Genomic DNA, 115,343 nt, shown 5'->3' with positions numbered 1-115,343 from the left:
GTAAGAACGTCTTTGTTATTCACCTTGAGTCGTTCCAGCAATTTTTGATTGATTACAAGGTTGATGGTCGCGAAGTTACACCAAACTTAAATGCCTTCTACCACGATCAAAATACGCTTTCGTTCGATAACTTCTACAACCAGGTTGGTCAGGGAAAGACATCCGATGCTGAAATGATGCAGGAAAATTCCTTGTACGGACTTTCGACCGGATCAGCGATGACTAAGTACGGTTCAAGTAATACCTTTGAAGCGACACCTGCCATCCTCGGCCAGCAGGGCTATACTTCTGCTGCCTTCCACGGTGACGTGCCAACCTTCTGGAACCGAAACAATACCTATAAGTCCTTTGGTTATAATTATTTCTTCTCAAAGAACTTCTATAAGGATAGCGATAAGCCAAGTTATAACGTTGGCTATGGAATGAAGGATAAGATTTTCTTGAAGGATACTGCTCAGTATATCGAGCAGTTGCCACAGCCATTCTATGCCAAGTTAATTACGGTGACAAACCACTACCCATATGAACTTGACAAGGAAGATACTGATTTCCCAGCTACAAAGACCGGTGATACGACAGTTGATGGTTATGTTCAAACTGCTCATTACCTTGATCAGGCTTTCGGCGAATTGATGGCTTATCTCAAGCAAGCTGGGTTGTACGATAACTCTGTCTTTGTTTTGTACGGTGACCATTATGGTATTTCTGAAAACCACAAGCCTGCCATTGCGAAATTGCTTGGTAAGACTTCCGTGAGTGATTATGACTTAGCCCAATTCCAAAAGGTGCCATTCATGATTCATGCAACTGGTTTGCAGGGGGGCATCAACGATACCTACGGTGGCGAAATTGATATGATGCCAACCTTGATGAACCTTTTGGGGGTTTCTACGGAAGGGATGACCATGTTCGGTCACGATTTGTTGTCAACTCAGAATCCGCAAATTGTTGCTTTCCGTGATGGTGATTGGACGACGCCAACTTATAAAAAGTATAAGAACCAATACTTCGATAGTAAGACTGGTCAGAAATTGTCGATTGATAATAATCCAGCGTTAAAGGCAACAGCCCAGCGGGTGCAGTCATACGTTGATGAGTCACTGTCAAATTCGGATAAGGTGATTACAGGTGACTTGCTTCGTTTTGATAAGAATCGTTGGAATTTCCACCAAATTGATAAAAAATCGTATGACTATACGAAGGCCAATACGTTGAAAGCGTTGAAGGCGAGTCAGTCGTCGAGCCCAACTTCGATTTTGGCCTTACGTAACGGCCAATCAACCGTATCGGATTACAAAACTGATGCACCGGAGCTGAAATAAAAAGCAAAACAAGAAAACGAACACGTTCAAGTAATAGAACATGTGTTCGTTTTTTGTTATATTTGTTATAATGTTCCTGAGTGATTTTTTTACCAGGCGAGGAGGATATATCTTGATTACACCGCAAAAAGATCAAAGCTTTGAAGTTGTTTCAAAGTACCAACCGACTGGTGATCAGCCGAAAGCGATTGATAAACTTGTGAAGGGTTTAAAAGATGGCGTCAAAGAGCAGATTTTGCTCGGGGCAACCGGAACAGGGAAAACATTCACAATTTCCAATGTGATTGCCCAAAACAATAAGCCAACCTTGGTTTTGTCACATAACAAGACCTTGGCTGGTCAGCTTTATTCAGAATTAAAGGAATTCTTTCCACATAATGCGGTCGAATACTTTGTTTCCTACTATGATTACTACCAGCCAGAGGCCTATGTGCCTTCTTCGGATACCTTTATTGAAAAGGATTCCGCGATTAATGATGAAATTGACCAGTTGCGGAATTCGGCAACGGCTTCGCTTTTTGAACGCAATGATACGATTGTCGTTGCCTCAGTCTCATCAATCTTTGGTTTGGGTGATCCGCACCAATACCAAAACCATGTGATTTCTTTGCGGGTTGGTAACGAATATGGTCGTAATCAATTGATGCGCGATCTGATTGACATCCAATTTACCCGTAACGATATTGATTTTCAGCGTGGCACTTTCCGGGTGCGAGGCGATGTGATTGAAATTTTCCCGGCTTCCCAGGATGAATTGGCCATGCGGGTTGAATTTTTCGGTGATGAAATTGACCGCATTCGACAAATTTCAGCTTTGACGGGGCAGGTCGTTTCAGAACGAGACCATGTCGCCATTTTCCCAGCGAAGCACTTTATGACCGATGATGAGCGGATGAAGGAAGCCTTAGTTGGTATTCGCCAAGAAATGGAAGACCAGGTCAAGGAATTTGAAAAAGAGGGCAAGCTTCTTGAAGCTCAACGAATCAAGCAGCGAACCGAATATGACCTGGCTATGTTGAATGAAATGGGCTTTACATCTGGAATCGAAAATTATTCACGCTGGATGGACGGTCGCAAAGAGGGCGAACCACCATTTACCCTCTTAGATTTCTTCCCCGATGATTTTTTAATTGTTGTGGATGAAAGTCACGTGACGATGCCACAAGTTCGTGGGATGTACAATGGTGACCGCGCCCGGAAGCAGACGTTGGTTGATTATGGTTTCCGTTTGCCCTCAGCATTGGATAACCGCCCTTTGCAACTGCCAGAGTTTGAGAAGCACGTCAACCAAATTATTTATATGTCGGCGACACCAGGGGATTATGAGCTTTCTCGGGTACCAAAACGTGATATTGTTGAGCAAATCATTCGACCAACCGGCCTGTTGGATCCGGAAATTGAAGTTCGGCCAGTGATGGGACAAATTGATGACTTAGTGGGTGAAATTAACCTGCGGATTGAACGAAATGAGCGTGTCTTTATCACCACCTTGACGAAGCGAATGTCAGAGGATTTAACGGACTATTTGAAGGATGTTGGCATCAAAGTTGCCTACCTCCATTCCGATATCAAGACACTCGAACGAACGGCGATTATCCGTGATTTACGTTTGGGCAAGTACGATGTGCTGGTCGGCATTAACTTGTTGCGTGAAGGAATTGATGTCCCCGAAACTTCTTTGGTGGCCATTTTGGATGCTGATAAGGAAGGTTTCTTGCGTAATCCACGCTCGTTGATTCAAACAATTGGTCGTGCTGCTCGAAATGCGAACGGCCACGTGATTATGTATGCCGATAAGGTGACAAGGGCCATGCAGGAAGCCATGGATGAAACGGCTCGTCGTCGTGACATTCAGATGGCGTATAACAAGGAACACGGCATCACGCCACAAACAATTAAAAAGGAAATTCGCGACTTAATTAGTGCAAGCAAGGCAGCTGAAGAAGTTGAAGACGTTGACTTAACGCAAGTTGACTTTGCTGATTTACCAAAATCAGACCAGACTGAAATTTTGGAAAACCTCACTAGCCAAATGAAGGCGGCGGCCAAGGGCCTAGACTTTGAGACTGCTGCTAAAATTCGCGATAACATTATGAAATTAAAGAAACGGGCCGGCCGTTAAAGGTTGGCCTCAGGTCACCGATGTGATAAAACAGGGGTGAACTTGCCAAGCGAGTGAGTGCTCGTTTGACCATGAAAGAGGATTTTATGGCGAAAGATAAAATTGAAATTCGCGGGGCTCGTGCCCATAACTTAAAAAATATTGATGTTGATATACCAAAGGAATCCCTCACGGTTGTGACTGGCTTATCCGGATCTGGAAAGTCTTCTCTGGCTTTTGATACCCTCTATGCCGAGGGGCAACGTCGCTACGTGGAATCCCTATCCGCCTATGCTCGCCAATTCTTGGGGCAGATGGATAAGCCCGACGTCGACTCGATTGACGGCCTTTCACCGGCCATTTCCATTGATCAAAAAACAACTTCGAATAATCCTCGATCAACAGTCGGAACGGTAACCGAGATTTCAGATTACTTCCGTTTGTTGTTTGCTCGAGTGGGGAAGCCTGATGATCCAAAGGATGGGACGAAAATTCTGCATTCGATTGATCAGATGGTCGAATATGCTCAAAAAGAGTTACCTGAGGGAACTCGTTTGCAGGTCTTTGCACCGATTATCCAGCACAAGAAGGGTACCCACGAAAAGGCCTTTGCTCAGATGCAAAAGCAGGGTTATTTACGGGCTCGAATCGATGGTGAGATTGTTGAACTTGATACGGTTGACGACCTCACTTTGGAACGTAATCGTTTCCATGATATTGATGTTTTGGTGGATCGGATTGTTTTGCGTGCTGATGCCCGGTCTCGCCTTTTCGATTCGATTGAAGCAGCCACGAACCTAGCTGGCGGTTTAGTGGTCTTGGAGCCGGTTGGCCGTGGTGACGAGAAAGTTCCTGCGCCATTGCGGTTCTCAGACCACTATTTGGGCGACCTGAAAGATTTTAAGGTTGGCCGATTGGAGCCGCGGCTCTTTTCTTTCAACGCACCGATGGGGGCTTGTCCTGTCTGTCAGGGGCTTGGAGCGACTCAAGAGGTCGATTTGGATCTGGTTGTGCCAGATGATACTCTGACGTTGAAACAGGGTGCTTTGGCGCCTTGGAACCCAATTTCTTCTAACTACTATCCAGCACTGCTGGAACAGTTCTGTGAACAATTTGGGATTGATCAAAATGTGCCCTTCATGGATTTGTCGAAGAAGGACCAGGACCTGATTTTGTATGGATCGGGTGAGAAGGAATTCCACTTCCACTTCCAAAATGATTTTGGTGGCGTTCGTGATGCTGACCAGGTTTTTGAAGGGGTGCTGAACAACGTTTCCCGGCGTTATAAGGAAACCAATTCCGACTTTACTCGTGACCAGATGGCTCAATACATGACGCAACTGACTTGTCCAGCATGTCATGGATACAGGTTAAACCCGGCGGCCTTGTCCATCAAGGTTGGTGGCCGCAATATTGGTGATGTTACTAATTTGCCAGTTGATGAGGAATTGGCTTATTTTGCTGATTTGACCTTTGGCCCCCAAGATCAAGAAATTGCCCAGCCAATCTTAAAAGAAATTCAAGATCGACTTGGTTTCTTACAGTCCGTTGGCCTGGATTACTTGACGTTGTCTCGGTCAGCTTCCACATTGTCTGGTGGGGAATCGCAACGAATTCGCTTGGCGACACAAATCGGGTCAAATTTGTCTGGGGTCCTCTATGTTTTGGATGAACCATCGATTGGTTTGCACCAGCGTGATAACGATAAACTGTTAGCATCGATGCAGTCAATGCGCGATTTGGGGAACACGTTGGTTGTCGTTGAACATGACGAAGATACTATGGAGGCTGCCGACTACCTCATTGATGTGGGCCCTGGGGCTGGGTCACTTGGTGGCCAAATTATGGCTGCTGGTACACCGGACGAAGTCATGAAGAATCCCAAATCTTTGACTGGCCAGTACCTCTCAGGGAAACGCTACATTCCGGTCCCAAAATCTCGTCGCAAGGGTAATGGCGAAGAAATTGTTATTCGGGGAGCGAAGGAAAATAACCTGAAAAACATTACGGCGAAGTTCCCATTGGGAAAGTTTGTGGCCGTTACGGGTGTTTCTGGATCGGGTAAGTCGACACTGGTCAATACCATTTTGAAGCGAGTTTTGAAGCAAAAACTCAATAAGAATTCAAATAAGCCTGGTGCCTACCGCTCGGTTGAAGGAATTGAAAACCTAGAGCAAGTGGTCGACATTGACCAATCACCAATTGGTCGAACGCCACGGTCTAATCCGGCAACCTATACGGGTGTCTTCGATGATATTCGCGAGTTGTTTGCCCAAACAAATGAGGCTAAACTTCGTGGCTACTCCAAGGGACGGTTCTCCTTCAATACGAAGGGTGGCCGCTGTGAAAACTGTCGTGGTGATGGGGTCATCAAGATTGAGATGAATTTCTTGCCGGATGTTTACGTGGCCTGTGAGGTCTGTGGCGGTACTCGCTACAACTCCGAAACCTTGGAAGTCACTTACAAGGACAAGACGATTTCTCAGGTCTTGGATATGACCGCCAAGGAAGCTCTTGATTTCTTTGCACCAATTCCAAAGATTGCACGTCGCTTGCAAACCATTAATGACGTTGGTTTGGGCTATGTAAAATTAGGCCAGTCCGCAACCACCCTATCAGGTGGGGAAGCACAGCGAATGAAGTTGGCTTCTGAGTTACATCGCCGGACAAACGGGAAAACGATTTATATCCTCGACGAACCAACAACCGGTTTGCACACTGATGACATTGCTCGCTTGCTAACGGTTTTGAACCGCTTGGTTGATGCCGGCAATACGGTCGTCGTCATCGAACACAACCTGGATGTGATCAAGTCAGCCGACTGGTTGATTGATTTGGGTCCAGAGGGTGGTGCCGGCGGTGGGAAGATTTTGGTCACTGGTACACCGGAAAAGGTGGCGAAAAACACCGAATCTTATACGGCTAAGTATTTGAAAAAAATTATGGACCGGGATATTGCCCGTGAAAATCGCGATGAAAAATCAGGGCAGTCCTAAAGAACAATAAAAACGGCAGTGACCATCTAAAGTTAAATGGTCACTGCCGTTTTATTTTTAATAATATTCGGATGTAAATGATCTTGCTTAAACTGCAACCGCACCTCGGATAGCTGGTTCTGATTCATAATCCAAAATTTTAATATCATCCATGGTGTAATCAAAGATTGATTTGACCTCAGGGTTTAGCCAAAGCTTTGGCAATGGATGCATTGGTCGACTGATTTGTTCTTTGACTTGGTCGATGTGGTTCTTGTAAATGTGTGTGTCACCGATAGTGTGGACGAAGTCACCAACTTCTAGACCGGTTTGGGCAGCAATCATGTGGATTAACAGCGAATAAGAAGCGATGTTGAAGGGCACACCTAAGAAGAAATCACCCGAACGTTGGTAAAGTTGTGCTGAGAGCTTACCCTCGCTGACATAGTACTGCGACAAAACGTGGCAAGATGGTAGTGGTGCTTGTGGAGTCGTTTCGGCATTCCAAGCAGACAAAATCAAACGTCGAGAGTTCGGATTGTTCTTGATTTGGTCGATTAAGTTGCTGATTTGGTCTGTGGTGCCACCATCGGGTAAAACAGATGCCCATGATCGCCAGAGCTTACCGTAAACCTCACCGATATAACCGTACTTTTCCATAAAGTCATCATCGTTTAAGATTTTGTCGACGAAGATGTCCTTTTGTTCCTGGTAGATGGCATTAAATTTGGCATCGGTTTGTGAACGCAAGCCAAAATCAGTCATGTCTGGTCCGCTATATTCATCGGACTCAATCCAGTTTTTAAAAGCCCATTCGTCCCAGATATGGTTGTTGTTTTGCAACAAGAAGCGGATGTTATTATCGCCACGCAAAAACCAGAGTAATTCTGATTTGATCAGCTTGAAGAAAACTTTTTTAGTGGTTAACAGAGGGAAGCCTTCCTGGAGGTCAAAACGCATTTGCGTTCCGAAGATTGAATAGGTTCCGGTCCCGGTCCGATCGTCCTTGTAATGGCCTTCGTTCAAAATTTTAGCGGCCAGATCGAGGTATGTTTGTTCGTTTTGACTCATGAGTAAGTCCCCTTTAATAAAAATTAATCCTTCTCAGTATAGCAAAAAAGCAAGGAGTCCTCCTTGCTTTTTCTTGGGTCTAGTCTTTAATAAATTGAGCGAGATTGATTTGTTCAGCCGTTTGGGCTTCGAAGGGAACTTGGACTAAGGCAACGTTTTTTTCTTTTAAGAGGGACTCGGCGAATTCATCATTGCGATAGTCGCGCATGAAGTTAATTTTGGTAATGCCGGCTTGCAGCAAAAGTTTTGTACATTGCACGCAGGGAACATCGGTCACATAGACTTCTGATCCTTCAACGGCAATCCCCATCGAGGCGGCTTGCATGAGAGCGTTTTGTTCAGCGTGAACGGCTCTGATGCAGTGACCATCAACGATATAGTCGCCAACTTCTGTACAGTGAGGAGTACCGGAAACGGCACCGTTGTAGCCAGAGGCGATAATGCGATGGTCCTTCACGAGGATGGCACCAACGTGACGTCTAGTACAAGTTGACCGGGTTGAGAGGATGGCGGCTTGTGCGATAAAGTATTGATCCCAAGAAATACGGTTGTCAGACATGAAAAATTACCTTTCTGTAAACAAAAAACAGTTTTATTCTGATAAAATGGTCTTACAAAGATATTTTATAATAAAACGTTCGGAAAATCATGAACAAGGAGAAACATAATGGCAACTATTTTAGACGGAAAGGCCCTCTCAAAGGACCTCAAAATCGCACTGGCGGACAAGGTCAGGGAATCTGGGTTGAGTCCAAAGCTAGCGGTTGTTTTTGATCCAAAAAATGATGGATCACGTCTCTATGTTGGCATGAAGCAACGCGCAGCAGCCAAGGTTGGCATTGCCACTGAGGATATTGCGGTTGCTGACGATGTGACAACAGAAGCCGTCTTAAAGATTGTAGCAGATTTAAACGCAGATCCAAGCGTGACTGGTATTTTGGTTCAGGCACCATTGCCAGAAGCTGTTAACGACCAGCAGGTCTTCTCAGCTATCGCCCCTGAAAAGGATGTTGATGGATTAGGTGCTTTCAACCAGGGAATGCTCTTTGGTGACCAACCTGGTGAATACGCCGTGGCAGCCACTCCTCAAGGCGTGATGACGATGTTGAAGCATTATGACATTGATCCATATGGTAAGAAGGCTGTTGTCGTTGGTCGCTCTCAACTCTTTGGTCGCCCAATGGCTGCCTTGCTGAATAACGCGAACGCAACGGTGACGTTGGCTCACCGTTACACACCACGCGAAATGCTCCTGGATTCTCTCAAGGATGCGGACATCGTTGTCGTTGGAGTAGGTATTGCGAACTTTATTACTGGTGACCAAATCAAAGATGGTGCTGTTTTGGTTGATGTTGGGATGAACGTTGTCGATGGTAAGGCGACCGGTGATATCGAATTTGCCTCGGCCGAAAAGAAGGCATCCTTCATTACGCCAGTTCCAGGTGGTGTTGGTCCAATGACCATTGCCACTCTGTTGGAAAATACTTTTGCAGCAGCTTTGAACCAAGAAAAAAATCAGTAAAAATTAATCATGCTTATTTAAAAGATCGAATTCATTGAATTCGGTCTTTTTTGTTTTTCAAAGCTTTCCTCGTCTAACCCAATAGTGTTGTATAGAGGGCAATGAAGCAAAAAAAATTGGTTAACCAAACGCTTTGAAGTTGAGCAATTTTTTGCTGAATTGGTCGTCTTACTCACTAGCGATGAAAGGAGGACACCATGATCAAGAATTTGGCCAATTGGCCCGAACATGAACGAGCAGACCCCGCTGATTGGATTCAAGCAGTCCTAGCATGGGGGCAGACGAAAAAGGTAACAGACTTTTATTTTTTACCGGCAGAAGGTGGTAATTACCAGGTACGAGCGCAAATTTTGGGTCAAGTGAGAATCCTGGCAGTGATGGAAGCAGATTTTGGAAAACGAGCCTTAGCTGTGGTTAAGTACCGGGCGGGTTTAAATTTGGCCGAGAGCCGTCGGCCACAACTGGGACGCTTTGATTTTGGTCAGGGCTTTATCCGCGTTTCAACCGTTGGCGACTTTTTGGGACAGGAAAGCGCGGTTTTACGGCTAATCTATCCTGATTTGTCGCAAAACCGCTGGTTTGAGCCAGCAATCTTTGCAGACTTAGTTGCCGAAAAAATTAGCGCTGGCCTCTATCTGGTAGCCGGCCCCACAGGGGCAGGTAAGACTAGTACCCTTTATCGCTTGTTGGCTGCCTGGTCACCAGGCAAAGTTGTTTTAACGGTTGAGGATCCGGTTGAAATCTATCAGCCAGCTTTTTTGCAACTGCAGGTCAACGAACAGGCAGGAATTGATTACCAATCCTTAATTAAGGTGGCCCTGCGTCACCGGCCAGATCTATTAGTGATTGGCGAGATTCGTGATGCCAAGACTGCTCAGGCCGCCCTTCAAGCAGCCCTAGCTGGTCATTTGGTGTTGAGTACTTTGCATGCCAATTCTGAACTAGCAGTTTTTGGCCGCTTGCTCAATCTCGGCCTTGACCGTCAATTACTGAACCAAGCCTTAGTTAAGACAGTTTATCAGCGCCTGCTTCCAGATTTAGATGGTCAGCTGGGGGTTGTGTGCGGGGTGGCTAACTGGCAGTCGGGTGAAGTAACTCATCACCGTCCCTATGCAGAAAATGTAAAACGCTACCAACAAGGAAATCAGGAGGTTTAATCGATGCGTCTGCAACGAAAAATACGTTTTTCTGAAAGTGACCAGGTTCTTTTTTTAGCCGAGCTTGGTGAGTTAACGGCATCTGGTTATGCCTTATCGTTGAGTCTCGATGTTTTAGCGAGTGCCCATCCAGGTTGGCAAGAAAGGCTACAGACCATCCGTGGCCAGTTGGAGCATGGCCAACCGTTAGCTACAAGTCTGGGGAAAGTTTTAAGTCCTTCGGTTGGAATTTATCTTGATTTGGGTCAGTTACATGGTAATTTTGACCAAACGCTGACCGCTTTGGCGAGTAACTTTGACCAAGTGTTGCGCTACAAACAAAAGCTCCGCCAGATTCTAACTTATCCGGTGATTTTATTGGTCTTTTTATTATCCCTGGTTGTGGGGATGGAAATGTATCTTTATCCCATTTTTCATGCTTTGTCGGCCGGACAAAAGGGGAGTCAAGGTCCAGGCACCAATCCTGCTCTCTTTTATTTGCATGGCTTAGCTTTTCTCTTTGGCCTTGTCTTAGTCATGATTATTATTTCGATTTTCTTACTGAAGCGTTTAGCACCACTACAACGAATTCAAGTTGTCGCTCGGGTCCCTTTTTTGGGCAGGCTGATGCAGACACTCTTAACTTATCTGCTAGCAGAACATCTGGGAATTTTGCTGTTAGCAGGCCACACGCTGCCCAATGTGATTAATCGTTTTGCGGCCTTATCCGCTAAGAAAAACGGACTGGTTGTGGCCATTGCTAAGCGAGCCCAAGGTGCCGTGCAAAGCGGTCAAACTTTGCAAAGTTGGATTGGCAATCAATCTTATTTGAAAAAGCCACTAGCGACTTATTTAGATAGGGGATTTACCGGGCTAGTACTTGGTACCTACTTGACTTACTATGCCAAAAGCGAATTTCAACGGTTTGACCGCCAAGTCAGTCGATTATTAGGCCTCATCCAACCAATCTTTTTTGCCTTGATTGGACTGACCATTGTTTTGTTATACCTCGCAATGCTATTACCGTTGTATAAAAATTTAGGAGGAATGTCGATATGACGCACACAGCTGACTTTGTTAAGCATACACAAACTGGAACGGGGGGACGGTCTCGATTGGCTGGGAGGCCCCGGGATTACTGTCACCATCAATCCCATCCGATGAACCAGACGATGCAGATTGGTTTATTCAACCAGCGGTCCTTTTTTCAACCCCACAAACGTTTTTGGCTTAAACGTGAACATCGTAAAATTTGTCAATCAAAGGCTTGCCATGCAGTAGTCCGAGCAAAAAATCGGCGGATAGCAGCGAAGAAAAACGGTTTCACATTGATTGAAGCGACGGTAGTACTCTTCATTATTGGTCTGTTGATGTTACTGATTTTGCCGAATTTAACGCAACAACGAGATAAGGCGCAGCAAACCCATGCAAAGGCAATGGTCGCCACTGTACAGACACAGGTTGATTTGTATGTTAACGACCACCCAGAAAAGAAACAGGTCACAATGGATGATTTAGCAAAGGAAAATTACTTGACCAAGGCACAGCTTGAAAAAGTTAAGGCACTCAAAATTGTGATTGCAGGTCATGAAGCTAAAATTTAAATCCTTTACCTTGATCGAATCCGTGATTGTTCTAAGTCTGGTAGCACTTTTGCTTGGGATTGGATTAGCCTTACGGCCGAGGCAAAATCAGCAGAGTTTTGCAGATTTTCAACAGCAATTTGCTGCCAATTTTCAACGAGCCCGTCTATTTGCACAAGCAAAAGAGGTTGAAAGTATTCTCGATTTTCAATCAGACCAGTTGGTGATTGGTCAAGAAGTGCTTTCTTACCCAGTAAAAAGTAAAGTTGATCAGACAGCAAAAGTCGTGATTAAGCCGAGTGGCTATGTGGCCCCCGGTCATATTTCTTGGCACCAGGGCCAAGTAACCTGGCGTCTTATTTTCCAATTTGGAGGTGGTACCTATCGTTTTGAGAAAGTCTAGAAAATCGTCAGGGTTTGCCCTTGTTGAGGGGGTGATGGCACTAACGCTGATTACTGGTGTGGTTCTTTTTGAACTAGAAACGTTACGCAACTATCAGAAAAAGCAGCGAGAACTGATTTTGCAGAATAAGGCGGCCAACCAGGAAAAAAGAAAGGCGTTAGAGAGATGGCAGTCTTTTGTTGACCAAAATCAAAAGCAAAAGGAAGAAGCCAACCATGACGGCAGTTCAAAGTAAAAATAGCCGGAACAGCTTTACCATGGTGGAAGCAATCCTGGCACTCCTTGTGGCGGCAATGGTTTTTGAGGCAATAATGGTCATTTTGCCACAAAGTAAAAGGGGGCAGACGCAAGATATGCAGATGGATTTTCAAGCGGCTTTAACACAGTTGGGTCGGCAAAACTATCAACTTGATCAAGTTCAAGTGCGTGAAATTCAGCTGAAGAAGACCATTGGCGATCCGGTTACGTTGAAAATTGCTAAGCATGACTTAGTTTTGGCTGGGACTCATCATGGTCGCGTGCTCTTGCTACATGGGATTGATGATTTACGGATTGATAATTTTGGAACCTATCAGCTTTTGACTGTTTTTGATCGGGGGCATGAGAAAGCGAGCGGCACACTTTTTTTGCCTAACACGAAATAGGCCATTGTAGAAGAAGGGTAAAAGATGTTTAATAATCAGGCACGCCAGCAGCGAAACCGTCAGCCAGCCTACTTACTGTTACCGACAATTTTGGCATTGACACTCATTGGCTTGCTGTTCTTTTTACAGACAAAAATTTTTCACCAAAAGCTGCATAGCCAATCATTATTGTTGGAAACGACTATCATCGATACAAGGCAAATTGAAGCATCGCGATTGTTTTACCAAGATAATCAACAATCTGGCCAAATTCAGGGTGATCCTTGGTTAATTGAATCGGGGGAAAAGCAGATTAAAATTACTATCAAACATCAGGATTACTGGCGACCACTTTTAGCCCCTTAGCCTTGTCTAGACTAGCAAAAAGGGCTAAAATAAAACCATGATAAATCAAAAAATTCCTGCATATTTTGAAAAAATTGATCAAGCCGTCGTGACGGTGAAAAATCAAGAAAAAACGACCAATCGAGAAGCCCTTGTCATGGCTTTAGAGAGGTTAAATAAAAAAGAGATTCTTAGCTCCGACCATGACCAATTGGCTGATGATTCTAAAAAGGCTTTACAGTCGTTAGAAGAGATTGACTGGCCAAGATTGTCTTTCAGCGACCAACGTAATATCTTACAACTTTTGGTTTTGAAAGCTGATCGAGAGGATAAAGTACCAGCAAACCTTCAGTTAACCCCAGATGGTATTGGTTATCTTTTGGGCGATCTGATTTACCAGACAGCTAATCCTAGTGAACAAACGAGTATCAATGACATGGTCATTGGCACTGGCAACCTCCTATGGACAATTGTTGAAAGCTTTAGTCGTCATGACCTTTTGCCCCACGATTTAATTGGGATTGATAACGATGAAGGTCAGCTTGATTTGGCCAGTGAATTGGCAGCTGCGCTTAAAGAAGACCCAACACTGTTTTTGGGGGATGTTGTTGGCTTGAAAAACGAGGAAGTTGCGCCTGCTGATGTTGTGATTGGTGATTTACCAATCGGTTACTACCCGCAAGAAGCACCAGAAAACTTTGTCACAGCCTTTTCAGAACAAGATGGCCAATCTTATGCTCATTATTTAATGATTGAAAAATCATTAGACTTAGTGAGGGATGATGGTTGGATCTATCTCATCGTGCCAAATGATTTATTAACAGGGCCACGGCATGAGTCAATCCTGAAATTATTCTCACAAAAGGCTCAATTAAAGGCATTCTTGTCACTGCCAGCAGAGTATTTCCAAAATCAAGAACAGGCGAAAGCTTTCTTGGTTTTACGGAAGAAAGATGCGCTGCCAAAGCAAGAAGTTTTGATGGGACAGTATCCTTCCGTTAAGGACCAAAAGGCCTTGCAAGAATTTTTGCAAGATATCCAAGCCTGGGGTAAACTAAAGTAAGTTAGAAATGAATTAAAAAACAAAGATAGGTGGATTTTTTTCATGGCAAAGATTATGGCAGTGAATGCCGGTAGTTCTTCATTGAAGTTTCAGCTCTTAGAGATGCCACAAGAGCAAGTAATCGCCCAAGGGTTAATTGAACGAATCGGAATGGATGATGCCATTGTAACGATCAAGTTTGCGGCCAATGATCAAGCGGCCAAGAATGCTGATGTTGAGGTATCTGGTGACAAGGCTAAGTTTAAGACCGTTACCGCCATCAAGGACCACCAAGTTGCCATTAACTTGATGCTTGAAAAGTTGTCAGAATTGGATATTATCCAAGACTTTAGCGAAATCGTTGGTGTTGGTCATCGCGTTGTTGCTGGTGGTGAATACTTTGACAAGTCTGTTTTGGTGAACGATGATGTCTTAGCTAAGATTGATGAATTGGCTGATTATGCACCATTGCACAACCCAGCCAACGCGTTGGGCATCCGTTCTTTCCAAAAGTTATTGCCAGACGCAACTTCTGTCGCCGTCTTTGATACTTCTTTCCATCAGACAATGCCAAAGGTGAACTACCTTTACTCATTACCTTATGAATACTATGAAAAGTATGGTGCACGTAAGTATGGTGCTCACGGAACTTCACATCGTTATGTTGCCGGTCGTGCTGCTGACATCTTAGGCAAGGATTTGAAGGACTTGAAGTTGATTACCTTGCACCTTGGTGCCGGTGCTTCAATTACGGCTGTTAAGGGCGGTAAGTCATTTGATACATCAATGGGCTTCACACCATTAGCAGGTGTGACGATGGCGACTCGTTCAGGGGATGTGGATGCTTCATTGGTAAACTTTATCCAAACCAAGGAAAATTTGTCAAATGAAGACATGTTGACAATTCTGAACAAGAAATCAGGATTGCAGGGAATTTCACAGGTCTCAAGTGATATGCGTGATCTCTTGGCTGCCCGTAAGGACAACGAACAGGCTGATTTGGCAATTAAAATCTTTGTTGACCGTGTTGTTCGTTACATCGGTCAATACATTGCTGAAATGGGTGGTGCCGATGCTTTGGTCTTTACTGCCGGGATTGGTGAGAATGCTGATTGGGTTCGAGAAGAAGTCGTTGACCGCTTAGGTTACTTTGGCATCAAGATTGACCAGGATAAGAACACTGGTTGCCGTGAAGAGGCTGATGTTTCAGCTGCTGATGCCAAGATTAAGACTTTGGTTGTGCCAACTGATGAAGAATTGATGATTGCTCGAGATGTGCAAGAATTGATGGCTTAATTTTATAATTACTTAATCAAAGGAAAACATAATGAGTACAACGCTGCTTGCACTCGTTATGTTTTTTTAATTATATTTCTTTATAAAGGGTAGTATACTAGGAGTTGCTGGTTAAACTCCCGTACAAATCGAGTTGATCAGGCGAAATAAGATTGAAGATTGGAAACATTACTGATGGAATTTGAAAAACGTCGGCAATCGTCAAAGAAACGCAAAAAACATAGTTGGCGGTTCCGAATTATCATGATCCTATTCGTTTTGCTATTAGCAGCTGGTGGGGCCTTCTGGTTCAATCGCCAGGGATATCAGGCAAAGAATCCAAATGACACCGCGGTCACGATGGTTACAGTCAAGGACAAGGCGAGCGTCAAGGAAATCGGTGCCCAGTTGCAAAAAGAGGGGATTATCCGCAATAGTCGCTACTTTGTTAGTTATGCAAATAAGTATGGGGCTAAAGATATTGCGGGTGGCACTTATCCCTTGTCACAGGTTCAAGATATTGCTGAGATTTACCAAGAATTAACAGAGGGTTCTGGAGCTGAACCGGTTTTGTCTTCCGGCTATACCTTTATTTCAAATACGAAGACAGCAGAGCAGACGGCACAAACAATTGCTGATGCTGCTGGTGTATCAAAGTCTGATTTATTGGCTGCTTATAGTGATAGTGATTTAATTGCTCAAGCTAAGAAGGAATACCCACAGTTATTCTTAAATGCCAAGAGTGACCAGACTTTGTATGATTTCGTCTATCCAGGAATCTATCGTTTCAAGAAAGAAAAGTCTGCCAAGGATTTGGTCATGACCATGTTGAAACAGACGAATAAGACCTTAAAGCCATATTATGCTCAATTGAAAGCCAATAAGATTCCGGCATCGACAGCCATTTTGCTAGCGGAAAACGGCGGTAAGAAAGAGTTTGACCGGCGTTTAGCCTTTATTAGGAAGATTGCGCCATATAGCCAGAGTCTTCAATCCCAGTATGGTATTCTGGCGTCAATTTCAATCGCTCAGGCTATCCACGAATCAAACTGGGACGATTCTGCGTTGTCATCAAAGTATAATAATTACTATGGTGTGAAGACGGATGACACAACAGCTGGTAAATCAGTCGTTTTGCAGACTCAAGAAGTTGAAAACGGTCAAACGGTGACGAAGAATGCTCGTTTTGCAGTTTACGACTCTTATCAAGATTCCATGAAGGCTCACGCTAAGACAATCGCCAATGGAAATACTTGGAATGCCAACCAGTTTGCTGATGTCTTGGCTGCTAAAAATTACAAGGATGCTGCCCAAGCATTGTCAACTGATGGTTATGCCACAGATCCTAGTTATCCAAAGCTGATTATCCAGATTATTGAAAATTGGAACTTAGCTCAATACGATAAAAATTAACCTTTGAAAGTCTGCTTTGTCAGGTTTTTTTTTATTTCGTGAAATTTTTTTGTAAAAAACGTTGTGTAACCGTTTACATTCGTGTAGAATATAGCTTGTAAGATAAGTGAAAGGAACTTAAACATTATGAATTTTGCAATTTTAATTGCCTTGCTCCCAGCTTTGTTCTGGGGTTCAGTTGGGCTCGTATCAACAAAGATGGGCGGATCTGCCTCACAACAAACTTTCGGAATGTCAATTGGAGCATTGATTTTCGGAATGCTGACACTCTTCGGTTTCGTATTACCACACGGCTTCTATCTTGGTTCTGAAATCTGGGTTGTCGGTATTCTATCAGGATTGGTTTGGGCCATGGGGATGGTTTTCCAGTTCTTGCTCTTCAAGGAAATGGGTGTTTCATTGGGAATGCCTTTGTCAACAGCCGGCCAGATCATTATGAACGCTCTGTTGGCTGCCACTCTCTTGGGTGAGTGGAAGAACGCCGCTATGTGGATTGTTGGGGTTATCTCAATCGCCTTGGTCGTGACTGGTGCAACCTTCATTTCAAAGCCAGATAAGACAGCCGCAACGCCTTCAAAGATTGATGCTAAGGGAATCTTCTACTTAGTGATGTCAACTGCGGGCTTCATGCTCTACTTCGTTTTGCCTAACTTCTTGTCAAAGATTGGTTATATTTCAGATGACATCAAGTCTGCCGGTCACGGTTTGAACTACATGACGGCCATCGTTGGTCCTCAGGCCATCGGTCAGGTAATCGGTTCATTGATCATCGTGCTCTTCGTCTTCCGCGAAGGAAAGCAAATGTTCTCAAAGCCAACTTGGAAGAACTTGGTAACTGGTTTGGTTTGGGCCGTTGGAAACATCTTCATGTTCGTTTCATCTGCTAACCCGGCCGTTGGTCAAACGATTGCTACTGCTTTGTCACAGTTGAGTATCGTTGTTGGTACCTTTGGTGGTATCTACATTTTGCATGAAAAGAAGACTTCTACTCAAATGAAGTTTATCATTGCCGGAACACTCTTGGTTTTGATTGGTGCTATCTTGATTGGTAACATTCACTCCTTCGCATAATTTATTAATTCATCATATAAGCAACATAATATAAATCAGAAAGGCGGACCCTTCCAAAAAATTGAAGGACCCGCCTTTTGCTTTGCTGATTTTATCTTAACATCAAAAAAACCACTCAAACTGAATTGAATGGTGTTCTAATTTAGTCTTGCTTTGTCTTAACAGACAAGATTTCAACTTGAATTTCAACGTTGTTAGGCAATGGCACCTTAACGGTGTCGCCCTTATGCTTGCCAAGCAAGGCAGCAGCCATTGGTGATTCATTTGAAATCTTACCAGCCATTGGATCCGCTTCAACAGAACCAACGATAGTATAGGTTTCGGGATCTTCATCTGGAAGTTCCTTAAAGGTTACTTCCTTACCCAATGTCACTTCATCGCTGTCAGAGTTGTCAGCTGAAATAATTTCAGCGTTTTCAATCATCTTGCGAACGGTCACAATCCGTCCTTCAACAAAGGCTTGTTCGTCCTTTGCTGATTGGTATTCAGAGTTTTCAGACAAATCGCCGTATGAACGTGCGATTTGAATGCGGTTAGTAATTTCTGGACGTTGCTTGGTAATTAAGTCATCAAGCTCCGCTTGCAATTTGTCACGACCTGCGGCCGTCATTGGGAATTTCTTTTCTTCCGCCATGGTTCTCTTCCTTTCAGTGCCATGTAGCACAAAAAATACAGCACGTTGAATATATCACGGTCCTAGCCTCGGCGCAAGGCTTGTCGTCGATTCTTTTTAAATGATGCATAGGCAGCGATTAAGAGTGCTGTTAGCATTGATAAAAAGAGACCGGGCACTAGCAGCGGTGGTGTATAGGTTAAGGTTACGTGGTGCTTACCAGGGGGTGTCGGAATGGCAATCAGCCCTTGGAGCACTGTCTTTGTTTTGACCACCTTGCCATCAACCTTGGCCTGCCAACCTGAGGCAGCTGGAATACTAGTCATAATTAAGGGTTGGTCGGCTGTTGTGACAATCGTACCACTAATTTTGCGTGAATTGGCATTTTTAATGGTTAGTGAGTGTTGTTTTAGTTTTGCTAGGTCTTGGTTAACGGCTTGTTGATCGAAGTAGTAGATGGCGAAGTCGTCAAGGTAACGTGAATTAGCCCCGTCATTTAAGGTAATTGTTAAGATTTGAGGCTGGTCCTTCTTGTTGGTGTTGAGGTTCAGGGCCACCGTATGGTTATATGAACTTGACTGGGTCAGGAGTTCACCATTGAGTCGAAGGTCGACTGAATCAAGGTTGATTGCGCCGCCAATATTAAGGTAGTAAGAATCATTAGTTGTTGGTGTGTAAACTAAGGTTAAGATAGCTTTCTTATGCTTATTGACCTTTTGAATTGTCCCGCCCGTCAAATCAGTCGGCGTTGTTAAGTTTTCAGTTTTGAGAATCTGGAAAGGTTCTCGATAAAGTAATTGCTGGTCCGATTGACCGGCAAGGCTGGCAAGAAGGTTTGCCTGATTGACCAGTGGGTAACGCACGGATAGTGGAGTGGTCAATGCCTGATTTGAAGCAGCATAGGCCAGGCTAAGAGCAGTTGGATTCTCTTTTAGTGCCCAATTTTTGCCACTAGCAACGCTCTTTTGCTGATTGTAGTCGGGACGATTGCTTTGTTTCAAATAGGCGGAACTAGTATTTAAGTGGCCGGTTGTTTGGATAAAGTATTTAAAGGCCAGCAGAGAATCGGTGATGGTAGTGCCATTATCGTAGGCAATTTTGGAATCACCTTCGATTTGGCCGATGTTTTGGTAAAACTGACCTGTAGTGGCAGGGAGCAGGGATGAAAAATGGCTGCCAGCCTTAAAGTTAGCCGAAAAGCCATCGTTATAGGTTCGACTGAGGCCCTGACTAATGCGATACCAAGAATTATCGTGCTTAGTGGCTGCTTTGGAAACTGCCGTGAGTCGGGTAACGCCAGCCTCATAGGTGGCCTTTGTTAGATAGGAAAGGTGGTTTAACGTCTTGCCAGCATTAAAAATCAGGTAGCCAGTGGTCACAATCAATAGAAGCAACATCTTCACTTGATTGCCGTCGATCACAATTAAAATCAGGATGGTTAAAAGGTAGCCGAAGAGAAAGCCGAGAAGTGCATTTTTATCAAGGTAAGATACCTTTAGCAGTTGGCTAGATCCCCAGATTGTTAGTGCTAAAACAGCCACAAGGTAAAAAGTACGGGCGAACAGGCTGGGCTGACAATTTGGCTGAAAGCCCTTGGCAGCAAGGACAATTAAAAAGAAGGAAATCAAAAAAGAGAACCGAGCTGGGTACCAAACGGGGTATTGCCCACCATGGAAAAGTAAAATCAATGGTGCAAAGGTCGTTGCTAAAATTAAAATCACTAAGATGAGGGCGGCCATCAATTTTTCACGAAGTAAAAATTTTTTGCTAGCAAAAAAGGCCCAGAGAGCAATCAAAATTAATGGTGCTACTAAAAAATTAGCCTGACCGGTTTGCATTTGATCAAAATCAAAGGAACCAGGCATTAACTTCAGGAATAATAACAGTGGGTTATTATCAAATTTGAATAGCCAGGTGGAATTGTGAGTTGTTTTCCCCATCTTCAGTTGGGCGTAGGTCGGTAACCAAAGCCAAGCGGTTAAAAAAATGCTTAAGATTCCTGATTTTACCAATGTGAAAACAATTTTTAGCCGATTTTTGATTTGACCGTCAAGCAGGCGAAAGGGAACATAAAGAAATAAGAAGAGTCCCACCATCCAGGCGATGTAATAATTGGTGATAATCGTCGCCACCAGCATTGCCAAAAAGGCCCCGGAACCCTTGTGGGCCAGGAGTCGTTCTAATGACAGAATCAGCAAAGGGAAGATGGCGGCAGTGTCCAACCATAGCAGGTTTAAATCATTGGCGATAAACCAGGCTGAGAGTGGGTAATTAATGGCAAAAATCAGAATCCAATAGCCTGACAGCCAATTCATCTTCTTAATTAAAAGCGCCATCGAAAAGCCGGCTAAACCGATTTTTAAAACGGTTACGACTAAAATCCAAATGGGCATGGTTTTTGTTGAGGCGAGTAAGAAGAGGAGGTTAAATGGTGACATTAAATAATAAGACCATTCACCAACCATGTCGCCACCAATTCCTGATGAAAAGGAATAAAAAAAGGCAGACGGATCAGATAGAATCGTGTGCTTAAACTGAATAAAGTAATCCAGGTATTGCTGGCCCAAATCAACCGTTAAAATGGTCGATGAACCAAAGGGCGTCATCCCGCGACCAGCAAAATAGGCGGTCATTAAAATAACAGGAATTAGAAAGGAAAGCGTGACTGGTGAAAAAAGGTATTTTTGGGCGATTTGTCTGTAATTATTCATGCCTCTAGAATAACAAAATTCGGTTGAAATTTAGCGATAAATTCGCTTTTTATGGTAAAGTAGAGAGAATCATAATGAACATAAATGGAAAGAATTCAAATGAAGCGCAATCCTTACCTTGAAGACCGTGATAAAAATGACGCCAGAGCAAACTTGCCATCCCGGCTAAAATTACTTTTAGGCGTCGTCATTGCTTTAACAATGGCATTGATTATTCAATTGGCCTTTCTGACAATCAAACAGGGACCAGCCTTTGAAACAGAGGTTAGCAAGTCCGATGAAACCGTTGAATTAGGTAGCGCCCAGCGTGGCCTGATTTATGATAGTACCGGTAAAGTCATTACCGGTAATAAGCCCGAAGCGGCAGTGACTTATACTAGAGGAAAAACAACGACTTCGGCCCAGATTGCTAAAATTGCCAAGACGCTATCCAAGTATATTTCAATCGATACTAGTCGTTTAAGTAATCGGGCGAAGGCCGATTACTATCTCGTGACAAACTCAACGGAAGCAACAAAGATTCAAACGAAGTTGCAAAAGCAATATGGGAAGACTGCCGATGGTTGGTCGTCTACTCAATTGAGTACTTACCAAGCGCAGTACGTGATGAATCATAATCTGGATAAGGATATTGATGCCAACCAGGCGATGATTTTCCAAAAGATGTCAGGAGCCTACGCGCTATCAACAACCTACATCCAAGAGTCAGGTGTTTCCGATAAGGCACAGGCTGAAATTGGGGAACGGTTGTCTGATATGCCTGGTATCAAGATTGGCGAGTCTTTCTCTCGTGATTATCCTGAGGGGAATGATTTCGAACCAATGGTTGGTACGGTCACCAATGAATCAACTGGTTTGCCGGAAGACCGATTGCACACACTGTTGGCACAGGGTTATTCACAAAATGAACCGGTTGGTAGCTTTGCTCTTGAAAAGCAGTATGAATCACTATTGAAGGGGTCACCATCACAAACGGTGATTTCGACGATGAATGGTGTCAAGAGTTCTGATATTAAGTATGAGGGACAGGCTGGTGACTCTTTGAAGTTGACCATCAACTCTGCCTTCCAAAAGAAAGTGCAACAAATTTTGGAAGATAATTTGCCTGGGGGTGATGTGCAAGGAGCTTATGCGACTGTTATTAATCCCTATACTGGTGCAATTTATGCCATGGGTGGGGTTAGTCGTGATAGTAAGACTGGAACGAAGACGGCCAATCCGTTAGGAAACATTAATGCTGCCATCGTCATGGGGTCTGTTGTTAAGCCAGCTATCCTGGCCACTGGTTTCCAAAAAGGCGTGGTCACCCCAACGAACAATACGATGTATGATCAGGCGATTAAGATTCAAGGAACGCCAAACATTACTTCATACTGGAACCAGGGTGGTAGTCCGGTGGCCGTTGATGCCCCAACAGCCTTGGAACGGTCTTCGAACACTTACTTCGTTCAATTGGGAATGAAAATCGGTGGTCAGACTTATTATCCGGGTGAACAGTTGAAGCTTCGTTCTGATGCCTTCCAAACGTTGCGCAATGGTTTGGCACAGTTTGGCTTGGGAACGAAGACGGGAATCGATATTGATGGCGAAACAGCGGGTTATCGTGGACCGACAGACGGTGCCAATATTGGAAAATATTTGTACGAATCCTTCGGACAGTATGATTCTTATACCACCATGCAGTTGGCTCGTTACGTTTCAGTAATTGCTAACGGTGGTTACCTAGTCCAGCCGCACTTGGTTGGTTCGGTTTTGCAGAGTGATGTTTCTGGTAAGAACCAAAAGACCGTTTGGACGGCACAACCACAACTTCAAGGTCAAGTCTCTTTGACCACGGATCAATGGAATGTCATTAAGAATGGAATGTACCGAGTGGCCAACGGTTCAGACCCACATAACACGGGATCTAGTTTGCACGGCTTGTCGCCACAGGTTTATGCCAAGACTGGTACTGCCGAAACAACAACCAATGGTCATTCGACTTATACTGAGTCAATGGTGGCTTATGTACCAGGTCAACCATTTGCCATGTCTTTGGCTATTCCAGGATTGAACTCCTATTTGGATGGAACAAATGGTCGTATCTCAAAGGAAATTATTAATGCCTTTTGGGATACTGTGATGAATAAGCCAAGTTAAAATTAGTTAAAAAGACAATAAGCATCAAAAAAACCAGTACTGAAATTTTTCAGTACTGGTTTTTTGTGTTGCAATTGTTAATTAGTCGTTCGCGTTTGGTTTGATGCCATACAAATCAATTCGATACTCGGTAATTTGCAAACCGGTTGCAGCCTGGGCAGCCTTGATCAGGGGCGCAGGGTCAAAGTTAGCTGCATCGATAATCTCGTTGGTCTGCGTATTAATGACGTGATAATGGGGATGAGAGGCGGCATCGTAGTGACGCTTACCATCTGAAATTCCCTCAATCACGACGACTAATTTAGCATTAACAAATTTTTCCAAAGTATTATAAACAGTTGCTAGAGAAATATCTGGCAAATCATTATGAATCATTTCCGCCGTAGGGTGGGTGTCATGACTCATCATGTACTCTAGCAAGGTCAATCGTTGATTAGTTGCCTTAAGTTTGTGTTCTTGTAAAACGGATTTCAGCTGATCAAGCATATTTTCCCCTCCTAATGTATCGAATACATTACGATTATAACATGTGATTAGAACAATTCAAAGACTTCTTGACAAATATTTTAGAATTTGTGGCTTTACACTGGGATTATTCTTAATTAATTATCTAAATAAGAATAGAGTGGACATTAATGACTTAGAAAAGATATTTATCAGAATTACACATTTTCTTGACAAACGTAAAGGAAGCTGATAAACTATATTAGAACCATTCTTAATTGAGGAGGATTATTGAGAATGAAAAAAAAGTCATTAATGGCCCAAAACAACTTGGTTCGTGCGGGCGTCATGGGTGGCAATGATGGGATTCTATCGGTTGCCGGTATTATTATTGGAGTGGCCGGTGCGGGCCAAAGCCTGACGGCGGTGATGTTGTCAGGTTTTGCAGGAACGCTTGCCGGCATGGTCTCGATGGCTATGGGTGAGTATGTCTCGGTTGAATCATCGAGAGACGCTCAAGACCGCGCTCGCAAAGAGGAATCGAAGGTGTTAGAACAAGATTACAACAAAGAATTTAATTTTGTCAAAGATAAGTATCAAGCTGATGGCATTTCAGCTCAGATGGCTTTGCAGGCGACAAAAGAAATGATGGCAAAGGATCCTTTAGAAACAATGGTGCGCGAACGCTTTGGCTTTTCGCTAAATTCCAAGGTTTCTGCTGGTGGTGCCGCTATCGTCTCTTTTTTCGCCTTCCCAACCGGAGCAGCCTTTCCAATGACATTGATGGGCTTAGCAAAACCAGAGTGGCGAATTGTAGCGACATTTTTAGCAGTCTTAGTAGCATTATTAATCACAGGTTATTTAGCCGCCGTGATTAATGGTGCTAACCGGGTTAGAGGTGCTTTAAGGAACCTTGTTGCCGGAATTTTAACAATGGCTGTGACGCTAGCAATCGGTTCACTCTTTCGCTAATGGGGGAGAAAAAAGATGAAAAATGTTTTAAGTACAGTTAGTGACCGCCGTGAGGAAAAAAAGAGCGGTCAAACAATGGAAGAACGGCTAAATGCGATTCGAGCAGGAATCCTAGGTTCAAACGATGGTATCTTGACAGTTGTTGGGGTTGTTTTCTCAGTTGCGGCAGCGACAACGAATCGGCTTGTGATTGTCATTGCGGCGTTGTCAGACTTGTTGGCCTGTGCCTTATCAATGGGATCGGGTGAATTTGCAGCGGTTTCTTCACAGTCGGATAGTGAACGGGTGGCAGTCGATCGCGAGCGAGTGGCATTAAAGGAAAACTTTGATGAACAGCTGGCAACAGTTCAAGCCTATTATGAAGACAGGGGTGTGACCGCTGAAACAGCCAAGGCCATCGCAGTTGAGTTGTTAGCACAAAAGCCATTGGAAACGATTTTGTCCGTCAAATATGATATGACCCTTGGTCACTACGTTTCACCAATTGAGGCCTCTTTTGCTTCAACGTTTTCGGCAGCGCTTGGTGGTGCCCTGCCGCTTTTGGCACTCCTTTTATCATCGATGAAATACCAATATATTGCAGCTATTTTGGCAACGGTGGTGGCCGTTTCTTTGACCGGTCTCATTTCAGCTTTCTTATCAAAGGGAATGGTGAAACGAGCGGTTATCAGAAATATTTGGATTGGGCTCTTAACCATTGTGATTCATTTTAGCATTGGTAAGCTGTTTTAAGACAAAAAGTTTGAAAAATGGTCTAACTGAAATTTTTTAAAAAAGTCTTGGCTTAATGCTGAAAAAATTTTATAATGTATGTGAAGTTTTGTTATTGCAAATCGAAGTTATTTTAACGGAGGATGAAAATGAAAGTTGTTGTTGTTGGTGCCTCTCATGGTGGTCACGAAGCCGCACATGAAGCTTTAACTCGATACCCAGATGCACAAGTTACTGTTTATGAAGCAGGTGACTTTGTGTCCTTTATGTCTTGTGGAATGGAATTATTCTTAGAAGACAAGGTGACGGACCGCGATGATGTTCGTAACTTTAAGCCAGCTGATTTGGAAAAGTTTGGCGGCAAGATTTTGACGCAACACGAAGTGACTGGAATTGACACGGACGCCAAGAAGGTGACCGTCAAGAATTGGGCGACCGGCGAAGTTTTGGAAGATTCATACGATAAGTTGATTTTGTCTTCTGGTGTTACGCCAGCGACAATTCCAGTTCCCGGTGCTGATTTGGATAACGTCTATCTGATGCGCGGTCGTGATTGGGCAACCAAGATTTATGACAAGTTGCATGATGATGCCGTTTCTTCCGTTGTCGTCGTTGGAACTGGCTACATTGGAATCGAAGCTGCTGAAGTCTTTGCGAAGGCAGGCAAGAAGGTGACGGTCATTGACTTGATCGACCGCCCATTGGGAAACTACCTTGACGCTGAATTGGCTGAAAAGGTTCGAGTTGAATTGGAAAAGAACGGAGTGAACTTACACCTCGGTCATACGGTTGCTGCCTTTGAAGGGGATGGTACGTTGACAAAGGTTAAGGACGATGCCGGTCAAGTATTTGATGCTGATTTGGCCATTGTTGCGGCTGGTGTTAAGCCAAATACGAAGTACTTGCAGGGAACGATCGACTTAGACCAACGTGGTTGGATTAAGACGGACCCATACTTGCGAACTTCTGCCAAGGATGTCTACGCAATTGGGGACGCCATCTTGCCACTCTTTGCGCCAGCTGGTCAACCAGCGCCAATTGCTTTGGCTTCAACTGCCCGTCGTGAAGCACGTTACGTGATTGAAACGATGACGATGGACAAGCCTGCGCGTTCATTTGCTGGTGTTAACGGTTCATCTGCTTTGCCAGTCTTCGATTACAACCTGGCAACAACCGGTGTGAACGCCAATAATGCAGCTAAGATGAACTTAGAAATTGCTTCCTCATTGTATGAAGCGACAATCCGACCTGAATTCGTGAAGGAAGGTAATCCAGAAATCAGCGTGAAACTGATTTTCAACCCAAAGACACATGCAATTTTGGGTGGCCAGGTCTTATCAAAGGCCGACGTCACTGCCCATGCCAATACGATTGCCTTGGCAATTAAGGGCAAGATGACCTTGGAAGACTTGGCCGAGGCCGACTTCTTCTTCCAACCTGGTTATGACCGTCAATGGTCTGTCTTGAATTTGGCAGCGCAAACTGCTTTGGGTCAAATTCCATCTGTTTAATTTTTAAAATTAGTTTTTTTCAACTTAAAAAGACCTCAAACTGTGAGGTCTTTTTGCTTGTAATTATGGCATAATAGGATTTATGAAAAAACGTTTTAAAAAAATCTGGGCCTATCTAGACCGCCGTTTCCGGGTCGATGCCCTGGTGACCTATTTTACCCGTGCACAGTTAACGTTAGTTGGGCCAACCTTTGCCTACTATGTGGTTCTGACACTAATTCCGCTGTTGATTATGTTCGTGTTGGCAATTGCGGCGTTGAATTTGAAGACGGAACATGTGGTGACCGTTTTGGCACAGATGCTGCCTTCTTCGATTGCTAACTTTTTAACACCAATTGTCAATTCGGTTGCCCATACCAATACAAAATCTTATCTTTCTTTTTCACTAATTTTTATTGTTTGGTCGCTATCACAGGTTTTGGCCGTTCTGCGCAGTACCTTTAATAAAATTGCTGATAAGGAAGAGGTGGGTTTGCCGATTCTCTCAAGGTTATGGGCTTTTCTATGGCTAATAGTCATGTTGGTAACCGTTGCAGCCATTATTTTGATTGGAAATATTACGGCCTTGCTGATTAACCATTGGACCGGGATTGTGATTGCCTCACCAACTCGCTGGCTTGTTATTATTGGCTTGTGGATTTTTCTGATTTGGGCCAATTATCGCTTGCCGGTGAAGGCTGCCCGGCCGTCCTTTTTAGCAGTCATTGTGGGGACCTTGATTGACCTATCATTATTAATGCTCCTAAACCGCGTTTTTGTTTGGTTTGCTGATATTCAGTTCCATCGATCCGGTGTTTACCAGTCCTTGGCGTCGATTGCTGTTTTCTTGATTTGGTTGGATCTTTTGGCAACGATTTTGGTCGTGGGTTTTGTCTTGATGACATGGCTAACGGAATTCCCGTTCTTTAGTAAGGACGATAAGGAGAAGGAGGAAGAAAATGTTTAATCAACAGGATTTTCTTGTTTTTGATGACCCGACTTTGGACGGACGGATGAACAAAATTCGAGCAATCATTGATCCGAAGTTTGTGGCCTTTGCTGATTTGGCATTGCCGATTTTAAAAGAAGATGGTCAAGATTGGTATGCACACGTCGCCAAACATAAGATGCGTAAGACCAATGCGCCGGATAATACTTGGGTGGCCTTTGCCCCCAATAAGCGTGGTTATAAGATGATGCCCCATTTCGAGTTGGGTTTGTGGGCGGATAACTTGTATTTTTACTTGGCAGTTGAGGAGAATATGAAGCCTAAGGACTTGGCTGAGATTGTACCCAAGCTGCGGGCGGTAGCTAGCCAAGTTACTCAGCTACCAAGTGAGTACTGCCTGTCATTAAATCATATGGTCAATGAAAATCAGGAGTTGGCCAACTATGCCAATGCGGTGGATCGGTATGAAAAGGTTAAAGCCGCTGAAGTTTTGGTTGGCTTGAAGATACCGGCTGAATCGTCCTTAATGGGCCAGGAGAAGCTAACAGAGACGTTAATTCAAGCTTTGCAAACACTTCTACCAATTTATGAAAAGTTGCGCTAAGGGCTAATTAGGGCTGTTAAAAGATTAAGAAAAAACCAGGTACTTTGTTTTGTAGCAAAGTACCTGGTTTTTTATGTGAAATACTTAGTCCGAAGTAGCAGTCAGGTCCATCAATTGGAGGGTCTGCGCTTGGTTGATTTCATGGTAGAGTTGGTCACCCAGAGCAGGTGAAATGGCCTTTTTCTCTAATTCAGTGGTAACAAAACGATACTCATGGCCGAATGCCTGAATGTAGGCTTCGGGAGGAACCGTTACGTCAACGTGCTGGTAATCGTGGGATACTAAATCAAAGAATCGGTCTAAGATTCTTCTAACCTGGTCGATATTGGCAGTTTCTTGGCCAGCAATCATCTGTTTTGCCAGGTGCTTGGCCAGCAGTTGGTCGGCGTAACTTTGAGTGTCAGCGTTTAAGGCCCAAACAGCGTGGCGATTATCGCGGAAGTTGGCGATAATTTGCTGCTGTTCAGGGTGTGTCTTAAGGTATTCTTGCTGGTAACGAGCACGTTGCTTATGGGTAAAGGTGCGAGTCTTGGTATGGAACTTGATTTCGCTTTGCAATCGCCGCAGTTTACGGAGCAGGTTCATCACCGGATGACGCTTGGTAGCCGGATTAATCAGGCCACGCTGGATAATCTTAGAATAGATGGCAATCGTGTTTTCATCGAAGTTTTGTTGGATATGATCGGAATCCATATACTCGTTTAATTCATCGAAGACCTCGTTAATGAGTGGCAGGACGGATGTCGTAAAATCAGCCTGAGCCAGCCGGCGACCATTAGTAAACTTTTGCGTTTGCAAGGTTTGGCTGAGGGCTTTTTTGACGGCATGTTTTGCTGATGACTGCTCGACGGCAATAATCGCCGTATCAATCATTTGCTTACGGACGCGATCAAGGTCCTCTGGACTAAAGTCCGCCGTTTCTTTTTTCAGCAAGAGTGGCAGCGCCACACTAGCAACGGCAAGAGAAATTAGGATTACGAGGGTGGCGACGATTTGAATTTCATCTAAGAAGGGCAAGGGACGACCATTAATTTTGGCTGGCAATGACATTGCTAAGGCCAAGGTGACGGCTCCGTGGACGCCTGAAAGACCAAAGAGGCGGGCGCGAACTCGGCGGTTTTTTGTATGTTTTTTACCGAAGAATTCGGTTAGGTTTTGATCGCTTTGGAGTGTCACCCAAAGAAAGCGGCCTAAAAACATTGCCAGGTAGATGGCGCCAGCCAGTGCGATTAAAATCAGGGAACCAACCCAGCCAAAGTGAGTCATCGTTTTAAAAATGGCTGGCAGCGCTAGACCTAAAATGACAAAGACAATCCCGTTCAAAACGGTGGTGGTGGTTTGCCAAATGGTAGCGGTCACGATTTGACTCTCGGTGGCAATTAGTTGTAGTTTTGAATGTTCCCAGTTATGTACTAAGCCCGCTGCAACCACGGCCAAAATACCGGAGGTGCCGAGGTGTTCGGCGACAATATAAATCACAAAGGGGGTTAAGAGGTTTAGGGGGATAGTTGTTGCTTTGGCAGAGGTTGCGTGGAAGTTTAAATACATCCGTAACCCAATTACTAGTAAAGAAAGGAGGGCACCGACTAAAAGGCCACCTAAGGAAACGAAGAGGAAATAGCCGATACCTGTCATGGGTGACAGCGACCCCTTAGTAAAAAATGAAAGGGCTAAGTCCAGTAACACAATTCCGGTTGCATCATTAAAAAGAGACTCTAGTTCCAATGACTGATTTAACCCCTTGGGCATGGTTAGGCCCTTTGTCATTGATTTAACGGCCACGGCATCCGTTGGGACCACAATGGATGCCAGGGCGATTGTTAAGGCCAGCGGCCACTTGGTAGGGAAGTTGGCGTTGACTAAGGCAACTAAGACCATGGTAAAAAGCGCCAATACGACTGACAGCTGGATAATGGTTTTGGCGTGTTTACGAATAGTATTGTAGGGGTGGCTTTGTCCCTCTTGAAACATGATGGGCGCAATAATCAAGAATAAAAAGAACTCGGAGTTGATTTGAAAGCCGTGAAAGATTGGTAGGATGGAAAACAGGGCACCAATGACAATTAAAATCAGTGCTTCTGGAATACGCTTGACAAAGGGCTGAACGATGTTAGCCGCAACAACGGCACCCACGAGCAAGGCGATAATCAATAAAAGCGACATGTACTTCTCTTTCTCATAAATGGATTGACCATTGAAAGGTCTTCTTCCTAATAATTATAGGGCTTTCCAGATTATGAGGCAAGCGTTCGCCTTTTCACATCCCCTTACTATCTTTTATCTCATTTTTTAGTTATAATAGCATTATTGTTAATTCTATATTAATAAATTTTTAATAAAAGGTAGGTGCCTCATGGCTGCAATTCCACGTCTTTATGAAACATTCCAACCCGATCATTATGATTTGTTTTTGGATATCTCACGCGAAAATAAGTTGATTGTTGGAAAAACGACGATTACGGGTCACGTGACGACGACTGATCTAGCATTACACCAACACGACTTAGTGGTGGAAACATTGAAGGTTAACGGCCAAGCGGTTGACTTTACAATGGACAATGACCAAGATCAAGTGACTTTTAAGGCTGATCAGGCTGGTGAAATTGAAGTCGAGGTCACTTACCACGCGCCATTGACGGACAACATGAATGGGATTTACCCATCTTATTACAACGTCGATGGTCAAGCCAAGCAATTGGTTTCCACGCAATTTGAAACTTACTTTGCTCGTCAAGCTTTCCCAAGTATTGATGAACCAGAAGCAAAGGCAACGTTCTCTTTGGCCATTAAGTTTGATGAAAAGCCAGAGGAATCAGTCATCTCAAACATGCCAGAGCAAAAGGTCGAAGAGGGTGTGCATTACTTTGACAAGACAGTCAAGATGTCCACTTACCTCTTAGGCTTTGCCTTGGGTGACTTGCAAAGCAAGAAGACTAAGACGAACTCTGGTGTTGAAATTGGGGTTTTTGCTACAAAGGCACACCCTGCCGATAACTTGGACTTCTCACTTGATATCGCGAAGCGGTCAATCGAATTCTTTGAAGACTTTTATCAAACACCATATCCATTGCCACATTCTTGGCAAGTGGCTTTGCCTGATTTTTCAGCCGGCGCTATGGAAAACTGGGGTGTGGTAACCTACCGTGAAGCTTGCCTTCTCGTTGATCCAAAGAACTCTTCAACGGCAACCAAGCAATACGTGGCTACCATCGTGGCCCATGAATTGGCTCACCAATGGTTTGGTGACTTAGTCACCATGAAGTGGTGGGATGAGTTGTGGTTGAACGAATCCTTTGCCAACATGATGGAATACGTGGCAACGGACTTCTTGGAGCCTGACTGGCATATTTGGGAATCTTTCAACGCCGTTGAAGTTCAAAAGGCTTTGCAGCGAGACGCTATCTTAGGTGTTCAACCCGTCCACGTGGAAGTCGAGCATCCAGAAGAAATTGATGCACTCTTTGATCCCGCCATCGTTTATGCCAAGGGTGGCCACTTGTTGGTCATGGTTCGTGCCTTGATTGGCGACGATGCCTTGCGCAATGGTTTGAAGGAATACTTTGCCAAGAAGAAGTACAGCAATGCAACCGGGGATGACCTCTGGTCTGCCTTGGGTGAAGCCTCCGGCAAGAACATTGGCGAAATCATGCATTCTTGGTTGGAACAACCTGGTTACCCAGTTGTTTCTGTCAAGGTGGAGGACGGCCGCGTTAAGGTTAGCCAAAAGCCATTCTCAATTGGTGGTGACAAATCAGCTGTGCCAAATGCCGACAGTCGGATTTGGCAAGTGCCATTGGCCGCTTCTGCTGCCTCTGCCCCTGATTTGTTGACGACTGAAAGCATGGACTTGGGTGATTATGAAACATTGAAGCGTGAAAGCAATGGTGCCTTCACTTTGAATGTTGGTAATACTGGTCACTACATCGTGCAATACGATGACACATTGTTGGCCGAACAGGTGGCCAACTTGGAAAAGGCAAACGCCATTTCACAAGCTCAATTTTTGCAAAACAACTTGTTGTTGGCCCAAGCTGGTCAAGGATCATTTGCTGACTTGCTTTGGGTCTTGCCAAAGTTGGCAGACTCAACATCTGAATTGGTTCAGTCATTGATTTATCAAGTAATTGGCCAAGTTAAGGCCTTTGCGACAGATGGTTCTGATTTGGAAAAGAACTTGAAGACCTTTGTTGGCGACCTTTCAAAGCAACAGTTGGACCGTCTTGGCTTTGACAAACGCGCAGGCGAAAGCGTTGATGATGAAATGGTGCGAGCTCAGGTTTTGTTAGCAGCCCTCTTTGCTAAGAATGCTGACTTGGTTGCCCACGACCATGAAGTCTTTGAACAGGCTGGTGGGGATGTGGCGAAGTTGCCTGCCAACGGTCGAGCAGTTGTGTTGAAGAACGAAATCCAAAACTTTAACACCCAAGAAAAGTTCAACCAATTCTTGACGGACTATCAAAAGACGGCGGAAGCAGCCTTGAAGTCTGATTTGGAAGCTGCTTTAGTAACGAGTCAGGATGAAAATCAGTTGGAGACACTGGTTGCTAACTACCAGAATGCCGATGTGATTAAGCCACAAGACCTTCGTGGTTGGTTCCAAGGCGTCTTGGGCAACGACAAGGGTCAAGCTCTGGCCTGGGACTGGGCAAAGAACAACTGGGACTGGTTGGAAGACCGTCTTGGTGGCGACATGTCCTTCTCATCTTACGTGACGGTGATTTCGCGCATCTTCAAGACGGCGGAAAACTTGGCCGAATTCAAGGCCTTCTTCACGCCTAAGTTGGACCAACCAGGTTTGGCCCGCGAAATCGTGATCGACCAAGCGGTGATTGAAAACCGGATGAAGACGATTGCCGACCAAACGGCTGACGTTGACCGCGCTTTGGCTTTGTTGGCACAGAAGTAAGCCTTTAAGTACAACTGCAAAATTTTAACGAGACAAAAACCGCTTTGACTGCTAGTAGTCAAAGCGGTTTTTATTGGGTAAAAAATCAGTTAATGGATACTGATTTCTTCGTTAGTAGTTTCTTTTTAGTGTTCGCCAGGGATAAAGGTATCATTTTTAATCAGTGACCGGAAATTCTGGTGAACCTGCGAGAAGAGGTCGTCTGGACCATTGTTCAGCATTTCTTTTGGGAAGAAGAAACGTTGGTCCAAGGAAGCGCGGCCCTTAATAGACGCAACCAGAGCTGATAGCTGTGATAACTCACGGTGGGAGTCATCGCTCAAGACGAGCTCGATTTGGGTTCGTGGCTTCTTCTCGCTTGGTTTATAATCATCGTAGGGGAGGTCGTAGGCGTCGTTTTGGGCCGTGTAATAGTCTGGGTCAAAGCCAGCATCCTTGACGATTTGCTCGAGCTCAGCCAGGTAGGGCGCCGATTGCTCGTTAATTTGGATAGACTTAAATGGGCGCCGGTTTAAGAACCGGGACGAAAGGTCCGCTAAGATTTGGTCAGGATAGTCCTGCCAACCGTTGATGGCCGTCATAAAGAGGTTGTCATCAAGGCGTAGGTACTCATCAATGGTCAAATCGTGGTCGGGTTGAAAAACGGGCGCCAGCAAGGGTCCAACCAAGTCACCAGTATTGTGTCCCTGTGAAAGGAGTTCCTTAACGCGACCCAGGAGGTGCTCCAAGATCACTTCCATTCCACGTGAAACTGGGTGGAAGTAGACCTGAAGGTACATCTGATAGCGGGAAACAATGTAGTCTTCAACCGCATGCATACCAGCGATATCGTAGGCAATCCCGGTTTTGCAAGGTTTCATCGTTCGCATAATTCGGTCGATATCGAATTCACCGTAAGTGGCGCCGGTATAAAAGGCATCGCGGAGAAGGTAATCCATCCTATCCACGTCTAATTGACTAGAAATCAGTTGGACGACTTGATGGTTTTCATAAGTCTTGGCAATGACTGAGGCGACCTTGTTGGGAAAATCAGGACTGTAAGATTGCAAAACTCGGTTGATTTCGGTATCGCCAGTAATAATATCCTGGGTCATTTGTTCATGGTTGGTGTGGAAAAGGTGCTCAAAAGTGTGTGAAAAGGCACCATGGCCAACGTCATGTAAGAGGGCAGCGACAACCGTCAACATCTGTTCCTCTGGGTCCCAAAGACCATCGCCAGGTGTTTTGGTGCGATAGTATTCGTTAAAGTAATCGGTAATGCGCCGAGCTAATTCGTAGGCACCGACGGAGTGACCGAAGCGGTCATGAACGGCCCCGTGGAAAACAAAGGCGGTTACGCCAAGTTGTTCAACCCGACGGAGTCGTTGAAACTCGGGAGTATTAATCAGGTCTAAGACTAATTGATCTTGGATATGAATGAATTTGTGAATTGGATCGCGGAGGACTTTTTCGTGTGCTAATTTTTCCGACATATTTGACCTTTCCCTTCGTGCTTTTTCTTATTATAATAGACTTTAGCTATTTGTGAAAATATTAGGAGCAATTTTAACTAAATGAGCCAAAAAGAAGTACAAGTGAAAATCAGTCACCAGGTCTTTCAAGATGCCGGTGATGAACATTATGAGGTTGAAACGACCGGTTTATTGACCATCAAGGGTGATAGTGTTTATTTGGCCTACACCGAAAAAATTGATGATGAAGGTGAGACCAAGGTCATCTTTAAGCTCACTGAAAAGCAAATCAGCCTTAGTCGTCATAATGTGACGAAGACGCGAATGGTCTTTCAACTTGGATTGGTGGAACACCAACCCTATCAAACGGTAGCGGGCATGATGTTGCTTTCAACCAATACCAACCAGCTTGACTTTACCTTTGATGAAAGCAAGCAGGCGGGGGCGTTGGATTTGGCTTATGCCTTGTCTGCCAACGACCAGGTGGTTGGCCAATACCAGGTTGCCTTGCAATTTGGGCCAAAATCCAGTATACTCAACTAGTTAGAAGCGCGAAAGGACGAGAGCCATGTTAAATTTAGAAAACGGTCAACTCAAGGAAGAGATGTCCTTGGTGGAAATCGCTACGGCCATCTTAGCAGAACAAAAGAAGGCCATGGCCTTTACTGATTTAGTGACGGCCATCCAAAACTTTTTGGAAATCGATGCGGATGCTTTCCAAAGTCGATTGTCACAATTTTATACGGACTTGAACACCGACGGTTCGTTTATTTCCTTGGGAAATAACGAATGGGCTCTGCGTTCATGGTATCCAGTCGATGCCATCGACGAATCAATTCACGAAATTGATGATGAAGAAGAAAAGCCAAAGAAGAAGAAGGCCTCAAAGAAGGTGAACGTCTTTGCCGATTCTGCATCAGCCGATGACGACGTGATTGACTATAACGATGATGATCCAGAAGACGATGACTTTGATGACCTTGAAGGTCACAATGCCGAGACTGGTGACGGCAATGATGCCGAAGATGACGACGATGCTGAAAAAGACGAAGCCATCGAAGATAACCTCACGGAATTAGCCGGTTCAGATGACCTGGATGACTTGTCTGATGGGGATGAAGAGCAATAAAAAAGTAAAAATATTTTTTAAAAAGTATTGCTTTTTTGCTCTTGCTTCGGTAATATATATAAATGTGCTAAGGCACAGGATTGCTTCCGTAACTCAGTTGGTTAGAGTAGGGGATTTTTAATCCCAAGGTCCTCGGTTCGAATCCGAGCGGGAGCACTGAGTTAATCAGGCGACCTTGGGAGATTCCAAAGAAAAAGCAGAACTTGAAAAAGTTCTGCTTTTTCTTTGCCCCCAAAAAAACAGTTAAAAAGGACTCCGGGTTTTACCGTAAGGTAAAACCCGGAGTCCTTTTTGTGTTTTGAATGATTAATAAAACCAAGTGTCGTAAATCGTAATTGGTTCGTTCCTTTTTTGCTGGCTATTTAAGTAGAGTGATTCGATTTTTTCGGCGTCGCTAGTAGAAACCTGCTTGCCTTCCAAATAGTCGTCTATGGTCTTGTAAGAGACTCCTAGGGCTACTTCATCTGGCAGCTGCGGTCGGTCGTCTTCCAAATCAGCTGTCGGGGTCTTTTCATACAGGTGAGCGGGGGCTGACAAAGCTTCAAGCAACGCCCGTCCTTGGCGCTTGTTTAGTCGCCAGAGGGGGTTGATATCCGTGCCGCCGTCACCGTACTTGGTAAAGAACCCAGCGACGGCTTCGGCCGCATGGTCAGTGCCAATCACAACTGCCTGGTGCTCTCTGGCCACTGCATACTGGGCGATCATGCGCATCTTGGGCTTAATCGAGCCCCGGCTTAAGTCGTCAACGACCAAACCAGCCTCACGCAAAGAGCTAACCATGGCGTCCGTGGCTGATTTGATATTGGTTGTCACTGTTTGATCAGGGTTAATGAAGTCAAGCGCTGCCTGGGCATCGTCTTCATCTTGCTGTTGACCATAAGGCTGGCGGATGGCGATAAACTGATAGTCTTCTTGCGTTTCTTCTCTGAGCTCATCAATGGCCATCTGACCTAATTTACCGGCCAGCGTTGAATCCTGACCACCAGAAACGGCGATGACCAATCCCTGGTAGGCGCTGTGGGTCAAGTACTGCTTTAAGAAGTCAATCGACCGCCGAATTTCGGCTCGGGGGTCAATAACAGGTTGCACGTGTAGTTCGGCGATAATTTTGGCTTGAAGGGCTCTCATGCTTTCATCTCCTTGATTTGTTGACGGATGGTTTGAATTAAGTCGTTTTTGGCATCGTAGAGGTCTTGTGCCAAATCAACGGGGTAGGTTTCTGGATTTAAGATGCGCTTGTATTCATCCCAGAGATTATCCAGCGAGTTTTTGGCGTAGGCCTTAATTTCTTTGATGTCAGGCAGGTCGTAGACTAATTTTCCATCGACGAAAATGTCATGGAGAATTGGGGTTGCCTGAAAATCAGTGACCTCCTTGGAAAGAAGGGGATGGTTCGGGTCAAACATGTGGAGAGTTTCCACTTGATTTGGATCCAGGCCAAAGAAGGTCAAATAGTCACCTTCTGATTTGCCGTCCTTCTTATCGGTAATCCGCCAAATTTGCTTTTTACCGGGCGTAGAAATTTTTTCGACGTTATTGGACAGCTTAATGGTGTTTTGTCCATCGATGCTGACCATTTTGTAGACGGCACCGAGGGCCGGTTGGTCATAGGCGGTAATCAGCTTAGTACCAATGCCCCAAACGTCAATCTTTGCTCCTTGGCTTTTCAAATTCAAGATGGTATTTTCATCCAGGTCATTGGAGGCGTAAATTTTTGCATCTGGGAAGCCGGCTTCATCGAGCATTGCCCGAACCTTCTTTGATAGGTAAGCCATATCACCTGAATCAATCCGGACCCCTTGGAAGTTGATTTTATCGCCAAACTCCTTTGCTACTTTGATGGCGTTGGGGACACCTGATTTTAGGGTGTCAAAGGTATCAACTAAGAAAACAACATCATGATGGGTTTTGGCATAAGCCCGAAAACCTTCATAGTCGCTTTGGTAGGCCTGAATCAAGGCGTGGGCATGCGTTCCTGAGATTGGAATATGGAAGAGCTTACCTGCTCGAACGTTTGAACTGGCATCAAAACCACCGATGTAGGCGGCTCGGGTCCCCCAAAGGGCGGCATCAAGTTCCTGGGCTCGTCTTGTTCCAAATTCAAGCAACGGCTGGCCATCGGTGACTGAAGCAATCCGAGCTGCCTTTGTTGAAATCAGCGTCTGGAAGTTGATGATGTTCAATAAGAGAGTCTCTAACAGTTGGGCATCAATCAAGGGACCATCGACTTGAATCAATGGTTCGTGGTTGAACATGACTTCGCCCTCTAAAGCCGAGCGGATAGTTGCCGTTAAGCGCCAATTCTTCAGATAGAGTAAAAAGTCCTCTTCGTAGAGGTCTAATGACCGTAAGTAGTCGATGTCGTCATCGCTAAAGTGAAGATTTGTTAGGGCCTTAACGAGTCGTTCCAGCCCTGTGAAAATAACGTAGCCGTTGTCAAAGGGCATCTTGCGGAAATAGGCTTCAAAGACCACTGGCTTTTGATCAATTTTGTCTTTCCAATAGGTATAAATCATATTGATTTGGTATGCATCAGTGTGCAATACCAGTGAATCGTCTGTGTACATAGTTCCGTCCTTTTTTCTCCTATTATACGCAGAATTGGTTCATTGTTAAAAAGGTTTTGTGAAGAATTTCAATAACAAATAGTTATTTTTTTGTTGCTAATTTTTTCTGATTGTAAACAAATGGTAATTATCATTCTAATCCCCTTTTCCCCTAAGACTAAGAGCACTTGAAGGCGCTTTTTTCACAAGCGAACATCTGTTCTAAAAAACAAAATCGTTGTAGTATTTGAGGTACCCCACAAAAACAAAAAACAGGAGGAAGTAATTTAGAATGGTACAGGCAATCGAAAATAATCAATTGAAACAGCTAACCGTGATCAAGCAAAGTGGCGAAGCAATAGCCTTTTATGCTTATAAGATCGACTTTATCCTGGAACACCTGAATTTATCGACAGAAAGCGCTCAAGCCATAATGGCAGAATTGACCGAAACTTTGGCGAAAGCCAAGAAGGTCACGACTTCAGAAATTCGGACACTCTTGAATGCTTGTTTAGAAAAACATGGCGAAGAAGAAGCCATCAACCAATACCAAACGTATTGGGAAAAAGACAAACAAAAGTTCGCCGATGCTTCCAATGTTCAGAAGCGAATTGAAAAACTATTCGATAAGGACGCATCTGTCGTCCATGAAAATGCTAATAAGGATAGTCGGGTCTTTAATACCCAACGCGATTTGGAGGCTGGGGCTGCTAGCCGCGCACTCGGGATGCAAATGCTACCAAAGATGGTGGCTAAGGGACACATGCGTGGCGACATTCACTGGCACGACTTGGATTATTCACCGGTGACACCCGCTACTAATTGTTGCTTGATTGATTTTGATAACCTCTTGAACAACGGTTACAAGATTGGTAACGCTTGGGTGGATTCGCCAAAGTCAATCCAAACGGCAACGGCACAGATGTCACAAATTATCGCTAATGTGGCGTCATCTCAATATGGTGGTTGCTCGGCTAACCGGATTGACCAATTATTGGCCCCCTTTGCTAAGAAGAATTATGACAAGCATTTAGTTGATGCTCAGAATTGGGTTTCCGAGGAAAAGGAAGTTGAATATGCCAAGGAAAAAACTCAAAAAGACATCTATGATGCCATGCAAGCTTTGGAATATGAAATCAATACCTTGTATTCCTCTCAAGGGCAAACACCTTTTACAACGATTAACTTTGGATTAGGAACGAACTGGATTGAAAGAGAAATTCAAAAGGCCATCCTGCAAATTCGCATCAAGGGTCTGGGTAAGGAACAGCGGACAGCCATCTTCCCAAAGCTGACTTTTACGGTCAAGCGTGGCTTGAACTTCAGCCCAAAAGATCCAAACTATGATATTAAGCAATTGGCACTCGAATGCTCAACAAAGCGGATGTACCCTGATTTGCTGATGTATGACAAGATTATCGACATTACTGGTTCCTTTAAGACGCCAATGGGTTGCCGGTCCTTTTTGCAAGGTTGGGAAGACGAAAATGGTCAAGAGGTTAATTCCGGTCGCATGAACCTGGGCGTTGTCACAGTGAACCTACCCCGAATTTCGCTCTTTGCTAAGCAAGACAAGGAACTTTTCTGGCAAATTTTTGATGAAAAGATTGCCTTAACCCATCAGGCCTTGGCTTATCGAATTGAAAGGACCAAGGAGGCCGTGCCGGAGAATGCGCCACTCCTGTATATGTATGGTGCCTTTGGTAAGCGCTTGAAGAAGACTGATAGTGTTGATGAAGTCTTCAAAGATGGTCGGGCCACGGTTTCGCTCGGTTATATTGGCTTGTACGAAACGGTTGCTGCCTTTTATGGGTCAAACTGGGAAGGGAACCAAGAGGCCCATGACTTCGCCGAAGAAATCGTTAAACGGATGCATGACTACTGCGTTGAGTGGGAAAAGGAGAGTGGCTACCATTACAGCCTTTATTCCACGCCAGCAGAATCGCTGACGGATACCTTCTGCGAGGCTGATATTGAAAAGTTCGGTAAGGTTGAAGACATTACTGAAAAGGAATACTACACGAATAGTTTTCACTATGATGTCCGTAAACATCCAACCCCCTTTGACAAAATTAGTTTTGAAGAGGCCTTTCCAAAGTATGCTGCCGGTGGTTTTATTCACTACTGTGAGTATCCAAATTTGCGTCAAAACCCACAAGCCTTAGAGGCTGTTTGGGATTGGGCCTATGACCACGTTGGCTACTTGGGAACCAATACGTCAATTGATAAGTGTTTTAAGTGTGGTTTCTCTGGTGACTTTAAGGCAACAGCCAAAGGCTTTGAATGTCCACAGTGTGGCAACCACGATCCGCAGATGTGTGATGTGGTTAAGCGAACTTGTGGTTACCTTGGGAATCCACAACAACGCCCGATGGTCCATGGCCGTCACGTCGAAATTGCAGCACGAGCCAAGCATTTAACGCAGGAGATGATTACAGATGTCGCGAGCTATCAGAAAACCAAACAATCCGATGCCCAAAGAATGGACTGCAGAAGAGCTTAGTCAGGGGTTCATTGCTGACTACAAACCATTCAACTTTGTTGATGGTGAGGGGGTCCGGTGTTCTTTGTATGTTTCTGGCTGCAAGTTTATGTGCCCGGGTTGTTATAACGTGGTTGCGCAAAATTTCCACTATGGCCAGCCCTATTCAATGGCACTTGAAGACCAAATTATTGAAGACTTATCAAAGGATTATGTTCAGGGCTTGACGTTATTAGGTGGTGAACCCTTCTTGAATACCCAAGTTTGCATACAGTTGGCCAAGCGGATCCGCCAGAAATTTGGCCATAAAAAGGATATTTGGTCTTGGACCGGTTATACCTGGGATGAGTTGATGAAAGAAACGGATGACAAGTTGGAATTATTGTCACTAATCGATATCGTGGTTGACGGTCGGTTCTTGGAGGAAGAAAAGGATTTGACGCTCCAATTCCGTGGTAGTGCCAACCAGCGGATTATTGATGTGCCAAAATCTCTTAAATCGAAAGAAGTGGTTATCTGGGATAGATTAGTACACTGATTTAGGGGTCGACCCGTTTTCGATCGCTGGCTAGGAGGTATTGGCAGACCTAGCATCTTTAAAAAATGTGTGGCTAAAAAGTTTTTAATTTTTGGAATAAAATACTGACAATTAGGGGCCGCAAAGACCTGCCGGAGAAAAATACCGCCAGGGAGTTGTGGCTCTTGTCATCTCTACTTGCATTTTAATTTAAACAAATTGGTGACTATTGGGAAATATTGGTAATGATAAGGAGAGGATGATAAATGAAGACGTTAAAAATTGAAGACCTCCACGTTCAAATTGATGGTAAAGAAATTTTAAGGGGCGTTAACTTAACGATTAATACGGGTGAAATTCACGCCATCATGGGACCCAATGGGACTGGGAAATCAACCTTGTCGCAGACGATTATGGGACACCCGGCCTATCAAATTACACAGGGAACAATCAAGTTGGACGGTCAGGATTTAAGTAAAATGAGCGTCGATGAGCGCGCTCGGGCTGGTTTATTTTTGGCCATGCAATATCCGGCTGAAATTCAAGGCATTACGAACTTTGAGTTTATGCGCTCAGCCGTGAATGCCAGGCGTGCTGATGATGACCATGTTGGTGTCATGACTTTTATGAAGGAACTGGAAGAAAAGCGGAACTTTTTGTCGATGAACGCTGAGATGGCCAGCCGCTATTTGAATGAAGGATTTTCTGGTGGAGAAAAAAAGCGCAATGAAATTCTCCAAATGTTGGTGATTAAACCAGCCATTGCCATTCTAGATGAAATCGACTCAGGTTTAGATATTGATGCCCTAAAAGTCGTTTCCAAGGGTGTTAATAGCATGCGGTCAGCTGACTTTGGCACATTGATGATTACCCATTACCAACGCTTGCTCGATTATATTGTGCCAGATTATGTGCATGTGATGATGGGGGGCAAAATCGTGAAGACCGCTGGTCCTGATTTGGCTAAGCGCTTGGAGGGTGAGGGTTATGCGGCCCTGCGTGACGAATTGGGTCTTGAAATTACGCTCACAGACGAAGATGTACCGGTGGTGTGAGATGAAAGAGCTAACAAGACAAATAACTGAAGAATTGCCCCTACCAGACTTTCCTAAGGTCCGTTTCCAACATTGGGGTCTGACGGATTTAGTGCCCGGTCAAGGACAGGCAGAACAGCCGCTGATGGCGCAACCAGGGGATGCCGGAGTCGAGTTAGCGGGTCTGAATCAAACGTATTATGATTTGCCGGAGGACTTGGTTGAGGCCGGCGTCTTGCTATTGCCACTGAAGCAGGCCAAGCAGGACTATCCGGATTTGGTTGAACAAGTTTATGACCGGGTGGCCGAAACAAAGGACCGCTTGACGGCAGAAAATTTGCAAAGTGCTAATACGGGTCTTTTTGTCTACTTACCAGCTGGGGTAACGGTTACCGAGAATTTGAACCTCTTTTTGGTTCATTTGGGTGCAGACGGTGACTTGGTTGGCCGGGTAGTAATTTATGCCGATCAGAATAGTCAGGCACGCATCGTCAGTCAATTAGATACGGCAACAGCTGGTATCAGCAATGTCTCCTTGGTGATTGAGGTTTTGGCGGCTGCTGGTGCCAAACTGACGATGGTTAACTTCGACCACTTAGACCAAGAGACGACTGGTTTTATTAACCGTCAGGCCGTTGTTGGCAACCAGGCGGAAGTGAATTGGGTCAATGCTGCCTTTAATGATGGCAACGTCATTAGCCAATTGACGACTAAGCTGGTTGGTGAGGGTGCCAAATCAGAAACCGAGGTGGCCGCGTTTACTTCGGGTAAGCAGGTCCAAGGTTTTAACACCGAAATCCAAAATATTGGTCGGCACACGGTTGGGCATATCTTCCAACGCGGGGTGATTTTGAATAGTTCAAGCCTGATTTTTAATGGGATGGGGCGGATTATCAAGGGCGCCAAGGGATCCGATGCCCAGCAGGAATCACGGGTCTTGATGCTGTCCAAGCGTGCTCGTGGTGAGGCCAATCCGTTGCTTTTGATTGACGAAAGTGATGTTACGGCCGGGCATGCGGCCTCGGTTGGCCAGGTCGATGACCAGCAACTCTACTATTTGATGAGTCGCGGACTGACGGAACAAGTCGCTAGAAGGCTCGTTGTTCGTGGCTTTGTTGGTGAAATCCTCGCGAAAATCCATGATCAAAAGGTCGAAAATCAGGTCGTTGCGGCCATTGAAAGAAAGTTAAACAATGAAAACGGTACGAGATGATTTTACAATTTTAAATCGGCAGGTCAACGGCCATCCCTTAACTTACCTCGATGGGGCGGCGACGAGTCAAAAACCAGACCAGGTCTTAGACCAGATTCGGGCCTATTATGACCAAGAAAATGCCAATGTTCATCGCGGCGTTTATACGCTCTCACAAGAAGCAACGACTAGCTATGAAGGGGCACGGGCGAAGGTTGCAGCCATGATTGGTGTGGCGGCTGCTAAAAACATTGTCTTTACCAGGTCGACGACCGAAAGCCTGAATTGGCTGGCTCAGGGCTATGGACCGAACCATCTGGAGGCTGGGGATGAAATCTTGTTAACCCAACTGGAACACCACTCCAACATTGTTCCTTGGCAGGTGTTGGGCAAGGCGACGGGGGCTCGGTTGCGGTACGTTTCCCTGACGGACAAAGGCGAAATTGATTTGGCTGATTTTAAGAACAAGCTCAGTCAGAAAACGAAAATCGTCTCCTTTGCCCACGTTTCCAACGTTCTTGGTAGCCTGGCACCCGTCAAGGAAATGACGACACTGGCCCATGAGGTTGGGGCGACGGTCATTGTTGATGGGGCCCAGGGTGTCGGCCATTTCCCCATCGATGTTTTGGACTTAAATGTTGATTTCTATGCCTTTTCTGGTCACAAAATGCTCGGGCCAACCGGAATTGGGGTGCTATACGGAAAAACTGATTTCTTAGAAGCCATGACACCAGTGCAATACGGTGGGGAAATGATTGAACGGGTGACACTAGAGGAAGCGACCTTTCAAGAGCTGCCCTGGCGCTTTGAAGCTGGAACGCCCAATATTGCCGGCGCCATCGGTCTCGGGGCAGCTGTTGATTACTTGAACGAGGTTGGCTTAGAGACAATCGCCGACAAAGAGGAAGAGTTGATGGCAGCCGCTCTGTCCGCTCTGGCAGAAATCCCTGATTTAACCGTGTATGGGCCAAAGGACGCCAAAAACCACCATGGTGTTTTGTCCTTTAACCTAGCGGGTGTTCATCCGCATGATGTCGCCACCGTTTTGGATATGGCGGGCGTTGAGGTGCGGGCGGGTCACCATTGCGCCCAGCCGTTAATGGATTATTTGGGCATTCAATCGGCCGTCCGTGCCACCTTTGCCTTTTACAATAACCAAGAAGACCTTGACCGCTTTGTTTCGGCTCTGCGGCAGGCTCGGGAGTACTTTGTATGAATCAAGCAGACTTAGGAATTTTATACCGGCAGGTCATCTTAGACCATGCTAAAAATCCTCATCATTTTCGGACGTTGCCAGCCTCGGTTGGCCAACAGGTTGAAAAGTTTAATCCAAGCTGTGGAGATGTCTTACAAGTGCGAATGGTTGTGTTGAGAAATCAGATTCAAGACATGTCCTTTGACGGGGCGGGTTGTGCCATTTCGATGGCTGCGGCTTCGATGCTGACTGAACAGTTAATTGGCCAAAGTTTGCCAGCGGCTCGGGAAAAATTAGCGGCATTTTCTGAATTATTAATGGCTGATCAGGTCCAAGGTCAGAACCAGGATGGCTTGTTCACCGATGAAAGCCAATCAGTTGAGGACAAAGGCTGGCAAGATGGGGATGTTGACCTTGGCGAATTGTCGGCTTTGGCCGGCGTTCGTCAGTTTCCAACACGACTCAAGTGTGCCACTCTCGCCAGCCATGCAGTGACTGCTTTAATTGCCAAGATTGAGGGGGAGTAAGAATGGAAATTGATCGACAAGAAGACCTGCAGCGAACACGGGCAGCCATCGGGGCTGACGAGGAGTACGCTCATGGCTTTCATGATGACTACCAGGCAGTCTATTCGACAGGGCAGGGATTGAATGAAGAGGTTATTCGTAAAATTTCGGCTAAGAAGAATGAACCCGGTTGGATGCTTGATTTTCGACTCCAGTCTTACCAGGCTTATTTGAAGATGCCAATGCAGGACTGGGGTCCAGACCTATCCGACCTGAATTTTGATGAAATCTATTACTATAACAAGCCAACCAACGGTAAATACCGCGATTGGAACGATGTTCCCCAAGAGTTGAAGGATACATTTGAACGGTTGGGAGTGCCAGAAGCTGAACGCAAGTGGCTAGCCGGCTCCTCCGCCCAGTATGAGTCCGAAGTGATTTACCACCGGATGAAAGAGGAGTTCGAGAAGACGGGAATCGTTTTCACGGACACCGACACGGCTGTTCAGGAATATCCAGAACTGGTTCGAGAATATTTAGGTTCATTGGTGAAGCCGACTAATAATAAATTAGCTGCCTTGAACTCGGCCGTCTGGTCCGGGGGAACCTTTATCTATGTGCCAAAGGGTGTTCACGTCACGACACCTATCCAGTCTTATTTCCGGATCAATACGGCACAGGAAGGGCAATTTGAACGCACGCTGATTATTGTTGATGAAGGCGCCCATGTTGACTACGTTGAGGGCTGCTCTGCGCCAATGTATTCGCAAGACTCCCTTCATGCAGCTGTGGTGGAAGTCATCGTCAAAAAGGATGGCTATTGCCGCTATACGACCATTCAAAACTGGTCGAACAATGTCTACTCACTTGAAACGAAGCGATCAGCAGCTGCAGAAAACGCCACGATGGAATGGGTCGATGGAAACTTTGGGTCAAAGACAACGATGAAGTACCCTTCGGTTTATTTGAATGGCCAGGGAGCCAGAGGGACCATGCTCTCAATTGCAGTTGCCGGTAAGGGCGTTAACTTAGATTCTGGTGCCAAGATGATCCATAATGCGCCCAATACGTCCTCTTCGATTGTTTCAAAGTCAATTGCCCATGATGGTGGATCAACTGACTACCGGGGAACAGTGAAGTTTGGTCGCGATTCGGCGGGTTCTTTTGCCCACGTCGAATGTGACACCATCTTGGTTGATGACCAGTCGTCAGCAGATACCATTCCTTATAACACTGTCTTGAACGGCAATGTTTCGATGGAACATGAGGCTAAGGTTTCCAAAGTTTCTGAAGACCAGCTTTATTATTTGATGAGCCGGGGTATTTCGGCTGAAAAAGCGACCGAAATGATTGTCATGGGCTTTGTGGAGCCATTTACCAAAGAACTGCCGATGGAATATGCGGTTGAATTGAACCGTTTAATGAAGTTTGAAATGAATGGATCGGTAGGATAAAAATGGATGCAGGGAAAAAAGAAGAAATTATGCTGGCCTTAAGTCAGGTGGTTGATCCGGACTTTCGTGTAGATATCGTCAATTTGGGTTTTATTAATGAAATTGACTTAAATGACCAAGGGTTATGCATAGTTAACATGACCTTAACAGTGATTGGCTGTCCGATTATGGGGACATTAGAGGAAATGATTGCCACTGCCTTAAAAATTATTGATGGTGTCGAGGAGGTTAAGATTGAATATTGTTGGGAACCGGCTTGGTCGGTTGAAAGGATGTCACCATATGCCAAGGCGATGTTGGGGCTAAGTTAGAAAATGATATTAGAATTCAATAATGTAATTGACAGAAAAGGTATAAAACACCATTTCAAATTGAAACAAATATAATATAGATGAAATTATGAAGTACAAAGCTTAGATAGGCACAACTCCGGCATATTTGTCCCCTAACAAGGTCAGGTGATTAATCTTTTTCCTTTGCGGACTAGTCATTGAAATTAGTTCGTTTTTATTCACGAAATGCGGAAGGGGCCTAAAAAGTAGGTTTGACTTGATGAAAGAGCATCCGTGATGGTGAATAAAACTCGGACTTATTTTTTCATCGGGCCAAGGTTGCTTTTCTCAAAAGCTTTAGGATTGATGCGATTTCAGTCAGTGTACCGACGGCTTTTTTAAAAAACTGCCAAGCAGTCAAAGCCGATAGTGAATTAGTCCAAGATGCAGAAACTGTTGGCCTAGGCTGAATGGTGAACAAGAATATCGCTGTCGCCAATTGCAGCCACCAATAAGTGGGCATCCAGTCATGTCCAACCGTCATTCGGAAGGGACTTGATATTGACAAAATTATGGCTAACATGGCGATGATCTTTACGAATTTTGATTATCGCCATGGTTTTTATTACTGAAGTGGGTTTTAGGCACTAGAAAAGAGGAGCAGTATTTATGACAGACAGTCACAGTTGGAAATTCGACATTAGCCGTTATGGGGCCTTTATCCTTAGTATCCTGGCTTTAGGCACCGTGTTTTTGAGCACGGGACTTGGAAAATATCCCCAGTTGCTTGGGATGGCCGGTATTTCGTTTACATTTGGCCTGCGCCACGCCTTTGATGTTGATCACATTGCCGCAATCGACAATATGACCCGTAAAATGTTGAATGACCACAAAAATACGAGAGGGGTTGGCTTTTCTTTCTCCTTCGGGCATTCTGTGGTCGTGGTATTGCTCACCTTACTGACGGTGCTTTTTGTCGAGTGGGCTGACCATTCCTTGCCAATTTTAGAGTCTGTTGGTGGGATGTTTGGGACCATGATTGCAGCTGCGATGCTGTTACTGCTGGCCTGCTTCAATACTTTTATCCTTCGTGGTATTTGGCAAAATTTCCGGCAAATGAAAAAGGTCGCTTTGGACTCTGATAATGAACAGTTGGTTTCCCAGTCCCGAATCTACCGCCTGTTTATGAAAATGCTGAACTTAGTTAACCATAACTGGCAGGTAGCCGTTGTTGGTTTCTTGTTCGGCTTGGGCTTTGATACGGCAACGCAGGTGGCGGTCTTAGCCACATCGGCAACGGCAACGACTGCCGGTGTTCCTTGGTATGCTATCTTATCTGTGCCTCTATTCTTTACCGCAGGAATGTGCTTGATGGATACTCTGGATGGCTTCTTTATGTCAACGACCTATAACTGGATTATTTCAACTTCTTATCGCAAGGTTTACTTTAACCTGATTTTAACGAGTATCTCGATTATTGCTGCCGGCTTTATTGGTGTTGTCGACTTGATCCAATCGATGTCAGCGATGTTCCACTGGGATAACTTCTTAACCCAGTGGGCGGGGGCGCTTGATTTCAACGAATTGGGCATTATTTTGGTAGCGATTTTCGTTGTTGCCTGGGTAGTAGCTTTGCTGATTTGGAAGGTGATGAACCTGTCAAAATATGACCAGGTCGAATCATAATATTTTAAAAAATCAGCGTACCAATGGCTGCCGCTCGATTGTCTTCGATAAAAGTACTTGCAATTTTTTTCAGATGCGCTTACAATTATCACATTCATGAGGACGAGTAATCGGTACCAGTCTGCTAGAGACGTCATGGTTGGTGAAAGTGACGGGCGAAGCCGGTGAAAACTCCCTCAGTAGTGGCCTTTGAGTAATGCGTGAAATGAAGCCCGGTTGTCAGCCGTTATCTTGGCAAAAGAGTGTTGTCTAGGTCTTTTTACTTAGGCAAAACACGGGTGGTACCACGCAACAAGCGTCCCTAGAGATTTCTAGGGGCGCTTTTTTTGTTTGACCAGCCGCGTGAAGGAGAGACAGATGGAAAATGGAAAAGAATTAAAGCGGTCATTGTCATCATTCCAGATGGAGATGATTGCCCTTGGTGGAACAATTGGTGTTGGGCTCTTTTTGGGGTCATCATCGACCATCAAGTGGACGGGAACGTCCGTCTTGCTGGCCTACCTATTGGCCGGCTTGGTCTTATATATTGTCATGCGGGCATTGGGTGAAATGCTTTACGTGAAGCCAATTGTTGGATCATTTGCTAATTATGCAACGAAGTATATTCATCCGGTTGCCGGTTACCTAACCGTGTGGGCGAATGTCTTCCAGTGGCTAACGGTTGGAATTTCGGAAACAATCGCCGTTGGTGATTATATGCACTACTGGTGGCCGGGCGTGCCAACTTGGGTAACGGGTGTGATTGTCTTAATCCTGTTGACCTTAACGAACTTGGTGACGGTTAAGGCCTATGGTCGATTGGAAGCCTGGTTCTCAATCATTAAGGTTTTGACGATTGTCTTTATGATTATCTTGGGACTGTTGATGATTGTCTTTGGCTTTGGTAATCACGGTCATGCCATTGGCTTTTCAAATCTTTGGTCACACGGACCATTCTTTGCTCACGGCTTGAAGGGCTTCATGTTTGCCTTGTCAATCGTGGTCACTTCTTACCAAGCTATCGAAATTATTGGGATTACGGCCGGTGAAGCGGCCCACCCTCAAGAAGCCATTGTGAAGTCGATTAAGTCGATTGTTGCGCGAATCCTGATTTTCTACGTTGGGGCAATCTTTGTGATTGTGACGATTTATCCTTGGGATAAATTAGACACGGTCGGCTCACCATTCGTTGAAACGTTTGCCAAGGTTGGCATTACGGCTGCTGCCGGAATCATCAATTTCGTGATGTTGACAGCTGCCGCATCGGCTTTGAATTCCGGTCTGTTCTCATCATCACGGATGTTGTACACATTGGCACAGCAAAAGGAATTGCCGCCAGTCTTCTTGAAGTTGTCAAAGAACCGCGTGCCAGATGTTTCTGTGATGGCTATGTCATTGGGGATTTTGTTGGGTATCGTCTTAAATGCCGTCTTACCGCTTTTCTGGAAGGGGTCTGCGAACATCTTCGTCTTGGTTTACTCGGCTTCAACCTTACCGGGAATGGTGCCATGGTTTGTGATCTTGATTTCCCAAATTAAGTTCCGCAAGGAAAACCCAGATTTGATGAAGGGCCACCCCTTCATGTTGGCCTTGTCACCATGGTCGAACTACTTTGCAATTTTCTTCCTATTAATTACTTTGGTCTTCATGGTGATTAACCCAACGACTCGGGTACCATTAGCCATTGGCTTTGGCTTCTTGCTCTTCATGGGACTCTTGTACTTCTGGACGCACCGTAACCAGCAAGAAGTGAAGTAAAAATCAGCTTTGCTGACAAGGGTGCTTCGATTACTTGATTGTCAATATTGTTGTCGAAGAAATCTTTGCTAATGTTTGGTTAACACTGGTCCCTAAGACTGAAAGTGTTTGGTCTAGATAATTATTTTAGTAAGTGTTGACATTCAGGGGGGCAGTCTGTAATATATATTAGGGCTCACATTTAATGTGAAAATCTTTTATGGCTCCCAAGCTACTGCTTGGGAGCCTTTCTATTTTATTTAATGAATTTTGGCTAAAACCATAGCAAAATTCAGAGCAAAATTCAGTTTGTCAGGCAAAACATAGGAGGCATTATGGCAAAGAAGCAAACCAAGTATATTTTCGTTACCGGTGGGGTCGTTTCATCCCTTGGAAAGGGAATCGTAGCAGCTTCTTTGGGTCGTTTGTTGAAAAACCGCGGCTTGAAGATGGCAATTCAAAAGTTGGATCCTTACATCAACGTTGACCCAGGTACCATGTCTCCATACCAACACGGGGAAACGTATGTGACAGGCGATGGTCTTGAAACTGATTTGGACATGGGCCACTACGAGCGTTTCATGGACATCAACACCAACATGTACTCAAACGTGACGACTGGTCGAATTTATTCAGAAGTTTTGGCCAAGGAACGTAAGGGTGATTACCATGGTGCCACTGTCCAGGTAATTCCACATATCACGAACGCCATCAAGGACAAGATTGTGAAGGCTGGTGAATCAACTGATGCCGATGTTGTTATCGTCGAAGTTGGTGGAACGGTTGGTGATATCGAATCATTGCCATTTATCGAAGCCTTGCGTCAGATGAAATCAGACTTTGGTAACGAAAACGTCTTCTACCTGCACACATCATTGATTGTTTACTTACAAGCTGCCGGTGAGGCAAAAACAAAGCCAACGCAACACTCTGTTTCACAGCTGCGTTCATTGGGTATCCAACCAGACATGTTGGTCTTGCGAACACAACATCCATTGACAGATGAAATGAAGGAAAAGTTGGCAACCTTTACGGATGTTAACCCACAAGCCGTGATTGAATCACGCGATGTGGACACTTTGTACGAAATTCCTTTGAATTTGCAAGCACAAAAGATGGACCAAGTGGTTGTTGATAAGTTGAAGTTGGACGTGCCAGAAGCCGACATGACGGAATGGAAGGCCATGGTTGATGCCATCGAGCACCCAAAGAAGACTATCCATGTTGCCGTTGTTGGTAAGTATACTGATTTGCAGGATGCTTATATCTCAGTGAATGAAGCCTTGAAGCATGGTGGTTACTCACAAGACACTGATGTTGAAATTGCTCACATTAATTCTGAAACAGTGACGGAAGAAAACGTTGCTTCCTTGTTGAAGGATATGGATGGCATCATGGTTCCCGGTGGCTTCGGTCCTCGTGGAACAGAAGGTAAGATTCAGGCAATCCGTTATGCCCGTGAAAACAACATTCCATTCTTGGGTGTCTGCTTGGGGATGCAATTGGCCTCTGTTGAATTTGCCCGTGATGTCTTGGGTTATGAGGATGCCAACTCAATTGAGTTGAACCCTGAAACAACGCACCCAATCATCGCCTTGATGGATGACCAGAACCAAGTGACTGACTTGGGTGGTACACAACGTCTTGGCTTCTACCCAACTTGCCTGTTGGAGGGCACAAAGACTGCTGCCGCTTATGGTAACAAGCCCGAAGTTGACGAACGTCACCGTCACCGCTACGAATTTAACATTAAGTTCCGGGACGAATTTGAAAAGGCTGGTATGGTCTTCTCAGCAACATCACCTGATAACAAGTTGATGGAAGTCATCGAATATCCAAAGAACGACTTCTTTATTGCTGCTCAATACCACCCAGAATTTATTTCACGGCCAAACAAGCCAGAAGGTTTGTACAACAGCTTTATTACTGCTGCTGTGGCCTATAACGGAAAGTAAGCACCAAGCTGATTTTTTAATGAATGCTTTGTTTTGAAGACAAAAAGGTCGCCATATTATTTGGCGGCCTTTTCGTACATAGAAGTCGTGGGGGTATAATAAAGTTATGTTAGCCAATATCTCAAAACACCTTGAACAAAAACTGCTCCTCTTACCAGATGAACCAGGTTCTTACCAAATGAAGGACCGTTTGGGCAAAATTATTTATGTCGGTAAAGCCAAAAACTTGAAGAACCGGGTGCGGTCATATTTTAAGCAGGACCATACTGGCAAGACGGCCGAACTGGTTGCCAACATTGTTGACTTTGACTTTATCGTGACTAATTCTGATAAAGAAGCTTTCTTGTTGGAAAATGAATTAATTAAGAAGTATAAGCCTTATTACAACATTCGCTTGAAGTATGGAACGGGCTATCCATACATCAAGATTACTCGCGAAACCGATCCGCGAATGGCCTTGGTTTCAGAAGTTAAGAAGGATGGCGCTTTTTACTTTGGGCCTTATCCCAACGTTTATGCTGCCCAGGAAACGCTCCATTTCTTGGAAAAAAATTACCCACTAAGACGGTGCAAGGGCCGCCAAGGTCGTCCTTGCCTCTATTATTCGATGGGGCAGTGCCTCGGTGCCTGTTTTCGGGATGTGCCTAAGTCGGAATACACGGCTCAGGTTGACCGAATTAAGCGCTTTTTGTCCGGTGATACCAAGGTCGTTAAGCGGCAAATCGAAAAACAAATGGGCCAAGCTGCTGAAAATTTGGAGTTTGAGCGGGCAGCTGATTTACGTGACCAACTGAAGTATATTGATGAAACGGTTGAAAGCCAACGAATCTTGTCGAATGATTCAACGCCACGTGATATCTTTAATTTTTACCTAGATAAGGGATGGATTACGGTTTCCGTGATGTTTGTTCGGCAGGCTCGCTTGATTCGGCAAAGTAAGCAGACCTTTGCCGTTGTTGGTGACGGGATTGATGAATTTACGACCTTTATCCAGCAATTCTACCTACAAAAGAACATCCAAAAGCCTAAGGAAATTTTAGTGCCAAAGGGCGTTGACCATGACCTGCTAGCCGCTGCCTTGGATATTCCGGTGCGCACGCCCGTCCGCGGTGAAAAGAAGGACTTGCTGGACTTGGCAGAAAAGAACGCCAGGATTGCCCTGGAAGAAAAGTTCCGCCTGATGGAATTGAATGAGCAAAAGACTTCTGGAGCCATGAAGGAAGTTACTGATGCTCTTGGAATTTCAATGGGCCATCGCATAGAAGCCTTTGATCATTCCCATACCCAAGGGGAAGAAATTGTGTCGGCGATGGTGGTCTTTGAAGATGGACGACCAAACAAGGATATGTACCGGAAATACAAGATTAAGTCGACAGACCATGCCGATGAGTGGCTAGAAACGCAGGAAGTCATTCGGCGCCGCTATTCCCGCCTTCTGAAGGAAGGCGCTGAGATGCCGGACCTGATTTTAATGGATGGGGGCATCATCCAGCTTCATGCGGCCAAGGAAGTTTTGGAAGATGAGCTGGGCCTTGATGTACCGATTGCGGCCATGGTTAAAAACGATAAGCACAAGACTGCCGATTTGATTAACGGTAAGACCGAGCAGGTTGTGCGCTTAGACCACCAGTCCCAGGGCTTTTTCTTGGTTCAACGAATCCAAGATGAGGTTCACCGCTTTGCTATTACTTTCCACCGCCAGTCGCGGTCGAAGAAATCCTTGTCTTCGCGTCTGGATGCGATTGCGGGTGTTGGTCCAAAAACCAGGCAAAAGCTGTTGACGAACTTTGGTTCCATCACCAAGATTGAGGCAGCCAGCATAGAAGAGCTTGAAGCCTTGGGATTGTCGTCCAAGGTTGCTCAGCTAGTCCATTGGTCACTGTCGGAGCAAAAGTCTTAAGGAAAAGCAGCTTAATTAGCTATTCATATTAGAATGGTTTTATATGATGCAGGCAACCATTGGCGTTTTACCCTTGGTTTGCAGTATATTGGTAGTGTTCACACAATTGATGGGGGGATGTCAAAATTTTTGCTATGGTAAAAAATCAGGTCATTTTTGTCCTGATTTGGCGTCTTCAGGGCAGAAGTGTAGGCAAAGAGAACTTTCTGTGATAGACTTAACTGTCTAGATTCATTGGATTAAAAAAGGAGTAGCGCATTGCGCGCGAATACGAATGGCATTTGTTGATCAAGCACAAGTTGAGCTAAAAGCAGGTAAGGGTGGCGATGGAATCGTTTCCTTCCGTCATGAAAAGTTTGTGGCCATGGGTGGTCCCTTCGGTGGGGACGGTGGCCATGGTGGTTCCATCATCTTAAAGGTGGATGAAGGACTACGAACTTTGATGGATTTCCGTTATAATCGTCACTTTAAGGCCCAGTCTGGTGGTAATGGTGGGACCAAGGGGATGACCGGTGCGTCTGCAGACGACCGCGTGATTAAAGTTCCCCAAGGGACCATCGTGACCGATGCTGATACCGGTGAGGTATTGGGTGATTTAGTGCGCCCTGATCAGACATTATTGGTTGCTCGTGGTGGTCGTGGTGGTCGCGGTAACATTCGTTTTGCCACGCCAGCTAACCCAGCTCCTGAATTATCTGAAAACGGTGAGCCAGGTCAAACACGACAAATTAAGTTGGAATTGCGAGTTTTGGCTGATGTTGGTTTGGTTGGTTTCCCCTCTGCTGGAAAATCAACTTTGTTGTCGGTGGTGTCAAATGCGAAGCCAAAGATTGCGGCTTACCACTTTACAACGATTGACCCGAACATCGGGATGGTCCGCTTGGGCGATAACCGTGACTTTGTCATGGCTGATTTGCCAGGGTTGATTGAAGGGGCTTCACAAGGTGTTGGATTAGGATTCCAATTCTTGCGTCACGTTGAGCGGACCCGCGTTATCTTGCACTTGGTGGATATGTCTGGCATTGAAGGACAGGACCCCTATGTTCAGTATAAGAAAATTTTGACTGAATTGAAGGAATATGATCCAACGATTTTGGAGCGGCCACAAATCGTGGTTGCTACTAAGATGGACATGCCAGATTCAGAGGAATTGTTTGCGAAGTTCCAAGAACAGGTGCAAGCAGATTCTGGTTTGGCTAAAACACCTGAAATTGTTTCAATTTCAGCTGTGACCCATGATGGCGTTGATGCGCTTTTGCGCAAGACGGCCGACTTGTTGGATCAAGCGCCAGTACCAACGGCTTACCAACAGGAAGAAGAAACAACGGAAGAGAAGATTTACCAATACAAGAAGCAAGCTCCTGTCGTTTCCGTTGATTGGGATGATGAACTTTCTTGCTGGTTGATTTCTGGACCAGAAGTCGAAAAGCTGGCTGCCATGACGAACATGCAACGTGAAGCAACCATTATGCGCTTTGCCCGTCAACTCCGCCATATGGGTGTTGATGATAAGTTGCGCGAAGCTGGTGCCGAAGACGGCGACGATGTTCGAATTAATAATACAAACTTTGTCTTTGAATATTCTGAATAAGCCAAAAACCATTGGCTACCTTTCAGTCGAAAAAGCCCACCTACAAAAATCGTAAGGCGGGCTTTTGTTATAATAGAAGTGAATTTTAAAAACGGGCCGATTGCCGTCAAAAAGACAGTCGCCAAAAATAAGGAAAATAAAGAATGATTTTACCGGAACTTGCCAATTTATTTCATGAACAATTTCAAGAAGAAACGCCGATTCAAAATGCCCTTTTTGACCGAATGACCGCCGGTGAATCAGTCTTCGGCCTGGCACCGACTGGTTCTGGGAAGACGTTAGCCTTTGCTTTGCCGGTGTTGTCACGGATTGATTTGACGGCCAAGCAGAGTCAGGTTCTGATTTTAGCACCCTCACAGGAACTAGGGGCACAGTTGGCTCAGGTTATTCGCCCGTATGCGAGCGAGGTTGGTGTCAAGGTTGCCGCCTTAATTGGTGGGGCGAACGGGAAACGCCAGGCTGATAAGTTGAAGAAGGAGAAGCCGGCTATCGTGGTCGGGACTCTTGGCCGGATTTTAACGATGATTGATGGTGGGGCGTTGAAAACCAAACACCTGAAGACGTTAATTGTCGATGAGGCCGATGCCACCTTGAACGAAGAACACCAGGAAGACTTAAACGCCTTAGCGGATGCGCTTCCACCACTTGACCAGGTTGCTCTTTTTTCGGCAACCTCAGGTGTCGATTTGGCCTGGGTCAAGGAACTTTTTGGCCACTCTGTGAAGCCGGTTTCCGTGGAAAATCAGGCACCAAAAACCATTGGCCATACCTACTTGCACGTTGATGCCAAGGCAAAGCACAAGGTCTTGATTGAATTAGCTCGCCGACACCAGCAAGCCTTGGTTTTCTTTAACACCATTGGGGCCTTGGTTGCCGCACAAGCAGCCTTGCGCCACGAACATGCTTCCGTCATGTCCGTTGGGAACAACGAAAAGTCGCACTTAAAGCGGGCCGATGCCCTCCAATCGTTTAAGAAGGGCAAACTTGACTTGTTGCTGGCAACGGATGTGGCTGCCCGTGGTCTTGATATTCAGGGCTTGCCATTAGTGGTCAATGCGCAAATTCCGCATAACTTGACGACCTACCTTCACCGAACAGGTCGAACAGGGCGTGCTGGTCTTTCCGGTCAAGTGTTGAACCTGGGTAACGACCACGATATCCGCAAGTTGAAGCAGTACTTGTCAGAAGAAATCAACCTGGAAAAGTTCAACTGGGCCGCAGCCGATGAAAAGCAACAGGAAGCCAAGAAGTTGCAAAAGGCGATGGCGACAGTGACAGAAGATGGCGCTGATTTGGCCGAAGAAAAACAGCCACGTGCTGAAAAGAAGCGGGCTGCCAATCCTCAGGACGGCAAAAACCGCAAAGCCGATAAGAAGAACCGTCAAAAGCAGTCCGAAGAGAAACGCGAACTGACTTCCAAGGAAGCTGCCAAGGCGAAGAAAAAGCACCAAGCACGGAAGAAGAAGGATAAAGGTAAGCCAAAGTGGGCTAGCCGACCTCAGGATTCGAAGTGATTTAATCGAGTTGCCATTTTTTCAAGTGTGGCCAACTGGTAGTTGGTTGACGACAGCAAGCCGAAATATTGGCCATTATCCCTGTGCTATAATGAAAACAATATGAACTTATTGACAGATTATCCAAAAGATAGTCGGGCAATCGTGCCTGGCTATTTTTTGTTATAATATTTCTTGAAAATATTAATGAAATTTGTTGATTTAACCAGTAATCGTCAAGGTTAGGCCAAAAGTTAACCAAAAACTAAGCCACAAATATTTAAAACGTTGATATGAAGGGGGTTATCGACCCAAATGCCAGAATTACCTGAAGTTGAAACTGTCCGCCGCGGGCTGACTGCCCTGGTACAGGGGGCAAAAATTAACAGCGTGGCTGTTCCTTATCCAAAAGCAATCGTTTCTGATTTAACGAATTTTCAGACGGACTTAGCCGGGGCAACTATCGATAAAATTGACCGGCGGGGCAAGTTTTTGCTTTTCCGGCTCTCAAATCAAAAGACCCTGGTTTCCCACCTACGGATGGAGGGCCAGTACTCGGTTGAGCCTGTGGGAGCGACCCCACATAAGCACACGGAAGTGATCTTTACCCTAGATGACGACCGCGATTTAATGTACAACGACACCCGCCGCTTCGGCCGGATGCAACTGGTACCGACCGGTAAAGAATACCAAGAGGTTTCCGGTTTAGCGAAAATGGGGCCGGAACCCACCGAAGCTGATTTAGATATCACCTATTTAATATCAATTTTAGCCAAGTCCCACCGAAAGATTAAGCCGTTTTTGCTTGACCAGTCTAATGTGGCTGGCCTTGGTAATATCTATACGGATGAGGTACTTTGGCAGACCAAGGTCCATCCGGAGACCTTAACGGACCATTTATCGGCGGAAGAGGTGTCCAACCTGCGCCAAAATATTATTCAAGAAATTAACCGGGCGACCGTTCATCATGGGACGACCGTCCATTCCTTTTCCAATGTTTTTGGTGAGGTTGGTCAATTTCAAAACGAACTTGATGTCTATGGCCGTGCTGGTGAACCCTGCCGGCGCTGTGGTACGACACTTGTCAAGATTAAAGTCGCCCAACGCGGAACCACCTACTGTCCAAACTGCCAGGTACAAAAGTAAGTGAGACCTCGGCTTGTCTGGTAGCTGTAATTAGACCATGAAAAATCAGTGCTATTAACCGCTATTTCATTTTATTTATCTTTAAAAACCCAGCAGAAGGTAATTGCGCCTTTTCGCGAAAGGAACTCATGACAGAAATCACACCAATCTCGCGCAATCGTGTTAAGCTGACCGCCAGAAAACATCTACAAAAAAGTTTTGTTGCTGCCATCAAGGCTAACTGGATTGTTATTTTATTTAATCTTTTTCAAACCGCTTTGGTACTGACAACAACCTATCTGGTGTTATTGAACTATCACCAAACGGGTCAGCTGGTGTACTTCAACCAACAAAGTGCTTACTTTAGCCAAACGGTTGCCAGTACCATTGCTCTGGTCTTCTCTTGGTCTGCTAAATGGGCCATTGTGGATCAGTTTCAGGAACCAAAGGCTAAGGTCACATGGCGCCAAAGCATTCAGGCTTTTCGCTTTGGGCGGTTCTTTGCGACCTTTATGCTGGCTTTCGTACAAAACATCCTGCTCTTCTTATGGTCGGCACTGGTGATTCCGGGCTTCGTTAAGGCCTTCTCCTACTCACAGACTTACTATGCCTTTAAGATGGATAGCCTGTTTGGTCGCCAGCAGAAATCCTTGACCGACTATATTTCGATTTCTCGGCGGGTAATGTCTGGACGAAAAATGGAACTTTTCCAACTTGAACTTTCCTTTTTGGGCTGGCACCTACTAGGGTTTTTGACCTTTGGCTTAGCCTATATCTACGTGACGCCATACTTGAATACGGCGCGAGTTGTCTACTCAAGCCAAGTCTTTGCACAAGCTTTGCAGAAGGGGGCAGCATGAAAATCATCGGTTTAACAGGGAGTATTGCTACTGGAAAATCAGCGGTCACCAAGATTGTCGCAGCTGCCGGTTACCGGGTAATTGATGCCGACCTGGTTGCCCGCGAGGTAGTGGAACCGGGGACCTTTACTCTTGAAAAAATCAAGGATATTTTTGGTTTAGATATTGTTGAAAACGGAGTCTTGAACCGAAAAAAGCTTGGGCAAATGGTCTTTCAAGACCCAGCTAAATTAAAGGAACTCACAGCGATTACGAGTCCAGCAATTTACTCAGCGATTGAGGACAAGCTCAACTTTTTTAAAAATCGTGGTGAAAAGGTGATTTTTATCGCCATTCCACTCCTTTTTGAACAAAAGTACGATGAATCTGGCTGGCTCGACCAAATTTTGGTGGTCGCTACGAACCCGCGGATCGAACTTGACCGATTAATGGCCCGCGATCACTTAGACGAATATGCGGCTCAAAGCCGAATTAAGGCCCAAATTTCAATCGAAAAGAAGGTCGAGATGGCTGACGTCGTCTTTGACAATAATGGCAGTGAAGAAGAACTAAAGCAGCAAGTTGAAAAGTATCTAGTTGATTTAAAGAAGGAAGAATAATGGCTGTTTCCAAGCAGACAATTGAATTTCAGGCGAAAGAGCCGGCCTATTTGAGCTTGCAGGCGCCAATTAGCCTTGCTGATTTGGACCGTGTTTTTAGCTTGTACTTGCCTTTTCTGGGTGCCAAAGCTTATGCCCTCTACCATTTCATGGTTCAAGAGAGCCAGGCCGGTACGACAAAATGGTCCGATCACTATTTGCTGCTTGATACGTTAACCTTGTCATTGCCCGACCTTGTCCATGCCCGCAAGGCGCTGGAGGCGGTGGGGTTGTTGAAAACCTTCTACCAGGAAGCCGGTGGCTTTGCTGGCTATACATATCAAATTCAGCCTCCAATGACGGCACAAGACTTCTTTAACGAAGACTTGCTGTCTGGCTTACTCTTTTACTTTGCCGGTGAGGACCGCTTTCAGGTTTTGGCTGACCGCTTTGCGGGTCAACCGGCCGGTCAAGTCACTGGTGCCAACGTTGTCAACCTCTCGGCTAGCTTCTTGGAATTCTTTGATAATCCGGTTGCCGGCCGCCAGCCAAGTGTCGAATTGGCAGGGCCAGGGTCGCTGGACGATTTGGACTTTAGTACGCAGAGCTTTGACTACGATGCGATGGTCGCCCTTATCCATGGCACAACGGCTGCTAATTTAGCGTCCGACCGGCAATTGATTATGACCCAGCAGGTCCTTTACGGGCTGAACGAGGCCGAGTTAGCAACGGCCATTACGCGCAACATTAACCTTGATGATCACCGCTTAAACCGTCCTGCTTTTATGGCCTACTTGCAAAATCAGTGGGGAAACAATGCTGAAAAGACCAAGTTAGCCAACCGGGGAAATCAAGTTGAAACATCTTCAGCTGGTCCAGGGCAGAGCTATCAAGCAGTTGGTTCAGTTGGCCAGCAGCTGACTGGCGGCCAGGGTCAACCAACGGCTCAGGCGTCAAACAGTCAGAGTCAGCCTAAACAAGGCACGTCAAAACAATCAAGGGCCCTGCAATCGCTTTATCAGGCAGCTGATTTATTGAGTCCAATTGACTTTCTACGGCAAATTAAAGAAAATAATCATGGTTACGTGACAAAGTCCGAGAGCCAGTTACTAACCAATCTGGTTCAACAAAATATTTTGCCGGTACCAGTGATCAATATCCTGATTTACCAGGTTTTGGTGAATATGGATAATTCTGATTTGAAGCGGAACTTGGTCGATTCGATTGTCAATGATTGGGCGAAAAATCAGGTCGATACCGCACCGAAGGCAGTCGCTGCGATTAAGAACCACCAAAACCAACAGAAGGCCCGCACGAGCACGAATCAAAGTCGCTACCAGGGTCGGTATAATCGATCCGGCCAGAAGGTGGAACCGAAGATGGCTCAAAATGACCAGTTGACTAGCCGGGCCAGTCAGGGTGATGATGCAGCTGCCATGATGGCGTTGTTGAAGGATCGCAAAACTAAGAATTGAGGTTTGTAATGAAAGATTTAGGGTCAGCCTTAAAAGATTTTCAAAAAAAATATCCCCAAGTTTCCAATGCCCGTTTGGCGCAAACCCTGGAAGTGATCAAGAACGATCAAGACGTTCAAGATTTCTGGCAGGCACATCAAAAAGAGTTAAAACCCGATGCCTTCGCGGTGTCGATGATGGACTTGTTCGAGTATGTTAACCAAAAGCATCAGAGTAAAAATCCTGATAGTGGCCTTTTTCCCGGTTACCATCCCATTCTAACGATTGAAAAGGGTTACCCACACGTGACCTACCAGGCCAGCCAGAAAACCCAGGAATCTTTGATGCAAAAAAAGATGCTGAAGATGTTTTCGGTGCCAAAGGACGTTCGCCAGGCTGATTTGAAACAATTAGTTGCAGAAGTCGGCCAACACCCTGGTCGCCAGGCTGCTGTTTCAGCGGCCGTTCGACTTTTTGACGCCTTGGTTTCAAAAGATGAAGGCCGCCAGGACGACTTTGTTCAAGGCCTTTATCTTTACGGCGATTTTGGTGTCGGGAAGACCTACCTAATGGGAGCCTTGGCCAATGCCTTGTCTGCTAATGGGATTTCGGTCATGATGGTCCACTGGACAACGATGATTGAGGACTTGAAGGCCGGTTTCAATAAAAATAGTACTGAACAAAAAACGGATGATATTATCGCGCAGGCTAAACAGGCCGAAGTCCTGATTTTAGACGATATGGGGACGGATAATTTGACTGCTTGGGCGAGAGATTCGATCCTGTCGGTTATCTTGGAATACCGAATGCAAAATCAGTTGACCACTTGCTTTACTTCTAATTTTGATTTAACCTCATTAGAGGAGTATTTGAGTCAAACGAGAGAGGCAAAAGAGCCGGGCAAGGCTGCCCGGTTGATGCAGCGAATCTTATTCTTGGCCCAGCCAGTGGCTGTAGCCGGCGAAAATCTGCGTTTACGTCGTTAAAAAAAATTCTGTTGGGGCTGGACAGTGACTGTGACAGCTCTTTTCTTTTGTAAGTTTTAACTTTGCCCTTTTTAGGAGGGTAAGAGGGGATGTTGATCATGAAAAAACAGCTTGGCCGCTTGGCCATTATTGCCGTTGTGACCATCCTGGCCTTTTTCTTTGCCCGCTTTGATAGTTTTTTGTACTCCGCCCCTGTTGGCCAGGTTACGGCCGTTAAGCAGACCAGTCAAGAATCAACCACGGACGAATTTGGTAACCAGGACGGTCAATATACCCAGAACTTGTCGGTGAAACTACTCAACCGATCTGGCCAAACGGTTAAGATTCAAAATCAGGTGATGGCCTCACAGACGATGACGACTAATTACGAGGTTGGTGACCAAATTCTACTCAAGGAGTATTCTGGTTCCTATCAGATCGACACCATCAAGCGCGATTCGACGCTCTTGGCGTTGGTGGCCTTATTGGTAACGGCGACAATCATTTATGTTCGCTTTAAAAAGACTAGTTTCTTGTTGCTATCGGTTGTCTTGAATGCTGCCGTTTTTGTGGTGGCACTGGTTGTTGATGTCCACGTTAAGAGTTTGCCGGTTGTTCTCTGGTTTTCTTTGGTAGCGGTGGCTTTAGCAGCTCTTTCGCTCTACCTTGTCTTAGGACGCAGTCGGCAGGCCCATATTACGTTAGTGGCGACGGCCATTACGACTGCTTTGGCGGTTTTTGTTATGTGGTTTGTGTTACTAGTGACGGGTGGTATTGGTGTGCACTTTGAAACGATGTCCTTTGTGACCCAGGTTCCAGCCCCAATTTTCTATGCGCAAACTATTATTGGTGTTTTGGGAGCGGTGATGGATGAGTCCGCTGATATTGTTGCTGGTCTCTTTGGCCTTTACCGGGAATCACCGCATCGACCCTTTAAGGATTATTGGCAGGCGGGATTGTCGGTTGGCCGTGAGATTTTGGGTACCTTGACCAACGTCTTGTTTATGATTTTTATTGCCGAGACGATTCCAATGGTGATTTTGATGCTACGCAATGGCAATAATTGGTCCTACATTTTGGACCAAGTCATGAACCTTGGTATCTTGCAGACGGTTGTTTCTGCTCTTGGAATTGTTTGGGCAGTACCAGTCACGGCCGGCCTGACGGCCTGGAAATTACGTCATCAAGAAGAGGAGGCGGCAAAATGAATTCGATTTGTGTGCTGATTATTATCCTTCTTCTTTCATTGATGATTGTTGGTGGTCAGCAAGGGTTGAAGACTTTTTTGGGACTGGTCTTGAACTTTTTCCTGATTTTTACGTTGATTATCCTTGTTAATTGGGGCTTTAACCCTTATATCGTGATGGCCATCATTTCCTTGATGATTCTTTCGGTCGCTATCTACCTTTCGGCCGGTCGAGCTAAGGTCATGGCAATTGCTTGGCAGAGCTCTTTGGTGGTCACCACCGTTGTTGGCTGCTTGTCTTTTTTGACCCAACACTTTGCTCAGGTCCAAGGCTATACTCTGGAAAATTCGGATGAATTAGAGGGCTTGTCGCTCAATATCGGCATCAACTTTAGCCATTTAGTCGTGATTGTGATGGTCATTTCGGCTTTGGGGGCGATTGCTGAAGCTTCGATGGCGATTACTGCTGATTTATTTGAAGTAATTGAACGTTCGCCCGATATTACGAAGGAATCGTTAAGTGAGCATGCGGAAACCATTGGCAGCCAAATTCTGGGGACGGCGGTTAACACACTCTTCTTCGGGATGTTGGGAGCTAATATTCCACTCTTGATTTGGTACCTGCGCCTGCACTACACGTTGGCGGAATTTATCAATGCCAAGCTCTTGGTGATGGAAGTGGCCACGATGCTGTTGGGCATGATTGGTATTTTGCTATCGATTTGGCTGTCGACTTACATTGTCGAGCGCCATTACCAAAAGGAAGGACGGAACTTGTTAGATGAATCAGACGTTTAATTTGATTGAAGAAATCACCCGCAACGATGGCACAATTTACTACGAGCTGGGCAATATTTCCGAAAACTCTCGAGCAGAGTATGCTGCTGAGCATGGGATGATTAAGGAAGTTCGGATTTTGAAGATGAATATTCCGCGGTCTTCTCACGTGGAAAAGGTAGAGGACTTTATTAACCATCACTATGACTTTTTACCACTGGAAGCTGACCACTTTGACGAGTGGGTTAAGCCGGATGATATTCAGGCTGAAATGAAGCAGATTCTCTTAGATAATAAATTGGGTTAAATCAGCTTGTGCAATAACTTTCATAAAGGTATTGTAATTTAGACCAATTTTCTTTATAATTATAAGCGTTGTTCAAACGCTTTTTGGTGGCATAGCCAAGTGGTAAGGCATGGGTCTGCAACACCCTGATCGCCGGTTCGACTCCGGTTGCCACCTTGAAAGTAAAGTCCCTGACGGGTTATCCTGTCGGGGACTTTTTTTATTTATTTTGAACTGCGTTATTTTATCTTGATTTCGTATGATTATTTGTGGCCGATTGGTGCACACAAGTAATTACTTTTCTGATTTTAAAATAGATAGTTGGTGCCAACACCCATATTGGCACATGTTACAATGTTGATTGAAAAAAGAGGCTAGCCCAGCGAATACTGAAAGCATTGGGCTATTAGGCTGATTTTGCACGTTGAGATCGAAAAGGTGAGCAATATGAAATATATGTATTACTCAACTTTATATCTAGATTGCGACTGCATTGGTGTTAACTTCCACGATTTTCCAAATGTGAATACCCTTGGAAAGGATAAAATTGAAGCGACTAAAATGGCCAAGGATGTACTGGAAGGGGATCTGATCGCTGCTGAAGACAATCGGATTCAATTGCCTGAGAGGACAAGCGCCACTGATGTTCAAACAAAAAACGGTGAGTCTTTGCTTGCGGTTGTGGCCGATACTTCCCTTGTACTGGTAAACAAAAAAGAAGGCTGTTAAGCCTTCAAATTGCTGCCTCTTATAGGCACAAAATATATTTTTTCCGTTGATTGGATTGCAGTCAAATTTTGTTTAATAGGCGGGCAGACCACAGCCATCAGTACAACGGTAAATTTCTCACAGTATCGCCCAGGTTAATGGTCTGACGACTAACGTATTCAAACGGGAGAATATTGTCGTCATCAACATTTAAAATCAGCGCTTCTGTGCTAGTTAATGGATAGTTAACATGTGTAGTTGATGGTACAGCGAAGTGACGTTTGTATAAAATCGAGTAGTTTTCGTCGATTTTTAATGGTGTCAGTGTTTCAACTAGTGATTCACAGCGGCCTAAGAATTTGTCATCATTATAGGGAGCGGTGACCTCGCCCAACCGCTTATAGACGCCTAGCTTTTGTCCGTAGTAGATGCCATCTTTTTTACCAACGTTGACGATGACTTCATACTCATTTAAAATACTGATACTTTACCGCTATTTGAATGATTTGACTCTAATAATATGGGCCTTCTCCTAATACCTAAGTTAATCAGCTTTTATCGTGATTCCGGCTCTGCACGTAATGCTTTCATTCAATTGTTCGAACTACCTATTTGTTTTTACTTCAACTAAAATACCTAAGCATGTGTTGGTGTATCGACAAATCTTTTCTACATTTTAAGATACAAAATCTGCAATTAGCCTTCTATACGATTCTATAAAAGGCTATTAATTGTATAGAATGTCATCTTCGATGAACGATATACTTTATTCTATCAAAAATGAGATAAAAACTAACAAAAAGTAATAAAATTTCGTTTAAATTGATGAAGCAAGTTTTAGTTTGTTTAAAGTTCTGGAATGTTGATTAAATTCCAATGATTTGTTTTTGATTTTTCGGCCATTTAGTTATAAAACTGGCTCTGATAGGATTGACGGATAATGGCGCTTTTTAATCAAAAATAAATTATTTTTGATTATCCAACACTTCGCTTCGATTGTCCTTGCATTTTTTCTGATTGTGTTATAATTGACACAATCATTCGAGCGAATGATGGAATAGGAGATACAAAATCATGGGCATGCGTGTTGATAATTATGTTTCACCAGAAGAAAAAAAACAGGTAGATGAGAAGCGGATTAAGATGCTGAAGATCTTTTCTAAGGTCGCAACCGTGATGAATATCTTGATGTACGTTTCATACTTTCCACAGATTATTTCTAACTTTAGTGGGGAGCCGGTTAACTGGCTCCAACCAGCCGTTGCGATGATCAACGCTACGCTATGGACTGGCTATGGTTGGTTGAAGACTTATAAGGATTGGCCAATCATCATTTCCAACGTTCCTGGAATTTTCTTTGGAGCGATTACTTTCATCACAGTATTTATTCATTAAAGAACAAAAGTCGCCGTTGGCGTCTTTTTTTATGGTTAAAAAATGAGAAATCAGTGCTTGAATGACTGGGATGGATGAAAAATCCATGTCAAAAGAATACTGGCTGGTTAACTTCTGATTTTGGTGGCGAACGTGACAAAATTGTTGCAAAGGTGGTGCTGACAGGCTTGCTGGCGTGGCCGATATTTCATTTCGTTCTTGAAAATGGTAAAATATTGCTTATCAAAAAGAGGGGATACACTCATGTCATTGGCTTTAGAAGACCCGGTTTCAGCACTGTCTGGTGTCGGGGAAAAGAGACAAGCTGCGCTACGCGACTTGGGTATTTTTACAATTGAAGACTTGTTGACTTATTATCCCTTCCGCTACGAGGACTTGGGCGCAAGACGGCCATCGGAAACGCTTGATGGGGAAAAGGTGACGTTTAAAGGGATTGTTTCCACACCCACCGTGGTGCGGCGCTTTGGCAAACGGTCGCAGACGGTTTTAGGATTGTTGATTGATCGTGAAAATATCCGGGTAACCTTCTTTAACCAGCCCTGGGTTGCTAAAAACATCGAGGTTGGCCAGGAGGTCGCCGTTTATGGGACCTTTAATGCAGCTAAGGCGGCCCTGTCCGCTATCAAATTAGTTCCAGCCACGGCCGATGCCCTCGATCCAATTTATCCGGCCTCCAAGAGCGTTAAGGCCAAGACGATTGCTGATTTGGTTGAGCAAGCATGGGGACAACTGCGTGGGCAGATGCCAAACTTGGTGCCACAACACTTGCGTGATAAGTACCGCCTCCTCGATAAAAATCAGCAAATCGAGTGGGCCCATTTTCCTAAGGACTCAGCGGAAGCCAAGGCCGGCCGGCGGTCGGCGGCCTTCGAAGAGTTCTTTATCTTTCAAATGCGCCTACAATTGATCAAACAGGCAGACCAGTCTTTTGGTGGTCAACCACTGGATTATGACAAGGCGGCGGTTGCCAAACTGATTGACCGCCTTCCTTATGACTTAACCGCTGCCCAAAAGCGAGTGGTCGGCGAAATTTTGGCCGACCAACACGATGCACGGCACATGAACCGCCTCCTACAAGGTGATGTTGGTTCCGGAAAAACGGTGGTGGCAGCCATCGCCATGTATGCAACGGTGACTGCCGGCTGTCAGGCAGCCTTAATGGCACCAACCGAAATTCTGGCCCAGCAACACGCCAAGAGCCTGGCAAAGCTCTTTGATCAAGCGGGGATTGACCTGCGGGTGGAACTGTTGACTTCCGGACTGAAGGCTGCGCAGCGTCGCCAAATCTTAGCTGATTTAACCAATGGTGAAATTGACATTGTTGTCGGGACCCATGCTCTGGTGCAAGACGACGTTTACTTCCATCATCTTGGGTTAGCAGTCATTGATGAGCAACACCGTTTTGGTGTGAAACAGCGGTCAAAGTTACGTGAGGGGGGGATGAACCCTGATATCCTGGCCATGACGGCGACACCAATTCCAAGAACCTTGTCCATCACAGCCTATGGTGAGATGGAAGTTTCTGTGATTGACGAGTTACCAGCAGGACGGAAACAGATTATTACGAGTCAGCTTTCTCAAAGACAGTTTGACCAGGCGCTGGCTTTGATGAAGGCAGAGCTGGCCAAGGGGGCGCAGGCGTATGTTGTGACTCCCTTGATTGAAGAATCCGAGACGCTGGATGTCCGGAATGTCACCGAAGTTTACCAGACCTTGCAGGCGGCCTTGCCGGACTATACGGTTGGTCTTTTACATGGCCGGTTGAAAAAGGACGACAAAGATACCTTGATGCAGGGCTTCAAGGACAATCAGGTTCAGGTCTTGGTCGCAACGACCGTCGTTGAAGTTGGGGTCGATGTGCCGAATGCTTCCATTATGTTAATATTAGATGCTGACCGTTTCGGCTTGGCTCAGCTTCATCAATTGCGGGGGCGGGTTGGCCGAGGTGACCGCCAATCCTACACGGTTTTGGTGGCCGACCCTAAGACCGACTATGGTAAGGAACGGCTCAAGGCATTGGTTGATACAACCGATGGCTTTGAATTAGCCCAGCGTGACTTGGAATTACGGGGCGCAGGTGATATCTTAGGGACAAAGCAGTCCGGGATGCCTGAATTTCAGGTGGGTGATCCAGTTAAGGATTTGACGATGCTGACCATTGCCCAGCAAGAAGCCCTAAGTCTTGTGCGTGAGTCAGATTGGGACAACCAGGTGGAAAATCAGCCCCTAGTAACTTACTTATCCAAAACCATGGCGCAGTTCCGCCATTTTGATTAATGAATTTAAAACGAAAACGATAATTTTAGGAGAAAAATTGTGATTAAGATTGCCATTGATGCGATGGGTGGGGACTTTGCCCCAGATGAAATTGTCAAGGGAGTTGAATTGGCCCGTGACCGTTACGCAGGCTTGGAATTCCAATTGTTTGGAACTGAAGCTAGGGTCCGCCCATTGATTCAAAATAATGACCGAATTACATTGATTCCAACGACAGAGGAAATCGAGATGGGCGAAGAACCTGTTAAGGCAATGAAAAATAAGTCAGACTCTTCTTTGGTGCGCGCTGCAACGGCCGTGAAGGAAGGGACAGCGGATGCGTTGTTCTCTGCCGGTAATACTGGTGCCATCCTGTCTTCTGCTATCTTTATCGTTGGTCGGATTAAGGGTGTTGACCGCCCTGCTTTGGCATCTGCTATTCCATCATTTGGTGGCCCTCACGATTCATTTGTTTTCATGGACTTGGGAGCTAATGCCGAAAATAAGCCAGCGCATCTTTACCAATATGGGATTTTGGGTAGCTTCTATGCGCAGTCTGTTATGGGCATTCAAAACCCTCGTGTTCGTCTATTAAATAATGGAGGCGAAGAAGACAAGGGGGATGAGACTCACAAGGCAGCCCACCAATTGATGAAACAGGCAACTGCTTTTAATTTCTTAGGCAATGTTGAGGCCCGTGAAATCTTGGAAGGAACTGCCGACGTCGTCGTTGCTGATGGTTTTTCTGGTAATGCCGCATTGAAGGCTATGGAAGGAACGGCTTTGACGATGATGGATCAGTTGAAGGATTCGATCAAATCAGCTGGATTCCGTGGCATGTTGGGTGCTCTCTTGATGAAGCCAGCCTTGCGCTCTTTGAAGCATAAGATGGACTTTAATGAACAGGGTGGTGCTGTGGTCTTGGGTGTGAAGGCACCTGTCGTTAAGACGCACGGTTCTGCTAAGGCCAATGCTGTTGCCAACACGATGGGCCAGATTCAAACGATGGTTCAGGAAAACTTGGTCGAAAAGACAACGGCCTTTATTAAAGAAAATGCCGACGCTTTGAAGGCAAAGAAAATTGAAAAATAAAAATCAGCCTGACGGTCGTGAATGATATTGCTCACGAGCCGTTAGTCGCTGAAGGAGTAACAAATGGCGTTTACAAAAGAACAGATTTATGACCGGTTAGCAAAGGAAGCCGCACAACGGTTTTCATTAAAGGCTGAGAAGGTTAGCCCCGATCTGAACTTTGCTAAGGATACATCGGCTGATTCAATTGATGTGGTTGAGTTGGTTTTAGAAGTTGAAGATGAGTATAATATGGAAATTCCAGACGAAGAGTTGGATTCCTTAACGACTCTGCAAAAGGTCGTTGATTACGTCTATGTTCACCAGGCGTGATCGTCGGCATGTTAGCCCGAAGGTGAAAACGCCACGGACGACATCCACGCATAAAAAACCAGCAGCGACTACTCATAGTGAAATTGGACGTGGCTTTGAATCGGCTGAACTCAGACAAGCTGATTTGCAGGCATTCGTTGAAAAAGTCTCTTTAGAGTTCTTTGGCCGGCCTTTTACGCACCAAGCGATCTATAATAATCGCTTGCAAACAACGGGTGGCCGCTACCACTTAACTGACCATCATATTGACTTCAATCCGAAGATGGCCCATCGGGCTGATTTTATCGGTATTGTCAAGCACGAACTAACCCATTATCACCTCCATTTGGCGCACCGAGGCTACCAGCATAAGGATGCCGATTTTAAGAAACTCTTGCAACAAATCGGTGGATCGCGCTATGCACCGGCTTTAGAGCCAAGAAAGCAGCAGAGCGTGAAATGGCATTATCGTTGCCAAAACGGGCACGACTTTTATCGAAAAAGACGAGTGGATACGAAAAAATATCGCTGTGGTCAGTGTCGAACACAATTGACCTTGGTTGAGGAAATGCGGTAGTTCCTGAAAAATTTCTTGGCCAAGTAAACCATTATTTTTTATGAATTATTTTTATGAATTAAAGGAAAGGAATCATGACCTTATTTAAAGTTGGCTGGAGTTTTCTAATTTTACTAGCCTACCCAATTGTATTTTTATGGGCAGCCAGCCATGGCTGGCCAACCTGGTTAACCCTTGTTGCCGCTTTCTTCTTAATGCTTGTTGGTAGCTTCGGTTTCATGGGTATTGCTTACTGGCGTTACCGTCAACAAGAATTGCTTGACACGCACCAGGATGAAAATGTCTTGTAATTTAAATAAAAATGAAAAGGCCGTGTAAGCGTTTGCACAAACGGCCTTTTTTTGCTATGATTGAACTTTAGAATAGGCTTTATATAAGGAGTTATGGCGATGGCAGAGCAAAAGAAAAACGCAACAATTTATGATGTCGCCGAAAAGGTCGGAGTTTCACTGGCCACTGTTTCCCGAGTTGTTAATGGCAATGATAATGTGCGCCAGTCAACCAGAGACAAAGTATTGAAGGCAATTGACGAGCTAGGCTATCAGCCCAATGCGGTAGCCCGGGGCTTAGCCTCCAAGAAGACTACCACCATTGGCGTGGTCATGCCGGATGTGACGAATATTTTTTATTCTGAATTGACTCGCGGCGTTGATGACATCGCCCAAATGTATCAATACGATGCTTTGCTAACCAATACCGATGATGAACAGGATCGGGCAGTGACGGCTATCAAAAACCTGCTGACGAAGCAGGTCGACGGTATTATTTATATGGGGACTAAGCTCTCGGAGCCAGTGATGGCCATGATTCAATCTGCCGGCGTTCCGATTGTTTTGGCCGGATCGGTGGCCGAGAATGAAGCTTTGCCATCCGTCAATATCGATTATGTGACTGCCTTTGAAACGGTGACCACTAAGTTGCTCGCCCGCGGTCATCAACGAATCGCTTTGGTTCTTGGTTCAAGAGACCGGGCAATTGATCAGGATTTTCGTTTAGTTGGTTACCAACGTGCTTTGCAAGAAGCGGGCATCGATTACGCTGACCAGCTAGTCTTTGCAAAAGCACGGACCTATGAGGCTGGCCAACTACAGGCTGCTGATTTAATGGCCCAGGATGTGACGGCCGTTGTTGCTTACGATGATGAAATTGCCGTTTCCATCTTGAACTATTATCAGGACCATGGGTACAAGGTACCGGAAGACTTGGAAATTGTGACATCAAACAACACGAATTTTTCGATTGTTTCCCGACCAGAGCTTTCATCAATTAACCAGCCTAAGTACGATATTGGGGCCGTTGCCATGCGGATGTTAACAAAGTTGATGAACGGTGAAAAATTGACGGAAACACAAATTAAGTTACCATACACCTTGATTGCTCGAGGATCGACACGAACTAAATAATTAAACCAGGAAACTCATTCTAGGGTTTCTTTTTAATTTAGAATCATTATAAATAACTTGTCATTTTTGAATTTTTTCTATAGAATAAAGGGATAATCAACAAAGGGGGAAATTTCCTTGAAAAATATGAAGCGCTTATCGCTATTTTCGTTGGTCTTGTTATTGACATCCTTTACGATGTCAATCTCTCAGTCCACGATGACGACAGCCTATCCAATTTTAATGAAGCAGTTTGGAATTAATGCTGCTAACGTGCAGTGGGTGACCTCTGGCTTTATGGTCGCTATGACCTTAGTGATGCCTTTGTCACCCTGGCTGTTAGATAACATTCCATTGAAAAAGTTATTGAATTTGATTGTCGGTGTCTTTCTTGTTGGAACGTTGTATGCGATGGTCACGCCAAACTTTCTTGGTGTTGTGATTGGCCGCTTGTTAGAAGGAGTGGCTGTTGGGGCACTCTTTCCAACTTACCAGGCGGTAATTTTGGAAAATACACCAAAGGATGACCGTGGTGTGGCAATGGGGACCGTTGGTCTGGTAATGGGTTCGGCATTGGCTGTTGGTCCAATCGTTTCCGGGATTGTTCTGCAATGGGGATCATGGCGGATTTTGTTCGGCCTATTCTTTATCGTCTTGCTCGTCTTGATTATCACCATGCAGTCCAAGATTGAAAATACGCACAAATTAGAGCCACGTAACTTTGACTTTATGTCTGCTTTTCTTCTGATTGGCTTTGCCGGTATTCTTTATACGATTTCAGTCTTACCCGCTACTGGTTGGAATTGGCCGCTGGGACTGATTTTGCTGTTTTCCGTCATTTTCTTGTTGACCTTTGTCGTTCGCCAGTTGAGGGAAGAGACACCATTTTTGGATTTGCGGGTTTTCAAGTACCAGGGTTATTTGCCCGCCATGCTATTAACGGGAATGTCTTATTCTGGCTTAATTACCGCGACAGTTTTGATGCCATTGTACTTCCAAAAGGTTTATCATTTGGTACCGGTTATTTCAGGTCTGTTGATGATTCCGGCGGCCGTCTTTTTGTCTTCCATGAACCCACGTGCTGGTCGGCTGCTTGAGAAGATTGGCTTGCGCCCATTGGTTTTGCTCGGTTCAACCATGATGGTTTTGGGTTATGTAGACTTAGCTGTCTTTGGAACAAAGTACCTGTTGCTGGCCATCATTGGCGCCATGCTTCTGGAAGGTGGGAATGCCTTCATCATGATGCCAGCAGTTACGGCTGCCAACAATGCTTTGCCTAAACACTTGGTTTCTCACGGTACAGCCATCATTACGACTATGCGCCAGGTGATTGGGGCGACATCGATTTTGGTTGCCAGTATCTTGATTGGTGTGTTTATCAAGTCGACCTCCTATGGGGCTGCTTTGAACCACACGGCTGCTTGGTTTATCTTGATTCCGTTATCTGGTTACTTATTGGCCAGTCGAATTCGCGTCCAAAAGCAAGATTAAAAATCAGCAAAGGAAATTGCTTTGATTTGAAGCTCGAAATTTGACAGACAAATTTCGGGCTTTTTATGTCGCGATTTTCCTTTTTGAAACAAAATGATACTAGCTTTTAGGGCCGTTATCACGTAAAATAGGTTAGATAAGAAAAATAATTGAGTGGGCTTTTTAGCCCCTTGGAGGCAATTTTGGCAAAGAAACCGTTACTAATTGGTATTACAGGTGGGTCTGGTTCTGGTAAGACCACCGTTTCCAAGGCGTTAATCACTCGTTTAAGTGCAAACCAGCCAGTTTTGTTGCAGCAAGACGTTTACTATAAGGACCAGTCGGGCAAGCCAATGTCTGAGCGGGTTAAGACGAACTATGATCATCCGGATTCGATTGAAACTGATCGATTCGTCGCTGATTTGGAAAAGTTGATTGACTACCAGGCAATTGATATTCCGGTTTATGATTATGCACAACATACACGATCAAGCGAAACGGTTCATATTGAGCCGGCTGATGTGATTATAGTTGATGGGGTTTTGCTTTTCAACGATGCGCGTGTTCGCCACTTGCTTGATTTGAAGGTGTTTGTTGACACTGACGATGATATTCGCTTTATCCGTCGTCTCCAACGCGACACGCATGAGCGTGGCCGGACGGTTGAAGGAGTGATTGAGCAATATTTGGCAACCGTTAAGCCAATGCACAATCAATTCGTTGAACCCACAAAGCGTTATGCAGACATTATCGTACCAGAAGGTGGAGAAAACTTTGTGGCCATCGATATGTTGATGAACCAGGCAATTGCCATGGTTGAAAAAGAAGAACAAGAATAGCACGTAAAAACGCACTGTTGATTAACAGTGCGTTTTTTTGTTGACTAATGCTGATTTTTAAGCAAAGGTCCGAAATAGTGGTTAATGGAGGCGGGTGCTCTCAATCACATCGCGCATGGTATCGACGACGTGTTGCGTTTGTGTTGGGAGCTTTGAGCCTGCAAGGGTGAAGAGCGTGTCGATAATGGTTAACTGGGCGACCAAAGAAGACATCGATTCTGACCGGAAGTTAATTTCTTCAGCTAAGGACAAGAAGACTAAATCAGCCATCTGGGCCAAAGGAGAATCGGCGAAGGAAGTAATCGCGATAAAGGGAACTTGGTTGTCCTTTAACTTTTGGGCAACAAAGAGGGTATCTTCGTTGCGACCGGAGTGGGAAATCACGACGGCGGTGTCTTGCGGCGTTAACTTGACGGCTTGCATCAATTGGATATCGTAATCGGGATGAGAAATGACATCGATTGGGGTACGTAAGAATTTATGGTAGGCATCAAAGGCGGCAATCGAAGAACCACCAATTCCAAAGAATCCAACTCGCTTCGCCGAAGTCAGCCATTTCACCGCTTGGTCTAATTTTTCGGCGGATAGGTTATCGATGGTCATTGAAAGGGCGTTTTGGGCACCGGCAAAAACTTTTTTTGTAATGGCGGCGGTGTCATCAGCATCCTCAATTTCACCAAACAAGTCAACGGGCGGCTTTCGTTGATTATAAGAGGCGAGGGCCACCGAAAAGTCGCGATAGGAGGCGAAACCGATTTTTTTAACAAAGCGTGAGATGGAAGCGGTCGATACGCCAGTTTCTTCAGCCATTTCACGGATGGTGCCGGTTGCGGCTTCGGCGGGTTTGGCCTTAATATAAGTAATCAGTTTACTTTCGGTCTGATTATAACCGGCCGGATTTTGTCCGAGTTTAACAAAAATTGAATTTGACATAGTTGTCTCTCTTTATTATTGAAGAACTTAAGAATATAAATACTATACCGAAATTGAAATTCATTTTCAATTATCGCTTGCATCATGTAAATAATTTTCATATAATAGAATTTGTAGTCTAATAGAAGAATTCAAAAAAGAGGTAATACACATGAAGTTTGCCATGATCGGCCTTGGTAAGATGGGTCTTAACTTGGTTAAGAACGCCGTTGACAATGGTCACGAAGTTGTTGCATTCGACTTGAACAAGGATTTTGTTGCAGAAGCAGATGCCTACTCAGACAAGGTTGAAGGCGCAAGCACAATCGATGACATGTTGGCTAAGTTGCCATCACCAAAGGTTGTTTGGGTAATGGTACCAGCTGGTGTTCCAACAAACTCAACAATCGATACTTTGATTGAAAAGATGGATAAGGGCGACATCATCATTGATGGTGGAAACTCAAACTACAAGGACAACTTGGAACAAAACAAGCGCACCACTGCAGCTGGTTTGAAGTTCTTCGATGCTGGTACTTCTGGTGGAATGTCAGGTGCTCGTAATGGTGGAAACTTCATGATTGGTGGCGATGACGCCGAAGCATGGAAGACAATCGAACCATTGTTTGCTTCAATCGCTTTGGAAGATGGTTACTTGTACACTGGTCGTTTGGGATCAGGTCACTACTTGAAGATGGTTCACAACGGAATCGAATACGGTATGATGCAAGCCATCGCCGAAGGTTTCGAAGTATTGGAAGCTTCACAATTCGATTACGACTACGAAGCAGTCGCAAAGTTGTGGAACCACGGTTCAGTTGTTCGTTCATGGTTGATGGAATTAGCCGAAGAACAATTTGCCAAGGATCCAAAGTTGTCAAAGATTTCTGGACGGATGCACTCATCTGGTGAAGGAAAGTGGACAGTTGAAGAATCACTTGACTTGGAAGTTCCAGCCCCAGTTATCTACTTGTCACTTGCAATGCGTTACCGCTCATTGCAAGAAGACACGTTCACTGGAAAGGTTGTTTCAGCATTGCGTAACGGCTTTGGTGGACACGCAATGGACGCTGCTAAGTAATTTAAGTTTTGTTTTGAAACTTGCTCCCGTTACTTGGGGGCTTTTTCTTTGAAAAGCCTATTCTATCAAGCGTTTTGCTATTCTAGATTAAGCTAATTTATCAGAAAAAAGGCCGTGTGGCCTTTTTTCTGGAATTGTGATGGAGAAATAATCATGGATTATATGATTGGTATCGACTTAGGAACGACCTCGACCAAGGCCGTTTTGTTCGATGATCAAAACCAAGTGGTGGCCCAATCGAACGTTGGTTATCCTTTATACCGGGACCAAACAGATATGGCGGAAGAAGACTTAGATGAAATCTTTGTTGCTTTCACCAATGCTTTAGCTGCCGTCGTTCGTAAGGCCAAATTGAGCGAAGGAAACAAGGTTGCAGCTGTTTCTTTTTCATCAGCAATGCACTCATTGATTGCTTTTGATAAGGATTGGAAGCCACTGACACGTGTGATTACTTGGGCCGACACTCGTGCGGTTAAGTATGCTGATGAATTGAAGGAATCTGGTCAGGGGATGGAAATCTACCAAAAGACCGGAACGCCAATTCATCCAATGGCACCTTTGTCAAAGTTGCTTTGGTTGAAGAATGACCAGCCAGATATTTACAACAACGCTGCTCATTACTTGGGAATTAAGGAATATTTGTTCTTCCGTTTGTTCGGTGCAAACAAGATGGATATTTCAATTGCCTCAGGAACTGGTTTGTTCAACATCTTTAACTTGGATTGGGATGAACAAGCTTTGTCAGTCACTGGTTTGTCAAAGGACCAGTTGCCTGAACCTGTCTCACCATATGAATATGAAACCAAGATGAAGAGCGACTACGCAACGGTTCTTGGTTTGCCTGCTGATACACCATTTGTTTATGGTGCTGGTGACGGCCCATTGTCAAACCTTGGTGTTGATGCCGTTCAACCTGGTGTCGCAGCGATTACGATTGGAACTTCTGGTGCCATCCGTGTCGTTTCTGACAAGCCTGTTATCGATCCAAAGGGCCGGACATTTACTTATGCCTTGGATAAGGATCACTGGGTTGTTGGTGGACCAGTGAACAACGGTGGCGATGTCTTCCGTTGGGCCCGCGACAACCTCTTTGATGCCGAGAAGTCAACGGCTGCATTGCTTGGGCAAGATGCTTATGACTTGATGACTGAAGTGGCATCGAAGATTCCTGCTGGTTCAGATGGCCTGCTCTTCCATCCATATTTGGGTGGTGAACGAGCACCAATTTGGGATGCAAACGCTCGTGGTTCATTTTTCGGTTTGAACCATTCACATACTCGTGCAAACATGATTCGTGCCGTTCTGGAAGGAATTACCTTTAACGTCTATATGGTCTCCTTGGCCTTGGAAGAAGTTGTTGGTTCATTGAAGTCCATCCAAGCAACTGGTGGTTTTGCTCGCTCACCTTTGTGGCGACAAATGTTTGCTGATATCTTTGAACAACCTGTAACAGTGCCACAAGCCTTTGAATCAGGGGCGTTGGCAGCTGTTGTTGTTGCTCAAAAGGCCTTGGGTCAAATTGATGATTTGTATGAAATCTCGAAGTATGTTGGTAAGTCAAACACTTATCAACCAGATCCAGAAAACTTCGAAGCGTACCGGGAATTGGCACCAATCTTTATTCGCTTGTCACGCCAATTGCAAACTGAATATGATAACATTGCCGACTTCCAGCGTAAGCACATGAAGTAAGGCGCAGAGATAATAGGAGTAGAAAGCCAACTGGCTTTCATATGGATAAATGGAATTTGTTATGTTATTCGTGTCCATCTTACTCTTGCTGGTTTTAATCACCAAGTTTAAGTTGAACACCTTTGTATCGTTGGTCATCACGGCCTTCGTTTTGGCCCTTTTGTTGGGCATGAATCCGTCAAAGATTCCGGACGCCGTTTTGGGCGCTCAAGGAATGGGAAACATCTTGGGCTCAAACGCCGTTATCTTCATCTTTGGTGGGATGATTGGTCGTTTGGTTGCTGATGCTGGTGGCTCTTATCGAATTGCTAAGACCTTGATTGCTTGGTTCGGTTTGAAGCGTTTGCAATGGGCCGTTCTGTTAGCTTCCTTTATCATTGGAATTTCAATGATTTTCGGAGTCGGCATGGTTTTGTTGATTCCAATCGTCTTTGCTGTTGCCATTGAAGCGGGTGTCCCATTGCTTTACTTGGGGATTTCAATGACGGCTGCCTTGTCATCTGCACAAGGTTTCTTGCCTCCACAACCAGCTCCAACTGCTGTTGCCTCACAATTGGGCGCAAACGTTGGTTTGATGTTGATTGTTGGTTTGGTTGTTTCAATCATCACGGCCGTTGTTGCCGGTCCTGTTTATACAAAGTTGGCACAGAAGTTTGCTCCTGATGCCTTCCAATTCAAGGAACATATCGAAGCAGTTGGTGAGGTGAAGGAATATGACTTGGATAAGTCACCAAGCTTTGCTTTGTCAGTTTTGACTTCTGTCTTCCCATTGATCTTTATGATTATCGCCACTGTTTATAAGCTGGTGGTTTCAGGTGGAAAGGCCCCAGCTAATCCCGACATGGTTTACCGAGTAATTGATTTCTTGGCTAACCCAGCTGTTGCGATGACGATTTCTTTGATCTTTGCTGTCTTCGCGATGGGACCTGGTCAAAAGCGTTCAATGAAGGATGTTGAAGCTTCATTGACTGAAGGCTTGAACTCTGTGGCCGGCATCTTGTTGATTGTTGGTGGTGGTGGTGCCTTGCGTGGTGTTTTGGTGACATCAGGTATGTCAAACCAAATCGCTCACTTGTTCCAATCATCAGGTTCAATGTCTCCTATCACGATTGTTTTGTTTGCTTGGGCAGTGGCCTCATTGCTTCGAATTGCCGTTGGTTCAGCCACGGTTGCTGGTATCACGGCTGTTGGTGTCGTGAACGGTATCTTAGCTGCTAACCCACACGGTGACTTGTTACTCGTCTTGGTTGCCTTGGCCATTGGTGCAGGTTCATTGATTGCTTCACACGTTAACGATGCTGGATTCTGGATCTTTAAGGAATACTTCGATTTGACGGTTAAGCAAACCTTTCAAATCTGGACGGTTTTGGAAACAGTTATTTCCGTAACTGGTTTGATTGTTATCTTAATTATTACGGCACTTTTTGTTTAAATCAGTGCAAAAAAACTGTTGGTATTAACAACCAACAGTTTTTTTGTATAATAGAGTTGCAATTTGTAATCGTTCTGGTACAATAGTGACCATTGGTGATTCACATGTAAGTGGTCACTTCGATAAATGTGTTGGAAGGATATTATGAAATCTCATAAAATTGGTTTATTACAACTTGTTCTTTTGGGACTAGGATCATTGATTGGTTCTGGTTGGCTGTTTGGTTCTTGGGAGGCAACTCGTGTTGCTGGGCCGGCCGCCATTATCTCATGGGTGATTGGAGCGGCCGTGATTGGCGTGATTGCTTACACCTATATTGAATTGGGAACGATGTTTCCGCAGTCGGGTGGAATGTCAAAATTTGCTCAGTATACCCACGGTTCACTCTTAGGCTTTATTGCTTCATGGGCGAACTGGGTATCACTGATTACTTTGATTCCAATCGAAGCGGTGGCGGCCGTTCAATATATGTCAACTTGGCCTTGGAAGTGGGCAAACTGGACGCACCATTTCTTAAGTAATGGTCAAATCACGACACCAGGTTTGCTCGTTGTCTTTGGTTTCATCGTGATTTTTACGTTGCTAAACTACTGGTCGGTGACCTTGTTGACTCGCTTTACTTCAGCAATCTCATTCTTAAAAATTGGGGTACCATTGTTGACGATTGCCATGTTGACCATTTCAAGTTTCCACCCAGGAAACTACGGCTCAACTGTTCACCAGTTCATGCCATATGGAACAGCACCAATCTTTGCGGCAACAACTGTTTCTGGTATTATCTTCTCTTTTAATGCCTTTCAAACAATTATTAACTTCGGTTCAGAAGTTAAGGACCCAACAAAAGATATTTCTCGCGGAATTGTGATTTCTTTAGGAATCGCGGCGGTCTTGTACATTTTGATTCAATCAACCTTTATTACGGCTATTGAACCATCTGAGATTGCTAAATTTGGTTGGCACGGAATCGATTTCCAGTCACCATTTGCTGATTTGGCCATCTTACTTGGCTTGAACTGGTTGTCAATCTTGCTGTATACGGATGCCTTTGTTTCACCATTTGGAACTGGTGTTTCCTTTGCGGCCTCAACTGGTCGTGTCTTGGCTGCGATGGCCTCCGATAAGCATATCCCACAATACTTGGGTAAGATTAACGAAAAGTACGGTATTCCACGAATGGCCATGGTCACGGATGCTATCTTGTCAATGATTATGGTCACGGTTTTCCGGTCATGGGGAACCTTGGCGGCTGTGATTTCAACTGCTACCTTGATTGCTTATTTGACGGGACCAGTTACGGTTATGTCATTGCGGAAGATGGCGCCTGATTTCAATCGACCATTTAAGTCGAAGAGCATGAAATACATGGCTCCTTTGGCCTTTGTATTGGCTTCATTAGCGACTTATTGGGCAATGTGGCCAACTACAATTGAAGTTATCTTGATTATTGTCTTGGGGCTGCCATTTTACTTCTTCTACGAGTGGAAGCAGGGCTGGTCAATGGACCGCGCTAAGCAGCAAATCAAGGGATCTTCCTGGTTGCTTTGGTACTTGGTTGCCTTGTCAATTGAATCATATATTGGTTCACACGAATTTAATGGAATCGGCCTTGTGAAGTACCCATTGGACTTCGTGATGATTATTGTCGTTGCTTTGGCCTTCTACTTCTGGGGAACGGGATCACGCTTGGTTACCAAGCATTTCCGTCGCGCCAAGAAGATTAATGATACGGTTGAAGTTGAAGAACCTGAACTTTAATATTGATTTAAACAAAAAGAATCGGTTAATCCGGTTCTTTTTTTAATTCAGCAAGGAATTCTTTAGATTACAAGGGGATAAATGAGAGGCCATAAAGTCAACAAAGCTAGTATTAATAAAGTATTTGACATTTAAATTAGAAAATGCTAATATTTTTGATAGTTTATAAATTAAGAAAGTAGGAGATGCTTATGGCAGATAAAAGCGGGATGGGCTCTTGGTTTAGGAGAGCTGATCCATCAGCGTTCGAACAAAGTGATGCCCATCTGAAAAAGACACTGGGTGTGAAGGAAATGTTGGCTTTGGGAGTCGGAACAATTGTTTCAACTGCCATCTTTACCTTGCCAGGAATCGTGGCAGCGAACCACGCGGGGGCAGCCGTTACCTTGTCCTTCGTGGTTGCTGCGGTCGTTTCTGGTTTGACAGCCTTTGCTTATGCGGAGTTTGCTTCTGCTTTGCCATTTGCTGGTTCCGTTTATTCTTGGGCCAACGTTGTCTTTGGTGAAGTTTTCGGTTGGATTGCCGGTTGGGCCTTGTTGGCTGAATACTTTATCGCCGTTGCTTTCGTTGCTTCTGGTTGGTCAGCCAACTTCCACCAATTCCTAGCTAATTTTGGCTTGTCATTGCCAAAGGCCTTGAATGGCTCTTTTGCTGCCGGAAACGGTGGAGTGATTGACCTTTTCTCACTCTTGGCCGTTTTGATTGTGGCCACTTTGCTTTGGAAGGGAACGAACACGACTGCTAAGGTTGAAAATACTTTGGTTGTCTTGAAGGTCTTGGTCATCTTACTCTTTATCGTTGTTGGTGCAACTGCTATCCACCCTTCAAACTATGCTAACTTTATTCCAGCTCATAGGCCGGGAACAACTTTTGGTGGTTGGCAAGGAATTTCAGCGGGAGCTTCACAAATCTTCTTGGCCTATATTGGCTTTGACTCGATTGCTGCCAACTCTGCTGAAGCAAAGAACCCACAGAAGACGATGCCTCGCGGTATCATTGGTTCTTTGATTATCGCCACTGTCTTGTTCGTGACGGTTGCCTTGGTCATGGTTGGAATGTTCCACTATACCCAGTATGCTAACAATGCTGCGCCAGCTGCTTGGGCCTTGGAAAAGGCTGGACACCCACTTGTGTCAAACATTTTGTCTGTTGTTGCCTTGGCTGGTATGTTTACGGCCATTATCGGAATGATGTTGGCTGGTTCTCGTTTGCTCTATGCCTTTGGCCGTGATGGTTTGTTGCCAAAGTTCTTGGGTGACGTTAACGGTAAAGGTTTGCCAAACAACGCTTTGCTGGTCTTGACTGTCATTGCCGTTTTGGTTGGTTCTGTCTTCTCATTCAACGAATTGGCCGGTTTGATCTCAGCCGGAACGTTGATTGCCTTTATCATGGTTTCAGTTGGGGTTTACGCCTTGCGTCCACGTGAAGGAAAGGACTTGCCAGTACCTGGCTTCAAGATGCCACTTTACCCAGTTCTGCCTGCTTTGGGTGCCTTGGGTGCTTTCTATATCTTCTGGTCATTGGATATCCAGGCTCGTGTTTATGCTGGCTTCTGGTTTATCTTAGGCCTGTTGGTTTATATGTTCTATGGTTCACGCCATTCACGTTTGCACAAGTAAATCAGCACAACTTTACTCAATATTTTTTATTGAAAGCCCGGAAATTTCCGGGCTTTTATTGTATAATGATTAAAAAATGAGAAAATGAGGTTGGGTATGAGTAGAAACTTAGATATTTTAGCCGAAGAGGATCAAAACCGAAATGAAGCAGCCCGGATTAAGTATTTTGATTTAGTGGTGCAATCGGGCTCTGGGGCGACGGTGACAGATGCTGATGGGAAGACCTATATTGATTTGTTGGCCTCGGCTTCTGCCATTAACTTTGGGCATTGCCATCCAAAAGTGGTTCAGGCTATTAAGGATCAGGCTGAACAGCTGATTTTGTATACGCCAGCTTATTTCGCGAATACGACCACGGCGAAGCTTTTGGACCGGCTGTCTCAATTAACGCCAGGCGACTTTACCAAGAAAGTTGCTTTAGGAAATTCGGGTTCAGATGCCAACGAGGCGATGATTAAGTTTGCTAGAGCTTATACAGGGCGGCCAAATGTGGTGACCTTTACCGGCGCGATGCACGGGTCGACCTATGCAGCCTCGATTGCTTCAGCGATTTCATTAAATCAGGTCCGCAAAATTGGTCCGTTGATGCCTGGCTTTTATAAGGCACCATTCCCGGACAGCCATGACCGATTGCCAGGAGAAAATGAGCATGGCTTCTCCTTGCGTAAATTTGCTGAATTTAAGCAACTTTTTGAGAGTTATGTGCCGGCGGATGAAACGGCGCTGGTCTTAATTGAACCAATCCAAGGGGACGGCGGCATCGTCAAGGCGCCGCAAGAATACATGGATTTGGTTTATCAATTTACCAGAGAAAACGGCATTATTTTTGCAGTTGATGAAGTCAACCAGGGCTTAGGCCGGTCCGGCACGATGTGGTCGATTGATCATTTCGGGATTGTACCTGATTTGCTAGCCATTGGAAAATCGATTGCCTCTGGTTTGCCATTGTCAGCCGTCGTTGGGAAGGTTGAAATCATGGATGCCTTGCCTGCACCGGGCCACCTCTTTACGACTGGGGGAAATCCGGTGGCAGCCGCAGCTGCCTTGGCTGGTTTGGACGTCTTAGAGGAAGAAGACTTAGTTGGTCGATCAAAGCGGCTGGGCAATCGAGTGCAAGAATACTTTGATCAGGCTAAACAACATTATACCTGCCTCGGCGATGTACGAATCTACGGTCTTGATGGTGGCATTGATATCGTTGACAAGGATGGCCAGCCTGACGCCCAATTGGCGAGCCAAATCATTTTCAGGCTCTTTGATTTAGGGGCCGTTATGATCACGCTTCGGGGCTTTATTTTGCGTTTCCAGCCACCTTTGGTAATTACAGAGGAACAGCTTGACCAGGTCTTTGCAATGTTTGACCAGGTCTTTACGGAAGCTGACAATGGAACTTTGAAGCCATTGCCAAAAGACCGTGCAATTGGCTGGTAAAGAGACTTTCGCCAAGAAAAAATTGTGCTATAATTATCCATAGTAACTGGATATGCGGTCTTATAGCTTCCTTTTAGCAAGGTGTTGGTTGATGGAAAACACTAGGAACATAAGTTCGTGCTCCCAGGATAAATGCCGAAATCGGCCGCATCCTAGCGTTATCAGGACTTAAAGGTAAAGATTGGAAAGATCATTACAAACAGCGGTGGTACCACGGTCACGCGTCCGCTCTTTGTTTTGGTCTTTTTTTATTTAACCGAAAACCAAAGGAGAACTCATGAAAGAATTATCATCAGCTGAAATTCGGCAAATGTTCTTAGATTTTTTTGCCAGTAAGGACCACTTGGTGGTACCGGCCAAGTCATTGGTTCCAGAAAACGATCCATCACTATTGTGGATTAACTCTGGGGTGGCCACTTTAAAGAAGTACTTTGATGGCTCTGTTGTGCCACCAAAGCCTCGATTGACCAATGCGCAAAAGGCCATTCGAACAAATGATATTGAAAACGTTGGTAAGACTGCCCGCCACCATACGCTTTTTGAAATGATGGGGAATTTCTCAATTGGAGACTATTTCAAGGAAGAAGTGATTCCTTGGGCTTGGGAACTCTTAACTTCACCAGAATGGTATGGTTTGGACAAGGAAAAGCTGTACGTCACGGTTTATCCAAAGGACCAAGAGTCACGCAAAATCTGGGAAGAAAAGACTGATTTGCCAGCAGGTCACGTCTACGAAGTCGAAGATAACTTTTGGGATATCGGTGAAGGCCCTTCAGGTCCCGATTCTGAAATTTTCTATGATCGTGGTGATGCCTTTGCTGATTTGCCAGCAGATGATCCCGAAATGTATCCAGGAGGCGAAAACGAACGCTACTTGGAAATCTGGAATATCGTCTTCTCACAGTTTAACCACTTGCCTGGATTAACGGACAACAGTACGTACCCAGAATTGCCACATAAGAACATTGATACGGGAATGGGACTTGAACGATTGGTTTCTGTTTTCCAAAATGGTCGGACAAACTTTGATACGGACTTGTTCTTGCCAATTATTCACGAAACTGAAAAATTAGCTAATGGTGCCAAGTACGACGAAACCAAGGATACGGCCGAAAACGTTTCCTTTAAGGTAATTGCTGACCATATTCGAGCAATTTCATTTGCCATCGCTGACGGTGCTAAGCCAAGTAACGAAGGTCGTGGCTACGTTATCCGCCGCTTGCTTCGTCGAGCTGTTTTGCACGGCCAAAAGTTGGGCATTCAGGGTGAATTCCTGACGAAGTTGGTACCAGCCGTGATTAGTACATTGGATTCTTACTATCCAGAGTTGAAGGACAACCAGACTGAGATTGAGAAGACAATTTTGGCTGAAGAAAAGCGATTTAACAAGACTTTGAAGGCTGGTTTGTCACTCTTGGACGAAGTGATTGCTGAAGCCAAGAAGAATGGTCAAAAGGAAATTTCTGGTGCAGATGCCTTTAAGTTGTCTGATACCTACGGTTTCCCAGTTGAATTAACGGAAGAACAGGCTGAAGATGCCGGTCTGTCAGTTGATCTGGCCGGCTATCAAGAGGCTTTGCAAGAGCAGCGTGATCGTGCGCGCGCCGCTCGTTCAACCGACAATGCCATGGGCGTTCAAAACGCTGCCTTAACAGACTTGAAGGTCCAATCAATTTATGTTGGTTGGACTGATAAGGCGGTTCTTGGTGCCAAGGTTGTTGCTGTTTTGGTTCACGATGAAAACGGCGTGGCCCAAGTAGCAACAGAAGCTCATGCTGGCCAAACAGCTTGGTTGGTCTTTGATAAGACACCATTCTATGCTGAAATGGGTGGCCAAGTTGCTGATTTTGGAACGGTTAAGGATGAAAATGATAATATCTTAGCCCAAGTGACCGACGTTCAAAATGGACCAAATGGCCAACACATCCATACGGCGCAAATTATGGCCGATGTGAAGGTCGACCAGGTGGTTGACTTGGCCATCGATTTGGACCGCAACCGTGCTGTGTCGTTGAATCACACGGCTACTCACATGTTGGATCAGGCATTGCGGAATGTGATTGGTGGGGATGTCCACCAGGCTGGTTCTTTGGTGGAACCTGAGTACTTGCGCTTTGACTTTAATCACGAAGGTCCGGTTGACCAAGCAACATTAAATCAGATTCAAGACCAGGTTAACGAGCAAATTGCCAAAAACTTGCCGGTTACTTGGGAAGAAATGTCTCTTGAGGATGCCAAGAAGGTTGGCGCCGTGGCGGTCTTTGATGACAAGTACGGTGATACGGTTCGAGTGGTTTCCATTGGTGACTATAACCAGGAATTTGATGGCGGAACTCACGCCCAGTCAACGGCTGAGTTGGGACTCTTTACGATTGTTTCTGAATCCGGTATCGGGGCGGGTGTTCGTCGAATTGAAGCGTTGACTTCAATTCCGGCCTTAACTCGCTTTGAAGCAGAGGAACAGACACTTGCTGCCATTGCCAAGAGCTTGAAAGTACCAAACCTTTTGGCCGTGAAGGACAAGATTGAAGAGGTTCAAGCTGATTTGAAGACCGCTAATCAGCAGATCGAGGCGATGCAGGCACAATTAGCTGCCTTGCAGGCTGGCGAACTCTTCAATAGTCCAAAGCAAATTGGTCAATTAACGGCCGTGATTGCTCAGGTCAAGGTCGATAACGCCGGTGGCTTGCGCCAAATGGCAGATGTTTGGCGCGACAAGGGTGCGTCAAATATCTTGGTTTTGGCTGCTGCCATTGGTGACAAGGTTAATTTGTTGGTTGGTGCTGATAAGACGGCCAACGCGACTGGCATTAAGGCAGGGGATCTGGTCAAGGCCATTGCTCCAACTGTCGGTGGTGGTGGCGGTGGCCGGCCTGATTTGGCCCAAGCCGGTGGAAAGGACCAAAGCAAGATTGCTGAAGCCCTCGACCAAGCCGAAAAAATCATTGGTCAAGCTTAATACATTCTTTGATAGAAGGTCGACGGAGGACAACTGGCAAATTGGTCAGCTTGGAATTTAGTCGGCTTTTTGCTTGGAAACGTGTTAAACTAAAGACACGTAAAAGTGAAAATTGTGAAGAAAGGAGTGTGTACGATGAGTGTGAACGATAAGACTGCGATTTTTGACTTCGGTAACCAGGCACCAAAGGATATCCATGAAACGATGGTATTGGTTTATGCCGCTTTGGAAGAAAAGGGTTACAAACCAATCAATCAGATCGTTGGGTATTTAATGTCTGGCGACCCAGCTTATATTCCCCGACTCCATGACGCGCGTAATTTAATTAAGCGTCACGAGCGCGATGAAATCATCGAGGAGCTCGTACACGCCTATTTAAATAAGTAATGCGGATACTAGGACTTGATGTAGGCTCAAAAACAGTTGGTGTAGCCGTTTCCGACCCAATGGGGTGGACGGCACAAGGGGTGGAAATCATCCGCATCAACGAGGACGAAAAAGTCTTTGGCTTAGACCGCTTGGGTGAAATTATCCAAGAAACAGGCGCAAAAGGCGTCGTTTTAGGTCTGCCTAAGAACATGAACAATACCGAGGGTCCTCGTGCCGAAGCGGCGCGAGCGTACGCTAAAATGGTTGAAGACCGTTTTAGCTTGCCTACTGATTTTCAAGATGAACGGCTAACAACGGTTCAGGCGGAACGGATGCTAATCGAAGAGGCGGATGTTTCTCGGAAGAAGCGTAAGAAGGTTATCGACAAGATTGCCGCAGAATTCATTTTGCAAAATTATTTGGACGCTAACGGTAAGTTGACTAAGTAAATCTGTTTTTTACTTTAGCGCAATCGTAACAATAACAAAGGATTTTTTTATGGCTAAGCAAAACCCAGAAATTGACAAGATTACCCTGATTGACGACAATGGCGACGAAACTTTATACGAAGTTTTGTTTACTTTCCATTCAGAGGAATTTGACCGTTCATATATCTTGCTCGTCCCAGATGGTGTCGAAGAAGATGAAGAGGTTGATGTGCAAGCATACATTTTCAATCCAGCCGAAGATGGCGAAGCAACGGAAGAAGATTTGTTGCCGATTGAAGATGATGCAGAATGGAACATGGTCGAAGAAGTGTTGAACACTTTCTTGGATGATGATTCAAACTTTAACTAAGCATGATGGTTAGTCACCACACTATTGTATTGTGGTGACTTTTTTTGACTCAAATTGGTGATGAAAGAGGATTGTTTGGAGCAAAAATCAGCAGTGGTCACTGTTAGCTTTCTTGACAAGAGACAATAGTTGGCCATCACACTTTTTTATGTCAGAAAAGCTTGCCAAAGGCATTTACAGGTGCTAAAATACTAACAAGCAAACAAAAGTTGCAATCCTTTAAAGCCGACCGGAGAGTCGCTAAGGTGGACAAGCAGCAAGGTAATGGTTGGAAGAAATTCCAGACCCCTGGGCGAGACCCTGGCTAACCTTGACAAAAGGCTGACAAGAATGGACAAAGTGCAAGCTAAACGATTCCAGTCAACCGCCACTGACGCTCTGATCTTAGGATTAGGGCGTTTTTTATTGGAAAATTGCAGCGGGAAAATCAAGGGGCATTGAGATGACGAATTGGAACAACTGCCTAGACCTAGCAGATTTATCAACAACACAATTACAAGAAGTTTTGGACTTAGCCCAAGACTATCAAGCCGGGAAACAAGCACCAGCTTTGAAACGTCCGGTATACGGTGTGAACCTCTTCTTTGAGAATTCAACAAGAACCAAGTCATCCTTTCAGATGGCGGAGAAGAAATTAGGGATTGACTTAATTGAGGTTAATCCGGCGACTTCTTCCGTTCAAAAAGGCGAAACGCTGTCGGACACGCTGCGAACGCTAGAAGCAATCGGTGTTGACTTTGCCGTTATTCGCCACGGCCAAACTGGTTGGTACCAAGAACTAGTTGAAAACCCCTATGTCACAATGGGTCTGTTCAACGCAGGTGACGGCGCTGGTGTTCACCCATCACAAACTCTTTTAGATTTATTAACGATTGAAAATGAATTTGGCCGAATTGACGGCCTCAAGGTTGGTATTATTGGTGATTTGGCTCACTCACGAGTGGCAAAATCAGATGCTAAAATTTTAAAGTCATTGGGCGCAACGCTTTACTTTGGCGGACCTGATTCCTGGTACAGTCATGACTTTGATGATTTGGGAACGTTTGGCACGCTGGAAGAAATTTTACCGGAATTAGATGTTGTCATGATGCTCCGGGTGCAATTGGAGCGCTTCGACGAAGCGAACCGCGACGCCTTTACGGCCGTTGATTATTATCAACAGTTTGGCTTGACACAAGAGAGAGCCAAGTTGTTACCAGAACACAGCACTATCATGCATCCAGCCCCAGTTAACCGCAATGTCGAAATTGCAAGCGAATTGGTGGATGGCGACAAATCACGGATTTTCACCCAGATGGGTAACGGGGTTTTTGCCCGGATGGCGATGATTACCAAGGTCCTACAGGCACGCGGCTTAATGGAGGCTGACAAATGAGAGTATTAATCAAGCATGCAGTAATTAACAAGCGCTGCCAGGACATCTTAATTGTGGATGGCAAGATTGAAAAGATTGCCCGGGGAATTGAAGTCCCAGCCGACGAAGAAATTAATGCTCATGGTGCCGCAGCCATTCCCGGTTTGATTGATGTCCACGTACATTTCCGTGAGCCAGGCTTAACTTATAAGGAAACCATCGAGACAGGCTCTCACGCAGCCGCTCACGGGGGCTTCACAACGGTGATGACTATGCCAAACGTCAAACCAGTTGTTGATACTGCCGAGAAGGTTCGTCAACAGGTTTTGTTAAATCAGGAAAATAGTCTGGTGAAGATTGCCCAATTTGGTGCGCTATCTGCCGACCTGGTTGGCGTGGGCGCAGCTGATTTACAGGCAATGGCTGATGCTGGTGCCATGGCCTTCTCAAACGATGGCCACGGTGTCCAAGATGCGCAAACGATGTTGGAAGCCATGAAGGCGGCTAAGCAGGCTGACCGCGTGATTTCAGCTCACTTGGAAGATGATTCCTTAATCCAAGGTGGGGTAATGAATGCCGGATTGGAGGCTGAACGCTTAGGCTTGCCCGGGATGACAGGGTTGTCCGAATCAACCCAGTTAGCTCGCGACCTGGTGATGGCGCAGGCAACCGGCGTCAAGTACCACATCGCCCATATCTCAACCAAGGAATCTGTTGCCCAGGTTCGCTTGGCCAAGCAAATGGGCCTGTCAGTGACAGCGGAAGTTTCACCACACCACTTGTTCTTGGATGACAGCATGATTGAAACCGATGACCCAATGTTCAAAATGAACCCACCATTGCGGTCAAAGGAAGATCGATTAGCCCTAATCGCTGGGCTTTTGGATGGGACGATTGATATGATTGCCACCGACCATGCGCCACACAGCGAAGAGGAAAAATCAGGTTCCATGCACGATTGCTCATTTGGCATTGTGGGACTGGAAACGGCCTTGCCACTGGTTTATACCCACTTTGTTAAAAGCGGCTTAGTCGACTTAGATACTGTCCTTGATTGGATGGTTCGCCGACCAAAGCAGGTCTTTAATCTCGCATCTGCAGGTGAACTACGAGTTGGGGATGCCGCCGACATCGCTCTGGTGGATTTCATCCATCCGTACAAGATTAACCCAGAAGAATTTGAATCAAAGGGGAAGAATACCCCCTTTACCGGTCAAGAGGTTTACGGCAAGGTCTTAAAGACCTTGGTCGACGGCCACTTGGTCTATCAAGCAAAGAAGGAGTAAGGCAATGCAAGGATACTTAGTATTGAAAAATGGATCAGTTTACGCCGGTGAGCGTTTCGGCTCCGAAAAAGATTTGTTAACGGAAGTTGTCTTTTCAACCGGGATGACTGGTTACCAAGAAACGATGACCGATCCCTCATATTTTGGCCAAACAATGGTCTTCACTTATCCTTTGATTGGTAATTACGGCATTAACTTAGACGATAACGAAGGGGCTGGTAGTAAACCCGCCGTTGATGCCATTATCGTCAAGGACCTGGCCCGCCGCCCTGCCAACTTCCGTTCTGTGATGACCCTTGCTGATTTTGCCAAGGAAGAAGACTTGCCAGGATTGACTGGTGTTGACACACGGAAATTAGCCAAGGAAATTCGCGACCATGGTTCAATGCCTGCCGTTTTGGTCTCTGAATTAAATCACGAAAAGATTGATGCCCTCTTTGCTCAGGACTACCCATCATTGTTGTTGGCCCGGGCCAAGAAGGAAGAAGAAATCGAAACCTTCGTTGGTGAAGCGGGCGGACCAAAGATTGCTTTGTTGGACTTTGGTTTAAAGGGCTCAATCGTGAAGGCCTTGCAAAAGCGTGGCGCAACGGTAACGGTTTTCCCTGGCACGACGCCAGCTTCTGTAATTGAAGCCAGCAACCCCGACGGTGTCTTGCTATCAAACGGCCCTGGTGATCCAACTCAGTACGGTTATGCAACGAAGACCATCCTCGAATTGCAAAATAAGTATCCAATCATGGGGATTTGCTTGGGACACCAGCTCTTTGCCATTGCCAACGGTGCCAAGACTTACAAGATGAAGTTTGGCTACCGTGGCTTTAACCACGCCGTGACGGATGTGGACCACAAGCGGAAGTACTTCACCTCACAAAATCATGGTTATGCCGTTGACCGGGCTTCATTGGCCGGTACGAATTTGGAAGTAACCCACGAAGAAATTAATGCTGAAACTGTTGAAGGCGTTCGGTTGAAGGATAAGGAAGCATTTTCAGTCCAATTCCATCCGGATGCTTCGCCAGGACCACACGACGCCGAATATATCTTTGACAACTTCATTAACAAGTTGACGGAAAAGAAGGGAGCCTAAGATGCCCAAGCGAAATGACATTCATAAAATTTTGGTAATTGGTTCGGGACCAATTATTATCGGTCAAGCGGCCGAATTTGACTATTCTGGTTCACAGGCCTGCCTCTCACTAAAAGAAGAGGGCTACCAGGTGGTGTTGATTAACTCCAACCCCGCTACGATCATGACGGACCAAGAAATTGCCGATAAGGTGTACTTGGAACCAATTACTTTGGACTTCGTCAAGGAGGTCTTGTACCGAGAAAAGCCGGATGCCATTTTGCCAACCTTAGGAGGCCAAACTGGCCTAAACATGGCCAAAGATTTAGCCGATTCCGGTATTTTGCAGGAACTAAACATTGAATTGCTTGGGACGAAGTTGCCAGCCATCGAACAGGCTGAAGACCGCGAATTGTTCAAGGATTTGATGGAAGAATTGAACGAACCAGTACCGGAATCGCAAATTGCCACAACAGTCGAAGAAGCAGCTGATTTTGCCGAGAAAATTGGCTATCCAGTTGTTGTCCGTCCCGCCTATACGCTTGGTGGAACTGGTGGTGGTTTTGCCAATAATTTGGTTGAATTAGAGGAAATTACGGCTCACGGTTTGGAACTGTCACCAGTGACTCAGGTGTTGATTGAAAAGTCGATTGCCGGCTACAAGGAAATCGAGTTTGAAGTTATGCGTGACGCTGCCGATAACGCCTTGATTGTGGCTGGGATGGAAAACATCGATCCAGTTGGGGTGCACACAGGTGATTCCATTGTTGTTTCGCCAACGCAGACTCTTTCAGACCGGGACTATCAAATGATGCGGGATTCCGCTTTGAAGATTATCCGGGCCTTGAAAATTGAGGGTGGTGTCAACATCCAAATGGCTTTGGACCCAGAGTCCTTCCAGTATTACATTATCGAAGTGAACCCCCGTGTTTCTCGTTCATCAGCCTTGGCCTCAAAGGCAACTGGTTATCCAATTGCTAAGATGGCGGCCAAGATTGCCGTTGGTTTGCACTTGAACGAAATTAAGAATCCCGTGACACAGACGACTTGGGCCGCCTTTGAACCAGCCCTTGACTATGTTGTAACCAAGATTCCACGTTTCCCATTTGATAAGTTTGAACATGCTAAACGCACGTTGGGGACACAAATGAAAGCGACTGGTGAAGTCATGGCCATCGGTCGGACACTTGAAGAATCATTGTTGAAGGCTGTTCGATCACTTGAAATTGATGAAAAGGACCTGAGTGCTGGTTACTTTGAAGGCGTTTCAACAGAAGACTTGAAGGCACAATTGATGCCAGCTAAGGATGACCGACTCTTCGTCATCGCTGAATTGATTCACCGCGGGGTGACGATTGAAGAAATTCATGATATTACTCAGATGGACTTGTTCTTCTTGGACAAGATTCTGCACATTATTGAAATCGAAAGAACGGTTCAAGCTGGACCCGACAACTTCGAGGAAATTAAAACAGCCAAGGAATACGGCTTCTCTGATGCTTGGTTAGCAAAGTTGACTGGCAAGACGGAAGCTGATTTCCGTGCTTGGCGCAAGGCACAGGGCTTGTTACCAACCTTCAAGATGGTTGATACGGTTGCCGGTGAATTTGAGTCGAAGACACCTTACTACTATGGCACGTACGAAGACGAAAATGAGTCAATTGTCACGGACCGACCTTCTGTTTTGGTTCTTGGCTCTGGCCCAATCCGGATTGGACAGGGAGTTGAATTTGACTACGCGACTGTTCACGCCGTGAAGGCCATCCAACAGGCGGGTTATGAAGCCATTATTCAAAACTCAAACCCCGAAACAGTTTCCACTGATTTTGCCATTTCCGACAAGCTTTATTTTGAACCATTAACCCTAGAAGATGTCTTGAACGTGATTGACCTCGAGCAACCTTTAGGTGTCGTTGTGCAGTTCGGTGGCCAAACGGCCATTAACTTGGCTGCTGGTTTGGAACAGGCTGGTGTTAAGGTCTTGGGAACAACGGTGGCTGATTTGGACCGCGGAGAAGACCGAGACGAATTTGCCAAGGTGATTGACAAGCTTGGCTTGCCAAAGCCAAAAGGTGAAACGGCTACGACCAAAGAGGGTGCCTTGAAGGCAGCCAATGACCTTGGTTACCCCGTTTTGATTCGACCATCTTATGTGATTGGTGGTCGGTCAATGGCCATCATCGATTCTGATGACGACCTGAAGACCTATATGGAACAGGCGGTAAAGGTTTCAAACGATCACCCAGTTTTGATTGATGATTACCTTACTGGTCAAGAAGCTGAAGTTGACCTGATTTCAGACGGCACAGATGTGTTGATTCCAGGAGTGATGGAGCACATTGAACGTTCTGGGATTCACTCAGGTGATTCCTTTGCGGTTTATCCAACGCAGCAGATGTCTGAAAACGTGAAGGCTCAAATCGTTGAATCTGCTCAAAAGTTGGCCAAGGAATTGAACGTAATTGGTTTGATGAATATCCAGTATGTGATTCATGATAAAATTGCCTATGTGATTGAAGTCAACCCACGGGCTTCGCGGACGTTGCCATTCTTGTCAAAGGTCACAGAGATTCCAATGGCTCAGGTCGCTACACAAATCATGTTGGGCAAGTCTTTGAAGGACTTGGGTTACCAATCTGGTTTGGTTCCTGAACCAGCAGAAGTTCACGTGAAGGCACCGGTCTTCTCGTTTGCCAAATTAGCTGGCTTGAATTCAACGGTTGGACCAGAAATGAAGTCAACTGGTGAAGTCATGGGAACCGCTGACAACTATGATCAAGCACTCGCTAAGGCGATGGTTGGCGCTGGCTTGCCAATTTTGCAAAAGGGTCGGATTCTTTGGGATTTGGCCGAAGCAGACCAGCAAGAGGGGGTGGTGGCCTTGGCTAAGCGTTTTGCAGCCCTTGGCTTTGAATTGGCTGCTACTGACAGCAATGTGGCCTTCTTGCAGGAAAACGGTGTTGCAGCAAAAGCAGCGCCAGCTGATTTGCCGATGGCGATGGCTAAGCAAGAATTCCAAATCATGGTCAATACACTCGACCAGGCTGATCAGGCTTTGGCGGGGGAGAGCTCTGTTCGAGCGGCAGCAATTGTTAACGAGGTGGCCTTGTTTACGGCCTTGGATACCGTCGCTGCTTACTTGACGGTTTTGGAATTACCAGAAGAAACACACTTTGTAAAAGCATTGGGAGAATGATTCATGACGGAAATTGATTTAAGCGCTGACCTCTTTGGTCAAACTTTAACGAGCCCATTGCTCAACGCCTCTGGGGTCCACTGTCAGACCAAAGAAGAACTGAATGACTTGGCAAACACGAGTAACTTGGGCGCGATGGTGACAAAATCAGCAACGCTTCAAGCTCGTGAAGGAAACCCAAACCCACGCTACTATGACCTCGAAAATGGTTCGATTAACTCGATGGGGTTGCCAAACTTGGGTTATGATTTTTATCTTGATTACGTTTTGCAAGAGCAGACAAAGCCAACCATTTTGTCAGTTGCTGCTTTGTCAGCGGCCGATGCGATTACTTTGTTAAAGGACTTGCAGGCTTCCGATTACCAGGGACCAACTGAATTGAACTTGTCTTGCCCAAACATTGTTGGGGAACCTCAATTGGCCTACGACTTCGAGGCAACCGACCGGGTTTTAAGTGAAGTCTTCAGCTTTTACACGAAGCCTTTGGGCGTGAAGTTGCCACCATACTTTGATTTAGTGCACTTCGATAAGATTGCTGCAGTCTTGAACAAGTACCCATTGACTCACGTGAACACGATTAATTCGATTGGTAACGGCCTTTGGGTTGATGTTGATCAGGAACAGGTTGTTACCAAGGCCAAGGGCGGCTTTGGTGGCCTTGGGGGAACAATGGTCTTGCCAACTGCTTTGGCCAATGTTCGGGCCCTCCGTCAACGCTTGAATGACAGCATTAAGGTCTTGGGAACTGGTGGTGTGACTTCCGGGGCAAATGTTTTTGCACATATTCTCTGTGGGGCTGATTTGGTATCCGTCGGTACTCAGGTGATGAAGGAAGGTTTGGGCATCTATGACCGTCTAGCCGAAGAATTAAAAGCCATTATGGCTGAAAAGGGTTACCAAAGCTTGGCCGACTTCCGCGGGAAGTTAAAGGAACTGTAAGACGGTTTTGGCTAAAAAATCAGTCAGCGTTTTGACTGGTAAAATGATTAAACCAACAGTGATGTTGGTTTTTTCTTTTTTTGGCAAATAAATTAGAAAGGCGTATACTGGCTATATTCAATTTCAGACAACAATGATTCTAATAAAATGGAGGTGCCCTGGTGGCTAAAAAGCGGAAAAAGAAAAAATGGTTTTTCCTGCCAAAGGCGAAAAAAAAGCGGCGAATTTACTTTATGCTCTTGCTCGTTTTTCTAACTTTGATTGCTTTGACCGTGGCGATGAACCAATCGATGACAACCAAAAAAGATCAAATTATCTATCAAGACGAAGCCAAGCAAAAACAGCTCCAAATTTGGGCGCCATTTGCACAAAAGATGCAATATAAGTATCGAATTTTTGCTTCCATTTCACTGGCACAGGCGATTTTGGAATCTGATTGGAACCAGTCTATTTTGTCAAAGGACTATAACAACTTGTATGGCATTAAAGCATCGGCTAGCCAGGCTGGTGTAGTCGTTCCTACCAAAGAGTATGAGGACGGTCATTGGATGACAGTCGATCAAAAGTTTGCTTCCTACAATACCTGGCAAGAATCAATGGAGGCGCATGCTCAGCTGATTTCAAAGGGGACCCACTGGAATCCTAACCAATATGAGCATGTGCTGGCAGCCAAAAATTACCAAGCAGCAGCGCAGGCCCTTGTGCAAGATGGGTATGCGACCGATCCGACTTATGCGGCCAAATTAGTGGCAGTCATTGAAACCTGGAATTTAAAGCGCTTTGATTTGGCGGTGACGATGGGGGATGCTACTTCCTAAATGGCTTGATTGGGTAAATGTATTAGAATCGTTTCAATTAAAAAGAGGACCGTATACGCCATGGACGCGAGTATAGTTCTCTTTTTGTTTGGTTTATTGGTTGGTCTTCGATGCGAAAATCGTGACAGTTCGACTCGGTTTCTGGCCAATTTTGACAATTGCTTGGCCGGTTTGTAGCTGACCTAACTTCTTGCCAGTTTTAGCCGAGTTGGCTAAGAGGGGCAGGGCCTGCCATTCGTTTTGGTTTGTGAGTCGATGGGCGATTGTGGCTGAAAATTGCCCTAGTAGAGCGGTCGGCAAGTCGAGTGGCGACTGAGAAGCAAAGGCCACCAGGAGGCCCTCCTTGCGCCCTTCACGAAGAATTTGTGCTAAGCCACTGCCCTTGTCTTGGTCAGCTTGGTTGTTTTTCATGAGGAAACGGTGACCCTCGTCGATTAAGAGGTAAACCGTCGTTTTGTGCGTGCTCTGAGCCTGGAAACTGAGAAGTTGGCGCCAAACGGTGGACATGATGGTGGCTTGGAGGGCACCGAGGTCTTTCAGTTGGGCGAGATTGATACTGATTTTTGCACCGAAGTCGGCCTTGGCCGTTGCTAATTTGAGTAGGTAAAGCAAGTCGTACTTGGTCGTTTTCACCTGGGTGTTTGGAGCAATTGCCTTTAGGCGCGGATCTGCCAGTCGGTCGGCTAGTTGGTCGATGGCCGTCATCAAATCAGGATCGGTGTCGTCAAGGCTTTCTTCATGATCTGCAAATCCTTGACGAGCCAGCAACCGCAATTGGGGCGCGAGGAGGCTTAATGAAAAGGTCCATTGGCTTTTATATAGCTGCCTTTTTTGCTCATAAAAGGTATCGGTGGTTAAGGACTGAGTATTTAAAATGTCCTTTTGTTGCTGGCTAAGGTAGTAGTTGATGCGCAGGGCTGCTTGAGCTTGCCCCAGTAGAAGTTGCCACTTGGTTGGCCAGGCCAAATCAAGGGCAGTTAGCAAGTCTTCTGCTGCTAGCTGGCTGAGATCAAAGTAGACGTTTTTGCCAACAACATAAGACGCCTGCTGGTCGTTTGCCTGGCTAAATTCACCGGTTGGGTCGAAAATAATTTGTCCAAGTCGATTTTCCTGTAGTTGCCGGCTAATTTGTTTGAGGGTTGTTGATTTGCCGGACCCAGTTTGCCCAACCAAAAGCAGGTGTGGGGCGAAAAGCGTCGTGGCCGCTGGTTGGTACTTAGCTTTGAACCAGCCAGTCTGGCCTAAAGTGAGTAAGTGTTCGCTAGTTTGCATGATTTTTCCACCTTTAATTATAGTTACCTTACCAAAAAATCAGACAGGCTGTAAATGGTTAATTACTGGTGGCTAAGGCGTGGTTACTGGGTATTTTTCAGGCGAGCAAGCGAAACCAGGACTGTTTTTTGTCTTGGCCTGATTTTTCTTGAATTATGATAAAATAAAAGCAGTGAACAAAAACGATTTAGGATGGCAAAATGACTGTTGAAGAACTAACCAAGGGTATGAATAGCAAGCAAGCAGAGGCGGTCAGAACGACAGAGGGACCGCTTTTAATTATGGCTGGTGCCGGATCTGGGAAGACCAGAGTTTTGACGCATCGCGTTGCGCATTTGATTGAAGATTTAGATGTGGCACCCTGGCGGATTTTGGCCATCACCTTTACGAATAAGGCTGCCCGTGAAATGCGGGAACGAATTGGTAAATTAGTGGATGAACAGTTGGCCCAATCCGTTTGGGTTTCAACATTCCACGCCCTGGCTGTCCGGATTTTACGTCGAGACGGTGAACGTATCGGCTTGGGAAAGAACTTTACGATTTTGGATAGTTCTGCCCAGAAGACGCTGGTGAAGCGGGTGATTAACGATTTGAACCTGGATTCAAATCAGTATGATCCGCGGACCATTTTGGGAACTATTTCCAATGCCAAAAACGATTTATTAACGGCCAAGGATTACCAAGAGCAGGCCGCTAATTTTTATGAAGAGCGGGTAGCAGAAGTTTATTCTTCTTACCAGAAGGCTTTGCGTCAGGCGCAGTCGGTCGACTTTGATGACTTAATTATGTTGACGATTGAACTCTTTGAAAAGGCTCCTGATGTTTTGCAACGCTACCAGGACCAGTTCCGGTACCTCCACGTCGATGAGTACCAGGACACCAACGACGCCCAGTATAAGATTGTCAACATGTTGGCGCAGGGTTCAAAAAACTTGGCCGTTGTTGGAGATGCCGACCAGTCAATCTATGGTTGGCGTGGTGCCAATATGCAAAATATTTTGAACTTTGAAAAGGATTGGCCCGAGGCAAAATCAGTCTTCTTGGAACAAAATTATCGGTCAACCCAATCGATTTTGGATGCTGCCAATGGTGTGATTAATCACAATAATGAGCGAGTGCCAAAGAAGCTTTGGACCGAAAACGGCGTTGGGGACAAGATTACCTATTACCGGGCCCAGTCGGCTCAAGACGAGGCCTATTATGTGTTAGGCCAAATTCAAAAGGGTCAACGTGAGGACCATAAGTCCTTGTCCGACTTTGCCATTCTTTACCGGACCAATGCCCAGTCCCGTGCTATGGAAGAGTCCTTGGTCAAGGCCAATATTCCTTACACGATTGTCGGTGGGCATAAGTTCTACGACCGTAAGGAAATTTTGGACATTATGGCCTATCTCTCGTTGGTTGCTAACCCAGCTGATAACGCGGCCCTAGAGCGGATTATCAACGTTCCCAAACGTGCCATCGGCCAGTCAACGGTTGACCGGCTTTTTACTTTTGCCAACCAAGTCAACTTGCCAATGTTGGCGGCTATTGACCAAGTCGAAATGGCCCAAGACATCCGTCCAGCCGCAGTGACAAAGTTGCTTTCCTTTGCTGAAATGGTGCATAACTTCCGCCAACAGGCTGAGTTCTTAACCGTTTCTGAGCTAACGGATTTGATTTTGGAACAGTCCGGCTATCGTCAGGAATTACAGGCAAAATCAGACCCCGAGTCGCAATCACGATTAGAAAACCTAGATGAATTTTTGTCTGTAACGAAGGAATTTGACGACAAGTACGATGCCCAGGCGGAAGATGCGGTCAACCCGTTGACTGATTTCTTAGGGTCAACGGCCTTAATGGCTGACCTGGATAACGTCGAGGAAGATAGCGGGGTGGTCACGTTAATGACCCTGCATGCCGCCAAGGGACTGGAATTCCCAACGGTCTTCTTGATTGGCCTTGAAGAGGGCTTGTTCCCATTGGGACGGGCCGCACAAGACGAGGATCAACTAGAGGAAGAACGGCGCCTGGCCTATGTCGGGATTACGCGAGCTGAGCAGAAACTCTATTTGACCAACGCTTTCTCCCGCTTATTATACGGTCGGACACAAGCGAACCAACCTTCCCGCTTTATTGATGAGATTTCGCCTGAATTGCTTGAGCAGGCTTATCCAGCAGGTGGATCTGGCGTTTCTGCTGGTTTGTCTTCGAAGTTACTTCGAGCAACGAGCACCACTTATCAAGGGGCCGCTAAGGCTAGTCCAGTTCAAAAGAAATCAGCCGGAACCACTGGTGCTGAAGGCGTGACATGGCAAGCTGGTGATAAGGTTTCTCACAAGAAGTGGGGTATTGGAACGGTTGTTTCGGTCACCGGTGATCAGGCTGACCAAGAACTCAAAGTCGCTTTCCCAGAAGATGGCATTAAGCAACTCTTGGCTGCCTTTGCACCAATCACACGGATTGATTAAGCGGGCAGGAAGGCACGGAGGCTTCCCCCTTGGTGCAATCACAGCTATGGCGGTCGCTGGCTAAACGGCCGTGTAGAAAGGATTTTTTATGGCAAGTAATCCACAACCAATAAATATGTCGACAAAGGATGCACAAGTCGAAATCAGTCAGCTGCAAGATGAACTGACCGATTACGGGATTGCCTATTATGAGCAAGATGCGCCTAAGGTGGAAGACCACGTTTATGACGAAAAGTATGCCAGGTTAGTGGCCTTGGAACAGGCCTTTCCACAATTTGTGACACCAGATTCGCCAACGCAAAATGTTGGTGGTGCTCAGACCAAGTCTGGTTTGGAAAAGGTCCAACATCCGGTGCCAATGCTTTCTTTGGGGGATGTCTTTTCCTTGGAAGAACTCCAAGAGTGGGAAAATCGTACCGTCAAGGCGTTGGGCCAACAACCATCTTACAACTTGGAATTGAAGATTGATGGTTTGGCCGTTTCTTTAAAGTATGAAAATGGTCGCTTAATTCAAGCTTCCACTCGAGGTAACGGTTTGATTGGTGAAGATGTGACGGCTAACGTCAAAACCATCGCCGATGTTCCCCAAACGTTAAAAGAGCCCCTAACAATCGAGGTTCGTGGTGAAATTTATATGCCCAAGGCCTCCTTTGCGCATTTGAATGAAGAGCGGGAAAATCAGGGCCAAGAACCCTTTGCTAACCCACGGAATGCAGCGGCGGGTTCGCTGCGCCAACTAGATGCACGAGAAACCAAGAAGCGCAAGCTGTCTGCCTTTATTTACTATACGGCTGAGGCTGATACTTTAGGTGTGACCAAGCAATCAGAAGTTTTGCGCCGCTTTGCCGAACTTGGTTTGCCAACCAACAAGGACAACCGCGTGATTGGCCAAATGAAAGATATTGCACCCTACATTGCCGAATATACTGAAAAACGTGACGGTTTGCCTTACGGGATTGATGGCGTTGTTGTCAAAGTTGATGATATCGATTCAGAAATTGACTTGGGTAACACGGTTAAGGTGCCACGGTGGTCCATCGCCTATAAGTTTCCACCGGAAGAGGAGCAAACAATTGTCCGTGATATCGAGTGGACAGTCGGTCGAACGGGTGCAGTGACACCAACGGCAGCCATGGATCCGGTTTTCTTGGCTGGGACAACGGTGCAGCGGGCTTCCTTGCATAATCCGGACTACCTCGAGGAAAAGGATGTCCGCGTCGGGGATACGGTGACCTTGCACAAAGCCGGTGATATTATCCCGGAAATTGGGCAAGTAATCCTGGATAAACGCCCAGCCGATGCTAAAAAGTATCAAATTCCAACGACTTGTCCTTCCTGTGGTGCTGATTTGGTCCATGTTGAGGGTGAAGTGGTGTTGCGCTGCATTAACCCAGCCTGTCCGGCACAGTTGCAGGAAGGGCTGACCCACTTTGCTTCTCGGAATGCGATGAATATTGATGGCCTTGGCCCACAGATTGTTAGCCAACTTTTAGATAAGAAATTGGTGACCGATGTGGCTTCCATTTATTCTCTCACGGTTGAACAATTGCTATCCTTGGATAAGTTCCAGGAAAAATCAGCCAATAACTTGGTAGCAGCCATCCGGTCTTCCAAAGCAAATTCTGCCGACCGCTTGCTCTTCGGTTTGGGCATCCGTTTGGTTGGGGCGAAAGCGGCGAAGACCATCATGGCGAATTTCCAAGACTTACCAAGCCTAGGGCAGGCCAGTGCCGATCAAATTGTGGCCATCGATGGCATTGGCCAAGCGATTGCGGATTCTGTTGTGAAATATTTCGATGAACCCCAGTCCCAAGCTCTTTTGGCCGAATTGGCTAATGCTGGCGTGAATCTAGAATACTTGTTCGAAACGGGTCCAATTGATGAAAATTCATTTTTCTATGGTAAAAAGATCGTTTTGACTGGTAAACTAGAGCAGAGTTCACGGAGTGAAATTGCTGCCTGGTTAGAAGCCCATGGTGCCAGCGTTACGGGATCAGTTTCAAAGAAGACTGATTTAGTGATTGCCGGCATCGATGCAGGCTCAAAACTGACAAAAGCAAATGATCTCGGAATCACTGTCTGGAATGAGCAAGAATTCTTGTCAGCCCAGCAAAATGAGGCCGGCTAAAGCAGTTGGTTGCGGCAAGAAAAACTTGCCGGTGGTTGTACTTGGCGTATTTAGCCAAGCTGTCAAAGAGGAAAAACAATGTTAAAACGGATTTCAAAGCGGGGCTATATCCTAATCGGCCTCGTGCTTCTGATTATTTTAGGAGCCTTTTTTTACTTTATTAATATCGCTTCGGTTACACCAAGTGTTTCCAAAACAAAGGGTGTTCAATTAACGCAAAGTTCTGCGGGAGATTACCAAACGGTCATTAAGGATGGTCATTATTTGACTTCAGCCGCTCGAGGCATTACCGCAACGTCCTTGAACAATTCTTTGGATGTTCAAGATTTCGAAACTTCGCTGTTAAATTTGTCGAAGTCACACTTTAAGACTGGTCGCTATATCTTCCAGGAAGGCCAGTACCTTGATTCTGATACGGTTAATGGTCTCTTGGCCCGTCAGACGGACAGCAATTCGACTGGTTTGAATCCAAAAGACAATGGTAAGACGGATAGTTCAAGAAATCCGATTTACGTTCAGACGTTAACGGAACAAGATTTCATGACTAAGAGTGGCAATAACCTACAATTAGCTGGGATGGTTGTTGGTGTGGCGATGAATAGTCAGGATGCCTACCAAAAGGAACAGTATGGTGCGACCTATTACCAGACGATTTCGGATAAGGACCGGATTGCCTACGGCCGAAAGATTGCTCCGAAGTTAATCAAGACGATTCGTGAGCAACAAGGTGTTGGCAAGAACATTCCAATCGTGTTGGCTATGTATGATACTGCTTCTCAGGATTCATTGGCTCCTGGTTCTTTCTATGCTGAAGCGACCTCAAAATCAGGTACTGATATCGGTGATTGGTCAGATATCAACGAAAAGTCGATTGTTCTGCCAAAGGAATCCGATGATACTTCGAGCCTTGGGTCTGATGAAAATACCGGATTCAATAACTTCAAGACGGATATTTCAAATTTCTTCCCAAACATTGCTGGGGCAACAGCTTCTGCTAAGTTTACGAATAATAAGTTGTCTTCCATGAATGTTACGGTGACAACGCAATTCTATTCACCAACCGAGATTGAAGCCTTCTCCAACTATGTGGCCACATCTGCTATGAAGTTCTTACCTTCATCAGCTCCTGTACAAATCAAAATTCAAACGGCCAACGAGATTCAAGCTTTGCTTGTTCGTAAGGCCGACGACAAGTCCTATACGATTACAAAATTGGATCAATAAGATTACAAATTAAAAAAGCTTAGAAGCGATTCTAAGCGTTTTTTGTTTCTCAATGATAGTAGACCATCACGGTGACAACCAGCCCGAAAATGACTACTAAGGGCTGAATTTGATAGGTTAATGGCCGGATAAAGGTTAAACAGTAGGCGGCCAAGGCGACAGCGATGGTGAGAAAGGCAATCGGTGAGAAGCCTTCTAAGATGAGAGTAGCCAGGATAAAAAGTGGCCCGGTTATGAGTCCTAATTTTCGACCCTTAGCTGTTGGCAGGAAGAGGGGTGTGAAGTAAAAGGCGGTGGCAAAGACTAACAGCCATGATTGCTTCAAAAAATCAGGTTCGACATAGTTGTTAGCCAGGTAGTTGATGCAAATTGGTACCGAAAAGGTCAGCAAGATACTTAAGCCGGCTAAGCCAAGTGGGTTCTTCAACTGAAAGGCCTGGAAGGGTAAAATCAGCAAAAAACAGATGAAGAGCAAGAGGAGAGCTAAGACTTCAAAACGTGACCGTAGTTGTGAGTTAAAAATCACGATTAGAGAAGCAGCTAAGGAAGCCCAAACACGCCAGTCGGCCCTGGCAAAGCGGGTTTTAACGAGGAAACCCAAGGCAATCGCAGAAAAGATTGAATAGGCGACTAAAGACCAAATCTGCCAGTTACCGGCGTTTTGCCAAACCTGGTGGTAGATGAGAGGTTGCTGCCACCAGATAACGTTCAGACCAACTGCAATCGCTGGAACCGTATAGCGATGGGGTGTTGGCAGAGCAGCGACTTGAGCCTGGCTGGCTTGTTGCTGCTGGTGCTGTTGCTCTTGTCGTCGTTGTGACCGAGAGAAGAAGTCGGCTGTTTTTTCCTGGATTGGTTCGTCAGTTGCGCCATCGAGTGGCGTACTGGTTTGTTGATCAGGATTGGTTGTTTCATTTTCTTTTGTCATCAGAACCTCGAAAGTCAATTGCTATTTCTTATTCTATCATGTAGAATATAAATTATAAATTACATAACTATCAAGAGCAGGGAAGTGATACAGCACGGTGAACCTGCACCAACCGGCATTCGCACGGTGGTAATTCTGTAAGATAGGCAACTTGCAAAGCGCTTTGGGTTGTCCACGGCGCTTTTCTTTTGTCTCTTAATTGTTAGTTAATTTAAAGGAGAAAAAGAAAATGACAAAATTTTTTACTGCTGAATCAGTAGCCAACGGCCACCCTGATAAGGTGGCAGACCAAATCGCCGATGCCATCTTGGATGCCGTGTTGACAGAAGACCCAAAGGCTCGGGCCGCCATCGAAGTGACGACATCAACGGGGGATGTTTCCATCTTTGGTGAGTTGTCAACGACTGCCTATGTGAACGTCCGTCAAATTGCTGTTGATACGATTAAGGCAATCGGCTATGACAAGCCTGAATTTGGCTTCTCAGCTGATTCCATCAATGTTTCCAACAAAATTGTGGAACAATCACCCGATATCGCGCAAGCCGTTGATGCTGCCGAAGATGATCCTGACCAGTTAGGTGCTGGTGACCAAGGAATGGTCTTTGGTTATGCAACCAACGAAACGGCTGATTACTTGCCACTGGCCTTAGACTTGTCCCACCAGTTAATGCGCAAGATTCGTCAAGTACGAAATGACCAAAAATTGTCATATCTCCGTCCAGATGCCAAGGGGGAAGTAACGCTGGAATTGACGGATGATGGTCAGGTAAAGCGTATTGCCGCCGTTGTTTTGTCAACTCAGCACGATTCAGAAGTAACATTGGAACAATTGCGTGCTGATATTAAAAAGTTCGTGATTGATCCTGTTTTGCCTGCTGATTTAGTCGATGACCAAACGAAGTATTACATCAACCCATCTGGCCGCTTTGTCTTGGGTGGGCCTCAAGCCGATTCTGGTTTGACTGGTCGTAAGATCATCGTTGATACTTATGGTGGGGCAGCCCACCACGGTGGAGGTGCTTTCTCAGGTAAGGATGCAACCAAGGTTGATCGTTCTGCTGCTTACTATGCTCGCTACGTGGCGAAGAATTTGGTGGCGGCTGGCTTGGCTGATAAGGTGGAACTCCAAGTTGCCTATGCCATCGGGGTCGCAAAGCCGGTTTCGCTGAATATCGAAACATTTGGGACTGCCAAGGTAGCAGAAGACAAGATTGAAGCGATTGTTGAGAAGATCTTTGATTTCCGTCCTTTGTCAATCATTAACAGCCTAGACCTTCGTCGCCCAATCTACAAGCAAACAGCTGCTTACGGCCACTTTGGTCGTCCTGATTTGGACTTGCCATGGGAAAAGTTGGACCAGGTTGAGAAAATCAAGGCGGAATTGTAAGCCAATTTTCTTTAGGAAAAATCAGAGCTATCATCTAAACTAAAAAAGACCTGAATGCCGTCGAAGGACGGATCCAGGTCTTTTTCATTTGTATTGATTAGTTTTCGGTGACTGCCATGATGGGGTAGGTCCCTGCAATCGTCATGGTGAAAGAATAGGCACCGGATTGAAGGAGGCGGCCATCGATTTTGACCGACTGAATATCTTGGATATGAAAATCGGCAGGAATCGTGAGTGGGATAGTGGTAAAGCCCTTTCGACTAGGGTTTTCCACGCCTTTTTTACCACGCAGATAGGTCAGCATGATTTGTGGCCAGGGAAGTTGGTTCACCAGACGGATTTCGGCCGCGACACCATCTTGGCCCAGAATAATTTGTAAACCGAGCGTCTTGGAATGGTTTTGGTAGGTATGGCCAAAACGAAGGGTCCAGGAGAAGCTGATTTTATTTTGATTGCGTGAGGCCTGGCCCCAAAAAGAAAACATTTGATGAAAGGCATGCTTCCAAGCAAATTTTTGATTGAATTTAGGTAAAATAGCTGAAAAATCAGGACCGACCTGGAAGCTATCCAAGAAGTATTGCTTGCCCTGCTTTGGAACAGAACCCGTTACCAGTCCAAGAGGAGCCTGCTGGATGGCTTGGTTGTTTAAGGAAGTTAAAATTTGGTTCACAAGATGATTTGTTGAGTGGTTTTTATCGCCCCAATTGATGAGTAAGAGTGGCCAGCGCAGGCTTTCGTCAAAGTCTAGAATTGCGGCCAAAGTTGCATTCAAGGAAGCTGGATTACCAATGACGACGATTGGCAGGACTTCTTCTGTTTGTAAGGTCTTAGCGACCTTACGGGCAAGGTTATAGACTGGGTTTTGCGTTGATGCCTTTTGAAAGCTTGTCACCACCTGGGCGGCTGTTAATTGCCCTTGAATTTGATCCAAGGAACCCAGATCTTTTTGGCGAATCAGGGTTGTATCGATGATAAAGTGTGCTGATGTCATAATTTTAAGTCTTTGCTATGTCGTTAAAAAAGGCATGCCAGTGCATGCCGGATACCCAAACGGCGGGTATCATTTCAAATTTATCAGAATACGTCGATTATAGCAGAAAATCAGGGATAGTGACGATTTTTTCTTGACATTTGTTTGGCACCACGATTTCTGGTACGACAAAATAATGAGCAAATAAAAAAGACGAACTTAGGTTCGTCTTTTTGTTGATTAATTTTTAAGTGCCTGGATTAACCCAAGAAATGACGCAATTGGGCCATGCGGTTGATTAAAGCAGTGATGGCAACGGAAGCGCCTTCCTTGAATTCAACGACTTGGAGAGCGATTTCAGCGTGTTGTTGTTCAGCCATTGTTTCTGGGCCAATGTGGAGGTCAAAGGCATCCTTTAGGATGACGATATCTTCTTCGACTTCTTGCCAGGCCGGACTTTGCGTCTTCAAAACCTGGAGGGCATCCCAGTTGACATAGTGGGCTAATTCCGCAAAATCAGCGCGCATGCTTGGGTAATAGCGGTTCAAGACAGCCAACTGCTCCTCGTTGAGGCTCGCGTATGCACGACCAAAGCCAATAAATTCAGGTGGCACACCAATTGAGTAGAAGGCACCAGTAAAGTTGATAGCCCGAGGCAATTCGATGTTATCAACTGAACGGGAGTAACCTAAGACACCAACGTGCTGACGGCGATCACGACGTTTTGGGAAGGCCTTGAAGATTGGTTGAACATCAGGAACCAATTGCTCAAGTGTTTCCTGGTAGAAGGTTGCTGATTTTTGGGCGATATCGGAAAGAATGGTTTCGTCTTCATCGCTAATCACCAATGGTTTGGCCTTTGGCAATTCTTCCTTCAAGTACTTGATACCAGCCTTTGCTTCGTCAATCGAAAAGTCATAACGGAATGCTGACTGGACCGTTGCCGTGCGCACACCAGGGAACTCACGGACATAGCGCTTAACACGACGAGGTGAGAGGCCACCACGGAAGATGGCAGACCCAGTTCCAGAAATTGGGTAGATGGTGATGCCTTCTTCCTCGGCAAATTGGTGCAAGCGAGCTAAGGCTAACTTGTTTCCAATAATGGAGGACATAAAGCCGGCTGAGAGGGCAGAATCAGACCCAGCCAAGAAGACACGCAAGTACTTTGGTCGGAAACCAAAGTGTTCCTCGTGAAGGTTCAAGTATTCCTTCAAAATTTCTGGTGCATGGTATTGTGTTTCAAAGTCTTCAAAGAGTGGAATCATCTCGATGTAGGCCTTGTTATCTTCCGTTGGTGTGAAGGTCGCATCCTTGAACTGGGCGAGCTTTTCAAACAAAAGCTGCATTTCAATGATTTGATCGGCACGCTGGGCCATTGGCAAAATGGCTTCAAATAAAGGCCGTTGGTCAAAGCCAAGATCGTTGGCAAAGTCTTCTGAACTCAAAAAGGCGGTCATGGCTTGCATTAAGTTGTAGCCCTTTTCTTCCCAGATGTTTGGGAAACGGAAGGTCAAAAACTTGTCACGACCAAGTTGATGTTCCTTAAAGTATTCATAGTGGGTTGAAAAAAGGCGGTCAATGACGGCCGCATCGGCGTGCTTTCCTTCCCAGTCCCACATGTATTCATCAACATCGAGGGCCTGGTAGTTTTGAAAGGCTTCATCAGTTTCACGATAAGCACTGATGAAAGGTTGTTGCGCGGTGTCCCAGAAGGGGGCGTTGGCGTTATCAGGGTGTTGTGTGCCCATAATCGCCGGAATCTTGCGTTCTGTCATCTCTTAAAGCTCCTTATATTGGATAGAAACGGATAATCAATCGTTAAACAAGTAAAAGCATAAATAAAATGTTAACGATACCCTTTAATAATAGCAGATTTTAGTATGAAAAAACGTCTAAACGATAAAATCATTTAGACGTTTTCTATTTTCTTAAATCATAATCAGCATTGGCAAAATCATTGGCTTACGAGCCGTTTCTTTATGCAAATACTTAGCCAAATCATCAATGATGGCCTGACGAATATCAGATTCACTGGCATTCTTTGCAGACATTGCCTTACGAATCGTATTGAAAATGACATGACGACCATCATTAATGAGGTCACCAGATTCACGCATGTAAACAAAACCACGGGACAAGATATCAGGTCCAGAAAGGATTTCCTTTTTCTTTAAGTCGATCGTAGCGGTGACGATAACCAAACCATCTTGTGATAGCTTCAGGCGGTCGTGCAATACAATCGAACCGATATCGCCAATTCCTGAACCATCGATATAAGTATCTTCGGCAGGGAAGTGTCCAGCAATTCGTGGTGGGTTAACACCATCAAGAGCGAGAACATCACCGTTTTCCAGGATAAAGGTATGGTCTTTTGGAATATCAAGTTCTTCGGCTAGGCCGGCATGAACTTTGAGCATCCGGTATTCACCGTGGACAGGCATAAAGTATTCAGGCTTCATTAATGACAACATCAACTTTTGTTCTTCTTGGCCACCGTGACCAGAAGTGTGAATATTGTTTAACTTACCATGAATGACGTTCGCGCCACCTTCTTCTAATTTGTTAATCACAGCGTTAACAGAGGCTGTGTTCCCAGGAATTGGGGAAGAAGAGAAGATAACATTATCGTTTGGCTTCAAGCGAACCTGCTTGTGAGTGCCATTAGCAATCCGCGCCAAAGCGGCCATTGACTCTCCCTGTGATCCGGTTGAGAGAATCAAAAGTTCGTCATCTGGGATATTTTTAATCTGTGACTGCTCAATCAGGGCGTCATCTGGGATGTTTAAGTATCCAAGGGCCCGTCCGTTCGTCATGGCTGATTCCATTGACCGACCGAAGACGGCAATCTTACGGCCGTGGGCAATGGCAGCATCCGTGGCCATTTTGATTCGATTCATGTTCGAAGCGAAAGTAGCAAAGATAATTCGACCATGCTTTAGTTGTTCAAAAAGCTTTTGAACAGTCTTTTCGACCCAGGCTTCTGATTTTGTCCACTCGGGACGCTCAGCGTTGGTTGAATCCGACATCAACAATAAGACGCCTTCTTCACCCGTTCGAGCCATTGACCAAAGGTTTGGCTTTTGCTTGGTGGTTGGTGTCAAATCAAATTTGAAGTCACCGGTTTCCACAATCGTTCCAACGGGTGTTTTGACTGAAACGGCAAAAACGTCTGGGATTGAGTGAGTGGTACGAATGAATTCAACTGACATTTGGTCGAATTCAATGACTGACCCATCCGTAATTTCGTGAAGTTCAGCGCGATTTAACAGCTGCTTTTCCTCCAACTTGTTCCGAATTAAGGCCATTGCCAATGGTCCGGCATAAACTGGTACATTGACAGCTTGTAAAAAGTAAGCAATCGCCCCGATGTGGTCTTCGTGTCCGTGGGTGATCACCAGAGCTTTTACTTTGTCAATGTTTTCGACTAAGTACGAATAGTCTGGAATGACATAGTCAATTCCTAAAAGGGAATCCTCTGGAAACTTAATTCCGGCATCCACGACGATAATTTCATCTTGGTATTGGATTCCATACGTGTTTTTTCCAATTTCGCCAAGTCCACCAAGGGCGTAAACGCCAACTTCGTTTTCCTTAATATCAACTGCTGACATTAGGCGAAGGTTGTTAACTTAAATTCCGGATTAGCCTGTTCGTACACCAGTGCTGCATCGGATAATTCTTCAACATCTTCGATGTTAAATTCTGTATTTGCTTGCGCAGCTGCTAATGCGGCTGGCTTTGATTCGGCCTCGATGTAAAAGGCCTGAGTGTTTTCCCGCTTTGGATTGCGGTCGAAATGACTTTGATAGTAAACTTTGTAAACCATGTTTGTTCCTCCAAGTTTAATTTTTAATTGATCACGAACGAAAACCTTAAATTCTATTTTACCACAGCTGGCAGGGGATTGGGGGGTTTCTTAAGAAGGCATAACCTTTGTTAAAAAATTAGTTGCTGGTACGAATCATTTTGTAAATAAGTATGATAGTTTTTTGTATTTAAAGCTCAGTAAATACCAAATCAGTGCTCTAAAAAGTGTTCATATATAATGAAAACTACCGTTAGTTCACCCTTTTGCTAATAAAGCGAGTTAGTATAAAATCATCATTTTGAAAGAACAGTGCGTATTGGCCAAAAATTTGTTATAATAAAATACAATTACTTAACGAACGAGGGATAGACTCATGGCAATTGGCATGAATGATTTGAAGACAGGTTTGACGATTGAATACTCAAACTCAATCTGGCGTGTATTGGAATTCCAACACGTGAAGCCTGGAAAGGGAGCTGCCTTTGTGCGCTCTAAGTTGAAGAATTTGCGGACGGGTGCGGTTAACGAAGTAACCTTCCGTCCTGGTGATAAGTTTGAACAGGCCGAAATTACAACGCGCCCAATGTCATACTTGTACGCCGAAAACGATGGTCGTGTCTTCATGGACACTGAAACTTACGAACAAATCAACATCTCAGATGATAACTTGCAAGAAGCCTTGAAGTTCATGCTTGAAGGAATGGAAGTTAAGATTACGATGTATGGTTCAGAAGTCTTGGGAGCAGAATTGCCATCAACTGTTACTTTGAAGGTAACGGAGACGCAACCTGGTATCAAGGGGGCAACGGCTACTGGTTCAGGTAAGCCTGCTACTGTTGAAACTGGTGCTACAATTACAGTGCCAGATTTTGTTAACGAAGGTGAAACCATCATTGTTAATACTGAAGATGGGTCCTACAAGGGTCGGGCCTAAGGTTGCTTAGGCTGCTTTCTTGATGAAGCAGTCTTTTGTATTTATTGGTACCGATTTTATCGGTTGATTGGAGGAAACAATGGTCAAGCAAGCCAGCTTAGCGAATAAGAACTTTTTACTGTCCGCTGACAAAATGGAAGACGGGCAAACAATGGTTGCCCGGCATGCCTTAGAATTGATCGCCCAGGCAGCAACCCTAGAGGTTGATGGTGTAGCAGCCATGCAAACAAACGTTTACGACCATTTTCCAAAATCTTTGACCAATATCGCCAAAACGAAGGGTGTTTTATTGGAAAACGACGAAGATGGCTTGAATTTTGACGTCTCTGTTGTTTTGCATTACGGTGTTGTCGTACCAAAGGTGGCTTTTGCTATCCAACAATCAATCAAGAAAAACTTGGCTGATTTGACTGGTTTGACGGTTACGGAAGTGAACGTCAACATTGCCGGTTTGGTCCCTGATGATACAAACGATACCCTGGACCCTGACCATTTGTTTGATCATGACCTGGCAAAGGAGCCCAGCTAATGACTCAATTATCACGACATGAAGAACGGCAAGCGGCCGTCCAGATTCTCTTTGCTTGCGCCAACAAGACGCCAGATGAAGCTGAAATGGATTTGGTCTATGACCTAGTTGTCGGTGATCAAGACTACCATGCCTTTTTGCCCCAACTGGTTAACGGTGTTTTAGCACGAAAAGCGCAATTGGATGCTGATATCGCAAAGCACTTGGCCTTAGGCTGGAAGGTTGACCGAATCGCACGAGTTAACCTCGTGATTTTGCGCATTGCAGTTTATGAATTGCAGATGCCAGAACCCGCACCCTACAAGGTTGTAGTGGATGAAGCGGTAGAACTTGCCAAAGAATTTGCTAGTCAACAAGATGCGCAATTTGTTAACGGTGTCTTGAAGAACTACGCATCAGTCGATGCTCAATAAAGAGAAGACTGCTCAGCTTAAAAACCCACTTTTGGGGATAAGTTGCTGAGTAGTCTTTTTTTATCAACAGGTACACCGTTATGATTGACGCACGGGTATCGTTCTTTTGCAATAATGTTTGTCTACTTTCTCACGAATTCAAAAGAAAATGCCGTCCTGTGCTAGAATAGAGGAAGTAAAAAAGGAGGCCATCATGGCGATTTACCATCCAAATGAACAACCAGCACCATCATACGACAGTCATACACATTTGAATGACGATGAACTTTACTTTGACGTGCCGGCATACTTAGCAAGAGCACATGAATTTCAAGTAGTTGAAATGAATATTGTCGGCTATAATGCCGTTGGCAACCAGCGAGCCTTAGAAATTGCCCAAGAAAATGACGGGGTTTACGCCATCTTAGGCTACCAGCCAGAAGATACACCTGATTTTGATGAAGCGGCTCTGACAACGCTTACCAAGCAATTGGACCATGATCAGGTGGTTGCCGTTGGTGAAACTGGCTTGGATTATCACTATGACACCGATAAAAATGTTCAAATGCAGGCCTTTTTGGCGCAAATCAGTTTGGCCAAGGAAAAGAATTTGCCGGTTGTGATTCATAACCGCGAAGCCTTTGATGATGTTTATCGGGTTTTGAAGGAACAGAGTGTCACCAAGGCGGTGATTCATTCTTTCTCAGGAACCCCAGAACAGGCGAAGGCCTTCGCTGATTTAGGTTATTATATTTCCTTCTCTGGCGTCGTGACCTTCAAAAAAGCAGAAGAAGTTCGAGAAGCAGCCAAGGTTGTGCCATTGGACCAAATTTTGGTAGAAACGGATGCCCCATACTTGGCGCCAAGTCCAAATCGTGGTAAGCGCAACGAACCTGGTTGGACGAAGTTTGTTATTGATGATTTGGCCAAGACGCTTTCAATGTCAGCCGATGATCTCGCAACACAAACCAAGCAAAACGCTGAACGGGCTTTTTTGAATCATGACTGACCGACCAAGAGTTAAGGCGATGGTTGTCGTGGAAGGTTGGTCGGATACAAAACGTCTGAGCCAAGCGGTTGACTGTGACACGATTGAAACCAGGGGGTCAGCCCTGGGCGAAGAAGTGATTTTGCGCATTCAAAAAGCAGCCGCAGAGCGCGGGGCCATCGTTTTAACGGATCCTGATTTTAACGGGAACCGGCTCCGGCGGCTAATCACAGAAGCAGTTCCAGCAGTGGCCCAGGCGACAATTAGCCAGGACCAGGGCCGGGCGCAAAAGGACAATCCGCACAAATCCTTGGGAGTGGAACATGCACCCCTGGATGTTTTGGCTACCTGTCTTGTGGAGGCTGATCAGCAAGTTGGCCAGTCTCGACCGGCTTCTGATATCGATCGGGACTTTCTGGTCGATTTGGGCCTAGTTGGTGGACCAACCGCCAAGGAGAAACGGATTTTGCTCGGTCAGAGCCTGCAAATTGGTTATGCCAATGGGAAACAACTGTATCACCGTCTTTTAGCCTACGGCATCATGCAAGAGCAGGTTGTGGCGGCCTTGAAAGGAAACATTAATGGAAAAGTCAATTAAAATTGCCAATCCAATGCGGACTCAAGCAATTTTAAATCAGTATGGCCTGCGGGCCAAAAAAAAGTTTGGTCAAAATTTTCTCACTGACCAAAACATTCTGACTGGGATTGTGGATGCGGCAGAGTTGAGTAAGGAAGATGCCGTGGTCGAGATTGGGCCTGGCATTGGTGGTTTAACCGAATATTTGGCCTTGGCTGCCGACAAAGTCTTAGCCTTTGAAATTGATCGGGACATGGTGAAA

98 protein-coding genes, 2 tRNA genes, 1 pseudogene, 1 riboswitch and 1 other annotated feature (2 of these 103 only partly in view) are annotated in these 115,343 nt (G+C 45.3%); of the genes and pseudogenes, 85 read left to right on the top strand and 16 right to left on the bottom strand.

The features are described 5' to 3' along the window. The 3 genes from AABI20_RS01910 to uvrA all read left to right on the top strand — a co-directional run. Positions 1 to 1,322, top strand: the 3' portion of a protein-coding gene (locus AABI20_RS01910) for an LTA synthase family protein (RefSeq protein WP_338346615.1). Its footprint begins 793 nt before the window's first position; 1,322 of the gene's 2,115 nt are visible here — the last part of the coding sequence; its start codon lies off the left edge, out of view; it ends in the stop codon at positions 1,320 to 1,322. Between the two features lie 112 nt (positions 1,323 to 1,434). Further along, positions 1,435 to 3,444: an excinuclease ABC subunit UvrB gene (gene uvrB / locus AABI20_RS01905; protein ID WP_047975368.1), complete on the top strand. Its 2,010-nt coding sequence runs from the start codon at positions 1,435 to 1,437 to the stop codon at positions 3,442 to 3,444. 86 nt (positions 3,445 to 3,530) lie between these two features. Continuing rightward, positions 3,531 to 6,419 (top strand): excinuclease ABC subunit UvrA, encoded by a 2,889-nt coding sequence (gene uvrA, locus AABI20_RS01900; RefSeq protein WP_338346613.1) that lies wholly within the window; start codon positions 3,531 to 3,533, stop codon positions 6,417 to 6,419. A gap of 87 nt (positions 6,420 to 6,506) precedes the next feature. Here uvrA and AABI20_RS01895 read toward each other — a convergent pair whose 3' ends face one another. Together AABI20_RS01895 and AABI20_RS01890 are read right to left on the bottom strand one after the other, a co-directional pair. Beyond that, positions 6,507 to 7,469 (bottom strand): thymidylate synthase, encoded by a 963-nt coding sequence (locus tag AABI20_RS01895; RefSeq protein ID WP_047975366.1) that lies wholly within the window; start codon positions 7,467 to 7,469, stop codon positions 6,507 to 6,509. Between the two features lie 79 nt (positions 7,470 to 7,548). Continuing rightward, the gene (locus tag AABI20_RS01890; RefSeq protein ID WP_047975365.1) at positions 7,549 to 8,028 is read right to left on the bottom strand and encodes a deoxycytidylate deaminase; all 480 of its coding nucleotides are present in this window, start codon (positions 8,026 to 8,028) and stop codon (positions 7,549 to 7,551) included. Positions 8,029 to 8,136: 108 nt separating this feature from the next. Between AABI20_RS01890 and AABI20_RS01885 the strand changes: the two genes are divergently transcribed. The 12 genes from AABI20_RS01885 (at position 8,137) to AABI20_RS01830 (ending at position 17,882) form a co-directional block, all read left to right on the top strand. After that, the gene (locus tag AABI20_RS01885; protein ID WP_047975364.1) at positions 8,137 to 8,991 is read left to right on the top strand and encodes a bifunctional 5,10-methylenetetrahydrofolate dehydrogenase/5,10-methenyltetrahydrofolate cyclohydrolase; all 855 of its coding nucleotides are present in this window, start codon (positions 8,137 to 8,139) and stop codon (positions 8,989 to 8,991) included. Between the two features lie 197 nt (positions 8,992 to 9,188). Continuing rightward, the gene (locus AABI20_RS01880; protein ID WP_338345513.1) at positions 9,189 to 10,148 is read left to right on the top strand and encodes an ATPase, T2SS/T4P/T4SS family; all 960 of its coding nucleotides are present in this window, start codon (positions 9,189 to 9,191) and stop codon (positions 10,146 to 10,148) included. A gap of 3 nt (positions 10,149 to 10,151) precedes the next feature. Further along, positions 10,152 to 11,186, top strand: coding sequence for a type II secretion system F family protein (locus AABI20_RS01875; RefSeq protein ID WP_047975363.1), 1,035 nt, complete (start codon positions 10,152 to 10,154; stop codon positions 11,184 to 11,186). A 242-nt stretch (positions 11,187 to 11,428) separates the two neighbouring features. After that, positions 11,429 to 11,731, top strand: a complete 303-nt coding sequence (comGC, locus tag AABI20_RS01870) for a competence type IV pilus major pilin ComGC (RefSeq protein WP_047975388.1) — start codon at positions 11,429 to 11,431, stop codon at positions 11,729 to 11,731. Beyond that, positions 11,715 to 12,113, top strand: coding sequence for a hypothetical protein (locus AABI20_RS01865; RefSeq protein ID WP_288845876.1), 399 nt, complete (start codon positions 11,715 to 11,717; stop codon positions 12,111 to 12,113). Before comGC ends, AABI20_RS01865 begins: the two co-directional genes overlap by 17 nt. Positions 12,114 to 12,147: 34 nt before the next feature. Then, positions 12,148 to 12,348: a hypothetical protein gene (locus tag AABI20_RS01860; RefSeq protein WP_047975361.1), complete on the top strand. Its 201-nt coding sequence runs from the start codon at positions 12,148 to 12,150 to the stop codon at positions 12,346 to 12,348. Then, positions 12,329 to 12,757 carry a hypothetical protein gene (locus AABI20_RS01855; protein ID WP_047975360.1) on the top strand — a complete coding sequence of 143 codons (429 nt, stop codon included), beginning with the start codon at positions 12,329 to 12,331 and terminating at the stop codon, positions 12,755 to 12,757. The genes AABI20_RS01860 and AABI20_RS01855 overlap by 20 nt, the downstream gene beginning before the upstream one ends. 24 nt (positions 12,758 to 12,781) lie before the next feature. After that, positions 12,782 to 13,102: a hypothetical protein gene (locus tag AABI20_RS01850; RefSeq protein ID WP_338346609.1), complete on the top strand. Its 321-nt coding sequence runs from the start codon at positions 12,782 to 12,784 to the stop codon at positions 13,100 to 13,102. A gap of 37 nt (positions 13,103 to 13,139) precedes the next feature. After that, positions 13,140 to 14,144, top strand: a complete 1,005-nt coding sequence (locus AABI20_RS01845; RefSeq protein ID WP_338346607.1) for a class I SAM-dependent methyltransferase — start codon at positions 13,140 to 13,142, stop codon at positions 14,142 to 14,144. 42 nt (positions 14,145 to 14,186) lie between these two features. Beyond that, the gene (locus AABI20_RS01840) at positions 14,187 to 15,419 is read left to right on the top strand and encodes an acetate/propionate family kinase (protein ID WP_338346605.1); all 1,233 of its coding nucleotides are present in this window, start codon (positions 14,187 to 14,189) and stop codon (positions 15,417 to 15,419) included. A gap of 174 nt (positions 15,420 to 15,593) precedes the next feature. Beyond that, entirely contained in the window at positions 15,594 to 16,811 is a 1,218-nt protein-coding gene (locus AABI20_RS01835) for a glycoside hydrolase family 73 protein (RefSeq protein WP_047975356.1), read from the top strand. 126 nt (positions 16,812 to 16,937) lie between these two features. Then, positions 16,938 to 17,882, top strand: coding sequence for a GRP family sugar transporter (locus AABI20_RS01830; RefSeq protein WP_288845883.1), 945 nt, complete (start codon positions 16,938 to 16,940; stop codon positions 17,880 to 17,882). A gap of 142 nt (positions 17,883 to 18,024) precedes the next feature. Here AABI20_RS01830 and greA read toward each other — a convergent pair whose 3' ends face one another. Both greA and AABI20_RS01820 read right to left on the bottom strand, forming a co-directional pair. Further along, positions 18,025 to 18,516 carry a transcription elongation factor GreA gene (gene greA, locus AABI20_RS01825; RefSeq protein WP_059393639.1) on the bottom strand — a complete coding sequence of 164 codons (492 nt, stop codon included), beginning with the start codon at positions 18,514 to 18,516 and terminating at the stop codon, positions 18,025 to 18,027. A 62-nt stretch (positions 18,517 to 18,578) separates the two neighbouring features. Beyond that, positions 18,579 to 21,206 carry a YfhO family protein gene (locus AABI20_RS01820; protein ID WP_338346603.1) on the bottom strand — a complete coding sequence of 876 codons (2,628 nt, stop codon included), beginning with the start codon at positions 21,204 to 21,206 and terminating at the stop codon, positions 18,579 to 18,581. 99 nt (positions 21,207 to 21,305) lie between these two features. Here AABI20_RS01820 and AABI20_RS01815 point away from each other — a divergent pair, with 99 nt between their 5' ends. Continuing rightward, entirely contained in the window at positions 21,306 to 23,345 is a 2,040-nt protein-coding gene (locus AABI20_RS01815; protein WP_338345552.1) for a peptidoglycan D,D-transpeptidase FtsI family protein, read from the top strand. An 81-nt stretch (positions 23,346 to 23,426) separates the two neighbouring features. Here AABI20_RS01815 and AABI20_RS01810 read toward each other — a convergent pair whose 3' ends face one another. Continuing rightward, on the bottom strand, positions 23,427 to 23,831 hold the full coding sequence (locus AABI20_RS01810) for a Fur family transcriptional regulator (protein WP_047975351.1): 405 nt from the start codon (positions 23,829 to 23,831) through the stop codon (positions 23,427 to 23,429). A gap of 255 nt (positions 23,832 to 24,086) precedes the next feature. On the opposite strand from AABI20_RS01810, the gene AABI20_RS01805 reads away from it, so the two are divergent. From AABI20_RS01805 to AABI20_RS01785, 5 genes are all read left to right on the top strand, one after another. Then, positions 24,087 to 24,761: a VIT1/CCC1 transporter family protein gene (locus tag AABI20_RS01805; RefSeq protein WP_047975350.1), complete on the top strand. Its 675-nt coding sequence runs from the start codon at positions 24,087 to 24,089 to the stop codon at positions 24,759 to 24,761. Positions 24,762 to 24,776: 15 nt separating this feature from the next. After that, entirely contained in the window at positions 24,777 to 25,493 is a 717-nt protein-coding gene (locus tag AABI20_RS01800; protein ID WP_047975349.1) for a VIT1/CCC1 transporter family protein, read from the top strand. A gap of 122 nt (positions 25,494 to 25,615) precedes the next feature. Beyond that, positions 25,616 to 26,983, top strand: a complete 1,368-nt coding sequence (locus AABI20_RS01795) for an FAD-dependent oxidoreductase (protein WP_421823419.1) — start codon at positions 25,616 to 25,618, stop codon at positions 26,981 to 26,983. An 82-nt stretch (positions 26,984 to 27,065) separates the two neighbouring features. Next, positions 27,066 to 27,929 carry a YihY/virulence factor BrkB family protein gene (locus AABI20_RS01790; protein WP_047975347.1) on the top strand — a complete coding sequence of 288 codons (864 nt, stop codon included), beginning with the start codon at positions 27,066 to 27,068 and terminating at the stop codon, positions 27,927 to 27,929. Beyond that, on the top strand, positions 27,922 to 28,515 hold the full coding sequence (locus tag AABI20_RS01785; protein ID WP_338346601.1) for a DUF1054 family protein: 594 nt from the start codon (positions 27,922 to 27,924) through the stop codon (positions 28,513 to 28,515). Before AABI20_RS01790 ends, AABI20_RS01785 begins: the two co-directional genes overlap by 8 nt. A gap of 84 nt (positions 28,516 to 28,599) precedes the next feature. On the opposite strand, the gene AABI20_RS01780 is transcribed toward AABI20_RS01785, so the two are convergent. Beyond that, a complete protein-coding gene (locus tag AABI20_RS01780) occupies positions 28,600 to 30,678 on the bottom strand; it encodes a cation:proton antiporter (protein WP_338346599.1) in 2,079 nt (692 codons plus the stop codon). 190 nt (positions 30,679 to 30,868) lie between these two features. Here AABI20_RS01780 and AABI20_RS01775 point away from each other — a divergent pair, with 190 nt between their 5' ends. Next, positions 30,869 to 33,421 (top strand): M1 family metallopeptidase, encoded by a 2,553-nt coding sequence (locus tag AABI20_RS01775; protein ID WP_338346597.1) that lies wholly within the window; start codon positions 30,869 to 30,871, stop codon positions 33,419 to 33,421. 125 nt (positions 33,422 to 33,546) lie between these two features. On the opposite strand, the gene AABI20_RS01770 is transcribed toward AABI20_RS01775, so the two are convergent. After that, positions 33,547 to 34,893 carry an HD domain-containing protein gene (locus AABI20_RS01770; RefSeq protein ID WP_047975343.1) on the bottom strand — a complete coding sequence of 449 codons (1,347 nt, stop codon included), beginning with the start codon at positions 34,891 to 34,893 and terminating at the stop codon, positions 33,547 to 33,549. 81 nt (positions 34,894 to 34,974) lie between these two features. On the opposite strand from AABI20_RS01770, the gene AABI20_RS01765 reads away from it, so the two are divergent. The 3 genes from AABI20_RS01765 to AABI20_RS01755 all read left to right on the top strand — a co-directional run bounded on the left by AABI20_RS01765 (position 34,975) and on the right by AABI20_RS01755 (position 36,157). Continuing rightward, complete coding sequence (locus tag AABI20_RS01765; protein ID WP_288845890.1) at positions 34,975 to 35,415, top strand: YwiB family protein; 441 nt, start codon at positions 34,975 to 34,977, stop codon at positions 35,413 to 35,415. 25 nt (positions 35,416 to 35,440) lie between these two features. Then, entirely contained in the window at positions 35,441 to 36,001 is a 561-nt protein-coding gene (gene rpoE, locus AABI20_RS01760; protein WP_288845891.1) for a DNA-directed RNA polymerase subunit delta, read from the top strand. Between the two features lie 82 nt (positions 36,002 to 36,083). Next, a tRNA-Lys gene (locus AABI20_RS01755) sits at positions 36,084 to 36,157 on the top strand. A gap of 150 nt (positions 36,158 to 36,307) precedes the next feature. Here AABI20_RS01755 and nadE read toward each other — a convergent pair. Both nadE and AABI20_RS01745 read right to left on the bottom strand, forming a co-directional pair. After that, positions 36,308 to 37,129, bottom strand: coding sequence for an ammonia-dependent NAD(+) synthetase (gene nadE / locus AABI20_RS01750; RefSeq protein WP_338346594.1), 822 nt, complete (start codon positions 37,127 to 37,129; stop codon positions 36,308 to 36,310). Then, complete coding sequence (locus AABI20_RS01745) at positions 37,126 to 38,568, bottom strand: nicotinate phosphoribosyltransferase (protein ID WP_288845893.1); 1,443 nt, start codon at positions 38,566 to 38,568, stop codon at positions 37,126 to 37,128. The genes nadE and AABI20_RS01745 overlap by 4 nt, the downstream gene beginning before the upstream one ends. 271 nt (positions 38,569 to 38,839) lie before the next feature. On the opposite strand from AABI20_RS01745, the gene nrdD reads away from it, so the two are divergent. The 34 genes and pseudogenes from nrdD to udk all read left to right on the top strand — a co-directional run bounded on the left by nrdD (position 38,840) and on the right by udk (position 74,781). Then, entirely contained in the window at positions 38,840 to 41,050 is a 2,211-nt protein-coding gene (gene nrdD / locus AABI20_RS01740; protein WP_338346592.1) for an anaerobic ribonucleoside-triphosphate reductase, read from the top strand. Then, positions 40,986 to 41,567 (top strand): anaerobic ribonucleoside-triphosphate reductase activating protein, encoded by a 582-nt coding sequence (gene nrdG / locus AABI20_RS01735; protein WP_338346590.1) that lies wholly within the window; start codon positions 40,986 to 40,988, stop codon positions 41,565 to 41,567. Before nrdD ends, nrdG begins: the two co-directional genes overlap by 65 nt. Positions 41,568 to 41,812: 245 nt before the next feature. Next, entirely contained in the window at positions 41,813 to 42,601 is a 789-nt protein-coding gene (gene sufC / locus AABI20_RS01730; protein ID WP_047975336.1) for a Fe-S cluster assembly ATPase SufC, read from the top strand. Position 42,602: 1 nt separating this feature from the next. Beyond that, positions 42,603 to 43,793, top strand: coding sequence for a Fe-S cluster assembly protein SufD (gene sufD, locus AABI20_RS01725; protein ID WP_338346589.1), 1,191 nt, complete (start codon positions 42,603 to 42,605; stop codon positions 43,791 to 43,793). Beyond that, the gene (locus tag AABI20_RS01720) at positions 43,774 to 44,988 is read left to right on the top strand and encodes a cysteine desulfurase (RefSeq protein ID WP_338346586.1); all 1,215 of its coding nucleotides are present in this window, start codon (positions 43,774 to 43,776) and stop codon (positions 44,986 to 44,988) included. Before sufD ends, AABI20_RS01720 begins: the two co-directional genes overlap by 20 nt. Then, entirely contained in the window at positions 44,985 to 45,494 is a 510-nt protein-coding gene (sufU, locus tag AABI20_RS01715) for a Fe-S cluster assembly sulfur transfer protein SufU (protein WP_047975333.1), read from the top strand. The genes AABI20_RS01720 and sufU overlap by 4 nt, the downstream gene beginning before the upstream one ends. A gap of 2 nt (positions 45,495 to 45,496) precedes the next feature. Continuing rightward, positions 45,497 to 46,927: a Fe-S cluster assembly protein SufB gene (gene sufB, locus AABI20_RS01710; protein ID WP_047975332.1), complete on the top strand. Its 1,431-nt coding sequence runs from the start codon at positions 45,497 to 45,499 to the stop codon at positions 46,925 to 46,927. 2 nt (positions 46,928 to 46,929) lie between these two features. Beyond that, positions 46,930 to 47,238 carry a metal-sulfur cluster assembly factor gene (locus tag AABI20_RS01705; protein WP_288845901.1) on the top strand — a complete coding sequence of 103 codons (309 nt, stop codon included), beginning with the start codon at positions 46,930 to 46,932 and terminating at the stop codon, positions 47,236 to 47,238. A 482-nt stretch (positions 47,239 to 47,720) separates the two neighbouring features. Then, a pseudogene (locus tag AABI20_RS01700) lies at positions 47,721 to 47,831 on the top strand (translation factor (SUA5)); the annotation flags it as partial. 37 nt (positions 47,832 to 47,868) lie between these two features. Next, on the top strand, positions 47,869 to 48,885 hold the full coding sequence (locus AABI20_RS01695) for a HoxN/HupN/NixA family nickel/cobalt transporter (protein WP_338346585.1): 1,017 nt from the start codon (positions 47,869 to 47,871) through the stop codon (positions 48,883 to 48,885). An 84-nt stretch (positions 48,886 to 48,969) separates the two neighbouring features. Next, positions 48,970 to 49,191, top strand: a binding site (T-box leader). A 51-nt stretch (positions 49,192 to 49,242) separates the two neighbouring features. After that, complete coding sequence (locus tag AABI20_RS01690; RefSeq protein WP_047975329.1) at positions 49,243 to 50,622, top strand: amino acid permease; 1,380 nt, start codon at positions 49,243 to 49,245, stop codon at positions 50,620 to 50,622. A gap of 314 nt (positions 50,623 to 50,936) precedes the next feature. Continuing rightward, the gene (locus AABI20_RS01685) at positions 50,937 to 52,556 is read left to right on the top strand and encodes a CTP synthase (protein ID WP_047975328.1); all 1,620 of its coding nucleotides are present in this window, start codon (positions 50,937 to 50,939) and stop codon (positions 52,554 to 52,556) included. Between the two features lie 106 nt (positions 52,557 to 52,662). Then, complete coding sequence (gene uvrC, locus AABI20_RS01680; protein ID WP_047975327.1) at positions 52,663 to 54,456, top strand: excinuclease ABC subunit UvrC; 1,794 nt, start codon at positions 52,663 to 52,665, stop codon at positions 54,454 to 54,456. Positions 54,457 to 54,730: 274 nt separating this feature from the next. After that, the gene (obgE, locus tag AABI20_RS01675; protein ID WP_288845904.1) at positions 54,731 to 56,047 is read left to right on the top strand and encodes a GTPase ObgE; all 1,317 of its coding nucleotides are present in this window, start codon (positions 54,731 to 54,733) and stop codon (positions 56,045 to 56,047) included. Positions 56,048 to 56,190: 143 nt separating this feature from the next. Continuing rightward, positions 56,191 to 57,561: a DEAD/DEAH box helicase gene (locus AABI20_RS01670; protein ID WP_288845905.1), complete on the top strand. Its 1,371-nt coding sequence runs from the start codon at positions 56,191 to 56,193 to the stop codon at positions 57,559 to 57,561. Between the two features lie 294 nt (positions 57,562 to 57,855). Next, positions 57,856 to 58,686, top strand: a complete 831-nt coding sequence (mutM, locus tag AABI20_RS01665; RefSeq protein WP_288845906.1) for a DNA-formamidopyrimidine glycosylase — start codon at positions 57,856 to 57,858, stop codon at positions 58,684 to 58,686. A 128-nt stretch (positions 58,687 to 58,814) separates the two neighbouring features. Next, positions 58,815 to 59,525: a DUF975 family protein gene (locus tag AABI20_RS01660; protein ID WP_338346583.1), complete on the top strand. Its 711-nt coding sequence runs from the start codon at positions 58,815 to 58,817 to the stop codon at positions 59,523 to 59,525. After that, positions 59,522 to 60,124 carry a dephospho-CoA kinase gene (gene coaE / locus AABI20_RS01655; RefSeq protein ID WP_047975322.1) on the top strand — a complete coding sequence of 201 codons (603 nt, stop codon included), beginning with the start codon at positions 59,522 to 59,524 and terminating at the stop codon, positions 60,122 to 60,124. Before AABI20_RS01660 ends, coaE begins: the two co-directional genes overlap by 4 nt. Continuing rightward, positions 60,124 to 61,578, top strand: a complete 1,455-nt coding sequence (locus tag AABI20_RS01650; protein WP_338346582.1) for a DnaD domain protein — start codon at positions 60,124 to 60,126, stop codon at positions 61,576 to 61,578. The genes coaE and AABI20_RS01650 overlap by 1 nt, the downstream gene beginning before the upstream one ends. 8 nt (positions 61,579 to 61,586) lie before the next feature. Continuing rightward, the gene (dnaI, locus tag AABI20_RS01645) at positions 61,587 to 62,543 is read left to right on the top strand and encodes a primosomal protein DnaI (RefSeq protein WP_288845911.1); all 957 of its coding nucleotides are present in this window, start codon (positions 61,587 to 61,589) and stop codon (positions 62,541 to 62,543) included. Between the two features lie 89 nt (positions 62,544 to 62,632). Then, on the top strand, positions 62,633 to 63,730 hold the full coding sequence (locus tag AABI20_RS01640) for a YibE/F family protein (protein WP_369795913.1): 1,098 nt from the start codon (positions 62,633 to 62,635) through the stop codon (positions 63,728 to 63,730). Beyond that, positions 63,727 to 64,506, top strand: coding sequence for a YibE/F family protein (locus AABI20_RS01635; RefSeq protein ID WP_338346580.1), 780 nt, complete (start codon positions 63,727 to 63,729; stop codon positions 64,504 to 64,506). Before AABI20_RS01640 ends, AABI20_RS01635 begins: the two co-directional genes overlap by 4 nt. Next, entirely contained in the window at positions 64,490 to 64,792 is a 303-nt protein-coding gene (locus AABI20_RS01630) for a hypothetical protein (protein ID WP_047975318.1), read from the top strand. Before AABI20_RS01635 ends, AABI20_RS01630 begins: the two co-directional genes overlap by 17 nt. Positions 64,793 to 64,877: 85 nt before the next feature. Then, positions 64,878 to 64,948: transfer RNA gene (locus AABI20_RS01625), tRNA-Cys, on the top strand. Between the two features lie 270 nt (positions 64,949 to 65,218). Further along, entirely contained in the window at positions 65,219 to 65,500 is a 282-nt protein-coding gene (locus AABI20_RS01620) for a type II toxin-antitoxin system HicB family antitoxin (protein ID WP_338346579.1), read from the top strand. 1,059 nt (positions 65,501 to 66,559) lie between these two features. Continuing rightward, entirely contained in the window at positions 66,560 to 66,874 is a 315-nt protein-coding gene (locus AABI20_RS01615) for a SemiSWEET family transporter (RefSeq protein WP_047975386.1), read from the top strand. A 243-nt stretch (positions 66,875 to 67,117) separates the two neighbouring features. Further along, the gene (gene recG, locus AABI20_RS01610; RefSeq protein WP_338346578.1) at positions 67,118 to 69,151 is read left to right on the top strand and encodes an ATP-dependent DNA helicase RecG; all 2,034 of its coding nucleotides are present in this window, start codon (positions 67,118 to 67,120) and stop codon (positions 69,149 to 69,151) included. Between the two features lie 42 nt (positions 69,152 to 69,193). Further along, positions 69,194 to 70,222, top strand: a complete 1,029-nt coding sequence (plsX, locus tag AABI20_RS01605; protein ID WP_047975385.1) for a phosphate acyltransferase PlsX — start codon at positions 69,194 to 69,196, stop codon at positions 70,220 to 70,222. 63 nt (positions 70,223 to 70,285) lie between these two features. After that, positions 70,286 to 70,534 (top strand): acyl carrier protein, encoded by a 249-nt coding sequence (gene acpP / locus AABI20_RS01600; RefSeq protein ID WP_047975315.1) that lies wholly within the window; start codon positions 70,286 to 70,288, stop codon positions 70,532 to 70,534. 82 nt (positions 70,535 to 70,616) lie between these two features. After that, positions 70,617 to 71,090 carry a SprT family protein gene (locus AABI20_RS01595; RefSeq protein WP_421825115.1) on the top strand — a complete coding sequence of 158 codons (474 nt, stop codon included), beginning with the start codon at positions 70,617 to 70,619 and terminating at the stop codon, positions 71,088 to 71,090. 74 nt (positions 71,091 to 71,164) lie between these two features. Next, on the top strand, positions 71,165 to 71,380 hold the full coding sequence (locus AABI20_RS01590) for a hypothetical protein (RefSeq protein ID WP_338346576.1): 216 nt from the start codon (positions 71,165 to 71,167) through the stop codon (positions 71,378 to 71,380). Between the two features lie 99 nt (positions 71,381 to 71,479). After that, complete coding sequence (locus tag AABI20_RS01585; protein ID WP_047975313.1) at positions 71,480 to 72,493, top strand: substrate-binding domain-containing protein; 1,014 nt, start codon at positions 71,480 to 71,482, stop codon at positions 72,491 to 72,493. A gap of 126 nt (positions 72,494 to 72,619) precedes the next feature. Continuing rightward, on the top strand, positions 72,620 to 73,963 hold the full coding sequence (locus AABI20_RS01580) for an MFS transporter (RefSeq protein ID WP_338346663.1): 1,344 nt from the start codon (positions 72,620 to 72,622) through the stop codon (positions 73,961 to 73,963). Between the two features lie 182 nt (positions 73,964 to 74,145). Next, entirely contained in the window at positions 74,146 to 74,781 is a 636-nt protein-coding gene (udk, locus tag AABI20_RS01575; RefSeq protein ID WP_047975311.1) for a uridine kinase, read from the top strand. An 81-nt stretch (positions 74,782 to 74,862) separates the two neighbouring features. Here the strand turns inward: udk and AABI20_RS01570 are convergent, their stop codons facing one another. Further along, entirely contained in the window at positions 74,863 to 75,714 is an 852-nt protein-coding gene (locus AABI20_RS01570) for a MurR/RpiR family transcriptional regulator (protein ID WP_338346575.1), read from the bottom strand. 151 nt (positions 75,715 to 75,865) lie between these two features. Here AABI20_RS01570 and gnd point away from each other — a divergent pair, with 151 nt between their 5' ends. The 16 genes from gnd to AABI20_RS01490 all read left to right on the top strand — a co-directional run bounded on the left by gnd (position 75,866) and on the right by AABI20_RS01490 (position 97,491). Further along, complete coding sequence (gene gnd / locus AABI20_RS01565) at positions 75,866 to 76,774, top strand: phosphogluconate dehydrogenase (NAD(+)-dependent, decarboxylating) (RefSeq protein WP_047975309.1); 909 nt, start codon at positions 75,866 to 75,868, stop codon at positions 76,772 to 76,774. 153 nt (positions 76,775 to 76,927) lie between these two features. Continuing rightward, positions 76,928 to 78,466, top strand: coding sequence for a gluconokinase (gene gntK, locus AABI20_RS01560; RefSeq protein ID WP_047975308.1), 1,539 nt, complete (start codon positions 76,928 to 76,930; stop codon positions 78,464 to 78,466). Between the two features lie 49 nt (positions 78,467 to 78,515). Beyond that, positions 78,516 to 79,898: a gluconate:H+ symporter gene (locus tag AABI20_RS01555; protein ID WP_047975307.1), complete on the top strand. Its 1,383-nt coding sequence runs from the start codon at positions 78,516 to 78,518 to the stop codon at positions 79,896 to 79,898. Between the two features lie 144 nt (positions 79,899 to 80,042). After that, complete coding sequence (locus AABI20_RS01550; RefSeq protein WP_047975306.1) at positions 80,043 to 81,653, top strand: APC family permease; 1,611 nt, start codon at positions 80,043 to 80,045, stop codon at positions 81,651 to 81,653. Between the two features lie 191 nt (positions 81,654 to 81,844). Further along, the gene (locus tag AABI20_RS01545; protein ID WP_047975305.1) at positions 81,845 to 83,272 is read left to right on the top strand and encodes an APC family permease; all 1,428 of its coding nucleotides are present in this window, start codon (positions 81,845 to 81,847) and stop codon (positions 83,270 to 83,272) included. Between the two features lie 96 nt (positions 83,273 to 83,368). Next, positions 83,369 to 84,703, top strand: coding sequence for an aspartate aminotransferase family protein (locus tag AABI20_RS01540; protein ID WP_338346574.1), 1,335 nt, complete (start codon positions 83,369 to 83,371; stop codon positions 84,701 to 84,703). Positions 84,704 to 84,980: 277 nt separating this feature from the next. Continuing rightward, positions 84,981 to 87,662: an alanine--tRNA ligase gene (gene alaS / locus AABI20_RS01535; protein WP_338346573.1), complete on the top strand. Its 2,682-nt coding sequence runs from the start codon at positions 84,981 to 84,983 to the stop codon at positions 87,660 to 87,662. A 135-nt stretch (positions 87,663 to 87,797) separates the two neighbouring features. Continuing rightward, complete coding sequence (locus tag AABI20_RS01530) at positions 87,798 to 88,049, top strand: IreB family regulatory phosphoprotein (RefSeq protein WP_047975302.1); 252 nt, start codon at positions 87,798 to 87,800, stop codon at positions 88,047 to 88,049. Next, positions 88,049 to 88,480, top strand: coding sequence for a Holliday junction resolvase RuvX (gene ruvX, locus AABI20_RS01525; RefSeq protein ID WP_047975301.1), 432 nt, complete (start codon positions 88,049 to 88,051; stop codon positions 88,478 to 88,480). The genes AABI20_RS01530 and ruvX overlap by 1 nt, the downstream gene beginning before the upstream one ends. Positions 88,481 to 88,529: 49 nt before the next feature. Then, the gene (locus AABI20_RS01520) at positions 88,530 to 88,829 is read left to right on the top strand and encodes a DUF1292 domain-containing protein (RefSeq protein WP_059393585.1); all 300 of its coding nucleotides are present in this window, start codon (positions 88,530 to 88,532) and stop codon (positions 88,827 to 88,829) included. 442 nt (positions 88,830 to 89,271) lie between these two features. Then, on the top strand, positions 89,272 to 90,204 hold the full coding sequence (locus tag AABI20_RS01515) for an aspartate carbamoyltransferase catalytic subunit (protein ID WP_338346572.1): 933 nt from the start codon (positions 89,272 to 89,274) through the stop codon (positions 90,202 to 90,204). Then, a complete protein-coding gene (locus AABI20_RS01510) occupies positions 90,201 to 91,469 on the top strand; it encodes a dihydroorotase (protein ID WP_047975298.1) in 1,269 nt (422 codons plus the stop codon). Before AABI20_RS01515 ends, AABI20_RS01510 begins: the two co-directional genes overlap by 4 nt. 4 nt (positions 91,470 to 91,473) lie before the next feature. Further along, complete coding sequence (locus tag AABI20_RS01505; RefSeq protein ID WP_338346571.1) at positions 91,474 to 92,559, top strand: carbamoyl phosphate synthase small subunit; 1,086 nt, start codon at positions 91,474 to 91,476, stop codon at positions 92,557 to 92,559. 1 nt (position 92,560) lies between these two features. Then, positions 92,561 to 95,734, top strand: coding sequence for a carbamoyl-phosphate synthase large subunit (gene carB, locus AABI20_RS01500; RefSeq protein WP_338346570.1), 3,174 nt, complete (start codon positions 92,561 to 92,563; stop codon positions 95,732 to 95,734). A 3-nt stretch (positions 95,735 to 95,737) separates the two neighbouring features. Further along, on the top strand, positions 95,738 to 96,673 hold the full coding sequence (locus tag AABI20_RS01495; RefSeq protein ID WP_338346569.1) for a dihydroorotate oxidase: 936 nt from the start codon (positions 95,738 to 95,740) through the stop codon (positions 96,671 to 96,673). Between the two features lie 161 nt (positions 96,674 to 96,834). Beyond that, positions 96,835 to 97,491, top strand: a complete 657-nt coding sequence (locus AABI20_RS01490; protein ID WP_421825114.1) for a glycoside hydrolase family 73 protein — start codon at positions 96,835 to 96,837, stop codon at positions 97,489 to 97,491. Between the two features lie 93 nt (positions 97,492 to 97,584). Here AABI20_RS01490 and AABI20_RS01485 read toward each other — a convergent pair whose 3' ends face one another. Beyond that, on the bottom strand, positions 97,585 to 98,763 hold the full coding sequence (locus AABI20_RS01485; protein ID WP_338346568.1) for an ATP-binding protein: 1,179 nt from the start codon (positions 98,761 to 98,763) through the stop codon (positions 97,585 to 97,587). Positions 98,764 to 98,963: 200 nt separating this feature from the next. On the opposite strand from AABI20_RS01485, the gene pcrA reads away from it, so the two are divergent. From pcrA to AABI20_RS01470, 3 genes are all read left to right on the top strand, one after another. Further along, positions 98,964 to 101,213 (top strand): DNA helicase PcrA, encoded by a 2,250-nt coding sequence (gene pcrA, locus AABI20_RS01480; RefSeq protein WP_288845926.1) that lies wholly within the window; start codon positions 98,964 to 98,966, stop codon positions 101,211 to 101,213. An 88-nt stretch (positions 101,214 to 101,301) separates the two neighbouring features. Further along, entirely contained in the window at positions 101,302 to 103,341 is a 2,040-nt protein-coding gene (ligA, locus tag AABI20_RS01475) for an NAD-dependent DNA ligase LigA (RefSeq protein ID WP_288845927.1), read from the top strand. Between the two features lie 78 nt (positions 103,342 to 103,419). Then, on the top strand, positions 103,420 to 104,565 hold the full coding sequence (locus AABI20_RS01470; protein ID WP_288845928.1) for a CamS family sex pheromone protein: 1,146 nt from the start codon (positions 103,420 to 103,422) through the stop codon (positions 104,563 to 104,565). 49 nt (positions 104,566 to 104,614) lie between these two features. On the opposite strand, the gene AABI20_RS01465 is transcribed toward AABI20_RS01470, so the two are convergent. Further along, positions 104,615 to 105,493, bottom strand: a complete 879-nt coding sequence (locus AABI20_RS01465; protein WP_288845929.1) for a hypothetical protein — start codon at positions 105,491 to 105,493, stop codon at positions 104,615 to 104,617. Between the two features lie 64 nt (positions 105,494 to 105,557). Continuing rightward, a riboswitch (SAM riboswitch) is annotated at positions 105,558 to 105,642 on the top strand. An 80-nt stretch (positions 105,643 to 105,722) separates the two neighbouring features. Between AABI20_RS01465 and metK the strand changes: the two genes are divergently transcribed. Beyond that, positions 105,723 to 106,880 carry a methionine adenosyltransferase gene (metK, locus tag AABI20_RS01460; protein WP_288845930.1) on the top strand — a complete coding sequence of 386 codons (1,158 nt, stop codon included), beginning with the start codon at positions 105,723 to 105,725 and terminating at the stop codon, positions 106,878 to 106,880. A 97-nt stretch (positions 106,881 to 106,977) separates the two neighbouring features. On the opposite strand, the gene AABI20_RS01455 is transcribed toward metK, so the two are convergent. The 4 genes from AABI20_RS01455 to AABI20_RS01440 all read right to left on the bottom strand — a co-directional run bounded on the left by AABI20_RS01455 (position 106,978) and on the right by AABI20_RS01440 (position 111,679). After that, on the bottom strand, positions 106,978 to 107,871 hold the full coding sequence (locus AABI20_RS01455) for a hypothetical protein (RefSeq protein WP_338346567.1): 894 nt from the start codon (positions 107,869 to 107,871) through the stop codon (positions 106,978 to 106,980). A 239-nt stretch (positions 107,872 to 108,110) separates the two neighbouring features. Next, complete coding sequence (gene ppcA, locus AABI20_RS01450; protein ID WP_288845933.1) at positions 108,111 to 109,628, bottom strand: phosphoenolpyruvate carboxylase; 1,518 nt, start codon at positions 109,626 to 109,628, stop codon at positions 108,111 to 108,113. Positions 109,629 to 109,781: 153 nt separating this feature from the next. Next, positions 109,782 to 111,464 (bottom strand): ribonuclease J1, encoded by a 1,683-nt coding sequence (gene rnjA / locus AABI20_RS01445; protein WP_047975285.1) that lies wholly within the window; start codon positions 111,462 to 111,464, stop codon positions 109,782 to 109,784. Beyond that, a complete protein-coding gene (locus tag AABI20_RS01440; RefSeq protein WP_047975284.1) occupies positions 111,464 to 111,679 on the bottom strand; it encodes an RNA polymerase epsilon subunit in 216 nt (71 codons plus the stop codon). Before AABI20_RS01440 ends, rnjA begins: the two co-directional genes overlap by 1 nt. A gap of 355 nt (positions 111,680 to 112,034) precedes the next feature. Between AABI20_RS01440 and efp the strand changes: the two genes are divergently transcribed. The 6 genes from efp to rsmA all read left to right on the top strand — a co-directional run. Then, positions 112,035 to 112,595, top strand: coding sequence for an elongation factor P (efp, locus tag AABI20_RS01435; protein WP_047975283.1), 561 nt, complete (start codon positions 112,035 to 112,037; stop codon positions 112,593 to 112,595). Between the two features lie 79 nt (positions 112,596 to 112,674). After that, positions 112,675 to 113,124, top strand: coding sequence for an Asp23/Gls24 family envelope stress response protein (locus AABI20_RS01430; RefSeq protein ID WP_288845938.1), 450 nt, complete (start codon positions 112,675 to 112,677; stop codon positions 113,122 to 113,124). Beyond that, positions 113,124 to 113,537 (top strand): transcription antitermination factor NusB, encoded by a 414-nt coding sequence (nusB, locus tag AABI20_RS01425; protein ID WP_338346566.1) that lies wholly within the window; start codon positions 113,124 to 113,126, stop codon positions 113,535 to 113,537. Before AABI20_RS01430 ends, nusB begins: the two co-directional genes overlap by 1 nt. 193 nt (positions 113,538 to 113,730) lie before the next feature. Continuing rightward, positions 113,731 to 114,525 (top strand): TatD family hydrolase, encoded by a 795-nt coding sequence (locus tag AABI20_RS01420; RefSeq protein WP_338346565.1) that lies wholly within the window; start codon positions 113,731 to 113,733, stop codon positions 114,523 to 114,525. Further along, positions 114,518 to 115,102, top strand: coding sequence for a ribonuclease M5 (gene rnmV, locus AABI20_RS01415; protein WP_047975279.1), 585 nt, complete (start codon positions 114,518 to 114,520; stop codon positions 115,100 to 115,102). Before AABI20_RS01420 ends, rnmV begins: the two co-directional genes overlap by 8 nt. Next, positions 115,086 to 115,343, top strand: partial view of a 16S rRNA (adenine(1518)-N(6)/adenine(1519)-N(6))-dimethyltransferase RsmA gene (gene rsmA, locus AABI20_RS01410; protein ID WP_338346564.1) — the start only. The gene runs 633 nt beyond the window's last position; only the first 258 of its 891 coding nucleotides appear in the window; it begins with the start codon at positions 115,086 to 115,088; the stop codon falls past the right edge of the window. The genes rnmV and rsmA overlap by 17 nt, the downstream gene beginning before the upstream one ends.

The sequence above is a fragment of the Fructobacillus cardui genome, assembly GCF_963580785.1.
GTDB lineage: Bacteria > Bacillota > Bacilli > Lactobacillales > Lactobacillaceae > Fructobacillus > Fructobacillus cardui.
Note: the sequence above shows the minus strand (reverse complement) of the source record. Positions and strands in the feature narration are given on the sequence as shown.

Bases quoted from the DNA above. Each gene is read 5' to 3' on its own strand.
- uvrA (WP_338346613.1), top strand. From the start codon at position 3,531: ATGGCGAAAGATAAAATTGAAATTCGCGGGGCTCGTGCCCATAACTTA.
- AABI20_RS01895 (WP_047975366.1), bottom strand. From the start codon at position 7,469: ATGAGTCAAAACGAACAAACATACCTCGATCTGGCCGCTAAAATTTTG.
- AABI20_RS01890 (WP_047975365.1), bottom strand. From the start codon at position 8,028: ATGTCTGACAACCGTATTTCTTGGGATCAATACTTTATCGCACAAGCC.
- AABI20_RS01885 (WP_047975364.1), top strand. From the start codon at position 8,137: ATGGCAACTATTTTAGACGGAAAGGCCCTCTCAAAGGACCTCAAAATC.
- AABI20_RS01880 (WP_338345513.1), top strand. From the start codon at position 9,189: ATGATCAAGAATTTGGCCAATTGGCCCGAACATGAACGAGCAGACCCC.
- AABI20_RS01875 (WP_047975363.1), top strand. From the start codon at position 10,152: ATGCGTCTGCAACGAAAAATACGTTTTTCTGAAAGTGACCAGGTTCTT.
- AABI20_RS01865 (WP_288845876.1), top strand. From the start codon at position 11,715: ATGAAGCTAAAATTTAAATCCTTTACCTTGATCGAATCCGTGATTGTT.
- AABI20_RS01860 (WP_047975361.1), top strand. From the start codon at position 12,148: ATGGCACTAACGCTGATTACTGGTGTGGTTCTTTTTGAACTAGAAACG.
- AABI20_RS01855 (WP_047975360.1), top strand. From the start codon at position 12,329: ATGACGGCAGTTCAAAGTAAAAATAGCCGGAACAGCTTTACCATGGTG.
- AABI20_RS01850 (WP_338346609.1), top strand. From the start codon at position 12,782: ATGTTTAATAATCAGGCACGCCAGCAGCGAAACCGTCAGCCAGCCTAC.
- AABI20_RS01845 (WP_338346607.1), top strand. From the start codon at position 13,140: ATGATAAATCAAAAAATTCCTGCATATTTTGAAAAAATTGATCAAGCC.
- AABI20_RS01840 (WP_338346605.1), top strand. From the start codon at position 14,187: ATGGCAAAGATTATGGCAGTGAATGCCGGTAGTTCTTCATTGAAGTTT.
- AABI20_RS01835 (WP_047975356.1), top strand. From the start codon at position 15,594: ATGGAATTTGAAAAACGTCGGCAATCGTCAAAGAAACGCAAAAAACAT.
- AABI20_RS01830 (WP_288845883.1), top strand. From the start codon at position 16,938: ATGAATTTTGCAATTTTAATTGCCTTGCTCCCAGCTTTGTTCTGGGGT.
- greA (WP_059393639.1), bottom strand. From the start codon at position 18,516: ATGGCGGAAGAAAAGAAATTCCCAATGACGGCCGCAGGTCGTGACAAA.
- AABI20_RS01820 (WP_338346603.1), bottom strand. From the start codon at position 21,206: ATGAATAATTACAGACAAATCGCCCAAAAATACCTTTTTTCACCAGTC.
- AABI20_RS01815 (WP_338345552.1), top strand. From the start codon at position 21,306: ATGAAGCGCAATCCTTACCTTGAAGACCGTGATAAAAATGACGCCAGA.
- AABI20_RS01810 (WP_047975351.1), bottom strand. From the start codon at position 23,831: ATGCTTGATCAGCTGAAATCCGTTTTACAAGAACACAAACTTAAGGCA.
- AABI20_RS01805 (WP_047975350.1), top strand. From the start codon at position 24,087: ATGAAAAAAAAGTCATTAATGGCCCAAAACAACTTGGTTCGTGCGGGC.
- AABI20_RS01800 (WP_047975349.1), top strand. From the start codon at position 24,777: ATGAAAAATGTTTTAAGTACAGTTAGTGACCGCCGTGAGGAAAAAAAG.
- AABI20_RS01795 (WP_421823419.1), top strand. From the start codon at position 25,616: ATGAAAATGAAAGTTGTTGTTGTTGGTGCCTCTCATGGTGGTCACGAA.
- AABI20_RS01790 (WP_047975347.1), top strand. From the start codon at position 27,066: ATGAAAAAACGTTTTAAAAAAATCTGGGCCTATCTAGACCGCCGTTTC.
- AABI20_RS01785 (WP_338346601.1), top strand. From the start codon at position 27,922: ATGTTTAATCAACAGGATTTTCTTGTTTTTGATGACCCGACTTTGGAC.
- AABI20_RS01780 (WP_338346599.1), bottom strand. From the start codon at position 30,678: ATGTCGCTTTTATTGATTATCGCCTTGCTCGTGGGTGCCGTTGTTGCG.
- AABI20_RS01775 (WP_338346597.1), top strand. From the start codon at position 30,869: ATGGCTGCAATTCCACGTCTTTATGAAACATTCCAACCCGATCATTAT.
- AABI20_RS01770 (WP_047975343.1), bottom strand. From the start codon at position 34,893: ATGTCGGAAAAATTAGCACACGAAAAAGTCCTCCGCGATCCAATTCAC.
- AABI20_RS01765 (WP_288845890.1), top strand. From the start codon at position 34,975: ATGAGCCAAAAAGAAGTACAAGTGAAAATCAGTCACCAGGTCTTTCAA.
- rpoE (WP_288845891.1), top strand. From the start codon at position 35,441: ATGTTAAATTTAGAAAACGGTCAACTCAAGGAAGAGATGTCCTTGGTG.
- nadE (WP_338346594.1), bottom strand. From the start codon at position 37,129: ATGAGAGCCCTTCAAGCCAAAATTATCGCCGAACTACACGTGCAACCT.
- AABI20_RS01745 (WP_288845893.1), bottom strand. From the start codon at position 38,568: ATGTACACAGACGATTCACTGGTATTGCACACTGATGCATACCAAATC.
- nrdD (WP_338346592.1), top strand. From the start codon at position 38,840: ATGGTACAGGCAATCGAAAATAATCAATTGAAACAGCTAACCGTGATC.
- nrdG (WP_338346590.1), top strand. From the start codon at position 40,986: ATGTCGCGAGCTATCAGAAAACCAAACAATCCGATGCCCAAAGAATGG.
- sufC (WP_047975336.1), top strand. From the start codon at position 41,813: ATGAAGACGTTAAAAATTGAAGACCTCCACGTTCAAATTGATGGTAAA.
- sufD (WP_338346589.1), top strand. From the start codon at position 42,603: ATGAAAGAGCTAACAAGACAAATAACTGAAGAATTGCCCCTACCAGAC.
- AABI20_RS01720 (WP_338346586.1), top strand. From the start codon at position 43,774: ATGAAAACGGTACGAGATGATTTTACAATTTTAAATCGGCAGGTCAAC.
- sufU (WP_047975333.1), top strand. From the start codon at position 44,985: ATGAATCAAGCAGACTTAGGAATTTTATACCGGCAGGTCATCTTAGAC.
- sufB (WP_047975332.1), top strand. From the start codon at position 45,497: ATGGAAATTGATCGACAAGAAGACCTGCAGCGAACACGGGCAGCCATC.
- AABI20_RS01705 (WP_288845901.1), top strand. From the start codon at position 46,930: ATGGATGCAGGGAAAAAAGAAGAAATTATGCTGGCCTTAAGTCAGGTG.
- AABI20_RS01695 (WP_338346585.1), top strand. From the start codon at position 47,869: ATGACAGACAGTCACAGTTGGAAATTCGACATTAGCCGTTATGGGGCC.
- AABI20_RS01690 (WP_047975329.1), top strand. From the start codon at position 49,243: ATGGAAAATGGAAAAGAATTAAAGCGGTCATTGTCATCATTCCAGATG.
- AABI20_RS01685 (WP_047975328.1), top strand. From the start codon at position 50,937: ATGGCAAAGAAGCAAACCAAGTATATTTTCGTTACCGGTGGGGTCGTT.
- uvrC (WP_047975327.1), top strand. From the start codon at position 52,663: ATGTTAGCCAATATCTCAAAACACCTTGAACAAAAACTGCTCCTCTTA.
- obgE (WP_288845904.1), top strand. From the start codon at position 54,731: ATGGCATTTGTTGATCAAGCACAAGTTGAGCTAAAAGCAGGTAAGGGT.
- AABI20_RS01670 (WP_288845905.1), top strand. From the start codon at position 56,191: ATGATTTTACCGGAACTTGCCAATTTATTTCATGAACAATTTCAAGAA.
- mutM (WP_288845906.1), top strand. From the start codon at position 57,856: ATGCCAGAATTACCTGAAGTTGAAACTGTCCGCCGCGGGCTGACTGCC.
- AABI20_RS01660 (WP_338346583.1), top strand. From the start codon at position 58,815: ATGACAGAAATCACACCAATCTCGCGCAATCGTGTTAAGCTGACCGCC.
- coaE (WP_047975322.1), top strand. From the start codon at position 59,522: ATGAAAATCATCGGTTTAACAGGGAGTATTGCTACTGGAAAATCAGCG.
- AABI20_RS01650 (WP_338346582.1), top strand. From the start codon at position 60,124: ATGGCTGTTTCCAAGCAGACAATTGAATTTCAGGCGAAAGAGCCGGCC.
- dnaI (WP_288845911.1), top strand. From the start codon at position 61,587: ATGAAAGATTTAGGGTCAGCCTTAAAAGATTTTCAAAAAAAATATCCC.
- AABI20_RS01640 (WP_369795913.1), top strand. From the start codon at position 62,633: ATGTTGATCATGAAAAAACAGCTTGGCCGCTTGGCCATTATTGCCGTT.
- AABI20_RS01635 (WP_338346580.1), top strand. From the start codon at position 63,727: ATGAATTCGATTTGTGTGCTGATTATTATCCTTCTTCTTTCATTGATG.
- AABI20_RS01630 (WP_047975318.1), top strand. From the start codon at position 64,490: ATGAATCAGACGTTTAATTTGATTGAAGAAATCACCCGCAACGATGGC.
- AABI20_RS01620 (WP_338346579.1), top strand. From the start codon at position 65,219: ATGAAATATATGTATTACTCAACTTTATATCTAGATTGCGACTGCATT.
- AABI20_RS01615 (WP_047975386.1), top strand. From the start codon at position 66,560: ATGCGTGTTGATAATTATGTTTCACCAGAAGAAAAAAAACAGGTAGAT.
- recG (WP_338346578.1), top strand. From the start codon at position 67,118: ATGTCATTGGCTTTAGAAGACCCGGTTTCAGCACTGTCTGGTGTCGGG.
- acpP (WP_047975315.1), top strand. From the start codon at position 70,286: ATGGCGTTTACAAAAGAACAGATTTATGACCGGTTAGCAAAGGAAGCC.
- AABI20_RS01590 (WP_338346576.1), top strand. From the start codon at position 71,165: ATGACCTTATTTAAAGTTGGCTGGAGTTTTCTAATTTTACTAGCCTAC.
- AABI20_RS01585 (WP_047975313.1), top strand. From the start codon at position 71,480: ATGGCAGAGCAAAAGAAAAACGCAACAATTTATGATGTCGCCGAAAAG.
- AABI20_RS01580 (WP_338346663.1), top strand. From the start codon at position 72,620: ATGAAGCGCTTATCGCTATTTTCGTTGGTCTTGTTATTGACATCCTTT.
- AABI20_RS01570 (WP_338346575.1), bottom strand. From the start codon at position 75,714: ATGTCAAATTCAATTTTTGTTAAACTCGGACAAAATCCGGCCGGTTAT.
- gnd (WP_047975309.1), top strand. From the start codon at position 75,866: ATGAAGTTTGCCATGATCGGCCTTGGTAAGATGGGTCTTAACTTGGTT.
- gntK (WP_047975308.1), top strand. From the start codon at position 76,928: ATGGATTATATGATTGGTATCGACTTAGGAACGACCTCGACCAAGGCC.
- AABI20_RS01555 (WP_047975307.1), top strand. From the start codon at position 78,516: ATGGAATTTGTTATGTTATTCGTGTCCATCTTACTCTTGCTGGTTTTA.
- AABI20_RS01550 (WP_047975306.1), top strand. From the start codon at position 80,043: ATGAAATCTCATAAAATTGGTTTATTACAACTTGTTCTTTTGGGACTA.
- AABI20_RS01545 (WP_047975305.1), top strand. From the start codon at position 81,845: ATGGCAGATAAAAGCGGGATGGGCTCTTGGTTTAGGAGAGCTGATCCA.
- AABI20_RS01540 (WP_338346574.1), top strand. From the start codon at position 83,369: ATGAGTAGAAACTTAGATATTTTAGCCGAAGAGGATCAAAACCGAAAT.
- alaS (WP_338346573.1), top strand. From the start codon at position 84,981: ATGAAAGAATTATCATCAGCTGAAATTCGGCAAATGTTCTTAGATTTT.
- AABI20_RS01530 (WP_047975302.1), top strand. From the start codon at position 87,798: ATGAGTGTGAACGATAAGACTGCGATTTTTGACTTCGGTAACCAGGCA.
- ruvX (WP_047975301.1), top strand. From the start codon at position 88,049: ATGCGGATACTAGGACTTGATGTAGGCTCAAAAACAGTTGGTGTAGCC.
- AABI20_RS01520 (WP_059393585.1), top strand. From the start codon at position 88,530: ATGGCTAAGCAAAACCCAGAAATTGACAAGATTACCCTGATTGACGAC.
- AABI20_RS01515 (WP_338346572.1), top strand. From the start codon at position 89,272: ATGACGAATTGGAACAACTGCCTAGACCTAGCAGATTTATCAACAACA.
- AABI20_RS01510 (WP_047975298.1), top strand. From the start codon at position 90,201: ATGAGAGTATTAATCAAGCATGCAGTAATTAACAAGCGCTGCCAGGAC.
- AABI20_RS01505 (WP_338346571.1), top strand. From the start codon at position 91,474: ATGCAAGGATACTTAGTATTGAAAAATGGATCAGTTTACGCCGGTGAG.
- carB (WP_338346570.1), top strand. From the start codon at position 92,561: ATGCCCAAGCGAAATGACATTCATAAAATTTTGGTAATTGGTTCGGGA.
- AABI20_RS01495 (WP_338346569.1), top strand. From the start codon at position 95,738: ATGACGGAAATTGATTTAAGCGCTGACCTCTTTGGTCAAACTTTAACG.
- AABI20_RS01485 (WP_338346568.1), bottom strand. From the start codon at position 98,763: ATGCAAACTAGCGAACACTTACTCACTTTAGGCCAGACTGGCTGGTTC.
- pcrA (WP_288845926.1), top strand. From the start codon at position 98,964: ATGACTGTTGAAGAACTAACCAAGGGTATGAATAGCAAGCAAGCAGAG.
- ligA (WP_288845927.1), top strand. From the start codon at position 101,302: ATGGCAAGTAATCCACAACCAATAAATATGTCGACAAAGGATGCACAA.
- AABI20_RS01470 (WP_288845928.1), top strand. From the start codon at position 103,420: ATGTTAAAACGGATTTCAAAGCGGGGCTATATCCTAATCGGCCTCGTG.
- AABI20_RS01465 (WP_288845929.1), bottom strand. From the start codon at position 105,493: ATGACAAAAGAAAATGAAACAACCAATCCTGATCAACAAACCAGTACG.
- metK (WP_288845930.1), top strand. From the start codon at position 105,723: ATGACAAAATTTTTTACTGCTGAATCAGTAGCCAACGGCCACCCTGAT.
- AABI20_RS01455 (WP_338346567.1), bottom strand. From the start codon at position 107,871: ATGACATCAGCACACTTTATCATCGATACAACCCTGATTCGCCAAAAA.
- ppcA (WP_288845933.1), bottom strand. From the start codon at position 109,628: ATGACAGAACGCAAGATTCCGGCGATTATGGGCACACAACACCCTGAT.
- rnjA (WP_047975285.1), bottom strand. From the start codon at position 111,464: ATGTCAGCAGTTGATATTAAGGAAAACGAAGTTGGCGTTTACGCCCTT.
- AABI20_RS01440 (WP_047975284.1), bottom strand. From the start codon at position 111,679: ATGGTTTACAAAGTTTACTATCAAAGTCATTTCGACCGCAATCCAAAG.
- efp (WP_047975283.1), top strand. From the start codon at position 112,035: ATGGCAATTGGCATGAATGATTTGAAGACAGGTTTGACGATTGAATAC.
- AABI20_RS01430 (WP_288845938.1), top strand. From the start codon at position 112,675: ATGGTCAAGCAAGCCAGCTTAGCGAATAAGAACTTTTTACTGTCCGCT.
- nusB (WP_338346566.1), top strand. From the start codon at position 113,124: ATGACTCAATTATCACGACATGAAGAACGGCAAGCGGCCGTCCAGATT.
- AABI20_RS01420 (WP_338346565.1), top strand. From the start codon at position 113,731: ATGGCGATTTACCATCCAAATGAACAACCAGCACCATCATACGACAGT.
- rnmV (WP_047975279.1), top strand. From the start codon at position 114,518: ATGACTGACCGACCAAGAGTTAAGGCGATGGTTGTCGTGGAAGGTTGG.